Origin of the sequence: Streptomyces cellostaticus (assembly GCF_001513965.1) — a bacterium.
Taxonomy (GTDB): Bacteria; Actinomycetota; Actinomycetes; order Streptomycetales; family Streptomycetaceae; genus Streptomyces; species Streptomyces cellostaticus.
On sequence record NZ_KQ948028.1, the window covers coordinates 57,672 to 171,020 of the forward strand.

Genomic DNA, 113,349 nt, shown 5'->3' on the forward strand with positions numbered 1-113,349 from the left:
CGTGCTTCTCAGGCCGTGGCGGCGAGCTCGAAGCCGGCCTCGTCCACGGCGGCGCGGACGGCCTCGTCGTCGAGCGGGGCCGCGGAGACGACGGTCACCTCGCCGGTCGACGCGACTGCCTTGACCGAGCTGACGCCGGGAATCTGGGAGATCTCACCGGAGACGGAGCCCTCGCAGTGGCCACAGCTCATGCCGGTCACCTTGTAGACGGTGGTGACGGAGTCCGAAGCGTCGGTCTGAACGGTCATGTCGTTGCTCCTCGTCGTGGCATGTGGGGCCGATGGGGCCCGCGGTGGGCCCCCACGCTTCCCACACTATACCCCTAGGGGGTATTTCTCCAAGAGGAGTCCCGGTGTGCCAGCGACCGGATCCAGGCGATGCCGAGCAGGGCGACGAGTGCCAGGCCGCCCACCGAGAACAGCGTGAACAGGTGCTCCTGTGCGGCGCTGGGCCGCGGGATGTACCCCTGCGCGAACGGTTCCCGGTCCAGGCCGGCGCCGGACAGGCGGGCCACCAGCCAGATCGCGATGCCGTGCGTGGCGTCCCACAGAGCGTGCAGCAGACAGACGCCGAGGCAGGCGGTCACGACCGGCGTGGCGAGGCGGAAGTGCCCGTTCGGGCGGCGGCGGGCGAGCAGCGCGCCGCCCGCGATCGCCGTCCACAGGCCGTGTCCGAAGGGGGCGAGCGGTTCGCGCAGGATCTCCGTCTCCAGCAGTGCCCGCAGGCCGATGCCGTCTGTGGAGGCGGCCGCGGCGAAGGCGTGGCCGCAGCTCTCCAGGGCCGCGAAGCCGAAGCCGACGGCCGCGCCGAGCACCAGTCCCGCCCGCATCCCGCGGATCCCCGGCAGCCGGCGCAGCACGAACACCAACGCGCCCAGTTTGGCCGCCTCCTCGGTCAGGCCGACGGCGGTGAACATCCCGAGGGAGGGGCGGAGCAGGGAGGAGTCCGTCAGCGAGGCGCCGAGCACGCCGAGCACGCCGCCGGCCAGGAAGCAGCCGAGGATCGCGCTGACGCCCAGGTCCCGGCCGTGCCACTCGTACGCCCACAGCACGAAGACGACGGGGACCAGGAAGCCGCCGAGCAGGATGAGCGTGGGCAGCAGTGCGGTGTTCTGCGTCGTGTACGTCACCAGCGCGGCCGGCGCCCACAGGGCGAGCCCGCCGCCCAGGCAGCGCTTCCACAGGCCGGCGCCGATGCGCGGGTACGGCGGTGGAGGCTGCTGCGGGCTGGGAATGCGGGCCCGGGGCATGCCGGGCGGCGGAGAGTGGGTCACGGCGGGTCCCCTCGGGCGGCTCCTGCTGGGCGATTTATCCGCACTGTAGGCAGATGCGCCCTGTGTCGCAGTCCGGGGACCCCCGTGGGGTCACGTACGGCCGAGCCGGTCGCCCACCAGTGGTCCGAGGTAGCGGACCAGTACGTCCTTGACCTCCTGGACGTACGCCGCGCGCTCCGCGCCCTCGTGGGCGAGGACCAGCTCCAGGCCGGCCTTGTAGATGCCGAGGCAGACGTGGGCCGTGCGCGTGACGTCGGCCGGGGAGGCGCCGGGCATGAGGGAGGCGAGCAGGCCCTCGATACGGCCGACCAGGGTGGCGTGCAGCTGGTCGTGTGCCTCGGTGATGCCGCCGGGCATGTCGGGGCCGTGCATCAGCGCGAAGAACACCGGGTGCTCGGTGTTGAAGGCCATGAAGCGGTCGACGGCCGCGCCGACGGCCTCCTCCAGCGGAGTGGCCGGGGCGACGGGGGCGAGCGCCTCGCCGTAGGCCTCCCGCATCTCGTGTACGAGCCGTTCGCCCAGCTCGATCGCGATCGCTTCCTTGTTCGGGAAGAACTGGTAGAGCGTGCCCGGCGAGACGCCCGCCTCGCGGGCGATGGCGTTGGTGCTGGCGGCGGTGTAACCGGTGGTGCAGAAGACCTGGGCGGCGGCCGCGAGGAGCTGTGCGATACGGCGTTCGCCGCGTGCTTGGCGGCGGCGCGGCTGCCCCTTCTCCGGCCGCTCCTTCTCCGAGGTGTCGGACACGCGTTATCCCCAGCTCTCCGAAGGCGATTGACAAACGCGAGTGGTCGCTCGCATTCTGGAGAAACGCGAGCGATCTCTCGTGTTTGCCAGTTTATGGCCATGACCGACCCGTGCTGCCTGCCTGTTCGGACATGGGTCACGGTGAAGGGGACACCGCACGATGACCGAAGTCAACAAGGCACAGCTCACGGGGGACGGACCGCCCCGGCCCGGCGGCTGGACGCGATTCGTCACCGCCCGCCCGCGCCTGTCGCTGCTGGTGGCCCTGCTGCTCACCGCGCTCGCCGTGCTGGCCGGCAGCGGGGTCGCGGACCATCTGGGCAGCGGCGGCTGGGAGGACCCGGCCGCCGAGTCGACGTACGCGACCAAGGCACTGGAGCGCGAGTTCCCCGGCTCCCAGCCCAATCTGCTGCTCCTGGTCGACTCCGGCCACGTCTCGGTAGACGATCCGGCGGTCGCCGCCCAGGCCCGCGAGCTGACCGGGCGCCTGGCCACGGAGCAGGGCGTGACCGGAGTCGGCTCCTACTGGCAGTCCGGATCGCCGGGCCTGCGCGCCAAGGACGGCCACGAAGCACTGATCGCCGCCCGCATCACCGGCGACGAGAACGCGATGGGCAAGACCCTGGACCGCATAGCGCCCCACTACCGGGGCGCGCACGGCCCGGTCCGGGTGAAGGTCGGCGGCATCGTCGCGGTCCGGCACGAGATGCAGACGATCATCAAGGAGGACCTGACCCGGGCCGAGATGATCGCCCTGCCCATCACGCTGGTCCTGCTGGTGATGGTCTTCGGCAGCGCGGTCGCGGCCCTGCTGCCCCTGGGCATCGGCATCGTCGCCATCCTCGGCACGAACGCGGTGCTGCGCGGGCTGACGTCCTTCACCGACGTCTCGGTCTTCGCGCTGAACCTCACCACGGCCCTCGGCCTCGGCCTCGCCATCGACTACGCGCTGTTCATCGTCCGCCGCTACCGCGAGGAACTGTCCACCGGCGCCGCCCCGCAGACCGCCATCGGCACGACCCTGCGCACGGCCGGCCGTACGGTGCTCTTCTCCGCCCTCACGGTCGCGGTGTCCCTGGCCGCCATGATGGTCTTCCCGCAGTACTTCCTGCGGTCCTTCGCCTACGCCGGCATCGCCGTGGTCCTGCTCGCCGCGGCGGCCGCCCTGATCCTGCTCCCGGCGGCCCTGATCCTGCTCGGCCACCGGGTCAACTCCCTGGACCTGCGCCGCCTCTTCCGCCGTGACCCGAAGCCTTCCGGCGCCGAAGGCACGGCCTGGGCCAGGGGCGCCGGCCTGGTGATGCGCCGCGCCCCGCTCTTCGCGCTCGGCACCACCGCCCTGCTGGTGATCCTCGGACTGCCTTTCCTCGGCGTGAAGTTCGGCACCGCCGACGACCGCCAGCTGCCCTCGGGCGCCGAGTCGCACGTGGTGCAGCAGCACCTGCGCGACGGCTTCCCGGGCAGCCCCGGCGGCGGCCTGGAGGTCCTCGCCGAGGGCAGGGCCGACGGCGCCCAGTACGCCGCCTACAAGCAGCAGGTGGCCGCCCTGCCCGAGGTGGTCCGGGTGGACGGCCCGCTGGTCAAGGGCGACTCGGCGTACTTCACGGTGCAGCCGAAGGGCGAGGCCGTCGGCGACGGCGCCCAGCGCCTGGTCGGCGACCTGCGCTCCCTGAAGGCCCCCTTCGACACCAAGGTGACCGGCACGGCCGCCGTCCTGGTCGACTCCAAGCACGCGATAGGCGAACGCCTGCCCTGGGCGGCCGCGTTCATCGCGATCGTCACCCTGCTGCTGGTCTTCCTGCTCACCGGCAGCGTGCTCATACCCCTCCAGGCGGTGGTGCTCAACGCGCTCAGTCTGACGGCGATGTTCGGCGCGGTGGTCTGGGTCTTCCAGGACGGCCATCTGTCCGGCGCGCTCGGCTTCACCAGCCCCGGCTCGATAGAGACCACCCTGCCCGTGCTGATGTTCTGCGTGGCCTTCGGCCTCTCCATGGACTACGGCGTGTTCCTGCTCTCCCGCATCAAGGAGGAGTACGACCGCACCGGCGACCACAACGAGGCGGTCCGCCACGGGCTCCAGCGCACGGGCGGGCTGATCACCGCGGCGGCGGTCATCCTCGCGGTGGTGATGGTCGCCATCGGCACCTCGCGGGTCACCAACACCAAGATGCTGGGCCTCGGCATCGCGCTCGCGGTGCTGATGGACGCGATGGTCGTGCGCAGCCTCCTGGTCCCGGCGATCATGCGGCTCACGGGCCGTGCCACTTGGTGGGCCCCGGCCCCGCTGCGCCGCTTCCACCAGCGGTTCGGCCTGAGCGAGGGCGAGCCGGCCGCGCCCGCGGAGGTGAAGGAGACGGCGGGAGTGTGAGGAGGGCGGCTTCCATGGCAGTGTGGGGCCCATGAGAGCCGTGGTGTTCGAGCAGTTCGGGGAGCCGGCCGGGGTGCGGGAGGTGCCGGATCCGGAGCCCGCCGAGCACGGGGTGGTGGTGCGGGTCGAGGCGACCGGGCTGTGCCGCAGCGACTGGCACGGCTGGATGGGCCACGACTCGGACATCACGCTGCCGCACGTGCCGGGGCACGAACTCGCCGGTGTTGTCGAGGCGGTGGGCGCCCGGGTGACCGGATGGCGGCCCGGCGACCGGGTCACCGTGCCGTTCGTCTGCGCCTGCGGCAGCTGTCCGTCCTGTGCGGCCGGCGACCAGCAGGTGTGCGAGCACCAGACCCAGCCCGGCTTCCACCACTGGGGATCCTTCGCCCAGTACGTGGCCCTCGACCACGCCGACGTGAACCTGGTCGCGGTCCCGGACGGGATGACGTACGCCACGGCCGCCGGGCTCGGCTGCCGCTTCGCCACCGCCTTCCGTGCGGTGGTGCAGCAGGGCCGGGTGGCGGCGGGGGAGTGGGTCGCGGTGCACGGCTGCGGCGGGGTCGGGCTGTCGGCAGTGATGATCGCGGCGGCCTCGGGAGCGCGGGTGGTCGCCGTCGACGTCTCGCCCCAGGCCCTGGATCTGGCAAGGAAGTTCGGGGCCGCGGAGTGCGTGGACGCGGCGCGCACGCCGCAGACGGCGCAGGCGGTCCGCGAGGTGACCGGCGGTGGCGCCCACCTCTCCCTCGACGCGCTCGGCTCGCCCGTCACCTGCGCGGCCTCGGTGAACGGCCTGCGCCGCCGAGGCCGGCACGTCCAGGTGGGCCTGCTGCCCTCGCCCGACGGGACGACCCCCGTCCCCATGGCCCGGGCGATCGCCCTGGAGCTGGAACTCCTCGGCAGCCACGGGATGGCCGCGCACACCTACCCGGCGATGCTGGAACTGGTCCGCGCGGGTGTCCTGCGTCCCGATCTCCTGGTGACGTCGACGATCACCCTGGACGAAACCCCGTCCGCGCTGGCCGCGATGGGCACGGCACCCGGCGGGGGAGTGACGGTCATCGAGCCCTGGAGCTGAGGGCGGCCCACTCGTGGTCGAGGACGGCCATCAGGACCTCGTCCACCCAGCCGCCGTCCCTGGGCAGTGCCTCCCTCCGCACTCCTTCCACCGCGAAGCCGACCTTCTCGTACACGTGCCGGGCCCGGTTGTTGTCGCCGTACACCTCCAGCTGGACGCGGTGCAGACCTAGTTGCTCGAAGCCGTACCCGACGATCAGCCGCATCGCCTCGGTGCCGAGCCCCCGGCCGCGCCCGCGAGGCCCGATGAGCGTGCGGAACATGCAGCTGCGCATGGCGGGATCCCACTCGTGCAGGACGACTTCACCGACGAGTTCGCCGGTCGCGAGGTCGGTGACGGCCAGGTCGAGCCGGTCGGGTGCCGAGGCTCGGGAGCCGTACCAGGACCGCACCCGCTCCAGGGTGAGGTCGTTGGACGGGTCGTAGGTGAAGTGGAGGACCTCGGGGTCTTCGATGATCTCCCACATGGTGTCGGCATCGGACTCGGTGAAGGGCCGCAGGACCGTCTTCTGGCCGGTCAGGGTGGGTTTGACGGAGAAGCTCATGGGGTGACTGTGCCCCACGTGGCAGGCGGGGCACAGCTGTTTTTCCGGGCAGCCGGTGCGGGTCAGTCCTCTCTGCGGCCGCGGTTGCCGGGGCGGGCGGCGACCCAGGCGCGGACGGTGTCCGCGTACCAGTAGGGCTTGCCGCCCTCCACGTGATCGGGCGGCGGCAGCAGGCCGTGCTTGCGATAGGACCGTACGGTGTCGGGCTGCACCCGGATGTGCGCCGCGATCTCCTTGTAGGACCAGAGCCTTCGGTCGGTCATGAGTTGCACCTCCCTGCGCGCGCCGCGGCGGCGGCCGTGGGCGGCCGTCGGGGGAGCCGGGCGCTGCGCTGGCGATCACCAAGCCTGTGCCCGGTGAACGACACGCAGTGACTGCGGGAAAGCGGCTGTTGACCGAGTGTGATGGAGAACTCGTGGAGCTGTGACATGTGTGACGGGAAGACGATGTTTGTGACACGGCCGCAGCAAAGAGGCACGCGTCGACGTGTCCCACTGCCCGCCCTCCCGCGCTGAGCCGAGGGCGCTCATGCTGCGAGCGGTGACAGCAACACCCCCAGGGACGCGGGGAACTGCGCGACCAGCCACACGCGACCCGCACGCGCATCACCACGAGAACCCGGCGGGCGAGAAGCCGCTCTTATGCCCCGCACGACCGAAGAAACGCCCGCGTCCGCCGAGCGATCGGCAGCGGCCTGTCCGGGTCGCAGGGGTACATGTCCTGCTCGACGATCGCGAACAGGTCCACGTCCAGCTTCTGCGCCGCCTCCAGCACCGGCCCCAACTCCGGCGTCCCGGAGGGAGGTTCGCACATCACGCCCTGGGCCACCGCCGGCCCGAACGGCGTGCCCTTCGCGTGCACGTCGGCCAGGATCTCCGGGTCCACCTGCTTCAGGTGCAGATACCCGATCCGCTCGCCGTAGGTCTCGATCAGCTTGACGCTGTCCCCGCCGCAGTAGGCGTAGTGCCCGGTGTCCAGGCACAGCGACACCAGGCCGGAGTCGGTGCCGTCGAGGAAGCGGGTGACGTTCTCCTCGCTGTCGATGTGGGTGTCGGCGTGCGGGTGGACGACGATCGACAGGCCGTAGCGCTCCCGCACCTCGTGCCCGAGCCGCTCGGTCAGCGAGGTGAGGTTCCGCCACTGCTCGGGGGTCAATGTGTCGGGCTCCAGCACCTCACCCGTCTTGTCGTCCCGCCAGAAGGACGGGATGACGACGAGGTGGCGGGCGCCCATCGCCTGGGTGAGGGCGGCGATGTCGGAGACGTGGGCCCAGGTCTTGTCCCACACGGCCGCGCCGTGGTGCAGGCCGGTGAAGACCGTGCCGGCCGACACCTTCAGGCCGCGCCGGGCGGTCTCCTCGGCGAGCACCGCCGGGTCGGTCGGCAGATAGCCGTAGGGGCCCAGTTCGATCCACTCGTAGCCCGAGTCGGCGACCTCGTCGAGGAAGCGCTGCCAGGGGACCTGCTGCGGGTCGTCCGGGAACCACACGCCCCAGGAGTCGGGCGCCGATCCGATCCGGATACGGGAGAGTGAGGAGGGTGACAAGGACGTCATGGGCGTCAGCGTGCGGGCCATGGAAAGCGGTGTCAAGGTCTCGTCCGAATGTCTGGACAAACTATTGACAGGGTTCGGCGGACAGGACTAGAAATCCGGGGAGAGCCGTGACGAAGGGAAGCCGATGGCGTACGACCTGATCACCATGGGGCGGATCGGAGTGGACCTCTATCCGTTGCAAACCGGTGTCCCGCTCGCCCAGGTGTCATCCTTCGGCAAGTTCCTCGGCGGGTCGGCGACCAACGTGGCGGTGGCCGCGGCCCGGCTGGGCCGGCGGACCGCCGTGATCACCCGCACGGGCGACGACCCGTTCGGCGCCTATCTGCACGAGGCTCTGCGCGGCTTCGGCGTCGACGACCGCTGGGTCACCCCGGTGGCCGGACTGCCCACGCCGGTCACCTTCTGCGAGGTCTTCCCGCCGGACGACTTCCCGCTGTACTTCTACCGGCAGCCCAAGGCGCCGGACCTGGAGATCGACGCCCACGACCTGGACCTGGACGCCATCCGCGACACCCGCATCTTCTGGGTCACCGGCACCGGCCTGAGCGAGGAGCCCAGCCGTACGGCGACCCTCGCGGCCCTCGCCCACCGGGCGAAGTCGGGTACGACGGTCTTCGACCTCGACTGGCGCCCGATGTTCTGGAAGGACCCCGGCGAGGCCCGCCCCTTCTACGCCGAGGCCCTGCGCCACACCACGGTGGCCGTCGGCAACCTGGACGAGGTGGAGGTCGCCACCGGAGTGCGCGAACCCCATGCGGCGGCCCGCGCGCTGCTGGACGCCGGGGTCGAGATCGCCGTGGTGAAGCAGGGGCCCAAGGGCGTCCTCGCCGTGAACAGCAAGGGCGAGTCGGCCGAGGTCCCGCCGCTCCCGGTCACCGTCCTCAACGGACTCGGCGCCGGTGACGCCTTCGGCGGCTCCCTCTGCCACGGCCTGCTGGAGGGCTGGGACCTGGAGACGATCATGCGGCACGCCAACGCGGCCGGCGCCATCGTCGCCTCCCGCCTGGAGTGCTCCTCCGCGATGCCCACCCCGGACGAGGTGGCCGTCGCGCTCGAGGCCGGAGCGGTGCTGTGAGGGCGGGCAGGGTGGCAGGCACCCACCACGAGGGCGGCGACGGCGCCCGGCAGCCCCGCGTGGACGTCGCCGAGCTGGTCCACACCCGCACCCACCACCCCGAGGCGATCGCCGAGGCGGCACTCCGCCGGGCCCGGCGCCCGCTGCTGAACGAGAACGGCCGGCTGATGATCGTCGCCGCCGACCACCCGGCCCGCGGCGCGCTCGGCGTCGGCGACCGCAAGCTCGCCATGGCCAACCGAGCCGACCTGCTGGAACGGCTGTGCCTCGCGCTGTCCCGGCCCGGCGTCGACGGCGTCCTCGCCACCGCCGACATACTGGACGACCTGCTTCTGCTCGGCGCCCTCGACCACAAGGTGGTCATGGGTTCGATGAACCGCGGCGGCCTGCAGGGCGCCAGCTTCGAGCTGGACGACCGGTTCACCGGCCACCGCCCCGAGGACATCCAGCGGCTCGGCTTCGACGCAGGCAAGCTGCTGCTGCGCATCGACTACGACGACCCCGGCTCCCTGACCACCCTGGAGTCCACCGCCCGCGCCATCGACGCGATGGCCGCGCACCGGCTCCCGGTCTTCGTGGAGCCGTTCATCAGCCGGCGCGGCCCCGACGGACGGGTGCGCAACGACCTGAGCGCCGAGGCGGTCACCAAGTCCATCGCCATCGCCTCGGGCCTCGGCGGCTCCTCGGCCTACACCTGGCTGAAGGTGCCGGTCACCGACAACCCCGACGACATGGCCCAGGTCATGGAGACCTCGACCCTGCCGGCCGTGCTGCTCGGCGGCGACATCGGCGACTCCCCCGAGGAGCAGGTCGCCGCGTACGAGAAGTGGCGCGGCGCGCTGCAACTGCCCACCGTGCGCGGCCTGGTGGTCGGCCGCTCGCTGCTGTACCCGGCGGACGGCGATGTGGCCGCCGCCGTGGACACCGCCGTAGGACTGCTGTGAGGGCCGCATGACCAGCACCGACCTGCACCTGCCCCGGGGTGCCACCGCGAACGCCCAGTACGCCGTCGACATCGACCCGAAGCGGGCCGGCTGGGCCCACAGCAGCCTGCGCATCGTGGAGTTGGTGCCGGGCGGTACGCATATGTTCACCGCCGGGGACAGCGAGTGGATCGTGCTTCCGCTGGAAGGCGGATGTACCGTACAAATTGAGGCTGCATCAACCGAGAAGGACGAGTTCCAACTCCTGGGCCGGGAAAGCGTGTTCGCGGGTGTCTCCGACTTCGCGTACGTGCCCCGGGACGCCCAGGTCCTGATCGCCTCCGGCGCGGGAGGCCGCTTCGCCCTGGCAGGAGCGAAGTGCGAGCGACAACTCCCCGCCCGCTACGGCCCCGCGCCGGAGGTCCCCGTCGAACAGCGCGGCAGCGGCACCTGCGCCCGCCAGGTGCGCAACTTCGCCTCCGCCGACTCGTTCGACTGCGACAAGCTGATCGCCGTGGAGGTGATCACCCCCGGCGGCAACTGGTCCTCGTACCCGCCGCACAAGCACGACGAGCACCGGCCGGGCGAGGAGTCCGAGCTGGAGGAGATCTACTACTTCGAGATCGACGGCCCGAACGGTTTCGGCTATCAGCGCGTGTTCCCCTCGCGCGAGGGCGGAACCGACGTCCTCGCCGAGGTCCGCTCCGGTGACGCCGTCCTCGTCCCCGACGGCTGGCACGGGCCGTCGATCGCCCAGCCCGGGCACGCCATGTACTACCTGAACGTCATGGCCGGGCCCGGCCAGACGCGGGAGTGGCGGATCTGTTTCCACCCGGACCACGTAGAAAGCACTGGGGGGTACCGATGACGCAGTCCTCGACGACGAGGCTCACGGTCGCGCAGGCACTCGTCCGCTTCCTCGCCGCCCAGTACACGGAGCGCGACGGCGAGCGGCAGCGGCTGATCGGCGCCACCTGGGGCATCTTCGGGCACGGCAACGTGGCCGGGCTCGGCCAGGCGCTGATCGAGTACGCCGACGCCATGCCGTACCACCAGGGCCGCAACGAGCAGTCCATGGTGCACGCGGCGGTCGGCTACGCCCGCCAGTCCAACCGCCTGTCCACGCACGCGGTGACCACTTCCATCGGCCCGGGCGCGACCAACCTGGTCACCGGCGCCGCGCTGGCCACCGTCAACCACCTGCCGGTCCTGCTGCTGCCCGGCGACGTCTTCGCCACCCGCCCCGCCGACCCGGTCCTCCAGCAGCTGGAGGTGCCGTACGCGGGCGATGTCTCGGTCAACGACACCTTGCGCCCGGTGTCGCGGTACTTCGACCGGATCACCCGGCCGGAGGCCCTGATCCCCAGCGCGTTGCAGGCCATGCGGGTGCTCACCGACCCCGTGGAGACGGGCGCGGTCACCCTCGCCCTGCCGCAGGACGTGCAGGCCGAGGCGTACGACTGGCCCGAGGAGTTCTTCGCCGAGCGCGTGTGGACCGTACGACGGCCGGGCGCGGACCCCACCGAGCTGGCCGAGGCCGTCGGGGCGGTCCGGGCCGCGAAGAGGCCCCTCGTCCTCGCGGGCGGCGGAGTCCACCACAGCCGCGCCGAGGAGGTGCTCGCCGAGTTCGCGGAGGCCACCCGCATACCGGTCGCCTCCACCCAGGCCGGCAAGGGCTCCCTGCGCCACGACCACCCGCAGGACGTCGGCGGCGTCGGCCACACCGGCACCGCCACCGCCGACGAACTGGCCCGCACCGCCGACCTCGTGATCGGCGTGGGCACCCGCTACACCGACTTCACCACCGCCTCCGGCACCCTCTTCGAGAACCCGGACGTCCGGTTCCTGAACCTCAACATCGCCCCCTTCGACGGCCACAAGCTGGCCGGGCTGCCGCTGATCGCGGACGCCCGCAGCGGCCTGGGCGAGCTGACCGAGGCGCTGGTGATGCACGGGCACCGGGCCGCCGACTCCTATGTCACCGAGTACACCGAGGACAAGGAGCGCTGGGAGCAGCGCGTCGACGCCTGCTTCGAGGCCGACGAGCCGGACGTACGGCCGACCCAGCCGCAGGTCATCGGGGCCCTCGACGCCCTGGTGGACGAGTCCGACATCATCATCAACGCGGCCGGCTCGCTCCCCGGTGACCTGCACAAGCTCTGGCGCACCCGGTCCCGGGACCAGTACCACCTGGAGTACGGCTACTCCTGCATGGGCTACGAGATCCCGGCCGCGATCGGCGTGAAGCTTGCCGCACCCGAGCGGAACGTGTGGGCGCTGGTCGGCGACGGCACGTACCTGATGATGCCGACGGAGATCGTGACCGCCGTCCAGGAGGGCATCGCGATCAAGATGCTGCTCGTGCAGAACCACGGGTACGCCTCGATCGGCGGTCTGTCGGAGTCGGTGGGTGGCGAGCGGTTCGGCACCGCCTACCGCTTCACCTCGGACGACGGCACCTTCACCGGTGCCCCGCTGCCCGTCGACCTCGCCGCCAACGCGGCCAGCCTCGGCATGCGCGTGCTGCGCGCGAAGACCGTACGGGACCTGCGCGCGGCGCTCGCCGAGGCGCGGGCCGCCGACACTGCCACATGTGTCTACGTGGAGACCGAAACGTCCGACACTGTGTCGGGCGCGCCTCCGGCGCAGGCCTGGTGGGATGTTCCTGTGGCCGAGACCGCGACCCGATCGTCCGCGGTCAAGGCACGTGAGCTGTACGAACGGCACGTCTCGACCCGACGCCGCCATCTGTAAAAGGAGTTTCTGGGCATGACGAAGATCGTCAACCACTGGATCGGCGGCAAGACCGTCGAAGGTGCGTCGGGCACGTACGGGCCGGTCACGGACCCGGCGACCGGCGCGGTCACCACCAAGGTCGCGTTCGCGTCGGTCGAGGAGGTGGACGCGGCCGTCGCGACGGCCAAGGACGCCTTCGCGACCTGGGGCCAGTCCTCGCTGGCCCAGCGCACCTCGATCCTCTTCACGTTCCGGGCGCTGCTGGACGCCAACCGGGACGCCATCGCGGAGCTGATCACCGCCGAGCACGGCAAGGTGCACTCCGACGCGCTCGGCGAGGTCGCGCGCGGCCTGGAGATCGTCGACCTGGCCTGCGGGATCAACGTGCAGCTGAAGGGCGAGCTGTCCATGCAGGTCGCGAGCCGGGTGGACGTCTCGTCGATCCGCCAGCCGCTCGGTGTCGTCGCGGGCATCACGCCGTTCAACTTCCCGGCCATGGTCCCGATGTGGATGTTCCCGATCGCCATCGCGACCGGCAACACCTTCGTGCTCAAGCCGAGCGAGAAGGACCCGTCGGCGTCCATCAAGATCGCCGAGCTGCTGTCGGAGGCGGGGCTTCCGGACGGCGTCTTCAACGTCGTCCACGGCGACAAGGTGGCCGTCGACCGCCTCCTGGAGCACCCGGACGTGAAGGCCGTCTCCTTCGTCGGCTCGACCCCGATCGCCCGCTACATCCACACCACCGCCTCCGCGAACGGCAAGCGCGTGCAGGCGCTGGGCGGCGCCAAGAACCACATGCTGGTCCTGCCGGACGCCGACCTGGACGCGGCGGCGGACGCGGCGGTCTCGGCGGCGTACGGCTCCGCGGGCGAGCGCTGCATGGCCATCTCGGCCGTCGTCGCCGTCGGCGCGATCGGTGACACGCTGGTGGAGAAGATCCGCGAGCGCGCCGAGAAGATCAAGATCGGCCCGGGCAACGACCCGACGTCCGAGATGGGCCCGCTGATCACCAAGGTGCACCGCGACAAGGTGGCCTCGTATGTGACGGGCGCGGCCGCCGAGGGCGCCGAAGTCGTGCTGGACGGCACCGGCTACACGGTCGAGGGCTTCGAGGACGGCCACTGGATCGGCATCTCGCTGCTCGACAAGGTGCCGACCACCGCGAAGGCCTACCAGGACGAGATCTTCGGCCCGGTGCTGAGCGTGCTGCGCGTCGACACCTACGAGGAGGGCGTGGCCCTCATCAACGCCTCGCCGTTCGGCAACGGCACCGCGATCTTCACCCGGGACGGCGGCGCGGCCCGCCGCTTCCAGCTGGAGGTCGAGGCCGGCATGGTCGGCGTGAACGTCCCGATCCCGGTCCCCGTCGGCTACCACTCCTTCGGCGGCTGGAAGGACTCGCTCTTCGGCGACCACCACATCTACGGCAACGACGGCACGCACTTCTACACCCGCGGCAAGGTCGTCACCACGCGCTGGCCCGACCCGGCCGACGCCCCGGCGGGCGTGGACCTGGGCTTCCCGCGCAACCACTGAGCCTCACCCGGAGGTCACCTCCGGTCCCCGTCAGGCCGTCCGGATACCGGACGGCCTGACATTTTTTTGACGCCTGGGCTGCGATTCCCGTTCTGGTGGGATGAAACGGATGGCGAAGGGGTTACGGGCAGATGACCTTTGAAAGCAAGGTCACATTCTGCTGAGGCTTGATGGATGCACCTATAGGGCGTCACGGCCTGTGAAAGTGATGCCGCGTAAGTCTTGCCGGAGATACGGATTTCGAAGGTAAACGGCCATTGACGCAGCGGTTTTCGTCGGGGTTCTCTATGCAGCGCCGGGAGCGGACGAGACGAAGTACGACGAGCCGCCGGAGGCGATAGCGCTCCCGACCCCACCTCAGTCGCACGAGTCGATCGGAATCCGCCGCATGACCGACACGCTCCGCCCTGTCGAGACAGCCGTCACAGAGGACTCCGCGAGTCCTCAGAAGCTCAAGCGTTCCATCGGCGTCGTCGGCGGCACCCTGCTGACGCTCTCCTGCGTCACGCCCGCCTCCACGCTCTTCGTGATCGTGCCCGACCTGTTCTCCAGCCTGGGCACCGCGACGGCTCTCTGCATCGCCATCGGCGCGCTGCTGTGCATCCCCGTGGCCTTTTGTTACTCGGAACTGGGAACCCTCATCCCCAGCGCGGGCGGCGAGTACGCCATCGTCTCCACCCTGGCCGGGCGGCTCGCCGGCTGGCTGGCCTTCGTGATGTCCCTCCTGGTCGTGATGATCGTCCCACCGGTCATCGCGATGGGCACCGCCGACTACCTCGCCCCGGTCGTCCACCTCGACCCGTCCTGGACCGGCGCCGGCGTGATGATCGCGGCCACCCTCGCCGGCCTGCTGGACCTGCGCGCCAACGCCTGGATCACCGGCATCTTCCTGGTCCTGGAGGTCGTCGCGGCCGGCGTCGTCGCCCTCCTCGGCTTCACGCACACCCACCGGGGCGCGGGCAGCCTCGGCTCCCTGCAGGTGGCCGGCGCCCACCCGCACGTCGACGCCGTCACGGCCATGATGGTCGTCTCCGGACTCGCCATCGCGCTCTTCGTCACCCAGGGCTTCTCCACCGCCGTCTACCTCTCCGAGGAACTGGAGAACCCGCGCCGCAACGTCGCCCGCACCGTCCTCGCGACACTGGCCATCTCCAGCGTGGTCATCCTGGTGCCGGTCGCGGCCATCACCATGGGCGCCGGTGACCTGAAGACCCTGACCGGCGGCGACATCAGCAGCATGGTCATCGCCTGGAGCAACTCGGCCGTCGGCACCTTCGTCAGCCTGTGCGTCGCCCTCGCGATCATCAACGCGGGCATCGTCATGGTCATCCAGAACTCCCGGGTCCTGTTCGCCTCCGCCCGCGACAAGGCCTGGCCCTCCCCGGTCAACAACGCCCTGGCGAAGCTCGGCCGGTTCGGCTCCCCCTGGGTGGCCACCCTCGTCGTCGGCGTCCCCGGTGCGTTCCTCTGCTTCGTGAACCTGGACACGCTGTACGGCGTCACGGGCGTCGCCGTCACCGGCCTGTACCTGCTGGTCGCGATCGCCGCGCTGCTCGCCCGGCGCGGGTCGCACGGTGCCAGGAAGGCATGGCGGATGCCGCTGTGGCCCGCGATGCCGGTCCTGCTCATCGCCGTCCTCGCATACATCCTTGTGGAGCAGGACCCGTCGTACCTGTTGTGGACCGGCGGCATCACCGCCGTGGCCACCCTCTACTGGGCCTTCTACCTCCGCCCGCGCCGGGAGACCCGCTGGCTGGTGACGATCCCGGAGGACGCGCAGGCCTGACAAAGAGCCTGCTCGGCAGCACCGCGCACGTCCCCACGGCCTCGCCGCCCGCACCCGCCGGGCGGCGAGGCCGTACCGCGTCCGAAGTACGCCGGGGCAGGCCCGTACTCCCCAAGGAGGGGCCGGGGTTCAGTCCCGCGGCCGCGTCGGATGTCGGTGGTGGCCCGTACCGTTGAGGCATGGATCTTCGAGTGCCCGCGTTGCGAGGGCTGCTGAAGGGGCCGCGGCGGCTGATGGCCGCCGCGGCCGCCGTCGTGGCGCTCGCCGGCGCCGGCACCTGGACGGCCGTCGCCTCCGACGACGCGCCGCCGGTGCACCACAGCGACCGGGTCATGACCATGGCCGACGGGACGCGCATCGACACCTCCTACTTCACCGCCGCCCCGGCCGGCCGCCGCCCCGCCGTCCTGCTGGGGCACGGCTTCGGCGGCAACAAGGACGACGTACGCCAGGAGGCCGAGGACCTCGCCCGCGACGGGTACGCGGTGCTGACCTGGTCGGCCCGCGGCTTCGGCCACTCCACCGGGAAGATCGGGCTGAACGACCCGCAGCACGAGGTCGCGGACGTCTCCCGGCTCATCGACTGGCTGGCCGGGCAGCCCCAGGTCCGCCTCGACAAGGCGGGCGACCCGCGCGTGGGCGTGGCCGGCGGCTCCTACGGCGGCGCGATCTCCCTGCTCGCCGCCGGATACGACCACCGGGTCGACGCCATCGCCCCGGCCATCACCTACTGGAACCTCGCCGACGCCCTGTTCCCGGACGGCGTGTTCAAGAAGCTCTGGGCCGGCATCTTCTTCAACACGGGGGGCGGTTGCGCCAGGTTCGAGCCGGAGCTGTGCCGGATGTACGACCGGGTCGCCGAGTCCGGCACCCCGGACGCGGCCGCCCGCAAGCTGCTGGAGGAGCGCTCGCCGTCCGCGGTCGCAGGTCGCATCAAGGTGCCCACCCTGCTGGTGCAGGGCCAGACCGACTCCCTGTTCACCCTCGCCCAGTCCGACGCCGCCGAGAAGGCAATCCGGGCCAACGGCGCCCCGGTCGACGTCGACTGGATCGCGGGCGGGCATGACGGCGGCGACCTGGAGAACAGCCGGGTGCAAGGGCGGGTGCGGAGCTGGTTCGACCGCTACCTCAAGGGCGACAAGTCCGCCGCCACCGGCCCGGCCTTCCGGATCACCCGCACCGGAGGCGTCAATTCCACCGATGGTGCCGCCCAGTTGCGCGGCGCGAGCGCCGGCACCTACCCCGGCCTGCACGACCACCGGCGCACCATCCCCCTGACCGGCGGTGAGCAGCACTTCGTGAACCCCGCGGGCGCCAGCCCGCCCGGCGTCTCCGCCCTGCCCGGCCTCGGCGGCTCCGGCGGCCTCGCCCAGCTGTCCGCGCTCGGCGTCGGCATCTCGCTCGACTTCCCCGGCCAGTACGCCAAGTTCGACTCGGCCCCGGTCGCCACCGACCTCACGATCACCGGCTCGCCGACCGTGACCGCCCATGTCACCTCCACCGGCGAGGACGCCGTCCTGTTCGGCAAGGTCTACGACGTCGGCCCCGACGGCAAGCAGCAGGTGCTGCCCTCCCAGCTCGTCGCACCCCTCAGAGTCACCGGCGCCAAGTCCGGCAGGGACGTCACGATCACCCTCCCGGCGATCGACCACCAGGTGCAGAAGGGCCACCGGCTCCGCCTGGTCCTCGCCTCCACCGACCTCGGCTACGCCTCACCGGCCGCCCCGGCGACCTACACCGTCTCCCTCAAGGGAGCCCTGAGCGTGCCGACGGCGCCCGCCGTCACCACCGCGGCGGCCCCCCTGCCCGCATGGGTGTGGTGGCTGCCCCTGGCCGGCGCCGCGGGCGCGCTCGCCCTGCTGCTGGCCGGCCGCCGCCGTACGACCGCCCCCGCACCCGCCCCGGAACTCGCCGACGTCCCGCTGCAGATAACGGACCTGAGCAAGCGGTACGCCGGGTCCGCCGACCGGTACGCGGTGCGCGAGCTGTCCTTCCGCGTGGAGAAGGGCCAGGTCCTGGGCCTGCTCGGGCCCAACGGCGCAGGCAAGACCACCACCCTGCGCATGCTGATGGGCCTGATCAAGCCGGACGACGGCGAGATCCGCGTCTTCGGCCACGCCATCCGGCCGGGTGCGCCCGTGCTGTCCCGGGTCGGCGCCTTCGTGGAGGGCGCGGGCTTCCTGCCGCACCTGTCCGGCCGGGAGAACCTGGAGCTGTACTGGCGGGCCACCGGCCGCCCGCCCGAGGACGCCCACCTGGCCGAGGCCCTGGAGATCGCCGGTCTCGGCGACGCCCTCGCCCGCGCGGTGCGCACCTACTCGCAGGGCATGCGCCAGCGCCTCGCCATCGCCCAGGCCATGCTCGGCCTGCCCGACCTGCTCATCCTGGACGAGCCCACCAACGGCCTCGACCCGCCGCAGATCCGGGAGATGCGCGAGGTGATGATCCGCTACGCGGCCGGCGGCCGCACGGTGATCGTCTCCAGCCATCTCCTCGCCGAGGTCGAGCAGTCCTGCACCCACCTGGTGGTGATGGACCGCGGCCGGCTCGTGCAGGCCGGTCCGGTGCGGGAGATAGTGGGCTCCGGTGACACGCTGCTGGTCGGTACGGGCACGCCCGTGGAGGAGGCGGTCGTGGAGAAGGTCGCCGCGCTGCCCGGCATCGCCTCGGCCCTGCGCACCGAGGAAGGGCTGCTGGTCCGTCTCGAACCCGGCGGCACGGCAGAGCAACTGGTCGTGGAGCTGGTGCGCCTGGAGGTGCCCGTCGCCTCGATCGGCCCCCACCGGCGCCTGGAAGACGCCTTCCTCACCCTGATCGGAGGTTCCGCGTGAGCGCGCTCACCGAGCCCGTCGAGACCGCCTCCGGCTACCGCCCGGGCCGCACCCTGCCGCTGCGCGTCGAGCTGGCCCGGCAGCTGGGGCGGCGCCGCACGCTGATCATGGGCGGGATCCTGGCCGCGCTGCCGTTCGTACTGGTGATCGCCTTCGCGATCGGCGGCGACCCGGCCCGGCGCGACGGCCAGGTCACGCTGATGGACACGGCCACCGCGTCCGGCGCCAACTTCGCCGCGCTGAACCTGTTCGTCTCGGCGGGCTTCCTGCTGGTGATTCCGGTCGCCCTGTTCTGCGGGGACACGATCGCCTCCGAGGCGAGCTGGTCCTCCCTGCGCTATCTGCTCGCGGCGCCCGTGCCCCGGGCCCGCCTGCTGTGGTCCAAGCTCGTCGTGGCGCTCGGGCTCAGCCTCGCCGCGATGGTGCTGCTGCCCGTGGTGGCCCTCGCGGTCGGCACGGCCGCCTACGGCTCGGGCCCGCTGCAGATCCCCACCGGCGGCGCACTGGACTCGGGCACGGCGGCCCAGCGGCTCGTGGCGGTCGTGGCGTACATCTTCGTGTCCCAACTGGTCACCGCCGGGCTGGCGTTCTGGCTGTCGACCAAGACGGACGCACCCCTGGGGGCGGTGGGCGGCGCGGTCGGCCTGACCATCGTCGGCAATGTCCTGGACGCCGTCACGGCCCTCGGCCACTGGCGCGACTTCCTGCCCGCGCACTGGCAGTACGCCTGGGTCGACGCCGTCCAGCCGCACCCCGAGTGGTCCGGAATGATCCAGGGCACGGTGATTTCCCTGACCTACGCACTCGTGCTCATCGCCCTGGCATTCCGGGGGTTCGCCCGTAAGGACGTGGTGTCGTAGCGGGCGAACACCGCACCATACGATCAATTGATTCGCCGACCAAATGTGAATACCTCTGAAGAAGCCTGAGTAATGCACTCTTTCACTCCTGCGGCATTCATGCGTATGGAGTAGTGCATCGCTTTTGGCTGGCCGCGGACTGCTATGTTCTCCATCTGTCGGATCAGAGGTAACTTTCAAGCGAGGTGAATCATGAAGAAGGCAGTTTTCACAACTGCGGCATTGGCCATCGGCGCGGGGCTTGTGGGTGGCTCCGCCGTTGCGGCTTCGGCCGCCGCCAAGGCACCTGTCAGCGAAACCGGACCGCTCGGCCTCATGTCCCAGACCGAGGTGACTCCGGCGCTCGTGCCCGCGGCTGACACCGTGATGCGGGTGGCCCGCCAGGGCAACCTCACCAAGGGCAGCGCGTTCGACGAGACGCAGTCGACGACCATTTCCGGTACCAACAAGGCCGCGAAAATCTCCGGCGTATACCTGGACGGTATGGGCCACAACACCGGTAAGAAGCCCGCGATTCCGGTGAAGAACCCGGTCGGAACCGGCTCCGTTCAGCTCCACCCGCTGAGCGGGCCGACCAGCGCCGGGCTCGGTGGCCTGCTCAACCAGGCGTGACACGAAAACCGCTGGGAGCTGGCGCGCGGCGAACGTCCTACGGCTTCACCATGCTTTCGCTGCCCTGCGCTCTCCTCTGTTCACGGGACAGAGACCCGGAATTCTGACACTCTGATCCGGTTCTCGTCAGCCGGAGACCGACACCGCGGTGCCGCGGGACGGTCGGCCGGTGGCGGCCCTGGTCCGACCCATGTCCGGTGCCTCGAAGGCGCAGGCCCAGAGGCCGGATCCGGACCAGCAGCTCCGCACTCACTTGGCGCCCGATGCCGTCGCCGGGGGACTCGCCTCAAAGCCTGTCCGGCCCACTGGACCCCTCCTTGCCAGTGGGCCGGACGCATGTCCGCGTTCGCTCCGGCCCTGTGCGGCCGGGGCGAAAGGCCCCGCACCGATTCAAAGTCCCCGGCACATACGGCGTCATTCCGCCATCCGGTGGAATCCATCCCGTGTGAGCGGTGTCAGCGTGACTTTTGACCGCATATTTCGGTTTCTTGCTATGTAAGCGTGGCCTACCGTGAATTCAGGAAGGAACCGAGTTGCCCAGGAAGTTCGCGGTCATCACTGCACTCGCCCTTGCCGCTGTCTGCGGCGGCGCTGGCGTGGCCTCCGCCCACTCGAACACAACCAACGTCACTGGCGGTGACGGCTTTTCGGAGTCCCCGGTCGTCGTGAACGCCCCTCAGCAAGGCGTTCTCGTCGTCAATGGTGCTCTTGTCGATGGCCGCTGCATCGCGCCGTGGTCCAACGGTGCGGTCCTCGGCGGCGTTGTTCCGCCGAACTCGCACTACGCCGCCTGCAACACGGCCGCGGTCGACCAGTCGCAGCTCGCCCCGTACACGGGCGGCCTGCTCTTCTGACCCCCTGCTCCGAGTAATTCCGAGCAGGTGAACCCCCCGAAACGCAGCCCGGAAAGGCCATCTCATGCGTAACAAGGTTACGGCCATCTCCGCCCTCGCCGCCGGCATCGTTCTGGCGGCCGGCGGCACCGCCGCGGCCGACAACTGCACGACCGTAACCGGTGGTAACGGCTTTTCGTCGTCCCCGGTCGTCGTGAACGCCCCTCAGCAGGGCGTCCTCGTCTCCAACGGCACGCTCGTCGACCTCCGCTGCGTCGCGCCGTGGTCCAACGGTGCCGTCCTCGGTGGCGTCGCCGCGCCGAACTCGCACTACGCCGCCTGCAACACCGCGGCTGTCGACCAGTCGCAGAAGGCCGCGTACGCGGGCGGCCTGCTCTTCTGACCCCCTCACCCTCCGATCGACTCGGAGTAGGGCGGACGTCCGTGGACGTCCGCCCGCAACCCGCCCCCCATCCGAAAGGCGCATCATGCGTAACAAGGTTACGGCCCTCTCCGCCCTGGCTGCGGGCATCGTTCTCGCGGCCGGCGGCACCGCTGCGGCCCACGACAACACCACCACCGTCACCGGCGGCAACGGCTTCTCGGAGTCGCCGATTGTCGTGAACGCTCCTCAGCAGGGGGTCGCCGTCGTCAACGGCGCTCTGATCGACGGCCGCTGCATCGCGCCGTGGTCCAACGGCGCCGTCCTCGGTGGCGTCGTCGCGCCGAACTCGCACTACGCCGCCTGCAACACGGCCGCGGTCGACCAGTCGCAGCTCGCCCCTTACGCGGGCGGCCTGCTGTTCTGATCAGTGCCTCAGCCGGGCGGCCCGCCGAGTCTCGGCGGGCCGCCATCGGCATTCCGCCTCCTTCAGGCGAAACATTTCTGTGGCCCGTCCCTTCGGGAGGCGGGCCGACATATTGCTCAGAGCAAGACTCTTTTCAACTTTTCACCGTGCACAGCTGCCCCTGAGTACGCCGAAGGTCGGCTCCGAGAGCTACGGAGCCGACCCGAATCGCCCAGCCGTTGTGCGTCCGCTACTTCTTCTTTCCGAGCTTGCCGGCCTTGCCGATCGGAAGTGCGGCAGCCGGCTTGCCGTTGAGGGGGTTCGGCAGGGTGCCACCGAAGACGGGCGTTTTCACGACACCCGACTGCTTCACACCGTCCGTCGTGTGCTTGACGTCATTGGCCAGGGCGCCTGCCGGGAGCTCGGCTGCGTTGGGGAGAGTGTGGGCGATCACCTTCCCGTCCTCGAGGAGGCCCTGCGCCGGCACGTCCGCCGCAAGAGCGGGCGCCGCGGTGCCCGCGAGGGCAAGGGTGCCGACGATGACGGCGGCCGCCTTCAGACTCTTCATTGTGTTCCTTTCCCCTGAGATCTCAGTTCATCCGGGCTAACGAGGGAGGGGCGCCACGGGAAACTCGCCGACGGCAAGTTCCCCTAACTCATATGAAATGCCCCCACAGGCATGTTCGTCGGATTATCTGCACGATCCCCCGTTGGGGTGCCGCGACTCCGAGCGGGTGATCTCGCGCGAGAAAATCGCCCCAGGGGAAGGGTGCCATTCCGACACAGTTGACGGCTCCGCGGATAAATACGGATAAGCGGCTAGTGTTGTCTCCCGAATCCGACGCATTTCATATCGAGCCTACGGCCGCAAAACTGTGCGCCGGGTTCGGAATCTGTCTTCGGAAGGGAAGCATCGGTCATGCGCATTCCCCCTCGTCCCGTCCCGCACCGTGCGACGCCCTCCGCCGCACGTGCGCCGCACGTCCTGCACGTCACCCAGCCGGTCGAGGGCGGTGTCGCCCGGCTCGTGACGGACCTGGCGGCGGCACAGCTCGCCGCAGGGCTGCGCGTCACCGTGGCCTGCCCGGGAGGCGGCACGCTGACGAACGCACTGCACGCGGCGGGCTGCAGCGTGCTCCCCTGGGAGGCGACCCGTGCACCGGGGCCCTGGCTCCCGGGCGAGGTGGGGCGACTGGCGCGGCTCGTGCACGACGTACGGCCCGACGTGGTGCATGCGCACAGCGCGAAGGCGGGACTCGCAGCGCGGCTCGCGGTGCGCGGCCGCATCCCGACCGTCTATCAGCCGCACGCCTGGTCGTTCGAGGCCGTGGACGGAGTCAAGGCCCACGCGGCGCTGCGGTGGGAGCGGTTCGGGGCGCGCTGGGCGGCGCGTGTCCTGTGCGTGAGCGAGGCGCAACGGCGTAGCGGCGAGCAGCGTGGCATCACCGCCCAGTGGCACGTGGTCCGCAACGGCGTCGACACCCGCAGGTTCCGGCCGGAAGGGAACAGCGCCCGGTCCGGAGCGGGTCCCCTCGTCGTGTGCGTGGGACGGCTGTGCCGCCAGAAGGGCCAGGACGTGCTCCTGGAGGCCTGGCCCGCCGTCGTGCGGCAACTGCCCGCCGCCCGGCTGGTGCTGGTCGGCGACGGTCCGGACGCGGACCGGCTGTACGCCGGTGCGCCCGCGTCGGTGGAGTTCGCCGGCCCGGCACTCGACGCCGCTCCTTGGTACCGGGCCGCCGACGTCGTTGTCCTGCCGTCGCGTTGGGAGGGCATGGCGCTCGTCCCCCTGGAAGCCATGGCGTGCGCCCGGCCGGTCCTCGTCACGGACGTGGACGGAGCGCGCGAGAGCCTGCCGCCCGGCCACTTGCCGTACTGCCTGGTGCCGCCGGAGGACCCCGACGCGCTGGCGGGGGCGCTGACGGCGCTGTTGCGCCGGACACCGCTGCGCGCAGCGCTGGGCGCACAGGGCCGCGCGCACGTGCTGGCCGCCCACGACGTACGGCACGCCACGCACTCGGTGATCGGCGTGTACCGCGAACTGCTCGGCCTCGTCACCAGGCCGTTGGTCGTACCCAACCAGAGCAGGGAGTCCATCACCACGTGAGGGCGGAAAGAACCGTTCCCTCTACGGCCCAGCCCGCAAGGAAGAGAGCCGGCGGGTGCCGGGCGCGAGGCGTCCGGCACCCGGTGGTCTACCGACGGGACGCGGCCCGGCCGCGCCGGAACAGAACGGTTCCGGCGGCCAGCAGCGCCGCGCTGGCGGCCATGCCTCCGAGGGTGCCCTCGGTACCGGTTTCGGCCATCTCCGGAGGCGTGGGCGACCACTCGGGGGTCGGCCGCACGGGCGGCTTCTCAGGCTTGTCACGCGTCGGTGTGGGCTTCGGGGTGGCCGGCGGGGTGGCCTTCGGGGGGTGCGGGGGCTTGGGCGGCTTGCTCGGCGTGGGAACGGGCGCGGGCGCCTCGTCCTCGCCGTAGCACGCGCAGGGCTGCTCACTCGGCTTGTGCGTAGGGGTTGCGGCAACCGGGGCCGGGCTGACCGGCGCCGCCCGGTGCGCCTTCTGCGCGGAGCTCACTGCGTGCGAGGAGCTGGCAGCCGAGGCGACGTTTCTCGCGGGCGGGCTGTCTCCGAATCCGGGCTCCGGGAACTCCGGGTCGGCCAGGCCGTCCCACGCAGCCATGTCGCCCGACAGCGCGGCGGGCGAGTCCGCTGTCGCAAGCGAACCGGAGTCCGCGGATGCCCATGTGCCGGACAGGGACAGGGCGGTTGTCGCGGCCGCGGCCACGATCAATCCCTTAGTCAGGGTCTGTCGCACTCTCGTTGTCTTTCTCTCAGGGGGGAACGGGAAGCCGGCCCTGGAGCCGGTTGAAGGGGGGGCTCCAGGACCGGCGTGGCACAGCCCCTATGTCTGTGCCGCACCGTCGTCAGTCGTTGATGCGATCTTGTCGATCACCGTGTTCCGCAGGGTCGTCGCAGGGACCGTGATGCTGCACGTTCACATGCGCCACGACCAGCAGACGGTGAACGAGATGTGGATGCCCGAAGAAACCGGGTCGCGTGAAATGCGGGGAAATTCACCCGATCGCCCGTCCCTGTCCGACGGGGTCACGCGCCGTACAGAGCCTCGATCTCCTGCGCGTACACGGTCGTCACCGCGTGCCGCTTGACCTTCAGGGACGGCGTGAGCAGCCCGTTCTCCTCGCTGAACTCGCCCTCGACCAGCGCGAAGGCGCGGATCGACTCGGCACGTGAGACGGCCTCGTTGGCGTAGTTCACGGCTCGCTGCACATCGGCGCGCATCCGTGGGTCCCGGACGAGCTGCGACATCGGTGTGTCCGGGGGCAGTTCGCGGACCGACAGCCAGTGGGCGACCGCCTCGGGGTCGAGGGTGACGAGGGCGGCGACGAAGGGGCGCCTGTCGCCGACGACGAGGCACTGGCCGATGGGCGGGCGGCTGCGCAGGCGGTCCTCCAGGACGGCCGGGGAGACGTTCTTGCCGCCGGAGGTGACGAGGATGTCCTTCTTGCGGCCGGTGATGGTGAGGTAGCCGTCCTCGTCGAGGGCGCCGAGGTCGCCGGTGGCGAACCAGCCGTCGGTGAGTACGGCCTCCGTGGCCCCCGGGTTGTTCCAGTACGACCCGAAGACCACGCCGCCCTTGACGAGGACCTCGCCGTCGTCGGCGATGCGGACCGCAGTGCCGGGGACCGGGAGGCCGACCGTGCCCGGGCGCGGCTTCAGCGGCGGGACGATGGTGGCGGCGGCGCTGGTCTCGGTCAGGCCGTAGCCCTCGTAGACGATGATGCCGGCTGCGTAGAAGAAGAGGTTGAGGCCCCGGTCGAGCGGGGAGCCGCCGCTGATGGCGTAGCGCATCCGGCCGCCGAGTTCCCTGCGGATGCGCCGGTAGACCAGCAGGTCGTACAGCGCCCAGGCGGCGTACAGGCCGGTCCCCGGGCCCTTGCCCGTGCCGAGGAACTTGTTCAGGTACGCCTCACCGAAGCGCACCCCGATGCGGTCCGCGCGGTCGAAGGACGCCCCCCGGCCGGTCTTCTCGGCGGTCGCCCGCCCGGCGTCGTGGATCTTCTCGAAGAGGTACGGCACGCCGACCAGGAAGGTGGGCCGGAACTCCTTGAGCATCGGGCGCAGTTCGTCCGGCTTGATGCCCGGGCAGTGGCCCAGCTCGATCCGGGCGAGCAGACAGGCGATCTGCAGGGTGCGGCCCAGGATGTGCGCGAGCGGCAGGAAGAGGAGGGTGGCGGCGACCTGGCCGGTGACCTCCTTGAAGATCGGGTGGAGCAGCTCGACCGTGTTGGCGGCTTCGGCGTACAGGTTGGCGTGGGTGAGTACGCAGCCCTTGGGCCGGCCGGTGGTTCCGGAGGTGTAGCAGATCGTGGCCACCGCATCGGGCGCGAGGGCCGTACGGCGCTTGGTGACCTCCTCGTCGGGGACGCCCCGGCCGAGGGTGACGAGTTCGGGCAGTGCCTGTGCGTCGAGCTGCCACAGCCGCGGGGGTTCGGGGTGGCGGGCCGTGCCGGTGGTGACCGTCCCGGCGTTCTCGGCGGTCTCGGCGACGACGAAGCGGGCGCCGGAGTCGCGGACGATCCACTCCACCTGCTCGGCGGAGGAGGTGGCGTAGATCGGGACGGTCTGGCCGCCGGCGGCCCAGATCGCGAAGTCCAGGACCGTCCACTCGTAGCGGGTGCGGGACATCACGGCGACCCGGCCGCCGGGTTCGAGACCGGCGGCGATCAGCCCCTTGGCGGCGGCGGTGACCTCGCGGGCGAAGGCCGCGGCGGTCACCGGGCGCCAGGCGCCGTTCTCCCGGCGGCGCAGGACCACGGCGCCGGGAGCTTCCTGCGCGTTGGTGAACGGGATGTCGGCGGTGCTGCCGCCGGCCCTCCGGGACGCCAGGGGAGCCGTGCGGACCTCGCGCACCGTGCCGGCCTCGTCCCTGATCAGCTCGACCCGCGTACGCGCCGAAAGGTCGGCGCGCTGCCCCGCCCGCTTGAGATCCCTGCGTACGCCCATGACGGCTCCCGCTCGCGGCTCGGCTGACGTGCTGCGTGTACGTACCCCCGTGGACTTACCGGGAAGTCAACTTACTCGCGCGTAAGAGATGGTCAATGGGTCCGGCAGCGGCGCGAACGGCGGCGCCCTCCGCAGGGAAGGGCGGCCGCTTTCGCGTTGGCCCGAATGGGCGGGCGGTGCACCGAGTCCCCCCGGATGGCCGTGACGGGCCGTCTGACCAGGGGTGTTCCGGCGTTCCTGGCGGGCAGTCGGGCACCCGGCGCGCTCGACCGGTTGCAGATGGTGGTGGGCGATTTCACGGTGGGCACAAGATCCGACGCACCATCGAAAGGAACCCCTCATGGGTGGTCTGTCCGTCCGGCGTATCGCGTCCACCGCACTCTGCGCCGGCCTCCTGGCCGGCGTCACCGGCCCGGCCGCCGTCGCGGCCGACTCCGCCCCGGAGCGCGTCCGTGCGGCGGCCCACACGCCCGTCCCCGGCGCGGACGCGCTCCTCTCCCAGGTCACGAACCTCGGCAACCTCCAGACCGTGCTCGGCCCGGTCCTCGACCTGCTCCACACGGTGCTCAAGGCCGACAACGGCCAGCTCTCCGCCGACCAGGCCACCAAGCTCGTCCAGGCCGCCAAGGACGCCATCGCCAAGGCGAAGGCGGCGGCGCCGACCACGACCGATACCACCAAGGAGCAGGCCGACCTCGTGAACGACGCGCTCGCCTCGCTCGACAAGGCGCTGGACACCCTCCAGAAGGGCGTCACCTCCGGCGACCCCGGCCAGGCCGGGTCCGCGGTCACGGGCGTGCTGGCGGGCCTCGTCAACCTCCTCACCGGTCTGCTGCACTCCGCGGGCTAGGGCAGCCCTGGCCCCGTCCCGACGCTGCGGGCGGCCGTGTTCCAAGGACGTCGCGGGGTGTCCCCCGATCGTGTGGAGCGCAGGCCGCCCTCGGCCGGTCGGGTGAGCGGGCGCCGGGCCCTCTCGCCGGGCGCCGATAGGGTCGCGCGGTGACCTCAACCCTCGGCGAAGCGCGCCTCTTGAGCCCCGTCGGCCTGCCCTTGAGGGCCACGGCCCACGTCGCTGTGCCGGCCCGTAGCCCGAGCGCCTGATGGCGGCGCCGGCGACCCGGGCGGCGGGCGGCGGCCGCGGCTTCGCGCTGCTCCTGGTGCTCACGGGCGCGGCCGGGCTGCTGGCCTCCTGGGTCATCACCCTCGACAAGTTCAAGCTGCTCGAGAACCCGAACTTCACGCCCGGGTGCAGCCTGAACCCGGTGGTCTCCTGCGGCAGCGTCATGAAGAGCGCGCAGGCCGCGGCCTTCGGTTTCCCCAACCCGATGCTGGGCCTGGTGGCCTACGGCGTCGTGATCTGCGTCGGCACGAGCCTGCTGGCCGGCGCCGCCTTCCCCCGCTGGTACTGGCTGACCTTCGACGCGGGCTGTCTGTTCGGGATCGGGTTCGTGTCGTGGCTGCAGTTCCAGTCGCTGTACCGGATCAACGCGCTGTGCCTGTGGTGCTGTCTGGCATGGGTCGCCACCATCGTGCTGTTCTGGTACGTGACGTCGTTCGCCGTACGCCACCGGTTCCTGCCCGCGCCGGCCGGGCTGCGGACGTTCCTCGCCGAGTTCACCTGGGTGCTGCCGCTGCTGCACACCGGAATCGTCGGCATGCTGATCCTGACCCGCTGGTGGGACTTTTGGACCAGCTGACCATCGCAGCACCCCCGCGATTCCCGGACTGACGCAGGGTCTCGTCCCCTGTCGGCATGCGCGGCTTCGGCGCTCCGTCACCGGTCCGGCGGCACGGCGGTGACCGGGAGGGCCGTCGGGTGGTTACACCGCTTCGGACAACCGAACCGGACGAGGAGCGAACGATGGTTCAAGGCGTCGGCGGAGTGCCGATGGGCGGGCAGCGCGGGACGCTGCTCGCGGGCGCAGCGCCGCCCCGGGGCAGAACACGGCGGGAGGCGACGCGGAGGCTGCTCTTCTCGGCCGTCGCCCTGACGCTCGCCCCGGTGGCCGCGGCCTGCGGGCAGCCTCCGCGTGCCACGGACGACGACCGGCAGGCCACCGCCTTCGACGAGACCTACCGTGGCCGCCACATCCGCGGCGTCGAGGTCGCCGCCGCCCGGCGGGCCGCCGCCGGCGGCCGATGGGAGGTCACGATCGACGGCCGCCCGCTGCACCTGATGCGCCGCGCCGACGGCAGCTGGCTGAGCATGATCGACCACTACCGCTCGTACCCGACCCCGCTCGCCGCGGCCCGCGGGGCGGTCGACGAGCTGAGCCCCGGAGAGCAGTTGCGCGACCTGGCGCCGGGCCCGATGGGCGAGGGGCCGATGCACATGGGTGGCGGGCATGCCGTACACGCGTAAGAACGTCAACAGGCTGACCGGCACCGAGCGGCGACGGTTCGTGGGCGCCCTGCTGGAGGTCAAACGGCGCGGCGAGTACGACGAGTTCGTGCGGATGCACATCGAGTACAACACCCCCGACGGCGAGCACGGGCTGCGCGCCGCCCACATGACGCCCTCCTTTCTGCCCTGGCACCGCAAGTTCCTGCTGGAGCTGGAGCGGGCGCTGCGCCGGGTGGACGCGTCGGTGACGGTGCCGTACTGGGACTGGACCCGTGATCGCACGGCCACCTCCGTGCCCTGGCTGGACGACCTGCTCGGCGGCAACGGGCGGCGCTCGGACCGGCAGGTGATGACCGGCCCGTTCGCCTACCGGGCGGGCCACTGGAAGATCACCGAGGGGGTGACCGACGTGCGGTACCTCACCCGCGACCTCGGTCACGCCCGATCCCCGATCGAACTGCCCACCGGCGCCGAGCTGAACCAGGCGCTGGCCGACCCGGTCTACGACACGGCGCCCTGGAACTCGACGGTCACCTACGGGTTCCGCAACAAGCTGGAGGGGTGGGGGGCGGGCCGGGGCAGCGTCTCCTGGCGCAACCACAACCGGGTGCACCGCTGGGTCGGCGGGTCGATGCTCGGCGGCGCCTCCGCCAACGACCCCGTCTTCTGGCTGCACCACGCCTTCGTCGACCTGCAATGGACCCGCTGGCGGCAGCAGCACCGGGACCCCCGCTACCTCCCGGCCGAACCGCCCGGCGTGCACGACGCCCAGCACCGCCGGATCGTGGCCCGGCACGAGAGGCTGCCGCCGTGGGGCGTGACGCCGGACGAGCTGGAGGACCTGAGTGGGATCTACCGGTACGAGTGAGGCCGGTTCGCGGGAGCCGTACGCGAGAAGAGCCCGGGCGATCGAGGTGCCGGGGCTCTGTCCGCGCGTCCGTGCGCGGATCCCCATCGCGACGGTCGCCGGATCACCCTTTGCGGACAGGGAATTCGGCGCCCGCTCACCGGCGCGCCGGCCGACGGCGGTGAGTCCCCACCGCCGAGGGTGCCGTGCCGCACATCGCCGGCCAGGACGAACTCGCGGGCGCACTCACCGACTTCGGCACCGGGAAAGTCACCGTCGGCTGATCGCTTCGCCGTTCGAGACGTCACGCGTTCCGCTGAAAAGCCGGCGACACGGCGGCCACCGCTCGCTCGCACGGCACTCCTTTGACCGATTCTGTGCCTTCTGCGAACGGAGACGCCCGTGCGAATTTCTGACATCCAGCGCTGCGAGGTCCGGCCCGGACGGCTCGTCGAGTGGACGTTCAGCCCGGCGACCGTCGCGGCCGCGACAGCGCTGCCGACGGACTCGCGGCCGCCGGCGTACATCCAGGAGGGGCACATCAGAACGGCGCGATCGGTGCGCGAGGACGGCCTGTTCGTGCCGACCTGGCTGGGCGCGGCGTTCGATCTGCCGGGCCGGGTGGGCCTCGACGAGCTGGAGGAGGCGCTGCGCGGCTGGACGCTGCGGCACGAGACGCTGCGCAGCGGCTTCAGGTGGGCCGGGGACGAGATGCACCGGTTCACCCTCGACGGGGACGACGTGTCGCTGCGCCGCGAGGTGATCGGCGACTTCGCCGACGAGGGCGCGCTGGTACGGCACCTGCAGGACCGATTCGACGTGGCGGCGGACGCGCTCGGCTGGCCGAACCTCATCTACACGGCGGTCGTTCGCGACGACTCCACCAGCGTGTACATGGCCTTCGACCACACCAACGTCGACGCCTACTCCCTCCAGCGCATCCCGGACGAGATCCACGAGCTGTACACGGCGCAGTTCACGGGGCGTGCCGTGACCCAGGCGCCGGTCAGCAGCTATGTGGACTTCTGTGAGCAGGAGCGGGCGAACGCGGACGGCATCGACGACACGCACGCGATCGTCGCCCGCTGGCGGGAGTTCATCGGCCGCTGCGACGGCAAGCTGCCGGACTTCCCCGTTGACCTCGGTCTGCGGCCCGGCGATGCCCTGCCCGCCCAGAAGTTGATCAGCGAGCCGCTCGTGGACGCGGACGCCGCCGCGGCGTTCGAGGCGTACTGCCGGCCCTACGGCGGCAGTCTGGTCGGCGTCCTGGCCGCGACCAGCCTGATCGTCCACGAGATCGGCGGACTTCCGGTCTACCGCACGGTCGTGCCGTTCCACACCCGGATGAAGTCCGCCTGGGCGGACTCCGTGGGCTGGTACGTCGGCGCCGCGCCCATCGAGGTGCCCGCGGCGCGGGACTTCGACGCGGCACTCGCGGCGGTGCGCGCCCAGTTGCAGGCCAACCGGTCCATGGCGCGCGTCCCGTTGGCCCGGGTGCTGCGCCTGCTCGGCGCGGACTTCCGCCCGACCTCGCCCGACCTGTACTCGATCGTCTCGTACGTCGACGCCCGCGTCGTCCCCGGCTCGGCCCGCTGGGCCGAGCGCAAGGCGTACGCGGTGGTCCGGGTGTCGTACGGCGACCAGGTGTGCGCCTGGGTCAACCGGCTGCACGAGGGCCTGTGGTTCGCCTGCCGCTACCCGGACACCGACGTCGCGTACAAGAACATGCGGCGGTACGTCGAGGGGCTGCGGGACCTCGTCGTCTCCGTGGCCGCACGCGATTGTGTCCGGGCCACGGAGCCGACATTTTCGTAATACTGCGGACTTCACCGTTCTGATCCGCAGCAACTCCCTTTCTTTACAACGGCGTTGGATTGCATCCATGGGGGCTTCGCCGAGCGGGCTTTCATCACCTGGCCGAAGGTTCGAAATTCTCCCGGGGGAACTCTGTTGTGCGCTTGCCAAGTAAGCCTGCGCCACGGTGTGTTGTGGAATACCCTCGATCGCTACTGCTAGTGTTCATTCAGTCACGGTAGGCAATCAGCCTCTTTGTGCAGGCAATGAAGAACCGAGGGTTCCATGCGTAAGCTTCAGAAAGTCGTGATCGCAGCAGTGGCGGCCGGCGGCCTGTCCGCTGTCGGTGCCGGTGCGGGTACCGCCTACGCTCACAACAACGGCCCCACCGGCGGGCTGAGGGTGACCGACCTCTACCGCCCCTACCAGGAGTGCAGTCCGCAGACGGTGTCCGAGAACGACCTCCCGATCGGCGCGCTCGGTCTCGCCCAGACCCTGGACACCAGCTGCGGCCAGTTCAACAACGCCTTCACCGGCTGAGGTCGGCGGCGTAACCGTGCGCGACGCTTTCCGCGAACCCTTCGGGGTCACCCCCCGAAGGGGCCCGTTGACGCACGGCCGCCGGGAGTGCGAGGCCGCTTCCATGGCCCGCACGCCGTCGCGTCGGCTCTGAAGTCCGGCGCATCGATGGGCGGTTGCCGCCCCTTTCGGATGGGCCTGCGGCGGCGCGGCCGGTTCGCGGCGCCCGACGCCCGGACTCCCCTCACAAAGGAAACGCATCACATGCTCAGTAGGAAGAAGATCGCGGTCGTCTCGGGGCTTCTCGGCAGCCTCGCCGTGACCTGTGCCGGCGTCACCCAGGCGAATGCGGCAGCAGGTCCGGGTAAATGCACGCGCGACATTCAGGGCAATATCACCTGCGTACAGCAGATCCGAGGCGAGATCCCCGAAGACGGGGTCATCCCCCACTACGAGAACTGCATGCCGTCGCAGCCCATGATCGTGCCCGCCGCCCTGGGCAACGGGCAGATGAAGATCGGGCCCCAGATCAGCTGTAACAACACGATGCCGACATCCGACAAGGGTCTGGAACTGCCCGCCTTGTTCGGCTGAGCCTCGGGTGGAACTTCCGAAACCTTTCTCACCTTTCGAGCAGTGAATGGCCGGGGCCGGGATCACCCGGGTCGGCCGTCCGCTGCTCGTTCCGTAACTCGGCCGCGGAGAAATATCGTTTCTTTCGGGCGGCGGCGCGAACGGATAGGCGCCTCGTCACATGAGCCGACACGACGGCGAGGGTAAAGATCCCAAATTGCTACGATTCGTGTGTATATGCTCACACTAAGTAGTCAACCAGGGCTCAACGCCCGGGTACGAAAGGGTCTAACCATGCGTAAGTTTCAGCGCGCTGCTGTCGTAGCCGCAGCGGTCGCGGGGCTGTCCGTCCTCGGCATCGGCGTCAGCTTCGCCGGCGGCGAGGAAGAGCCTTCGCAGCTCACCGCGGTGGCCAACTCGCAGGCCAATGCCGTGGCCACGTGGGGCGGCTACTACTCGACGCCGCACTACGGGGCGGAGAAGGCTGCGGAGGCTCCCAAGGAGGCCGCGCCTGCCGCCGCGCCCGCCGCCGCGCCTGAGGAGGGTTACGGCCAGTACTCCGACGGCTCCAAGTAACACAAGCGCCGACGGCCCCCTAGGCCGTCACTCAGGCGGTCGCGCCGCAGTCCGCACCCTGGTCGGCCCAGCAGTCTGTCGCCGAGCGGACCGTCGCGACGCACACGACCTCGGAGCGCCACGACCGGCGCATCGACATCCTTCAGGACACCGTATGCACATCGCACGATCTGAACGTCCCAGTCCTGGATCAACTCGGACGGTTCAGCGGTGTGTTGAGTAATACCCACAACGGCAAAGGCAGCCCGGACGCGCAGAAAACCCACCAGGGTGCGCGCCCGGGCTGCAGCAATGCCTGTATCGAATTTCTCCAAGGCCTGGGCGCGCGCCGATCGACGGCGCAGACGCCCAGGCCTCTATTGCAAAGGAAAGCAGCACATGTTCAGTCGCCAGAAGATGGCCACCGTCACGGGGCTCGTCGGAAGTCTCGCCGTGATCTACGCCGGAGCCGCGCATGCACACGCCGATGAATTCCCGGGCGACTGCAGGAGCTCCCTGGGCGAAAAAGTCTGCATTCGTAAGGAGGTCATCCACGCCGACAAGCGCGGCAGGCATGTCTCCAAGGAGACGCAGGACTGCTCGACGGTCGGCCGGTCGCGCGTGGTGTTTCCCGAGGACTCCCTGCTGGGCGGCGGGTTCAGGAATGTCGGGCCGGTGCTGGACTGCTCCAACAACGCCCAGCTGCCGAAGGGCGTCAAGGTGCCGCATCCCAAGGTGCCGCACCCCAAGTTCTGAGGCACGAACGAAGCTTTGATGTGCGGACGAAGCTTTGATGTGCGGACGAAGCCTTGAGGCGCGAACGAAGGACTGAGGTGCGATCGGCGAATGCCGGACCGGGATGCTCCCGGTCCGGCATTTCGGCTTTCTGGGGTGGCGACAGGGCCTTCCAGCGGCCTGAACGCCCTGGTTTCCCGGCCTGAACGCCCCGGTGCCCCGGCCTGTGTGGCCGGGGCACCGGGGAAAGGCTCTGGCTTACTTGCCGACGCTGTTGTTGCAGCCCATCTCCGAGCCCAGGGAGCTCTGCTGCGCCCCCGCGTTGCCCTCGCCGTTCAGCAGGTTGCCGCCCAGGCCGTTGAGGATGCCGACCTCGCCGAGGACATCGGCGTTGAGGTCGTGCGACCTACAGGTGCTGCTCTGCCCGATGTTGAAACTTCCGCCGCCCTTGCCCCAGCCGCCTCCGTCGGCGTGGGCAGCGCCGGCACTCAGAAGTCCGACGCTGCCGAGGGCGGCGACCAGGACAGCGGCCTTGCGGAGCTTGTGCATGTCTTCTCCGGTGGAGTGAAGTGGATGCGATCCGTAATGGATCGACTTCGTACAGTTATGGAGAGTATTACGAAATATCCGAAGACAAACGGCGACGCGCCGGATTCAGGGAATTCTCACCGTCTTGGTTGAGAGTCTTCAATATCCCACCCCTGTACGCGAATTGAGGCGTCGGCACACGGCACAAAAGCGGTCCCGGCACCGAACCTGGGGCTCGGTGCCGGGACCATTTCCCGCTCTAGGTCGCCTGTGCGACCGTTATGCCCTTAGAAGGCGCTGTTGTTGCAGCCCATCTCCGAGCCGATGTGGGTGTCCTGCGCGCCAGGGTTGCCTTCGCCGTTGAGCGCGTTGCCCAGCAGGCCGTTGAGGATCCCGACCTCGCCGAGGACGTCGAGGTTCAGGTCGTGCGACTTGCAGTTGGAGCTCTGCAGGACGCTGAAGCGGTCCCCCTTGCCGCCGCCCTTGCCGCCGTAGCCGCCCTCGCCGGCGTGGGCGGCCCCGGCGCTCACGAGTCCGACGGCGCTGAGGGCGGCGACCAGGACGGCAGCCTTACGAAGCTTGTGCATGTCATCTCCGGTGGAGTGAAGTGGATGCGATCTGTGGCAGATCGACTTCTTACAGTTACGGGAGATTAGTAGCAAATATCCCAAAACGGACAGCGGCGCGCCGATTTCATGATCTGATGGCGAAGGAATCCGAGCAGCAGGCACACGAGCGGGCCCTTCGAGAGCGATCCTCGAAGGGCCCGTGCTGGGTGCGGAGTCCGGCCGCCCTAGTGGGCGTTGGAGGCAGCGTTCGCCTGGCTGTTGGCCTGCTTGCAGGTGATGCCGCGGGTCTCGGAGGCGCCGAGCACGGCGACCGGGAGATTCGCGTTGAGCAGGTTCTGCGGGCTGCATTCCTGGGACGGGCGGAAGAGGTTGCTCTGGTTCATCCCAGGGCCCGAGCCCCCCCGCATCGGGGCTGCCGTCGGTGCCGTCTGAGGGGAGATCTGCGGGTTGATCTGAGGGTTCAGCGTCGGATTGACCTGCGGGGTGATCTCAGTGGGCCGCTGCGGGGCTGCTTGCGGGGCCGGTGAGCCGTCAGTGCTCACGGCGGCCCGGGAAGAGGTCCACGAGCCGGCCTGGACGTCCGGCTGGGCAGCGGGCGGTGGAACGGCACCGTTGTACGCAAGGGAAGCGACGGCGACGCTGGGGCCGGAACCGATGGCGGACAGACCGCCGGCCGCTGCGAAGACGAGCGCGGCCTTGTGAAGTTTGCGCATGGAACCCTCGGCCCTTCATTGACCTGTGCATGGAACGTAATGGAATGCTGATGAGCCAGTGCAGCAGTGGCTGTTCTCGCTGCCCTGGTGCGGCTGCGGTGGACCATCGTCCTGGCCCTGTGCGGAACGAGGGGGCTGCGGGTCCAGACACGGGAGCCGGGGTGTGGTCACTCATTTGCCCCAATGCCGCACGGCACTCGCTCAATTGCTCAGGCGTGAATCGATCACGGTCTCGCGCCCGCGAGTTGTGCACGCCGGACGGCCTGCTCCGGCGGCTTGACACCAATCCCCTGATCTGTGGCCGTTCTTGACGGGAACGGGCCGGTCGTACGGTCGATGGCAAATGGGTGACGGAATTTTGGACCCCGTGACCGGGGCGGGGGAAATGTCGTTCCAGGCTGGGAGAGGGCAGCGACCATGTATCGGAAGGGGGCAGGGGATTCGCTGTCGGCTCCGGCGTGAAGTCCACGTGACAGCCCAGGATTACCCCTGTGAGGGCGCAGTACGAATATCAGACTGAGCGCACGCAAGACTGCACTGAATACAACGGATTTTCCCTGTACAGGTATTGAAGGGCCGAGGGTTCCATGCGCAAGCTTCACAAGGCCGCGCTCGTCGTAGCAGCGGCCGGCGGTCTGTCCGCCATCGGCGCCGGCGTCAGCCAGGCCGCCGACTATCCCGTCGGGTACGGCGGTGCCGTTCCGGCGCCTGCCCCCGAGTACCCGGCTCCGCAGTACCAGGCTCCGCAGTACGCGCCGCCGCAGTACGCGCCGCCCCAGTACCAGGCTCCGCAGTACGCGCCGCCGCAGTACGCGCCGCCTCAGTACCAGGCTCCGCAGTACCCGCAGGCCGCGGCGATGGGTACCTCGACGGGCGTCGCGCAGGTCCCGGGTCCGCCGCCCTACGCGCCGCCGATGCCGCAGGCCGCTCCTCCTCCGCCGCCCCCGCAGCCGAGCGGTTACGCCTCCGCCTCGGCCTCGTCGGGGGGCTACGCGCAGGCCAACAACCCGTCCTACGCCCAGCCGCAGGCCGCCCCCCAGCAGCCGGCGGTCATGCCCCAGGTCACCCCGCAGACGGCGCCGGAGGTCATGCCGAAGGTCGCCCCGCAGGTCTCCGTGCCTCAGGCCTTCAACCCGGAGCCCGCGCCGCATGTCGCCCCGCAGGTGAACCCTCAGGTGAACCCCCAGGTGAACCCGCTCGTCACGCCGCTGCTCGCGCCGCCCAGCGTGCCGGAGGTGTCCCCGTTCGGCCTCGGACAGGTCGCGGCGCCTCCCGTTGGCCAGTTGGGTCTGCCCAAACTCGGCTGATGATCGCACCGCAATCGTCCGCCGCCCCAACTCGATCTGCTGCAGATCGCATCCGCTCGACCAACGGAGAAGTAATGCGCAAGCTTCAGAAGTTCGCCGTCGTGGGCGCCGCCGTCCTCGGCACTGTCGGCTCCTTCGCTGGCGGCTCCGCCTTCGCACACCCTGAGCACGACAACGACGACTTCGACATCACGCAGGGCATCGAGTGCCGCTCGCACGACATGAACATCGACGTCCTCGGCAGCGTCGGTGCCCTCAACGGCCTGCTGGGCAACGCGCTCAACGGCGAGGGCAGCCCGGGTGCGCAGGACACCCACCTCGGCTCGGACATGGGCTGCAACAGCCGGGCGTTCTGACCTGCCGCGTTGCACGCTTTTCTCCCCGAGGCCGATATGCCTTGCCGAGCCGCCTGTTGAGGCGCCTGCGACATTGCGGGGAGACAGCCGCTCTCGGCGGGGGCACTGCCCCTGTCGGCGCGGCTGACGATCTCCACTCCGGTTTCCTCCTCACCGGACAGATCGCAAGCGCCCGCCGTTGCGCATGAACCATCGCAACGGCGGGCGCAGACGTGTGTCTTCGGACAGCCGTGCCGGCACCGGCGACCGGCCTCCGATTCTTGATCACCCTCACGGACCAGCGAAGGCGTATGCCTCGTCACGCCATGGTAGGGATCCATGTGACGAAATGTATGAAAATCACATGGCATGAGGAGTGGGTGTGGCACTCAAGCGACCCGGGGCCGCCCTCAGACGGCTGACGTTCATCACGGCGGGTGCGGTCGCGTCGGTCGGCCTGGCGGCGGGACCGGTCTACCCGGTCGGCGTCGCACGGCCGCCCGATCCGCCCGCGACGCCAGGGACCACTGCGAACGCTCCTGTGTACGGCGCGTACGTCCACTACGACGGCCCCACCGGAGTGATGCTGATGAACCAGCTCAGCCGGTGGCTGGGCGGCTACGACATGCGGGTCGGGCGCACCTATCTGCCGGGGGACTCGTGGAGCAACATCGAGGGGAGGTTCGGGTTCCTGGACAAGTGGGCCGAATGGCGGCGGGCCGGGAACGACCGGCTCTTCGTGCTCAATGTGCCGATGCAGGAGCGCAACGAGGAGAAACTCTCCGACGCAGAGGTCAGAACGCTCCTGCGGCGCGGGGCGGCGGGCGAGTTCGACAAGCACTTCCTGGCCCTGGCGAACCGGCTGGTCGAACTGGGGGTGCCGGACACGACTCTCGTACTGGGCTGGGAGATGAACGGCATCACGTACACGCATCGCTGTGCTCCCGATCCGGAGAGCTGGAAGGCGTACTGGAGGCGCATCGTGAAAGTGATGCGCTCGGTGCCGGGGCAGGAGTTCAAGTTCGACTTCGCCCCGAACCGGGGGATGGACAACATTCCGTGGACGGAGTGCTATCCGGGTGACGACGTCGTGGACATCCTCGGTATGGACTCCTACGACCAGCCGAAGGGCGAGACGTTCGACGAGGAGATCTCCGAGCCGTACGGGCTGCAGCACCAGGTGGATTTCGCGAACGCCCATGGGAAGCCGATCTCGTATCCCGAGTGGGGTCTGTTCAGCAACGGGGACAACGCGGCGTACATGCTGCGGATGCTCGCCTGGATGGATCAGCACAAGCCGCTCTACGCCACGGTCTTCGACAAGTGCCCGCACGGTGTGTGGCAATGCGCCGCGAACCCCTATGCGTCCGCCTTGGTCCGCGTGTGGCTGGCCGCCCAGGTCCACCCGAGGCAGGGCTCGCCCCTGCGTGCCGGACCTCTCCTGCCCGCCGGATGAAGGACGGGGCCTGTGCCGCTGTGCGGCACAGGCCCCGAACGCGAAGGCATGGGCCCCGGGGCACCGGCCCGGGGGATCGGTCAATGGCCGTACACGTGCCGCAGCATCGCCCGCTGGCGCTCCGGGCTGTGTTCGAAGAACAGGTCGGCCAGCCTCGCTCCGGCCGCAGGTCCGGGATCGTGTGTCAGCAGGGCGACCGATGCTGTCGCCAGCTCCTGTGGTGTGTCGACCAGGCCGGGCAGGCCCAGGGACTCCAGCGCCGGGATGCGCCGTGCCACCACCGGCCGTCGCAGCCCCACTGCCTCCAGGAGCGTCATCGGCGCTCCCTCCCAGAGCGCCGAGTGCGCGTACACGTCCGCCTGGGCGAGAAGCCGTTGCAGGGTGTGGTGCTCCAGCCAGCCGGTGACCGTCACGCCGGCCCGTTCCAGCCGTTCCTGGTGACGGGAGTCTCCGCCGCCGAGCCAGATCCAGTTGCTGGAGGGCATCAGCCGCCTGCCCTCGACCGCGGCTTCGGCGAAGAACTCCGGATCCTTCTGCGTGCACAGCCTGCCGACCGCGGCGACGGTCCGCGGCGGCAGGCAGCTGCCGTCGGCATCCGCGGGGGAGCCGGATCGCGGCCGCGGCGCCATGCCCGTACCCTCCCGGGGGCGGACCACATTCGGCACGTAGGCGGTCCGTTGCCGCTTGCGCAGCGACCGGGCGAGCTCGTTCTCCCGGGGGCTGGAACCCGCCGCCGTTCCCGTACGCCAGGACAGGATGCGCTCGGCAGCCCGCACCGCCGCCGCGGCGTACCAGGAGAGATCGGTGCGCTCCATCGAGTAGCCGTGCGCGGTGTAGACGATGCGCTCTGTCGGCACCGGGGCGGCCAGGCGCACGTACCCCCCGGCCATCGAGGAGTGGGCGTGGACCACGTCCGGGCGCAGCTGCCGGAACAGCCGCCCCACCTCGCGGATGCGGGCGAGATGGCCGGGCGGCATCCGCCAGACCCCGTCGAAGGCGGCTTCCGCCTCGGAGGCGACGCGAAAGGGGTCACCGTCGGCCATGAGCAGCAGGTGCCGTACTTCCGGAACCGCCCGTACGTAGTCGAGGACGATCGTCTGCACCCCGCCGCCCCATGCCTCCACGACGTGCAGGACCGTCGGCCGGGCGCTCTCCTGCGTCGCTTCGGCCTGGTCAGCGTGCATCGCTCGTCCTGAGGACGGCGGGCAGCGTGCGCAGCAGGACCAGCAGGTCCAGCCGCAGGCGCCACTGGTCGACGTACTGCAGGTCGAGCCGCACTGCCTCGTCCACCGTGAGCGCCGAGCGGCCCGACACCTGCCACAGGCCGGTCATCCCGGGCTTGGCGGACAGTCGCCTGCGCTGCTGGGGGCTCAACAGGGCGACCTCTTCCGGGATGTTTGGGCGCGGCCCCACCAGCGACATCTGTCCGCGCAGCACATTGACGAGCTGGGGCAGTTCGTCCAGCGAGGTTCTGCGGATGAAGCGGCCCACTGCCGTGATCCGGGGGTCGTGCCGCGGTTTTGCGCAGATCGACGGTTCGATGTTCTGGGAGACCAGGAGTTCCGCCAGTCCCACGGACGAGTCGTGGCGCATGGTGCGGAACTTCAGCATGGTGAACGGTCGTTCGCCGAGGCCGATCCGGGTCTGTCTGAAGACGACGGGGCCCGTGCTGCTCATGGCCACGGCGAGGCCGATGACCAGCATGAGGGGCAGCAGGGCGATCAGAAGAACGGCGGAGAGCACGATGTCGAGCATGCGCTTGGCGCGGGAGTCGGCGCAGCACGGACGGGGTGTGCCGATGAGCGGCGGATGCGGGGGCGCCGCCGCGCTCTCCGCCCCGCTCAGCAAGGGGGCTACTCCTCCCAAAGTAGTACTCCTCCCAAAATGGCAGAAAATGACTGACATATAAAATCTAGGAGGGGTCGGTACCGCAGACGGACTGCGACATACCGCGGTCCATCCGGTCGCCGGGCAAGACACCCGTACGACGCATCGCGGAACTGCCTGCCTGCACGGCTTCTTCGGGAGGAGGGATCCTCACCCGCGTGGACGCCCGGCCGCCAGATGACACTGCATCCCCTGGGGGGCGAGTCCCAGCGTGTGGGCGACGTGCTCCTCGTAGGCGGTCGCGCGCTCGGCGAGCAGGGGCAGTGCGGTCGACAGGCGGTCCCAGTAACGGCCCGGCCCGCGCAGGATGCGACGGCACTGGATGGCCAGCGCCTCGGGGGAGAACGACCGGGCCGGATGGACGAACTCGGCCAGCCCGAGGTCGTGGAATGCCGCGCGGCCCGCGGGTTCGTCGCTGAGGTGGACCGCGGGCACGCCGGCCGAGAGGGCGAGCACGCACTCGCGCAGGAGGGCGGAGACCACGAGGGACGGTCCGGCCGCGGACGCGAGACGCGCGCCGAGCGTATGGGCGGGTTCCTCCAGGCCGAGCCGGGAGGCGAACCCGTGATCGTCGCCACCGGCGTCGGTGCAGCCCGGCAGTGCCGTGCGCAGGGGAAGCCCCGAGGCGCGCAAGTCCTCGGCGAACGCCCGGAGCCGGTACTCGTACTGCCCGGGTGCCCGCAACCGCTGTGCGACGAGCGCGACGGACCCGTCTCCGCGCCGGGCGGACGGCGCCTGCCGGGCCAGGCGCAGCAGGCCCAGGTCAGGCACCCGCATCGCGTGCGGGACGTCGTCCACGCTGAGGTCGTCGCGTACGGCCACCTGCGGCAGCATGCGCAGCCATCGCCCCAGCAGTGCTCCGGCCGGCCCGTTGAGCGGGCCCACGCTCTGCGGGAGGTAGAGGACGGTTGCACCGCTGTGCGCGGCCGCGTGCAGGTGCCGGCCGTGCGCCCGCAGGGTGGCGAGCCCTTCGCGCCAGGTCCGGGCCCGCAGGTAGCCGCCGGCCACCGCCACGACGGCATCGGCCTCGGCGATGAGCCGGCGGACGGGCCCGGAGCGGGCATCGGCCGCCACCACCTGGATGTCGTCCTCGGGTACACCGACCCGCCGGAGCAGACCGACGCTCTCCGCCACCAGAAGCTCGCTGCCCGCATGGATGTCACTGCGGGCGTGAATGACTACGATTCGCATGTTCGACGGCCCTTACCCTCGCCATTGCGTCCATCAAGATGTGTACGGTGCGGTCGCGGACCGGGACGGACGTGCCGTCCACGCTCCACGGCCGGAGCGAGCAACCCGTCTCATACGCAGGCGGGTCGGATCACGCTCGTAGGTGCGCCCGTGCCCGCACCCGCGCGGAACTCCGCGATGTAGTCGCCGAGGGCGATCCGGGGTGCCCAGCCCAGGGCCCGTGCCCTGGAGTTGTCGGCCCGGCCCCGGGGCCGTTCGCCCCGGCGGGCGGGCACCATCTCGATCGGGCCGCCGAACATCCGGGCCACGTCGATCACCCGGTGCTCCTCGCCCCGGCCCAGCAGGTATCCGTCGCCGGATCCCTCGGCCGCGCAGAGGAGAATGCCCTCGACGATGTCGTCGACGTGTGTGAAGTCCCGGCTCTGCGTGCCGGGCTCGACCACGGTGAGCGGCCGCCCGGCGCGGTACTGCTCCTCGAAGATGCCGATCACGGTGGCGTAGGTACCGGTCGAGATCTGGCCCGGGCCGTAGACGTTGTAGAAGTACGTGATGACGTAGTCGAGCCCGAACCAGTCGCCGTAGTTGCGCAGGTACTCGACGTTCTTCGCCTTGGTCCAGGCATACGGGTTGAGGTGCTCGTCGCGGCCGCCGTTGCCGAACTTGGAGCTGGAGGCGGCATAGACCAGGCGGGCCTCGTGTTCCTGGCACAGCGAGACGACCTCCTTGGTGCCGAGAAGGTTGAACTCCCACACCCGGTCGGGCTCGTCGAAGGACTGGGGGATGCGGGAGTACTCGCCGAGGTGGTGGATCGTGCCGATGCGGCCGAGGCCGTGTCCGGCCCAGATCTTGGCGATGTCGGCGGTGCTGCCTTCCAGGTACCGGACCCGGTCGTCCTGGACGTGGTTGTCGCGGCTGCCGGTGAAGTAGTTGTCGAGGGAGACGATGCGGATGCCGGGCGCCTGGGTGAGGAGCCTGCGGATCAGATGGCTGCCGATGAAGCCGGCGCCCCCGGTGACGAGGGTGAGGCCGTCGCGATCGTCAGACATGAGCCATCTCCTCGTGGTGGACGGACTCCAGCCGGGGCTCGCCGGCGGGCGCGTGGACGGTGCCGGTGCGGATCCGGTGTCCGGTGCCGCGGCCGAGGGCCCGGTAGGTCCAGCCGGCCTGACGCCAGGCGGCGGGGTCGAGGCAGTTGCGCCCGTCGAGCACCCGGGGGGCGGAGACGACCTTGCCCAGGACGACGGGGTCCGCGTCCCGGAACTCGGCCCACTCCGTGAGGACGCAGACCAGGTCGGCCCCGGTCGCGGCGGCCTCCAGGTCCTCGGCGTAGTCGAGCAGGGGTTCGGCGCGTCTGGCGTTGTCCGTGCCCATGGGGTCGTAGACGCGCACCCGCGCACCGGCCGTGCGCAGGGCCGAGGCCACGGCGAGCGCGGGCGAGTCGCGGACGTCGTCGGAGTCCGGTTTGAAGGTCGCGCCGAGTACGGCGACGGTGCGGCCGCTCAGATCGGGGCGGGGGTCGCCGGGGGTGCCGCCGAGCATGGCGGTGGCGAGCTCGACGGTCCTGGCCCGGCTGCGCTGGTTGATCAGGTCGACCTCGTGCAGCAGCTGCGCCGCGCCGTCGGCACCGAGTTCGCGCGCCCGGTGCTGGAAGGCCCTGATGTCCTTGCCCAGGCAGCCGCCGCCGAACCCCACACCGGCGCGCAGGAAGGCCGGACCGATACGGGGGTCGTGGCCCAGGGCCTTAGCGAGTTCGGTGATGTCGCCGCCCGCCGCCCCGCACACCTCGGCCATGGCGTTGATGAAGGAGATCTTGGTGGCGAGGAAGGAGTTGGCCGCGACCTTCACCAGCTCGGCGGTGGCAAAGTCCGTGACCAGGAGCGGGAGTTCACGCGCTTCCTGTTCGGCGAGCCGGTACAGGCCCTCGTGGGCGGCGTGCAGCCGTGCCAGTACGCTCTCGTCGCGTACGCCGAACACGATCCGGCTGGGGCGCAGGACGTCCTCTACCGCACGTCCCTCCTGGAGGAACTCGGGGCTCCAGGACACGTCGACCGCGAGGCCGGCGGGGGCGTGTTCCCGGGCCAGTCGCTCGAGGTGTTCGGCGGTGCCCACGGGGACCGTCGACTTGCCGACGATGAGCGCGTCCCGGTGCAGATGGCGGGCGAGCGCGGTCACCGCGGTCTCGACGTGACCGAGGTCGGCCCCGAGGCCATCGGGTCTTTGGGGTGTGCCGACGCAGATGAAGTGGATGTCCGCGAAGCGGGCTGTCTCGTCGATGTCGGAAGTGAAGGAGAGCCGGCCGGCCGCGATATTGCGGCGTAGCAGTGTATCCAGCCCCGGTTCATGGAAGGGCAGGGCGCCGGAGGCGAGCCGCGCGGCCTTCGCGATGTCGTTGTCGTAGCCGATCACGTCGTATCCGAGGTCGGCGAAACAGGCAGCGTAGGTGGTGCCGAGATATCCGGTGCCGATGAAGGAGATCCGTGGGCGTGGGGTGTCAGCGGACATCTGTCGGGACGCTCCGTTTCCTGATCTTTGCTCGGGTGACCGGCAGTGAAATGACCGCCACTCTCTCGGTCAGGAAATTCGGTGCGGGCGGCGAATTCATATATACACGGAAGTGGAGTCCGCCAAGGGGGATCGACGCGGCAGTGATTCATATTGTCAGCCAAAGGGCCGTCCCGGCTGATGCCCGGACGGCCCGTCATGAAATTCCGAAGTCGGTCACGGATGTGCGGAGTTCGTCAGGCTCCCTCGGCACCACGGTGGTTCTCGTTGCCGGCGCCGCTTCGCGACCGTGCCCGACTGCGCAGGATCTCCTTGGCCCGGTCGCGCGCGGCCGCCTCGCCGGCGGCGGCCGCCAGCAGCGGCGCGGTGCGGCGACGGGCCAGCAGAAGGCGCTGGTTGACCACGGACTGAGGGTGCCAGCGGTACTTGTACGGCTCGTTGCCGCGCAACAGGCTCAGCACCCGGTGCTCACCGGCGGCGAGGTACTCGGCCGACGCGCGCACCACCATCGTCGCCACGTCTGCCTTGCGCTCCCGCAGCAGCGGATGGACGCCGTACAGGTAGACGCCCGCCAACTGACGGGACAGCAGCGTCAGATCGACCGCCACGACCTCGTCCTCCAGCCGGTACTCCCGCACCAGCGCCTCGCCGGAGCGGGCCATGGGGACGGTCGACCGGACCAGGTGGTCGAGGAAGCGCGGCCGCAGATGCTCCGGCGTCACACCTCTGTCCTGCCATTGCAGTTGGTGCAGCTCCAGCATGCGCCGCAACGACGACGCAGTCTCCTCGGGGCCCACTGCACGCGACTCGACGCCGAGCCTGGTGAGCTTGTTCAGCTTGTTGCGGATCCGCTGGGAGCGCGCCTTCGGCAGCCGCCCGAGCAGATCGTCCATGGGAGCGGCGGGCAGTTCCAGGCACTCGGAGTCGCGCAGCCGGTGACGCGGGCCGCGCCAGCAGCGGTAGACCCGCTCCACCGCGGCGCCCGGCCGCACCTCGCGGAAGTCGATCAGCGCGGCGCGGGCCTCGTCGTGCAGGGCGTCCGCCAGCGCCAGCGCGCCCTGCCCGGCCGCCTGCTCGTCGAGGAGCACGTCGCAGAAGTCGGTGATGGCGCCGCCGATCGGCACCAGGGCGGGCAGCGGGTAGGACACGCGCATGAGCGGGGCGACGGCCACCAGCGTTCCCCGCCTGCGCACCAGGACCAGCCGCAGCCTGCCCGGCCTGCCGTAGGACAGCCACCACGAGTGCACCCAGGCGAAGCTCTGGAACGGCGTCGCCGCCGGACACGCCCGGTGCAGGCGCGCCCACTCCTCGGCCAGCCCGGCGAACATGCGCTCGTCGGTGCACATCTGGACCGACAGCGGGCCGCCCGACGCGGTCATCCCACCTGCTCCTGCACATCACCGGCGTGAGCCGGAGCCGGCACCGACGCGCGGGCCGTATCGGCGTCGTCCGTGCTCCGCCGCGGCCGGACCAGCAGCGCCAGGCCGCCCAGCAGGCCTCCCATGCTGGCGCCCACGAGCGTGGTGAGCTTGCGGGACGCGGACGAGGGCTGGGCGGGCTTGAGGGCGTGGGAGAAGTTCACCAGCCTGATGCCGGTGTCGCGGGCGGCGTGTCCGGCGTGCTCGGTCAGCGAGCGGGCCACGGCGTTGGCGATGTCGGCGGCCTGGGCGGGGCGCGGGGAGGTCGCCGAGATCGAGACCATCGGCGCGTCGGGCGAGGTCGCGGACCGTACGCTCGTGCGCAGCGTCCCGACCGGAACGCCCGCCCACACCTGCGCGTCCCCGAGCACCGCGAGCTGCGTGGCGACGCGGCCGTACGCCTGCGCGAAGCCCAGCGCCGTCTGGGAGTCGAACTGCTGGTTGACCGGTACGGCCATGACATAGCTCGTGGCCGTGTACTGCGGGGTCTGCACCGTGCCGTACACGCCTCCGGCCGCGGCGCCGAGCAGTACCCCGGCCGGCAGCAGCCAGCGCGCAGGCAGCCGCACGGCGCGCACGAGAGCCAGGAGGCGACGTCGTGCGGTCTGGGGGGAGGTGTCGGTCGTCATCGGGGCCTCACTTCCAGGGGCGCGTCGGAAAGGACTGCCGCATACAGATCCATCGTCTGCCGGGCGATGTTCTGGATGCTGTTGCGCTGTACGACATCCGGGACGGTCCGCTCGCCGGGATGCGCCGCGTACAGGCGCAGCAGCTCCCGCCCGTACTGCTCGGCACTGCACGGGACGTGCCAGGCGGTCGGTACCGCGTCGGCGGGCAGGTCCGAGACGGCCGGGGCGGCCGTGTACAGCACGGGGAGCCCGGCCGCGAGTGCCTCCACCACGGCCATGCCGTAGGTCTCCATGGCCGACGGGGCGGCCAGCACGTCCATCGCGGACATCAGGTCGGGCATGCCGGGCGCGTCGTCCCCGGGGTCCGGTACGTACGGCCGCTCGCCCGTCATCACGACCCGGTCCGCGACCCCGAGTTCCCGGGCGGTGCGCCACAGCGCCTCCTTCTCGGGCCCGTCGCCGGCCAGCAGCAGCCGTGCGCCGGCGGGCAGGTGCGGCAGCGTGCGCACGAGCACTTCGAAGCGCTTGCCGGGAATCAGCCGGCCGACGCCGCCGACGACGTACGCGTCCTCCGGCAGCCCGTAGAAGTTCCTGGCCGTCTTGCGGCGCACCTCGTCGAACCGGAACAGGGCCGGGTCGAAGCCGACCGGGATGACGCGGATGCGCGACCTCGGCACCCCCCAGGCCCGCAGATCCTCGGCCACCGTCGGCGACACCGCGACGGTGACGCGGCCGAGGCGCTCGCCGAGCAGGTACAGCGCGCGGACACCGGCGGTCCGTCGCCGGCCCTCCATCTCCGCGTCGTTCAGGCTGTGTTCGCTGGCCACCACCGCCCGCACCCCCGCCAGGCGTGCGGCGATCCGTCCGTAGAGGCACGCCCGGTACAGATGGGTGTGCACCAGGTCGTAGCCGCCGGCCCGGATCAGCCGGACGAGACGGGGCAGGGCGCGCAGGTCGCGGTTGCCGCTCATGCCGAGGTGGCGGACGCGGACGCCGTCGGCCCGCAGCCCGTCGGCCACCAGCCCGGGGCTGGTCAGCGTGACCACGTCGCACTCCGCCTCCGGCGGCAGGTGGCGCAGCAGCTGGCGCAACTGCTGTTCGGCACCCCCTGCCTTGAGGCCGGTGATGATGTGTAGCACTCTCATGCGGTCTTCTCCAATGCGCGGCCCCACGCACGGGCCAGCCGTCGTTTCAGTTCCAGATGCACCGCGGTGTCGGCCTGCCTGATGTGGATGCGGGGCAGTGCGAGATCGCCGGCGGCTGCGGAGCCGGGGGCGATGGCGCAGGCGTACCGGTAGCCCACGCTGCGCACGGCGGCTCGCACGCGCTCGTCGACCGTGCCGTACGGGTAGCAGAAGCCCCCGACCTCACCACCGGTGATCCCGGCGAGGAGGGTGCGGCTCTCGTGGACCTCGGCGTGCAGCAGATCGTCCGGGAGACCGGTGAGGTCGGTGTGGGTGAGTCCGTGCGAGGCGATCTCCATGCCCGAGGCCGCGGCCCGGCGGACGCCGTCCGCGTCGAGCAGCGGCTTGCACGGTCCGTACGTCTCCCAGTCGTTCTCGCCGCCGAGCCGCCCGGCCACCAGGAACACGGTGGCCGTGCACTGCCAGCGGTGCAGCACGGGCAGGGCGGCGGTGACGAAGTCGGCGTAACCGTCGTCGAAGGTGAGCCCGACCAGGCCGCGTTCCTCCCCTCGGGCACGCGCCGCGAGCAGTTCCCGCACGCTCACCCCGCGCAGGCCCCGGCCGCACAGCCAGGCGAGCTGGCGGTCGAGGCGGCCGGGGGTGACGGTGATGTCGTGCGGGTCCTGCCGGCAGTCCGAGACGGAGTGGTACATGGCCACCCAGGCGCTCGGGCCGCGTCGGGTACGCCCTCGTGCGGCCGGCGCGGCCGCGTCACGGGATACCGAGGCGTCAACGACCATGGCGCAGCTTTCGTGTGAGGGAGCGTCGGACGGTGAGTGAGGCGGAGCGCATCAGCGCCCGGGCATCTGCCGCGTCGAGGACCCACGCCAGCAGCAGGAAGACGGCGGTCACACTCACACCGCCCGCGGCGACCGCGGCCGGCGGCGAGGTGAACGCCCGCGTGCAGACGAACCCCGCTCCGGCTGCGCACACGGCCGCTACGGGGGGCTTGGCCAGTTCGCCGACGAGCCGGCGAACGCGCACGGGCACGCCGTGCGAGCCCAGCCCGTGCAACAGGATCAGCGCGGTCAGGGTGATCCCGGCCGCGTTGCCGGCGGCGATGCCGCGTGCGCCCCAGTGGTCCGCGCTCCAGGCGTCGATGCCGGCGGTGGCGACCATGCCCACGGCCATCGCCCCCGCCGGGTACCAGGTGGCGCGCCCCGCCGAGAAGTACGACCGCATGAGCGCCCCCACCAGCGTGTGACCGAGCAGCCCGAGCGTGTACACCCGCAGGATGCCGGCGGTCGACGCGGTGTCCGCGGCGGTGAACGCGCCACGCTGGAAGAGGAGTTGGACGATCTGTGGTGCACAGACCACGATCGCGGCGGCGCCCGCCAGCGCGATGGAGGCCACCAGCACCAGGTCCCGCTCGATGCGCTCCCGGGCCCGCCGCAGGTCGCCCTGGGCGATGGCCTGCGCCACCACGGGATAGGTCACGATGGCCAGCATCAGCGCCAGCATCATGGGGAACTGCCCGACTTTCTGGGCGTAGTTGAGGTGCGAGATGGAGCCGCTCGGCAGCGCGGAGCCGAAGTAGCGCTCGACGAGGACCTGTGAATGGCGGCACAGCGAGAAGAGGAGAACCGCGCCGACGAGGGCGAGCGCGAGCGGCCGGCGCTCCTCCCCGGCTTCCGCGGACGCGGGCTTGCGGGGCCCGTCGGAGATCCTGCGCCACAGGGAGAGCGCCTGGACGGCGACCATGAGGCACCCCCCGAGCGCGACGCCGAATGCGGCGGACCGCACGCCCCAGTGCCCGCCGAGGACGAACATCGTGACGATGATCGCGGTGTTGGACGCGAGGGAGATCGTCGCGGGTGGGAGGTACGAGCGGTGCGCCCGCAGCGCCGCGCTGCAGTACCCGGCCAGTCCGAAGGTCAGCACGCAGGTCGCGGTCATGCGGGTGCAGTCCACGGCGAGGGACGGATCGGGCAGGCCCGGCGCGAGGACGGAGACCAGCGGCGGCGCCGCGGCGATGAACACCGCGGCCATGGCGGCGAGAGCGAGGCCCAGCCGTGGCAGCGAGGCGGCGATCAGCGCCCGCACCGGGTCGGGTGAGGTGACCCCCTGCGCCCGTCGGGCCAGCGCCACGCTGAACGCCGGGACCAGCGCGATCACCATCCCGTCCTCGATCAGCAGCGACCCGGCCAGCTCGGGCAGGGTCCAGGCCACCAGGAGGGCGTCGGTCTCCCCGCTCGCCCCGAAGAAGTGGGCCAGGGACTGATCCCTGACGAGCCCGAGCAGCGCCCCGGCCATGGACAGCACGGAGGTGAGCAGGGTCGCCTTCGCGAGGACGCGGCCCGAGGGGGCCGATGTGGGCGCGGTGTCCGCGGCACGAGCGGTGGCCCGGCCTCTTCCCGGGGCGTGCTCCTGCCCGGCATCGGGCAGGCCGGCCGGCTCGGGACCGGCCGACGTCGAGTCGTCGGGCGTGACCGGAGTGATCGCCGTGTGCCCGGGCGTGTGGTGCGTCGTCGGCGTGGGCCTCATCGCGGGCTCTCTTCCGGCGGCACGGTCGTGGCCGGCGCTGCGTCGCGGGCCAGCGCCCACCAGGCCGCGAGTCCGAAGTCCAGGGCCACCAGCGCGGCGGAGCCTCCGCCGACGTCGGAGTACACGAAGTCCATGAGCTGCCACAGGAGCAGGCCACAGCCGACGAGCGCGCAGTCCTGGCCGTGTTGGGCCGTGCGGGTGCGCAGCAGTCTGCCGAGCCCGCCCACCAGCAGGGCCAGCCAGCTGCCCGCCACCGTCACCAGGCCCAGCAGGCCCTGCTCGCTCAGGACCTCCAGGTACATGTTGTGCGGGGAGAGGAAGGGCTCGCGGTAGAAGCCGTGGCCGGCTCCGTCCGTGTCGGAGGCCGACTGCAGCGAGAGCGGGGCGTGGCTGTCCCGGTACTCGGGGAAGGCCTTCAGCCCCACACCGGTCAGCGGCTGGTCCCGCCACATGCCGACCGCGGCCGACCACAGCGCGTACCGGTCGAGGACCGACTGGTCCGGGGCGTCGGCGACCTGCGTGATGCTGCCCAGCCGCTCCTGCAGCAGCGCCGTGCCCACGCCCAGCCCGCCGACCAGCACCACACCGGCCGCGGCCGCCGCCAGGAACACCATCACCGCGCGCCGCACCCCCGCCAGCAGCAGCTGTGCTCCGCAGGCCGCGACCGTGGCGATCCAGGCACCCCGGCTGAAGGACATGACGAGGGGCACGAGGAGCACCAGTGCGCACACCGCGGCCACGATCCGCTGCCGCTGGGACGAGGACCCGAGCGCGAGACCCGTGGCGGCCACCACCCCGGACGCGACGACCGTCGCCATGCCCATCACTTCGGTCGGCCCGAACGTGCCCACCGCCCGCACGAACTCCCCGTCGTACGCGGCGCCCGTACCGGTCAGGTACTGGTGCACCCCGATCCCGCCCTCCCACACCGCGAGACCGGTCACCGACCAGGCCACCAGCCGCATGTCACGGCGGTCGCGCAGCAACAGCAGCACTGCGACCGGGACGAGCACGAACACCTGGATGTCGCGGACCAGTCCCACGATGCCGTCACCCGAGTCGGGGGTGACCGTCGCGGCGACCGCGAGGCCGATCACCGGGAGCCCGAGGACGACGGCCGCCGCGCGGGTCAGCGAACGCCGGGCCAGGCGTGCGGTGTGTACGACGGCCCAGAGCACCAGCAGGCCGCAGGCCGCGTCGGCGGGCGTGGCCCGGCCGTCTCCCACCTTGGGCAGCCCGATCAGGGCGATCAACGCCACGACGGGCAGAACGGGGGCGGCCCGGCGCAGCGCCGGCAGGGACGGCGCCAGGGGTGGGGCGGGTGCGAGGGCGGCGCTCACCGGCACTCAGCTCCCCGGCGGCCGTACGGAGCGGGGGCGGCGCTTTCCGAAGTCATATGGGGTCGATCTCCCTGCATTTCGTGGGCGTGGCCCCGTTGCACGGTCACGGGCGCCGCCGTACGGCACGGAAAAGAGATTCTGAACCAGCGGCAGGAGACCTGGATCGCGCTGTCGATGTGAATTCACCGGGCCTGTGGGACCGTGAACAGCGACCAGGCCGGTTCTCGTTTTCGGGGCGAGCACCTCTATTGCTGTATATATTTATCTGAGAACTTGCCGACTGTGTCGGAAATGCGAAGTCGGCCGGGTCGTGTCCCGGACCTCGGACACCCGTTGGGCGCACCCCGCACCTCGAACGGCTCACCGCCTGGGGCTTCCGGGTCCTGGCGGCACCGCCTCATCGGAAGACGCGCACGTAGTCGGTGCTGAAGGTGATCGGGTCCTTCGTCTTCGGAACGGGGTGGAGAGTGCCCGCGGAAATCGAGAGATTGACGTTCAGGTAAGCGGACCAGTTCGGGTCCACGCCGCGCCCGTCCTGGTAGACCAGGGCGCCGTTGACGTACCAGTCGGCGGAATGGGTGCCCAGCAGCACACCGATACGCATCCAGCCCTCCTTGCCCGGGGGACCGATGACGTCGTAATTGGCCGCTTCCCGGACGTGGTTCGCCATTTCCAGCAGGTCCGGGGCGTCGGGATGGTATTCGAACACGTCGATCTCGTGGCCGTCGCCGACCCAGGTCCACACCGACGGCCAGGCCCCGACCGTGGCGGGCAGCTTCACCCGGGCCTCGACGTAGTCGCCGGGCCGCAGCCGGAATCCCTCTCGGGAACCTTCCGTGGTGATCAGCCCGGTCTCCCAGGCCTGGAGACCGTTCTCCAGGGTGTGCCGGCCGGGTCGGGCGGTGAAAGTCGCCATTCCGTCGGCGATACGCACGTTGCCGGGATTCACCCAGTCGAGTTTGTAGTACTTCGGATTGTGGGTGCCGTATTCATAGGCGGAACTGGCCTCGCGGGTCCAGCGGTTGCCCCACGTGAAGGGTGCGTTGAAGTCCTCCGCCCAGGCGAGTTTCCTCCCCGTGGACGGCTCCACGTTCCGGCCCGTCGAGACGACCCGGAGCCTGGTCTTTCCGAGCGGGTGGTACCCGGTCTCGTCCTCGTAATAGGCGTACTGGGTGTAGGTGCCCGCGCGGAAGGTGCGGGGCTGGGTGGTGAAGGCGAAGCCGCCGGGGCAGATCCGTGCGTTCTCGGCCGCGCCGGGGTAGTCCAGGCGGTTGTCCAGCCCGTCCTGCACGGCCACGCCCACCTTCCGGACCGTGATGCATGCGGACGCGCGCAGCTTCAGCGTGGCGGCCACCGCGGTCCCCGGCTGGGCGCCGGACGGGGTGAGGCTGTCCTGCACGATCCCGTCGGCCGACCGGCTCCCGCTGCCGGGCCCCGGGGCCGCGACGGACGGACGCGATCCCTTACTGTTCCTGTGCGGCAGGGTGGCATGTGCGTGACAGGCCAATGACACCGTCCCGGCCATCATCAGCGCCGCGACGCGGATTACCGTCCTCATGCACCGGACCTCCTCCACCTTGCCGTCGCCGCCGACTGAATGGCACTTGCTCATTCACGGGTGGCGATCAAGGGCAGTAGATCATGTCATTTAGCGAAGAACCATTATGGTGAGCTTTGATGTCCAGGTGTCGGATTGATATGAAATTCGTACATCCATATCGGGGGGCATCCGGTGTTCAAAGTGGCCGAAATCTATTCCACTGAGGCCCTGCCTGGACAGCAGCGGCATGGTCCGGATGCAGACTGGTCGACGGAGGGCCGGCGCTGGAGTGTGACGTGACAACGGCTTCACGGGTTCGATCCGCGCCCGCGCCGTGTCGGTCGTGGATGTCGGAAGTCGCCCTGCGGCCCCGGAGTCTGCCCTTGCTCAGGGTCGTCGGCCCCGAGCAGCAAGAAGCCCTCCCGGTGGGGAGGGCGAGGGATGGCGCCCCCGGCAGGACTCGAACCTGCGGCCAAGCGCTTAGAAGGCGCCTGCTCTATCCACTGAGCTACGGGGGCCTGGTGCGGGACAAGGATAAGGCTCCCCGTTCCTCGACCCGGCTGCTTCGCCTCCGTGGCTCGATGTGGAGGTTCGGTGAAGCGGTCCTGATAATCGCAGGCAGGTGCGAATCGCGCACCGCTTTTGGGCGCCCTGCGCACAGGGTGTTGTGCACTCGTTATGCCTGGACTGTGCCCGCGCCCCAGTCGTCCCTTACGTCCGTTGTGCTCCATCGGCACGCTGAGATGTCCATATGCTTCATAATCACCCTAAAATTAGGCATTCTTCGCATGTGGTGACCTTGGACGTACGGCCTCAGCTGCTCGACGCGCTCTCCGAACTGCGCGACCGTGTCGCCGCCGCGCGCTTTCCGCTGCCCTTGGCAGGGGCTCCGCGCGCGCGTGCCAACCGCGACGAACTGCTCGCCCAGCTCGACGACTACCTGGTGCCCCGGCTGCGGGAGCCGGCAGCGCCGCTGCTGGCTGTCGTCGGCGGGTCCACCGGGGCCGGCAAGTCGACCCTCGTGAACTCCCTCGTGGGACGGCGGGTCAGCGAGGCGGGCGTGCTGCGTCCGACCACCCGTACACCGGTCCTGGTCTGCCATCCGGAAGACCATCACTGGTTCAGCGGCCTGCGCGTGCTGCCCGACCTGACCCGCGTGTGGGTCCCCCACCAGGACGTGGGCGACGATCTCCTGCTCTCCGGCGAGGACCCCGCGCGCGTACTGCGCGTCGAGACCGCCGACACCCTGCCGCGCGGGCTCGCCCTGCTCGACGCCCCCGACATCGACTCCCTCATCGCCGACAACCGTGTCCTGGCCGCCGAACTGATCTGTGCCGCCGACATCTGGGTCATGGTCACCACCGCGGCCCGCTACGCCGACGCCATCCCCTGGCACCTCCTGCGCACCGCCAAGGAGTACGACGCCACCCTGGTGAGCGTCCTCGACCGCGTGCCCCACCAGGTCGTCTCGGAGGTCTCCCGGCAGTACGCAGCCCTGCTCACCAAGGCCGGACTCGGCGAGGTACCCCGCTTCACCGTGCCTGAGCTGCCCGAGTCGGCCTGGGGCGGCGGTCTGCTGCCCGCCAGCGCCGTGGCGGCCCTGCGGACCTGGCTCGTCCATCACGCCCAGGACTCGGCGGCCCGCCAGCAGGTCATGGCCCGCACGGCGCACGGCCTCCTCGACTCGCTGAAGTCACGCCTGCCCGAGCTGGCCAGCGCCGCCGCCGCCCAGTACGCGGCCGCGCTCCGGCTCACCTCCGCCATCGACAGCGCGTACGACAGCGAGTACGCGCGCGTGCGCAGCAGGCTGCAGTCCGGGGCCGTACTCGCCGGGGACGCCCTCAAGCGATGGCGGGCCTTCCCGCTCGACTGCACCGCGGGCGAACTGCTGGACGCGCTCGTGGAGAGTCTCGCCGCGCTGTTGCTGTGCTCCGTCACCGCGGCCGACGAGCGCGTCGACGAGGCCTGGCGGCGCGAGCCCGCCGCGGACGCTCCGGGGCTCGCCGACCGGGATCCCTCCCTGGAGAACGCCGAGCACCGCATCGGGCTCGCGGTGCGGCGCTGGCGGCGGGAGCTGGAGGAGTACGCCGAGGACGAAGTGAGGGAACTCGAGCGCAACGGCGGCCCCGACTCCGATGCCGTCGCCGCCCTGGTCGCCACCGTGCTGCTGGGCGGGCGCCGGGCACGCACCGCGGGCGAGGGGCTCGCCCAGCGGATCGGCGCCCACGGCGCGCTGCGGCTGCGCGACCGGGCCGGACGCCTGCTGACCGACCACGTCGACCGCGTCATGCACCGCGAGCGCGAACGGCGCCTCGCCCCGCTCGATGCCCTGGACGTCCACGCCGACCCCCAGGCCGAAATCATCGCCGCGCTGTCCGTACTGCAGAAGGAGAGGTGACCGTGACCGCCGTCGCCGACCACGACCACACGGACCACACCGATCACATGGATCACCTGAATCATCTGAACCACCGGAACCATCCGAACCCCATGGGACACAGCGAGCAGGGCGATGGCTCCAAGGCAGCGGAGCCCGGCTCTGCGGCCGGCAGGAACGGACGGCCCCGGGGTGAGAGCGAGGCCGGCGACCGTCACCGGCCGGTGAACGGCGGCTCCGGCGAGGGCGTTCCCGGAAGCGGCCCGTCCCCGGACCAGGCTGCCGAGGCCGGCACCGACACCCGGCCGGGGGGCCGGGACACGCGGACGGACGGCGGGCGGCACGCGCGCGTACCCGAGGAACGCGTGGACAGTCCGGACAAGGAGCGGCACGTGCGTGTGCCCAAGAAGCGCATGGACGGTCCGGACCAGGAGCGGCAGGCGCGCGTACCCAAGGAGCGCGCGGACAGCCCGGACCGCGAGCGCCGCGCACGCGTGGCGGCCCCCGACGCCGACGCGGCGAGCGGTTCACGCGCCCGCCCCAAAGACAGCGAGACGTCCGGGGACGGCGGAACGGCGAGGGGTAGCGGAACGCCGAGGGGTAACGGAACGGCGAGGGGCAACGGTAGGGCCGGGGGCAGCGGAAGGGGCGGGGATGCAGGAGGGGCCGGGGACGCGGGAAGGACCGGGGACGGGGGAAGGACCGGGGAGGCGGGAAGGGCCGGAGGCAGCGGAAGGGCCGGGGACACGGGAAGAGCCGGGGATGCGGGGAGGATCGGGGACGCGGGAAGGGCCGGCGACGGCGGAGCGGCCGTCCTCGGCCCGGACGCCGATCCCGACCTGGTCGAGGTCTGGGACGACGGGCTCATCGCCCGGCGCGTGACCGAGGGCACCGCGGCCGCCCTGGCCGCCGCGAGCGCCTCCGCCCTCGACAAGCCCATCCGCGGTCCCGGCAGCAGCCGCACACCCGCACGGCTGGCCTACGACGGCCCCCTCCGCTCCCGCCTGGACGCCCTGCGCGAACTCGTCGGCCTCTCCCGTACCCGCCTGGACAGCAGCACCCTCTCCGAGGCGGGCCGCGTCCTGGACGAGGCGGCCGCCCGGCGCAAGCTCTCCGGGCAGCACACCGTCGTCGCCATCGCGGGCGCCACCGGCAGCGGAAAGTCGCAGCTGTTCAACGCGCTCGCCGGAGTGGCCATTTCGGAGACCGGCGTACGGCGCCCGACCACGGCGGCCCCGATCGCGTGCAGCTGGAGCGACGGCGCGGCGGGCCTGATCGACCGGCTCGGCATCCCCGGCCGACTGCGCCGCCGGCCGGTGCAGGGCCCGGAGGCCGAGGCGCAGCTGCGCGGGCTCGTCCTGGTCGACCTGCCCGACCACGACTCGGCGGCCGTGCAGCACCGCGAACAGGTCGACCGGATCCTGAAGCTGGTCGACGCGGTCATCTGGGTGGTCGACCCGGAGAAGTACGCCGACGCCATCCTCCACGAGCGCTATCTGCGGCCGATGGCCGGCCACGCGGAGGTCATGTTCATCGTCCTCAACCAGATCGACCGGCTGCCCGGGGAGGCCGCCGACCAGGTTCTGGACGATCTGCGCCGGCTGCTGGACGAGGACGGCGTGGCGCTCGGCGAGTACGGCGAACCGGGCGCCACCGTGCTCGCGCTCTCCGCGCTCACCGGCGAGGGCGTCGGTGAGCTGCGCGAGTCACTGGGCGACTTCGTGGCGGAGCGCGGCGCCCCGGCCCGCCGGGTCGCGGCCGACCTGGACGCCGCGGCGGACCGGCTGCGGCCCGTCTACGCCACCGGCCGGCGCGTCGGCCTCAGCGAGGAGGCACGGGAGGAGTTCGCCGCCCGGCTCGCGGATGCGGTGGGCGCCACCGCGGCCGGCGAGGCCGCCGAACGCGCCTGGCTGCGCAATGCCAACCGTGCCTGTGGCACTCCCTGGCTGCGGCTGTGGCGCTGGTACCAGGGCCGCGGCGAACACACGACCGGCCGGATCCCGGTACGCCCGCAGGCCGACGAGGAGGCCACGGCCCGCCAGCGGGTCGAGCAGGCGGTCCGTACGGTGTCCGACCGGGCCTCGGCCGGTCTGCCCACGCCGTGGGCGCAGGCGGTGCGCGAGGCGGCCGTACGCGGCTCCCAGGGGCTGTCCGAGGCGCTGGACGAGCTGGCGGCGCGGGCCGGGCTGCCCCCGGGCCGGCCGCCCCGGCCGGGGTGGTGGCCGGCCGCCGTGCTGGTCCAGGCGGCCATGACCCTGCTGCAGATGGTGGGCGGTGCGTGGCTGGCGGGCCAGATCGCCGGTGTCATGGCGCCCAACCTGGGGGTGCCGGTGCTGCTGATGATGTGCGGGATCGTCGGCGGGCCGCTGGTGGAGTGGGGCTGCCGGATGGCGGCCCGGGGCCCGGCGCGGCGGTACGGCCTGGACGCCGAACGGCGACTGCGGGAGGCGGCCGCGGGCTGCGGCCGGGCCCGGGTGCTCGATCCACTGGCGGCGGAGCTGCTGCGGTATCGGGAGGTGCGGGAGCAGTACGGGCGAGTGGCGCGGACCGGAGCCGGGGCCGGGGTGGGGTAAGGCAGGCCGGGGGGGAGAGAGAGGCAGGCCGGGGGGAGAGAGGCAGAGCAGGGGTGGGTGGGTGAGGGGATCGGGGGACGCGGGTCACTCATTGACGCGGGTCACTCATTGGGGTGGCGGGGTTTTCCACAGGTGGGTGGTCGTCCACAGCGCTCAGCGGGCCCGGCCCGGCGGAGGCAGTCTGGTTCCACGGCGCAGACGGGATGTGTGCGCCGGGCACGGCAGATGCAGCCGTACGGGAGGGGCCCGTACGCGTGTCCGCCCGGCTGCAAGGGGCGGCCGGGCATGGGAGGGGTTCGCGATGAACGAGACCGTGGTCTGTGTGGTGGGCAACGTGGCGACGCCGCCGGTGTACCGGGAGGTGGCGGCGGGGCCGACGGCACGGTTCCGGCTGGCGGTGACCTCGCGCTACTGGGACCGGGAGAAGAGCGCCTGGACGGACGGGCACACCAACTTCTTCACGGTGTGGGCCAACCGCCAGCTCGCCGTCAACGTGGCGGCGTCGGTGGAGGTGGGGCAGCCCGTGGTCGTGCAGGGCCGGCTGAAGGTGCGCACGGAGCTGCGTGAGGGGCAGCAGAGCCGGGCGTCGGCCGACATCGACGCGGTGGCCATCGGCCACGACCTGGCGCGGGGCACGGCCTCCTTCCGCCGGGCGGCGAAGCCGGAGGCACCGGCGGCGGTACGGCCGGAACCGAACTGGGAGACACCGCCCGCCGGTGCCCCGGACAGCGACCCGGCGCAACACCAGGCGGAACCGGCGGCAGTGACGTGACGTCAGAGGCGTGATGCAACCGATCTGCGATCTGCGGCTTGTCGACGCATGCGGTCCGACCATCCCCAACACCCCGGCCGAGTCGGTGGATTTGTCGATAAGCGCAGCTCGCATCCGGTCCCGGCGATAACGATTCCGGATCGGATCGGCCATCAGACGATATGACCGACCGAGCGAGGTCCGTGTGATCCATAAGATGCCGGGCGTGCCCCTCGGGGCTGCCGATTCTGCTGGTGGGACCGTCCCCCACGTCCAACGGGTCCTGCTCGAAGGGGAATTCTGTGCTTGCTGCGTTCTCTGGGTTTCCTCGGTCCGTCACAGCGGCCCGGCTCGGCGCTGTGACGCTGGTCTCCGGCCTGGTGGCAGCGGGTGCGCTGTCCGGCGCCGGTACGGCCGTGGCCGAGGAGAGACCGCAGACCGAGGGCGGCGCGACGGCCACGATCAACGGCCTGAAGACCTATGGCGAGGCCGTGATCCACGAGGACGGCGGCGACCAGCGGGTGGCCGCGGGCCTGTTCGAGATGTCCGTGGACGGCGGCGGCACCCTGCAGACGTACTGCGTCGACATCCACAACCCCACCCAGCGTGACGCCCGCTACCACGAGACGTCATGGAGCGGCACCTCGCTGGGCACCGACAAGGACGCCGGCCGGATCCGCTGGATCCTGCAGAACTCCTACCCCCAGGTCAACGACCTCGCCGCGCTCGCCCGGCAGGCGGGCGTGCACGGCCTGACCGAGCAGGACGCGGCGGCCGGCACGCAGGTGGCCATCTGGCGCTACTCGGACGGTGTGAAGGTCGACGCCGTGGATCCGCAGGCCGAGAAGCTCGCCGACTACCTGGAGAAGAGCGCCCGCAACAGCGCCGAGCCGCAGGCCTCGCTGACCCTGGACCCGCCCGAGGTCTCCGGCCGCCCCGGTGATCTGCTCGGGCCGGTGACCGTGCACACCAACGCCGGCGGCGTCACGGTGGTTCCTCCCGCGGACGCGGCCACCAGCGGGGTGCGGATCATCGACAAGACCGGCAAGGTGATCACCTCGGCGGAGGACGGCAGCCGGCTGTACTTCGACATCCCGGAGGCCGCCGCGGACGGCTCGGCCCAGCTGACCGTGCAGGCGTCGACCACCGTGCCGGTGGGCCGGGCCTTCGCCTCCGACAGCCGCAGCCAGACCCAGATCCTGGCCGGCTCCAGCGAGTCGACGGTCTCGGCGACCGCGGGCGCCACCTGGGCGGCCAAGGGTGCCATACCGGCGGTGTCGGCCCGGAAGAACTGCGCCAAGGGGGGCGTGGACGTCACCGCGGCCAACAAGGGCGACCAGCCCTTCACCTTCCAGCTGACGGGGGTCGAGCACACCATCCCCGCCGGGGCCTCCCGCACGGTGACCGTCCCGCTCCAGGAGGACCAGGCCTACGACTTCACGATCACCGGCCCGAACGGCTTCAGCCGGCGCTTCACGGGCGTCTTCGACTGCAAGACCCAGGGCGCGCTCACCACGAAATCCACCCAGACCCTCAGCGAGCCCAGCCCCGCCACGGTGGGCGGAAGTCCCACCACGACCGACACCGACCTCGCCTCCACGGGTGGCTCCGCGATCACGCCGATGATCGCGGGAGTGGCCATCGGGCTGGTGGTGATCGGGGGTGCGGTGCTGGTGGTACTGCGCCGCAAGGAAGCGCACGAGGGCGACTGACGGAACGGGGACGATGCCGCGGCTCAACGACGACGGACCGCGTGGCCGCTGTGTCCGCCTTCTCGTTTCACGGAGGCGATCACGGAGGAAACGAGGGCGGTCACGGCGAGGCTCCCCATCATGACCAACCCCACGCCGACTACGAAGAGGCCGCTGGAGTCGTCCGACCAGTCGTCATAGGCGGCAACGGTGAGGCCGGCCGTGGTGCCGAGCACAGCGCCTGCGGCGAAGCGGTGGGCTGCCGCCCAGCACACCGGTACCAGCAAGGTCAGCACCAGCCCGATCACCTGCCACGCCTCGTAGGGGCCGGTCGTCGTGCCATCGGGTTGCACGTCACGATGCTGGTCCCAGCCCAGCCAGGCAGCCCACGTCGCGAGCGACACCCCAGCCAGCACGAGGATCGACAGCAGCTGGGGAACGGGTTTCAGAAGTCCTCGACGCATGCCCCAAGCGTTTCCGCTCGCCCCGGCACCGACCAGAGCGCAAGTACTCAGCTCCACCCGAGTACATCGGCACGTAACGCTGTCGCTTTTCGGTCAGCATGTCTTAAAGGCGAGAGGCCTGGGAATTTCGTTGACTTGAGTGGCCGATGTGAATCAGGCTCACTCGGTCGGCGGAAAGATCACCAGCCGACAGCGCGCACGGCACTGACCGGCCGGGTGCGCTCCACTGTGGAGGGGGAAGTTCAGCCATGCGCAAGACCACAGCCAGACTGGCGCTCATCGGTGTGGCAGCGGCGACGCTGTCGATGGTTCCGCTGGCCGGTACGTCGTACGCCGCCGGCTGTGCCGGCGCCGGGTGTGACAACAAGGGCCCGGCCACCTACAAGTGCGACGACAGCAGCTCCACGAAGCGGACGGTGGGCAGCAACGGCCGCGTGGCGGAACTGCGCTGGTCGGCCGACTGTCTGGCCGGCTGGGTGCGGATCAAGAACAACGCGGACCCGGACATCTACGACTCCACCGCGACCATCGAGAAGTGGAGCCTCGACGGCAGGCTGCTGAAGTCCCTGTCCGTGAGGACGCCCGGCTACGGCAAGACCGACTGGTCGAACATGCTCGGCGGTGGGGAGTTCAAGTACCGCGTGTGCGTCCGCTTCGACAGCGACCTGTACCCGCTGGAGTGCAGCAGCAAGTGGTAGTGCCCCCGCGATGCCGGCCCGCCACATGACCGGCTGACCGGGACACGTTCGGCCCCACCGGTCCTTCCTTGCGGCCCGTATCCGTTTGCCACGGCTCGGATACGGGCCCGCTTGCTCAGGCCAAGGCCGTTGGTGGCCGATCGGTTACCCCCGCTCCGGGCCGTCCCTGGGCCGTCCGAGGTCCCGAGGCCGACCGACGGCGACTGACAGTGACCGACCAGCCACCCCGGCGGCAGTGAAACCGCAGGTCAGGGCTTCCGGGTCAAACGGGTTTCCGTCCGGGGCTGGCCGTCAGGCAAGATGGGGTGTATCTGCCCACTGCCAGATTTCAAGCTGCCGGACGGTTTCTCTTGGCTGAGTTCATTTACACCATGCGCAAGGCGCGCAAAGCGCACGGCGACAAGGTGATCCTCGACGACGTCACCCTGAACTTCCTGCCGGGTGCCAAGATCGGCGTCGTCGGTCCGAACGGTGCCGGTAAGTCGACCGTGCTGAAGATCATGGCGGGGCTGGAGCAGCCGTCGAACGGCGATGCCTTCATCTCGCCCGGTTACAGCGTCGGCATCCTGATGCAGGAGCCCACGCTCAACGAGGAGAAGACCGTCCTGGAGAACGTCCAGGAGGGTGTCGCCGGGATCAAGGGCAAGCTCGACCGGTTCAACGAGATCGCCGAGCTGATGGCCACCGACTACTCCGACGCGCTCCTCGAAGAGATGGGCAAGCTGCAGGAGGACCTCGACCACGCCAACGCGTGGGACCTCGACGCGCAGCTCGAGCAGGCGATGGACGCGCTGGGCTGCCCGCCCGGTGACTGGCCCGTCACCAACCTCTCCGGTGGTGAGAAGCGCCGCGTCGCGCTCTGCAAGCTGCTGCTGGAGGCCCCCGACCTGCTGCTCCTCGACGAGCCCACCAACCACCTCGACGCCGAGTCGGTGAACTGGCTGGAGCAGCACCTCGCCAAGTACGCGGGAACCGTGGTCGCCATCACCCACGACCGGTACTTCCTCGACAACGTGGCCGAGTGGATCCTCGAGCTGGACCGCGGCCGTGCCTACCCGTACGAGGGCAACTACTCCACGTACCTGGAGACGAAGCAGACCCGTCTCAAGGTCGAGGGGCAGAAGGACGCCAAGCGGGCGAAGAGGCTCAAGGAAGAGCTCGAGTGGGTGCGGTCCAACGCCAAGGGGCGGCAGGCCAAGTCCAAAGCGCGTCTCGCGCGGTACGAGGAGATGGCCGCCGAAGCGGACAAGATGCGGAAGCTGGACTTCGAAGAGATCCAGATTCCGCCGGGGCCGCGGCTCGGCAGCATCGTCGTCGAGGTCAACAACCTCAACAAGGCCTTCGGGGACAAGGTCCTCATCGACGACCTCAGCTTCACGCTGCCGCGCAACGGCATCGTCGGCGTCATCGGCCCCAACGGTGCCGGCAAGACGACCCTCTTCAAGATGATCCAGGGCCTTGAGGAGCCCGACTCCGGCTCCATCAAGGTCGGCGAGACCGTCAAGATCTCGTACGTCGACCAGAGCCGCGAGAACATCGACCCGAAGAAGACGCTGTGGGCCGTCGTCTCCGACGAGCTGGACTACATCAACGTCGGCCAGGTCGAGATGCCCTCGCGCGCCTACGTCTCCGCCTTCGGCTTCAAGGGCCCGGACCAGCAGAAGCCCGCGGGCGTGCTCTCCGGCGGTGAGCGCAACCGGCTCAACCTGGCGCTGACCCTCAAGCAGGGCGGCAACCTGCTGCTCCTCGACGAGCCCACCAACGACCTGGACGTCGAGACGCTCTCCAGCCTGGAGAACGCGCTGCTGGAGTTCCCCGGCTGCGCCGTCGTCGTCTCCCACGACCGGTGGTTCCTGGACCGTGTCGCCACGCACATCCTCGCCTACGAGGGTGAGTCCAAGTGGTTCTGGTTCGAGGGCAACTTCGAGTCGTACGAGAAGAACAAGGTCGAGCGGCTCGGTGCGGACGCCGCGCGTCCGCACCGCGCCACCTACAAGAAGCTGACCCGGGGCTGATCGATCTTGCGGCACATCTACCACTGCCCGCTGCGCTGGTCGGACATGGACGCGTACGGCCACGTCAACAACGCGATCTTCCTCCGCTATCTGGAGGAGGCGCGGATCGACTTCTTCTCCCTGAGGGGCAAGGAGTCCAAGCAGGGGTCCGTGGTGGCGCGCCATGAGATCGACTACCGGCGCCAGCTCGCCCACCGGCCCACGCCTGTGGCCATCGAGCTGTGGGTCACGGAGGTCAAGGCCGCGTCCTTCACCGTCTCCTACGAGGTGAAGGACGCGGACGTGGTCTACGTACAGGCGTCCACCGTGGTCGTCCTGTTCGACTTCGAGACGCAGCGTCCGCGCCGGGTCACCGCCGACGAGCGGGAGTTCCTCCAGAAGTACCGGGACGACGCCGACGAGGAGGCCGTCGCCGCATGACGGTGCTGCACCTCGCCGACGAGACGGAGGCGGCCGACCTCGCCGCCTTCCTCTCCCGGCTGCTCCACTACGACCGTGGAGCAGCGGTGCGCCTGCAGGCGGCCGGGACGGCGCTCGCCGTGTTCGGGCGGCCGCCGTCCTTCGAGGTGCTGGTGGTCCGCACGGTGCGGCTCGCCAAGCCGTACGAGAACGGGCTCGACGTCACGCTCGACGGGACCGTCTCCGCCGGCGAGTTCCTGGAGTCCCTGGACGAACGGGCGGCCACGGCCGCCGTACCGGCCGCGGTCACCGGACCGCCGTGGGCCGGCGTCCTGCCGCCGCGCGGTGGCTGGCGGCCCGAGCCGGGGCTGCCCGCGCCGGACGTGCTGCGTACGACGGTGGCCGAGGCGGTCGTCGAATTCCGGTCCCGTACCGAGGAGTTGGCGCCCGAGCGGCGTACCCGCGCCGAGCTGGACCGGATCGGGCGGGACATCTGGTCCCGGGAGATAGGTCAGACCCGGCTTCCGGTGCGGGCCGTGCACGCGGCGCAGTCCCTGGGCTTCCTGCGGCCGGGCACCGGCGCGGCCGACACCGGGCTGTTCTCGTCCGGGGCATGGCTCAGGCTGCGGACGCCGTACGGCTCCGTCGCCGTGCGGCGGACGGGACTCGGCACCCTCGGCATCAGCGTGCGCTGACCCTTCTGCCTGTCCTCGCTGTCGTCCGGCCGCACCCCGATGCGGTCCGGTTCCAGTTCCAGGGCGACGGACCGGGGGAGGGTCACCTCGACCTCGCCCGCACTCCGGCGCGGAGGCCGGCCGACGACCGGCCGCGCCTGTGTTCAGCCGAGCGCGCTCACTCCGGGGTGTTCACCATCGACTGGGCCGCGTACGTCAGGTAGTTCCACAGCGTCCGCTCGTGCTCCTCGGACAGCCCCAGCTCGTCGACGGCCACCCGCATGTGCCTCAGCCAGGCGTCGTGCGCGGCCCGGTCCACGGTGAACGGGGCGTGCCGCATCCGCAGGCGGGGGTGGCCGCGGTTGTCGCTGTAGGTCGTGGGACCGCCCCAGTACTGGATGAGGAACAGGGTCAGCCGCTCCTCGGCCGGGCCCAGATCCTCCTCCGGGTACATCGGCTTCAGGATCGGGTCCTCGGCGACTCCCTCGTAGAAACGGTGGACGAGCCGACGGAAGGTCTCCTCCCCGCCGACCTGCTCGTAGAAGGTCTGCTCCTGAAGCGTGCCGCGCCGAATCTCTTTCACCTGTCCATGGTCTCAGACCCGGTGACCCAGGACCGGAGGCTTAGGACTGCTGCTGCCGACTCGCCCCTACTGTGGGTGTATGGGCGCCTACGACACGGAGATCGAGGAACTCGCCGCCACGGCGCGGGCCGCGCTCGTGCGGGCGATCGACGCCGAGGGGGTCTGGGACGAGGACCCGGTGTGGCGCGAGGCCTTCGCCGAGGTGCCCCGGCACCTGTTCGTGCCCTATTACTACGTCGGCGTCCAGGGCGGCTACGAGCGCCGCTGGGGCGAGAGCCCGGATCCCCGGGACCGGGAACGCTGGGTGCGTGGCGCCTACGCGGACGCCCCGCTGGCCACCCGGCTGCGCGACGGCGAACTGCTCTCCTCCAGCAGCCAGCCCTCGCTGATGGCGCGGATGCTGGTCGCTCTGCGGGTCGAGGACGGCAACCGGGTCCTGGAGGTGGGCGCCGGCACCGGCTACAACGCGGCCCTGCTCGCCCACCGGCTCGGCGACGACGACCTCGTCACCACCGTCGACCTGGAACCGGAGATCACCGATTCGGCCCGGCAGCACCTGGCCGCGGCCGGGTACCACCCGGCCGTCGTCACCGGCGACGGCGCGCGCGGAGTTCCCGGACGCGCCCCCTTCGACCGGATCATCGCCACCTGCACGCTGCCCACGGTGCCGCGCGTCTGGCTCGCCCAGTGCCGCCCCGGCGCCCGCATCCTGACCCCGATGGCCACCGGGCTGCTCGTCCTCACCGTCCGGGACGCGGGGCATGCCGAGGGCCGATTCCTGCCCTCACCCGCCTACTTCGTGCCGCTGCGCGGCGCGGGCCGGGCGGAACCCGGGGCGGTGTCCCTGGCCGGGCTGCCCCGCGGGGCCCGCGAGCAGGAGACGTTCCGCTTCCTGCTGGCCCTGACCCGGGGCGGCCTCGACCCGCACGAGGCCTACGCGTTGTGGGAGGGTGAGGGCAGGCCGCAGCGCGAACGGTACGGCGTCACGGTCGGCGGCGAGCAGGCGTGGGCCTGGCTGGACGACCCGGAGGGGCCGTACACCTGGCCCCTCCTCTAGAGCCTGTCAGCCCCGGCGGATCGTGATCGTCGTCCAGGCGCCGACGTGCACCCGGTCGCCGTCCTGCAGCGGCACCGGCACGAACGGCTGGATCGGCTCGTCCGAGCCGTTGACCGTGGTGCCGTTCGTCGAGTTCTGGTCGACGACCGCCCAGCTGCCGTCCGGCTGCTGGACCAGCACCGCGTGCTGGTGCGAGACGCCCGGGTCCTCCGGCGGCACCGACAGGTCGATGTCGGGGGTGTCACCGGTGGAGTGCCGGCGGCGGCCGATGGTGAGCTGGTTGCCGGTGAGCGTGCGCTGCTGCTCGGGCGAGTACGCGGGGAGGTTGAGGCCCGCTGCCTCGGGTCCGGAGCGGTGCATCATCGCCATGAAGTAGTCGCGGTCCGGCCCGATGGTCGCCGTCCAGGTGGCCGGCTGCTGCGGGGCCGGCCGGAAGCCGGGTCCGGGCGGGGCCTGCGTGGCGCCGGGCTGCGGATAGCCGTAGCCACCGCCCTGGCCGCCACCGGGACCGCCAGGGCCGCCGCCGGGACCGGCGGACGACGGCGGGGAGATCACCCAGTCGTCGCCTCCGCCGCCGAACGACGGACCGCCGGCCTGGGGCCGGCCGGTCTCCCGCGGGAAGGCGGGCGGCGCGGGCGGGCCGGGCTGCTGGAAGGCCTGCGGGGCACCGACGGGACCGGCGGGCGGGGTCGGCCCGGGCGGTGGCGGAACCGGACGGGAGGGGTCGGCGCCGAAGCCGGAGGGGCCGGGCGCACTGGGACCGGAGGGCTCACGGCCGAAGGGCGGCGGACCGGACGGGCCACCAGGGCCGCCGGGGCTCTGCCCCTGGCCGCCACCGAAGCCGGACGGACCGTCGAAGCCGGACGGGCCACCAGGACCACCGGGGCCCTGCCCCTGCCCGCCGCCGAAGCCCGACGGAGGGCCGGGCGGACGCTGGCCGCCGCCGAAGGCGCCCGGGCCGGACGGGCCGCCCGAGGTGGGCGGCGGGCCGGACGGGCCGCGCTCGGCGGCGAACGGCGTCGGGCCCGACGGCTCGCTGCCGAAGGACGGGATCGGCTCGGCGGGCCGGTTCATCTGTGAGGGCCGCGAGCCGTGGTACTCGTACGAGTCACCGCCGCCGTACGTCGCGCTCGGCGGCTCGAAACGGGGCTGGGGCGGGCGCGGGGCGGCCGGGGTGTAGGACGTGGCGGTGTTGGTCAGGAAGTTCCACCGGCACTCCTCGCAGAACGGCGCGCCGCCCTCGCGGGGCGTGCGGCACTGCGGGCACAGCTCCGGCTCGGGCGCACCGGGCGCCTGCGGGCGGCCGCCGGGCTGGGCGCCCTGCGGCGGCGGGAAGCCGTAGCCACCGGCGGTCGGCGGCGGAGGGGGCGGAGGTACGGCACCGGCCATGCGGTGACCGCAGACCTCGCACCAGTCGTCGGAACCCGACTGGTGTCCGTTCGGGCAGGTCGGCATGTCGGCGCTTCCCCTTCTCCTGAGGGTCCTCCGGAGGTCCGGATCTCTTCCTGGATGTCCTGCGGTGTCTTACAGGGTCACTTCTTTACACGAACAGTCTTTGTGGACCGGGTCTCGAGGGTCATCTCATCGGCCTCCGCGACCTTCGTCTTCAACCGCACAGTACCTGTCGCGGCGTCGACCACGTCCACCACCTTCGCAAGCAGTTTCGCAGTATCCGCGTTCCCCGAGGCGCTGGCGAGCTGAACAGCACGCCCCAGTTTGGCCGTTGCGCCATCGAAATCGCCCGCTTTGCGAAGATCGATCCCTTGCTGGATGGCTTGTGCCAGTTCGGCCTGCCCGGTGTAGTGAGCGACTTGGGGGTTGATCGACGTCGAGGCGGTCATGTCGTCGGTCCACACGGCCCTCACCAGGCCCTGCGCGCCGAGGTTCTGTGCCGTTCCGTCCGGTTGTGGGACGACCAGCGACACCCGGGCGGCGAGCATTTCCTGGCCCAGACCGGCCGACGGCACCTCGACGCACAGGTGGTAGTCGCGGGACTCGTCCCCCCAGGACCCGGTCGGATAGTCCCCGGCCCGCGGCCCGGCCTCCGTCCGCCTACCGGTCAACTCCTCGACCGTGGGCGCCACTTGCTTGACGAACTTGATGGCCGTACCGACCGGTGTCCACACCCGCAGGGCGACGTCGGCGACCTCCTTGCCCATCGCCGTCTCCATCATCTGCGTGAAGTCGGCCGCCAGGCCCGCCGGGTCGGCGACGATGTCGGCCGTGCCGAGCAGTGCGGAGGCGATCCCTGTGACTTCTTTCACTTCCCAGTCGGTGCCCACGCCCCGCGCGTCACAGGTGAACCGCCCGGCACACGCGTCCAGCGCGGCCCGGAGGTCCTCCGGCGACTCGTGTTCGTTGCGCCCGTCGGTGAGCAGGATGCCGTGCCGGATGGCGACGTCCGCCGAGGACAGCAGCCGGTCGGCGAGCCGCAGCCAGGTGCCGATGGCCGTGCCGCCGCCCGCGCTGAGCCGGCGTAGCGCCTGCCTGGCCTGCTCACGGGTGGTGGCGTCGGCGACCGCGAGCCGCCCGCCGCCCGGGTAGACCTCCTTGGCGACATGCGTGCCGTCGATCACCGCGAAGTGCACGCCGTCGCGCAGGGTGTCGATCGCGGCGGCCGTGGCGTCGCGGGCGTTGCGCATCTTTGTCGGCGGGTAGTCCATGGAGCCCGAACAGTCGACCATGATCGCCACCGCGGCGGAGGGGCCGTGACCGGGCGCGTACCGGGCCGCGACGGCGCTGCCGATCGTGCCGCCGCCCGTCGCGGTCACGGTCACGATGGCGTTGACCTCGCGGCCGCCTTCCGGCAGGTACTCGTTCTGGTAGACGTCCACCGAGAACTGCGGCACGCTCGACTTCGCGAAATTGGCCATGGTCGTTCACATCCCCCTAGACACCCCGCTGACGCGAGGCGGTGCGTGTGGGCGGACCGGTCCCCTCCGGTCCGCCGGGACTTCCCCGTGGTGTTGCGGCCTCAGGCCGATCCTGCCCCCTGCGGCGGCGCCGGGAACGGCAGGACGGCCACTGTTACGTTGTCGTGGCCCCCGCCGTCCAGGGCGTGGCCGACCAGGACCCGGGCGCTGTGCAGCGGCCGGTCGGCCGCGTCCGCCGGGACGACCTCGGACATCTCCTCGGCCGTCTCGGCGTAGTTCCACAGGCCGTCGGTGCACACCACCACGACACCGGGCCGGTCCGGCTTGAAGGAAGCGGTGTGCGGCTCCAGTTCGTAGGCGTCCGCGCCGAGCCAGCCGGTGATCGCGTGGGCGCGCTCGTCCGCGTACGCCTCGGCCTCGCTCATCAGGCCGGCCGCGACCATCTGCGCGGCCCAGGAGTCGTCCTCGGTCAGCCGGGCCGGGGGCGCACTGCGGTCCACCGGCACCCAGTAGGCACGGCTGTCGCCGACCCAGCCCACCACCAGCAGCCCCGAGGTGACCACCGCACCCACGATGGTGCAGGCCGGGGCGTTGGTGTGCGGGGCGTGCTCGCGAGCCGAAGCGGGCTCCTCGGCCAGGGCGTTGACGGCCTGCGCGGCGGCGACGATCGCCTCGTGCATCGCCGTCTGCGGATGCGTGCCGCGCGGCAGGGCGGCCAGCAGGGTGTCACCGGCCGCCTGCGAGGCGGCCGACGAGGCCTCGTCGGGGCGGGTCGCCGAGGACACCCCGTCGCAGACGATCGCGACGGCGGCCGGCGATCCGTCGGGCAGCGCGGTGTGGCCGACGGCGAAGGCGTCCTCGTTGCGGTGGTGGCGCAGGCCGCGGTCGCTGACCGCGGCGATGGGGCCCGACTCCCGCTCCATGTGGTCGCTGTCGCGGGGCTGGGCGTGCCCGCAGTTCTCGCAGTAGCCGTCGCTGTCCACCCGGCCTGCCCGGCAGGCCACGCAGACCTTCGGGGGATCGGCCGGATCCTCCTCCGCTGTGGCGGGGGCGGCCGCGCGCGGGTCCGGTGCCTGCAACGGGTAGTCGTCGGGTTCTGCGGGCCGGTCGAAGCGCACACCCGGCGCGGCCGGCTCCTGCGGGTGCAGGGGCCCCCCGCCCGAGTCGGTGCCCGGCAGGTCCGTCGGCAGGTGCACCGCGGGCGGGGTATGGCCGGGGCCGCCCGGCTCGGGCGCGGGCCAGTCCACGCCGTCCCCGGGCGCGGGGGAGCCGGTCATGGTGAGCGTCGGATGGTCCTGCGGCGGGGCGGGCACGACGGAGAGGTCGTATCCGCACGCGCCGCAGAAGAGGTCACCCGACTCGAGCGGCTCCGCGCAGCTCGGGCACTTCGACAGTGCGGTCTGCTGGGGCATCTGCGACATCAACTACACCCACGTCCGGGGGCGGTAACGGTTGGCCCGTTCCACCAGTTCGATCCTCTCCTCGCCGCTGGGCGCCAGCCGGGCCAGCGTGCGGTACGCGCGCTCCAGGCCGAAGCGGAGCCCCCGCTCGTCCAGACCGCTGCCCAGCAGCACCCGTCCGGCGGCGGCGGGCCGTTCGCTGCCCTGGCCTCCGGAGAGTATCCAGTCCAGGGCGCAGCCGAGCACTTCCGCCGACAACTGCTCGCGCCGGGCCGGGTCCAGACCGTACGTCTGCAGCGCCTCGACCTGGCCTGCGGCGGCGGTCAGGTCGTCCGGGAACGCCACGTCGGCGGCGGTCGCCGTGCGCTGTCTGAGCCGGGCCCGCACGGCGGCGACCCGGGCGGCCGTGTAGTGGATGGAGGACTCCGGCACCGACTCCAGCGTGCGGACGGCGGCCCGCCGGTCCCCGGCCGCGAGCTGCACCCGGGCAAGACCGAAGGCGGCACTCACGAAACTAGGGTCGGTCGCCCACACCAGACGGTAGTACTCGGCCGCGTTGTCCAGCTGGCCCAGCACCTCCGCGCACAGGCCGAGCGCCAGCTTGGGCGCGGCCTCGCCCGGGAAGGCGTCGTAGATCGCGTCGAAGGAGAGCGCCGCCCCCTCGAAGTCGCCGGTGACCAGGGCGGCCACGCCCCGGTACCACACCACCCGCCAGTCGTCGGGCCGTTCCTCGTCCAGCTTGGTCAGAGCCATCAGCGCGGCCTGGTGATCGCCGCTCTCCAGCCGGGCGCGGATCTGCCGCAGCCGGGTCTCGACGGTCCGTACGGGCGCCGCGTCCAGCGCGCTGATCAGTTCGGCCGGCGCGGATGCCATCAGCCCCGCGAGGAAACCCGCGTTGGGGTCGCTGGGATCGACCAGCGGGACGGGCAGGGCGAGGGCGGCGGCCGGACTGTCGACGGGCTTGACGAGGGACGCCGGAGCAAGCGCGGGTGCGGCGGCCGTGCCGCTGCGTACCGGCCGCGCCCCCAGCAGTGACACGTCCCCGTCCAGCCTCGGGAACAACTCGGCGTCGGTGACCTTCACTTCGGGCCCGAGCAACGTCGACATTGCGGGCCGTGCCTGTCCGGTCTGCAGCGAGACGACCTCCCGGAGCACCCCGGTCAGCTGCTCGGACATCTCCTGCGCGGAGGCGAACCGGCGGGCCGGGTCGGGGTCGGTGGCGCGGACCAGGAGCCGGTAGAAGGACTCGTACCGGCTGAAGACCTCGATGTTGTCCGGGTCGGGCAGGGAGTCCACGAAGACGTTCGTGTAGCCCTGGAAGTCGAAGGTGAGCACCGCGAGGGTGCGGCCCACCGTGTACAGGTCGCTCGCCACCGACGGGCCGACCTCCGCGACCTCCGGCGCCTGGTAGCCCACCGTGCCGTAGATCGCCGACTCGTCGTCGTCCATGCGGCGCACCGCGCCCATGTCGATCAGCTTGAGCTGGTCCTCGGTCTGGATGGCGTTGTCGACCTTGAAGTCGCAGTACAGCAGGTTGCGGCTGTGCAGATGGCCGAGCGCCTCGAGAGCCTCGATGCCATAAGCACACGCCTGCTCCACCGGCAGCGGGTCGCGGCGGCCGTCCGGGGTGCGGCGGGCGTTGGCGATCTCCTTGAGCGACTTGCCGCCGACGTACTCCATGACGATGTAGCCGTCGAGGGAGCCGGTGCGCTGGTCGAGGTGCTCCACGAAGTTGTAGATCCGCACGATGTTGGCGTGCTCGATCTCCGCGAGGAACCGCCGCTCGGAGATCGCCGCCGCCATGGCGTCCTGGTCGCCGGTGTCCAGCAGGCCCTTGAGCACCACCCACCGGTCGGACACGGCCCGGTCCACGGCGAGGTAGACCCAGCCCAGGCCGCCGTGCGCGAGGCAGCCCGCGACCTCGTACTGGCCGTGCACGATGTCCCCGGCCTTCAGCTTCGGCACGAAGGAGTACGGGTGTCCGCACTTGGTGCAGAACCCCTCCGTGCGCCCCGGGCGCTCCCCCCGGGCCCGCCCGACCGGCGCCCCGCAGTCCGACCGCGAGCAGAACCGCTTCCGCTCGGGCACCTCCGGGTTCTCCAGCACCATCGCGCGCGGGTCGGGCCGTGGCACCTGCGGCACCGAGACCAGCCCGGCGCCCAGCCGTCCCCGGGTCGACGTACCGGAGGAAGAACCGGAGCTGCGCACCGACACCGAGCGGCCGGTGGACCTGCCCGACACGGAGCGGGACAGCCGCCCCGAGACCGAGCGCCGCGACCTGGCCGACTGGGAGGACGTACGCGAGCTGGGGGAACTGCCGCTGCTCGCCGAACCCTTGCCGCCACCGGTGATCCCCGTGGGCGGCGAGCCGACCATGCCGCTCGCCGAGACGACGGGCGCGAGGCCGCAGGTGTCGCAGTACAGCTCACCGCCGCCGACGTCCTCGTACATCCCCTCGCAGCCCGGCCGCTGGCACGCCTGCTGTGCCTGACTCATGACGACTCACTCCTACGGTCCTGAGGTCCGCCGTACGGTGCGCCGAGCTGTTCGGCCGCCGCGTGCTGGTAGCGCAGCACGGCCTGTTCGGCGACCCGCAGGTCGCAGGGCGCGCTCCACAGCATGCGCCGGGCCGCGTCGTACCGCTCGACCAGCAGCGGGTCCTCGGCCAGCCCGTGCCGGGCGACCTTCGCCTTGTACGCGTCGAGCCGGCCGCGCAGCTCGGCGCGGACCGCGAGCGGCGCGGTGACCGCCGTCAACGACTCGCGGGCACGCAGCAGTTCGTCCTCCGCCTTCTGCTCCAGCGACTCCAGGAGCGGGGAGAGCCGGTGCCACTGCGCCTGACGCCGGTACTCGGCCGCCATCGCCAGCTGCTCCTGCAGAACGGTCGGCGGGCCGCTGACCACCGGCACCTCCGTCGCCGCGATCTTCGCCAGCACTTCCCCGCGCGCGGTGCGCGCCTCGGCGAGGGTGCGGTCGGCGCGGGAGAGCACGTCCCGCAGCCGGATCAGCCGTGCCTCCGCGTCCTGCCGGACCGTCAGCACGGCGTCGATCTCCCGCCGTACGTCCTCCAGGGCGCGCGCCTCACGGTCGTACACCGTGGTGTCCGGCCGGCCGCCGCCGGGCGCTGAACTGCCCTCGGCCGGCACCCAGAAGGCGAGCGGGTCCGAGACCACGTCCTCGCGCAGCCTGGTCAGGGTGCGCGTGATGCGCTCCAGGTCGTCGCCCGCCGGGTGCTCGCCGGGGCGAACGCCGACGGAGTGCGCGAGCGTGCGGGTGCGCTGGAGCTCCGCGGCGAGTAAATCGATCCGCGCGGGCAGCGCCGACCAGACCGCGTCGGCGGCGACGACCATGTCCAGCGAGGACGCGTACAGCTCGTTCATCCGGTCGACCAGGGTGCCGAGCGAGAACTGCTCACTGAGCTTCCCGTTGCCCGGGACCGTCACGGTGTCGCCGCGCAGCAGCCCGGTCAGCTCCATCAGGTCCTCGCGGCTGGACCAGCGGCGCCGGGCGCGGATCTCCCGGGCGGAGCGCAGCGTGGCCGTGTAGGCGTCGAAGTACGCCCACAGCAGGGTGATCGACGCCTCGGCCGCCGCCCAGCGTTCCTTGGTGACGCCGGTCAGGTCGGCGCCTTCGAGGAGTCTGCGGCCCGCGTGGTCCTGGAGGGCGAGCAGCGAGGTCTCGATCGCCTCGTGCTCCTGGCCGAGCCGCGCCAGCGCACGGTCCACCTCGTCCCGGTCCATCACCGGCCCGGCGGGGTCCGTGACGCCCATCGATCACCTCTCGCTGCTGTGTGGTTGGCCTGGGTCGTAGGGAGGGGGTCAGCTCGTGCGCAAGTACTGCGGCGCGGGCGGCTTGGACGGTCCCGAGTCCTTTCCCAGTGTGGCCGACAGCCATGTGTCGTACGACGCCTGCCAGCCGCTCGCGCGGTAGTCCACCAGGACGCGGTTGACCCGGCGTACCAGATCGGTGGCGTCCTTCTTCATCGCCACGCCGTAGTACTCGGTGGTGAACGCCTTGCCCTTCAGTTCGACCGTCGGGTCCTGGGCGGCCTGGCTCGCGGCGAGCGCGCCGTCGGTGACCACCGCGTCGACCTCGCCGAGCTGGAGCCTGACCAGGCAGTCGAGCTGGTTGGGGACGGTGGTGGAGATGTCGGCCGAGGCGGGCAGGCTGCCCTTGTCCCGGTCCGCCTTCAGCTTGCTGTAGGCGGTGGAACCGGAGGCCGTGCATATCTTCTTGTGCGCGAGGGTGTCGTCGTAGCCGGTGACGGACGACGACTTGGGCGCGAGCACCTGCTGCCCGGTCTTGAAGTAGGGGGCGGAGAAGGCGACATCGGCGAGCCGCTTGCAGGTGATGGTCATCGTCCGCACGACCATGTCGACCCGGCCGTCCTGGATCGCGGAGATGCGCTGGCTGGTCGGAATGGCCTTGAACTGCACCGCGTCCGGGTCACCGAGGATGTCCTGGGCGATGCGGTGGACGAGGTCGATGTCGAAGCCCTCCAGCTCCGCGCCCTCGGTGTTCGGGTTGCGGTAGCCCCAGTGGTAGCTGTTCTGGTCGACGCCGACGACGAGCTTGCGCTTGGCGCCCGTACGGGCCTTGACGGCGTCGATCGTGGGCCCGTCGGCGCCGGACGGCGACAGCGTCTGGTTCTGCGCCTGGGAGTCCTCGCAGGAGTCGGCCCGCGCCTGGCCGGCGTCGGCCACTCCCGGCCCCGAGGTGCTCCCGCCCTGGTGGGCGGCCTGGGTGCGCGGCAGCAGCAGGACGAACGCCAGCGCGAGGGCGCACACCACCGCCATCGCGCCGACCCCGCCCCAGCCTCGCAGGGAGGCCCGTGCACGTGCTGCGTACATCGTCCTGCCCCCTGTCACCGGTACTCCGAAAGCCTGCGCCCGATGCCGGCGACCGCGCCCGTGGCGCCGAGCACCGCCAGTACGGCGGCGCCGACGGGCAGACCCGTCATCGCGTCCCGCCCGCTGCCTGCGGCCTGCTTGAACTCGGCCTGCTCGTGGTCGATGGCCCGGTGCAGATTGTCGTCGACGCTGTCGAAGCACTCGCCGGTCGCACCCTTGGCACCGATCACCTTGTCCAGCGCCTGCTGGTAGTTGCCGTTCTCGTCCTCGGCCCGGGCCGAGGCGTGCCGCTGCTTCCACACCGCCATGTTGCCCTCGGCCGCCTTGACCGGCTTGGTGCCGGCCTGGTCGTCGGCGAGCTTCTCCGCCTGGGCCAGGCCCTTGCCGAGCACGGCCATGTCCTTGTCGAAGTCGTAGTAGTACGCGTCGTACTGCTGTCCGCCGACCGTGACGGTCTCGGCGCCGCGTGCCACCAGGCTGAGGTTCTCGTTGCCGCGGGCCTTCAGGGAGGCGATCCGGGCGTCGTGCAGGTAGTTCAGCGAACGGATCCCGTGGTCGTAGGAGCCGTTGAGGCCCGAGCGCGCGACGGCGTGCCCGACGACCAGCCAGAGCAGGACCACCGTGGTGGCGGCGGTGGCGGCGACCAGGCCGTGGTTGAGGACGCGGTTGGTGCGCCGGTAGGTGCGGTGCTGGGCCCAGCCGAGCGCGGCCAGGGCGAGCACGCCGAGCGCCATGGCCGCCCAGGGATACGGCGTCGCATCCCCGTAGTCGGCGTCCAGCCGCTGGTTCTCCTTCGTGTAGAGATCCTCCGCCGCCGGGAGCATCTCCTTCTGCATCTTCTCGTTCGCGTACCGCAGATAGGCGCCGCCGACCGGATACCCCTGCCGGTTGTAGGTCCGGGCGCGCTCGATCAGTCCCTTGTACTCGGGCAGCAGCCGGTTCAGCTTGGCGATCGTCGCCTCGGAGGGGGAGCCGGGAGTGGCGTTGGCGGCGGCCGTGACGAGCCCCGAGGCGGCCGTCCGGATGTCCTTCTCGTACCGGGTGCGGGAGCCCGCGCTCTCCTGGCCGCCGGCCAGGAAGCCGCTGGAGGCGGCCGTGTTGGCGTCCGCCAGCGAACGGTAGATGTCGGCGGCGCCCGAGCTGAGCGGCTGGCTGCTGTGCAGCACGTCGTCGGCGGCGGCGGCCCGCTCGGAGGTCTGCCAGGCGGTGACCGCCCCGAACGCGACGACGAGCAGGGCGAGGACGGCCCCGATGATCCGCAGCCGCCCCGGCTCGGTGGTCGCGGCGGCACGCAGCCGCTCGGCCCCCTCGGCGAAGGCGGTACGGCGGGCGGGCGGCGCGGGTGAGGCGGGGGAGACGAGGGAGGCGGCCGGAGGGACCGGCGGCCGGCCGGGCTGAGGAGGGACTGCGGGCATGGCGGGGCCGACCGGTGGTGCCGAGCTGCTCTTCGGCGGGTGTGTCACTTGACCTCCCCCATGGTCATCCGTTCGCCGCCAAGTATCGCTGCCCGGACTGACATCCGCACCGGCCTTCACTCGATCTTGATCGGATCGCAGCGCAACCTACGGCGCGGGGGGCGTGACGCACCACCCCCTGGTGATGAACACGCCGGTTGCGGATGATCGGTTCCCCGGGGCGGTACCCGCGGCGGCCGGGGCACGTATGGTGCCCCGGCCCCCGCGGACTACGCGGCCCCGTGCCGGATCTTCACCGGCTGCTCTCGCAGTTGGTGAAGGTGGCGCTGGTCTGGGCGAGGTAGATGCTGGCGCCGCCCTGGTCGTCGGTCCTGAGCGGGACGGTCAGGGTGTCCTCGGCGGTCCAGGCGAAGCCGTTCGTGTCGAAGGTCCACGTGCCGGTGACCTTCGTCGCCAGCTCCGACAGGGCCACCCAGCCGTACTGCTGGGAAGGCACCGTGATGGTGAGGCTGTTGCCGAGGTCCTCGACCAGGTTCTGCGAGACGTTGCCGGTGATCTGCTGGCTGACCTGGGCGGTCACCGGTGACGCGCCGCCGGCGCCGATCGAGGCGCCGAACGTGAAGCCGAGCGTGGAGGACCAGCCGGTGTGCTTGTTCATGGTGAACGTCCACGGCACCGGCGCCGTGGTGCCGTTGAACCAGACCGGCGAGACGCACTTCTTCGGCAGGGGCGCCGAGGGCGCCTGGGACCGGGTGCGCCACGAGCAGGAGGAGGTGTCCTTGACGCAGCGCGCTCCGGCGTAGTCGACGGCCGAGGCGAACGCGGCGTCCCGCGCGGTGTCGGGCAGGCGCCACTGCTGGGCCTTGCTGCCGTTGCAGTCGTAGGTGTCGGTCCACGCGTCGTCGTACTGGGCGTCGTACCACACGTCCAGGCACTTGTTGTCCCGCGTGTTGCGGATCATGAAGGCGCCGGTGCCTCCGGTGACGGGCTGGAAGTACCACCGCTCCGTGGCGCGGCCGTCACAGGACTGCTGTCTGAGCGGCAGGCCGGCGTCCGTGCACTTCCCCGTGGCGTTGTTGACGAGGGTGAAGGAGCCGTCGCTGCCACTGAGGTTCGCGCTCCACTGCTGGTGGTGGCCGGGCGCGCTGTTGGTGACGAGGAAGACGCCGTCGCCGGTGTTGCCGTTCTGCACGTCGAGGTTGCGGTTGTTGCTCAACGAGGTGAGGGTCAGGTCCTTCAGACCGGACGGGTCGGCACTCGCCCTCGTCCCGGCGCTCGCGGGGCTTGCTGCGAATCCTGCGAGCGCCGCGACTGCGGCGAGACCGGCGGCGGCTATGCGTCGGAACACGGGTGTCCTTCCCTGGAGGTCGACTTGGTGCAGACCTGCGTGAAGCTAACGGCCCTGCTGCCGGACCTCCACGGACTCCCGGCGACCTTCCGAATAAACCCGCCTTTTCGAGACAGCTGCCGCATGTGGCCGTACGACCACTTGCTCAGGGCCTGTGTTCCCAGTAGGCCCGCGCCCGCTCCTGCGCCTCCACCCCCGCCCCCAGCCGGTCGAGGCCCAGCAGCGCCGCCCCGAGCACCGGGCCCGCCGACACCACCCGGACGTCCGCCTTCGGGGCGCGCGATGCCAGCAGATCGCGGATGCCGTCGTCCAGTTGGGGATGCCCGGCGGTCAGGACGCTGCCGCCCAGCAGGACCGGGGTCTCCTCGGCGAGGAGGTCAAGGCGGGTCAGCGCCACCGTGGCCATGGTCGTCACCTCCTGAGCGAGCCGGTCCACCACCGAACGCGCCACGGCGTCCCCCTGTGCGGCCGTCTCGAAAAGGACCGGAGTCAGTTCGTGCCGGCGGCCGTGCTCCACATGCTCCAGGTGCAGCGCCTCGATCAGCGCGTACATGGACGGCAGGCCGAAGTGGGCGGGCAGGGTGCGGGCCAGGGCCGTCGGCTCGCCGCGGCCGTCCTCCGCGCGGGCCGCGTGCCACAGCGCCTCCTCGGCCAGGGCCCAGCCCCCGCCCCAGTCGCCGGAGATACGGCCGATCGCGGGGAAGCGGGCGGTACGGCCGTCGGGGCGCATGCCGACGCAGTTGATGCCGGCACCGCAGACCACGGCGACGCCCCGGGGCTCGGCCACGCCTGCGCGCAGGATCGCGAAGGTGTCGTTGCGTACCTCCACCGACGCGCCCCACGCGCGCGCGTGCAGCGCGGCCGCCAACTGCTCCTCCTCCACCGGCAGATCGGCGTTGGCCAGACAGGCCGACACCTGCGAGGCGGAGCTCACGCCCGCGTCCGCGAACGCCCGCGCCACCGGGACGGCGAGGGCGTCCACGGCTGCCGCGACCCCCACCGCGGGCGGGCGGAAGCCGCCGCCGCGGGCCGTGGCCAGCACCTCTCCGGCAGCGGTGACCACGGCCACGTCGGTCTTGCTGTTGCCGGCGTCGATGGCAAGAACGGTCGGGTTCAGGCCCACGCGAGGTGCTCCCGGTTGTGCGCGATCAGTCGGTCGGTGAGGGTGTCGGCGTACTCGTACTGGCCGATGAGGGGATGGGCGAGGAGGGCTCGCAGGACCCGGTCCCGGCCGCCGCGCAGGGCCGCCTCCAGGGCCAGGTCCTCGTAGGCCGTCACGTTCGCCACCAGGCCCGCGTAGAGCGGGTCGAGGTCCGGCACCGGCAGCGGCACGGGCCCCCTCGGGCCCACCGCCGCCTGTACCTCGATCACCGCGTCGTCCGGCAGGAAGGGCAGCGTGCCCTTGTTGAGCGTGTTCACCACCTGGTAGGGGCTGCCGGCTCCGCGCAGCAGGGCAGCCGCCAGGTCCACCGCCGCCTCCGAGTAGAAGGCGCCGCCCCGCTCGGCGAGCAGCGGCGGCTTCTCGTCCAGGGACGGATCGCCGTACATCGCCAGCAGCTGGCGTTCCATGGCCGCGACCGTTGCCGCCCGGGAGGGTTTGCTGCGCAGGTCCCGTACGACCTCGTCGTGGGCGTAGTAGTAGCGCAGGTAGTAGGAGGGGATCACGCCGAGGCGGTCCAGGAGGGGGCGTGGCAGGCGCAGGTCGTCGGCGATGGTGTCGCCGTGCTCGGCCAGGAGCCCGGGAAGCACGTCGGCGCCCTCGGGGCCGCCGAGGCGTACCCCCGTCTCCCAGGTGAGGTGGTTCAGGCCTACGTGGTCCAGGTGGACGTCCTTCGGGTCGGTGCCCAGCAGCGCCGCGAACCTGCGCTGGAAGCCGATCGCCACGTTGCACAGGCCCACCGCCCGGTGGCCCGCCTGGAGCAGGGCGCGGGTGACGATGCCGACCGGGTTGGTGAAGTCGATGATCCAGGCACCGGGGTTGGTGCGGCGGACCCGTTCGGCGATGTCGAGGACGACGGGGACCGTGCGCAGCGCCTTGGCCAGGCCGCCCGCGCCGGTCGTCTCCTGGCCGATGCAGCCGCACTCCAGCGGCCAGGTCTCGTCCTGTTCGCGGGCCGCCTGCCCGCCGACGCGCAGTTGGAGCAGTACGGCGTCGGCGCCGTCGACTCCCGCGTCCAGGTCGGAGGTGGTGACGATCCGGCCGCGATGCGCCTGCCTGGCGAAGATACGGCGGGCCAGGCCGCCCACCAGTTCCAGGCGTTCGGCCGCCGGGTCCACGAGCACCAGTTCCTCGATGGGCAGGGTGTCCCTGAGGCGTGCGAAGCCGTCGATGAGTTCGGGGGTGTAGGTCGAGCCTCCGCCGACCACGGTGAGTTTCATATACGGATCAACCCTTCACTCCGGTGAGCGTGACGCCTTCCACGAACGTCTTCTGGGCGAAGAAGAACACGAGGATCACGGGGGCCATGACCAGCACGGTCGCGGCCATGGTGAGGTTCCAGTCGGTGTGGTGGGCGCCCTTGAAGGACTCCAGGCCGTACGACAGCGTCCAGGCGCCCGGGTTCTCGGACGTGTAGATCTGCGGGCCGAAGTAGTCGTTCCAGGCGTAGAAGAACTGGAAGAGCGCCACGGCGGCGATACCCGGTTTCGCCATCGGCAGGACGACCCGCAGCAGGGTCCTGAGGTCACCGCAGCCGTCCACCTTCGCCGCGTCCACGTACTCGTTCGGGATCGTCATCAGGAACTGGCGCAGCAGGAAGACGGAGAACGCGTCCCCGAACGCCATCGGGATGATCAGCGGCCACAGCGTGCCCGACAGGTCCAGCTGCTTCGCCCAGAACAGGTACATCGGGATGATGACCACCTGTGGGGGCAGCATCATCATCGAGATCACCAGCATGAGTGACAGGTTGCGGCCCCGGAAGCGGAACTTCGCCAGCGCGTACGCCACCGGGACCGAGGACGCCACGGTCAGTACGGTGCCGAGACCGGCGTAGACCAGCGTGTTCTTCCACCAGGTCAAAAAGCCGGGGGTGTCGAGCACGCTCTTGTAGTTGCCCCACTCCCAGGTGTGCGGGATCAGGTCCCGGCTGAGGGCCTGCGAGTCGCTCATCAGCGAGGTCAGGAACACGAAGACGAAGGGGAGCGTGAAGAAGAGGGCGGCCGCGACGCCGAGGGAGTGGACCGCGATCCATTCGAACAGCGCCCTGCGGCGGGCGGTCCGCTCGGCACCCGACACCGCCGGTGCCGGCTTCACCGGCTTGTCCAGCACTTGGGTCATGGTCAGTCACCTGCCTGGATGAGACCGCCCCGGCGCCGCATCAGGAACGCGGTGAACACCATCGACAGGGCGAAGAGCACGAGGGCGACGACACACGCGGAGCCGTAGTCGAAGCGCTGGAAGCCGAGGTTGTAGACGAGCTGCGGGAGGGTGAGCGTGGACTTGTCCGGATAGCCGGGCTCGAACTGGGTGCCCGCGCCCTGGATCACCCCCGAGGCGACCTTCCCCGCGATCAGTGGCTGCGTGTAGTACTGCATCGTCTGGATCACGCCGGTGACGACGGCGAACATCACGATCGGCGAGATGTTCGGGAGGGTGACGTAGCGGAACCGCTGCCACGCCGACGCCCCGTCCAGCTCGGCCGCCTCGTACTGCTCCGCCGGTACGTCGAGCAGCGCGGCCATGAAGATCACCATCAGGTCGCCGATGCCCCACAGCGCCAGCAGGGTCAGGGCGGGCTTGGACCAGGCGGGGTCGTTGAACCAGCCCGGCGCCGGGATGCCGGCCTTCTCCAGGATCGAGTTGACCGGGCCCGTACCGGGGTTGAGGAGGAAGGCGAAGGCCATGGTCGCCGCGACCGGCGGGGCGAGGTAGGGCAGGTAGAAGAGGGTGCGGAAGACACCCGTGCCCGTCTTGATCTTCGTGATGAGCAGGCCGACGCCGAGTCCGAAGACGACCCGGAGCGTCACCATGACGACGACCAGCCACAGGGTGTTGCGCAGGGCGGGCCAGAAGAGCGGGTAGTGCTCGAAGACGTACGTCCAGTTCTTCGTGCCGCTCCACGTCGGCGGCCGGAAGCCGTCGTAGTGCATGAACGAGAAGTAGACCGTCGAGATCAGCGGGTACGCGAAGAAGACCGCGAAGCCGATCAGCCAGGGCGACATGAAGGCGGCCGTACGAAGCGCAGCCCTGCGGCGCTTCGAGGCGAGCGTGATCGTGCTCATGGGCTACTTGGCCTGCGCGATGTCCGTGTCGATCTGCGCGGCCGTCTTCTTCAGGCCGGCCTTCAGATCGGTGACCTTGCCGCTCTCGTAGTCGTAGCCGAACTGCTGGATCGTCACCAGGTACACACCGCCGTTGATCGAGGCGGGAGTCGTGGTGGAGTCCGGGTTCGCGGCGATGTCCAGGAAGGTCTTGAACCGGGGGTCGTACTTCAGCTTCGGCGACTTCAGCGCGGCCAGTGTGGAGGGCACGTTGTGGATGTCGTTGGCGAAGCCGACCACCGCGTCCGTGTTCGTGGTCATGTACTTCACCAGTTCCCAGGCCGCGTTCTGCCGGTGGCTGGTGGCGGCGATGCCCGCGATGGTGCCGGTGATGTAGCCCTTGCCGTACCGGCTCGCCTGGTCGTCCGGGACGGGCAGCGGGGCGACGCCGATCTCGAACTTCGCCTTGGCGTCCTCGGCCATTCCGAGCCGCCACTCGCCGTCGAGCTGCATGGCCACCTGACCGGTGTGGAAGGGGTGTTTCGGGCCCCACTCGTCGCCCAGCGTGGCCCGGAACTTCTCCAGCTTCCGGAATCCGCCGAGTTCGTCGACGAGCTTCTTCTGGAGCGTGAAGCCCTTTTCGAACGCCGGGTCCTCGGCGAGGCCGGACTTGCCGTTCTTGCCGAAGTACGTCGGCGAGAACTGGGCGAAGTAGTGCTCGGTGGTGGACTCCCAGCCGTGGTAGTCCGGCATGAAGCCGAGCTGTTCGTAGCCGTCGCCCTGCGTGATGGTCAGTTTCCTGGCGTCGGCCTCGAATTCCGACCATGTCTTCGGCGGGGCGGTGATGCCCGCCTTCTTGAATGCCGTCTTGTTGTAGTAGAGGCCGTACGCGTCGCCCAGCAGCGGCACCGTGCAGCGGTTGCCGTCGTACTGGGTGTACTCGTTCATCGTCTTCGGGAAGGTCGTCTCCGGGTCGATCCCCGACTTCTTGAAGAAGGGGTTGAGGTCGACCAGCGCGCCCGAGGAGCAGAACTTGCCCACGTTGTTGGTGGTGAAGGAGGAGATCACGTCCGGGGCCCGGTCGCCGCCGGAGCGCAGCGCCTGGTTGATCTTGTCGTCGGTCATGTTGCCGACGATGTTCACGTGGATGTTGGGGTGCGCCTTCTCGAATCCGGCGACCAGCGACTTGACGGCCTTCACCTCGTTCGGCGCGCTCCAGGCGTGCCAGAAGTTGATCGTCGTGTCCTTGGAGGCGTCGTCGGTGGCGCCGGCGTCGGACTGGCCGGTACAGGCGGTGGTGAGGAGGGCGAGGGAGGCAGTCAGGGCAAAAGCCGCTTTTCGGGCATGAGAGGGTACGACGTCGGGCATGGCGAGGTCTCCCAGGGGCGGGGTGAGGTGAGGAGCAGGGGCTACGGACGCTCAGCGCGAGGTGTCGAAGACCTCGTCGCGGGTGGTGGCGAGCGCGGACTCCAACGCGCCGCGCAGTACGGGGTGTTCCCGGACGTCGCCGACGACGAGCCGGGGGCGGGCCGCCGCCAGCTCCTCCAGCTCGGCCTGGACGAGGGCGCGCAGCACCTCGCCGCCGGCCGTCAGGGCGGAGCCGCTGAGGACGACGAGTTCGGGGTCGAGCACGGAGACGAGCGAGGCGAGACCGGTGGCCAGCCGGGTCGCGTAGGTCTGCAGCAGCTCCCGGTGGGGGCCGCTCGCGTGGTCGGCGGCGCGTGCCACGAGTTCCGCGGCGGCCTCGGTGTGCGGCCCCGTCGGCACGTCCTCGATGCCGAGTTCCCGGGCGAGTTTCGGTACCGCCTGGGAGCCGGCCAGCTCCTGGTAGCCGCCGCTGTTGGCCTTGGTCACCTGGCGCACCAGCGGCGTGCCCGGCACCGGCAGGAAGCCGACCTCGCCGGCGCCGCCGGTCCAGCCGCGGTGCAGCCGGCCGCCGAGGACCAGGGCGGCGCCCAGCCCCTCCTGGTTCCACAGCAGGACGAAGTCCGCGTGGCCGCGGGCCGCGCCGAGCCGCTGTTCGGCGATGGCGACGAGGTTGACGTCGTTCTCGTACTCCACCGGCATCGGCAGCGCGGCGGCGAGTTCGCCGAGCAGGCTGGGGGAGTGCCAGCCGGGCAGGTGGGAGGCGTAACGCAGCCGGCCGGTGCCCGGATCGAAAGCGCCGGGGGTGCCGATGACCAGCCGGTGAACGTCGTCCCGGGCCAGCCCCGCCGCCTTCACCGCGCCGTCGAGAGCCTCGGTGACCTGCTGGAGGACCGGCTGGGCCGGGCGGCGGCCCGGGGTGGGCAGTTCGTACTCGCCGACCGTGCGGCCGGTGATGTCGGCGACGGCGGCGCGGATGCGGTGCGGGGCGACGTCGAGCCCGGCGGCGTACGCGGCCGTGGGGTTGACGGCGTACAGCTGGGCGCTGGGGCCCGGCCGGCCCTCGCTGGTGCCGGTGACCCGGACCAGTCCGGCCGCCTCCAGGCGGGCCAGCAGCTGGGAGGCGGTCGGCTTGGACAGGCCGGTGAGCTTGCCGATCCGGGTGCGGGACAGCGGCCCGTGCTCCAGCAGGAGGTCCAGGGCGGCGCGGTCGTTCATGGCGCGCAGGACGCGCGGGGTGCCCGGCGTACCGGCGGTTCCTGCCATGGGGGTCGACACCTGCCTTTCCAACTGCCCAGTTTTTCAGTGACCTGGCCATGACGTCCAGCCTTGATCACCGGCCGCCGGAAGATCACTGTTAGGAAACTTTCCTATTCGGGTGGGAGGAACGTAAGCCCAGGACGAAGAGGGCGTCAATAGACAACGCCCCCGAGGCAACAGAGTCGTTACCTCGGGGGCGAGGGCTACCGCCTGGCCTGCGGAGCTACTTCGGCGCCGACCGCTGCTGCGGAGTGATCGGTGTCGCCGCCTCCGACTGCGGCGAGGCGGTGTTGGAGTACACCGAGGGTGCGGCCACCGCGGCCGTCGGGTCCGGGGTGTCCTCGACGTCCACCGCGGCCGTGGCCCCGCCCACGATGCGGATGCTCGCCGCGTCGAAGGCCCGCTTGATGCGCCAGCGCAGCTCGCGCTCCACGGCCACCGACTTGCCCGGCATCGTCTTCGCCGAGACCCGGACCACCATGGAGTCGATCAGCACGCTGTCCAGGCCGAGCACCTCGACGGGCCCCCACAGCAGCTCGTTCCAGGGCTCTTCCTTGCTCATCCGCTCGGCGACCTCGTCCAGCCTGGCCTTCACCCGGTCCAGGTCCTCGCTCGCCTTCACGGTCACGTCGACCCCGGCGGTCGCCCAGCCCTGGGAGAGGTTGCCGATCCGCTTGACCTCGCCGTTGCGGACGTACCAGATCTCGCCGCTGTCGCCGCGCAGCTTGGTCACCCGCAGCCCGACCTCGATCACCTCGCCGGAGGCCACGCCCGCGTCGACCGTGTCGCCGACGCCGTACTGGTCCTCCAGGATCATGAACACACCGGAGAGGAAGTCCGTGACCAGGTTCCGGGCGCCGAAACCGATCGCCACACCGGCCACACCGGCCGAGGCCAGCAGCGGCGCCAGGTTGATCTTGAAGGTGGACAGCACCATCAGCGCGGCCGTGCCGAGGATCAGGAAGCTCGCCACCGAGCGCAGCACCGAGCCGATCGCCTGCGAGCGTTGCCGGCGCCGCTCGGCGTTGACCAGCAGACCGCCCAGCGCGGTGCCGTCCACCGACTCCACGGTCCGGTTCATCCGGTCTATCAGCTTGGTGATCGCCCGCCGTACCAGCCCTCTGAGCACGAACGCCACGACCAGGATCAGCAGGATCTGCAGACCCATCGCGAGCCAGGTCGACCAGTTCTGCTCGACCCAGCTCGCCGCGTTCGTCGCGCTCTGCTGGGCGTCCTGGATCGTCGGCACGGCCGGGGCCGTCGGTCCCGAGGGAGACGGCGAGGGCGTCGCACCGGCGGCCAGGAGGACGACGGGCAAGGACACGGCAGGTACCTCCATGGTGCTGCGCGGTCCGCTCCGGTGGGGCGGTCAAGGTCACGAAAAGGTCACCGGGCGGACAGAACCAACACACTAACGGGGCATTGTGTGTGTTCCACGCCGATCCGCAAAGGAGGGGCACAGGAGAGACCGTTCTCACCCGGGCTTGAACAGGCCATGATCCGGGGGATGAATCGGGTGTGGTCGAAAACACTCCCAGCCCGTTACCGGGACATGGTGGCGCTTCCACCAGGCATGAGGGGAGACTGGCTGCAGATCGTCCCGGCGCGAGCCACGCGCCGCCGACGCCCAAGGAGGCCCCCGTGCCGCATGTCCTGGTCCTCAACGCGTCGTACGAGCCGCTCGGCGTCGTACCGCTCCGCCGCGCGCTCATCCTCGTCCTGGAGAACAAGGCCGTCTCCCTCGAGGAATCCGGCGCCTTTATGCACAGCGCAACCGTCACAGTCCCCGCACCCAGCGTGGTCCGGCTCAAGCGATTCGTCCGGGTTCCCTATCGGGGGCCCGTTCCTCTTACCCGCAGGGCGCTGTTCGCCCGCGACGGGGGCCGGTGCATGTACTGCGGTGGCGTCGCAACCAGCGTCGACCACGTCATCCCGCGCAGCCGCGGAGGCAAGCACGTCTGGGACAACGTGGTGGCCTCATGCCGCCGCTGCAACCACGTGAAGGCCGACAAACACCTCGTCGAGATCGGCTGGCGGCTGCGCCACAAACCAGCTCCGCCCACCGGTCTGGCCTGGCGCATCATCGGGACCGGCCATAGGGACCCGCGCTGGCTGCCCTATTTGCAGCCGTACGGCGCGGACGACGCCATGGCCCGGATCGACGGCATCTCCGCCTGACGATCCGGGCCTTCGCATACCCCGTGGCCGAACGGCTCCGCTCAGCCACGGGGCCCTTCGGCGCGCGCCCCGCGTACGGCGTACAGGGCGGCGCCCACGGGGGCACGCGGTCAGCGGAAGGCCGGCAGCCTGCTCAGGCGGGCGCCGAGCAGGACGGCCGCGGCTGCCGTGACATCTGTACAGCCCAGCGTGTTGCGGATCACGGCCGGGGGTCCGAAGACCTCCGGATGCCCGGGCACCGCCGCCGGATCCCCCGCCGCGACGGCCCGCAACAGTGCCGCGTCCCCATCCACGCCCTCCTTCTCCCGCCGCCCCCCATAGCGCGGCACAGTCCCACAACCGGTCTGCCGACCGCCCGGGCGGCACCGGTTCACGACGCGCGTGCACCCGTGCTCCACCGGTCCTGGAGAGTGCCTTCGCCGTCACGGGGTAGGCCTGCCGTAACCACCCCAAGCCGCGGCATTCGACCCGGCGACAGGACACAGCGACAAGGAGGCCCCCGTGGCCGCACCGGCTCATCTCCCGATCCCGGCCCAGTGGAAACCCGTGGCGGAGTCGTCCGCCGAGACCCACGAGCCGCAGGACTGCCTCTTCAGCGCGGAGGGAGCGTGCGCGGAGGCGCCGCTGACCAGCGAGCCGCCGCTGCCCGATGCCGAGCCCCTGACCAGCGAGCCGCCGCTCGCCGATGCCGCCCCGCTGACCAGCGAGTCCGACCCGGTCCCGGACTTCTTCGGCCCGGGGCTGTAGATGGCCGCGGCGCACGACGACGAGGAACTGTCCCGGCTCGCCGGGCTGCACGGGGTCGCCACCTCCTACAGTCCCGCCCCGGACCGTACGGTCGCGGTCTCCGCCTCCGCCGTGGTCGCCGCCCTGGCCGCCCTCGGCGTCGACGCCGGAACCCCGGACGCCGTCCGCGCCGCGCTCGCCGAACGGGAGCACGAGCTGCGCGAACGGCTGCTGCCGCCGACGGTGGTCCGGTGGGCCGGCACCGAGGGGCCGCCCGACGCCTTCGCCGCGCTGCCGCCCGGCACCCGCCTGCGCGTCGAGACCGAGCAGGGGGAGGAGCGGGACCGGATCGAGGACCTGCCGGCCGGTGTGCACCGGGTGAGCGCCGGCGCGCCCGACGGACGTACCGGACACGCCCACCTCATCGTCGCCCCGGACCGGCTGCCCGCCCCCGCCACCCGCTCGTACGGCCTTCTCGTCCAGCTGTACTCGCTGCTCTCCCGGCGCTCCTGGGGCATGGGCGACCTCGCCGACCTCGCCGAGCTGGCCGGCTGGGCCGGGCGCACCGCCGGGGCCGGGTTCGTGCAGGTCAACCCGCTGCACGCGGCCGTACCCGGGGCCCCGACCGACCCGTCCCCGTACCGGCCGTCCTCGCGCCGCTTCCCCGACCCCGTCCACCTGCGGATCGAGGCGATCCCCGAGTTCGCGCACATCGAGGACCCCGAGGACCGCGACCGGATCCGCACGCTGCTGGAGCGCGCCGAGCGGCTGCGCGCCGCCGTCCTCGACAAGGGCGCCCTCATCGACCGGGATGCGGTGTGGGAGCTGAAGCACGAGGCCCTGGAGCTGGTGCTCGGCGTCCCCCTCGGGCCGGGGCGGCAGGCCGCGTACGACGCCTTTCGCGCTGCTCAGGGCCAGGCCCTGGAGGACCACGCCACCTGGTACGCGCTGGCCGAGACCTACGGCGCCGACTGGCACCGCTGGCCCGGCGGGCTGCGGGACCCGCGCTCGGCCGACACCGCCCGCGCCCGCGCCGAGCTCGCCGGCCGCGTCGGCTTCCACACCCGGCTCGCCTGGCTCACCGACGGCCAGCTCCGCGCCGCCCAGCGCGCCGCCCGGGAGGCCGGGATGCCCGTCGGGATCGTGCACGACCTCGCCGTCGGCGTGCACCCCCAGGGCGCGGACGCCTGGGCGCAGCAGGACCACTTCGCCGCCGGGATGTCGGTCGGCGCCCCACCCGACGCCTTCAACGCGCGCGGCCAGGACTGGGGCCTGCCTCCCTGGCGCCCCGACCGCCTCGCCGCCTCCGGCCACGCCCCCTACCGCCACCTCCTGCGCGCCCTCTTCCGCTACGCCGGCGCCCTGCGCATCGACCACGTGATGGGCCTGTTCCGGCTGTGGTGGGTGCCCCAGGGCAGCCCGCCCACCGAGGGCACGTACGTCCGCTACGACGCCGAGGCGATGCTCGCCCTGCTCGCCCTGGAGGCCTCCCGCGCCGGGGCGGTGGTGATCGGCGAGGACCTGGGCACCGTCGAACCGGGGGTGCGCGAGACGCTCCAGCGGCACGGGGTGCTCGGCACCTCCGTGCTGTGGTTCGAGCGGGACTGGGAGGGCGACGGCCGCCCGCTGCCGCCCGAGCGCTGGCGCGCCGACTGCCTGGCCACCGCGACCACCCACGACCTGCCGCCCACCGCCGCCCGGCTCACCGGCGAGCACGTCGACCTGCGCGACAGCCTCGGCCTGCTGACCCGCCCGGCCGCCGAGGAACGCGCGGAGGCGACCGCGGACGCGGCGGAGTGGCTCGCCCTGCTGGGCAGCCTCGGCCTGCTGGACACCCCGGCCGCCGGGCCCCCGGGAACCGCCGAGGAGGCGGAGATCCAGGGCGTCCACCGCTTCCTGCTGCGCACCCCGGCCCGCCTGATCGGCGTCTGGCTCCCGGACGGCGTCGGCGACCGCCGCCCGCAGAACCTCCCCGGCACCTGGGACCAGTACCCCAACTGGCGGCTGCCGGTCGCCGACGCGCAGGGCCGCCCGGTGCCGCTGGAGGAACTGGCGGCCTCGCCGCGGCTGCGGGCGCTGCTGGAGGTCCTGCGGGAGGAAGCGGGGGGTGAGCCGCCGTAGGGCACCCCGGGCGCGCGGCCTTCCTGGCCGTTCGCTAACTTGAGAGCGTGGACAAGAAGAACGCCCTGCGCGCCGGCGCCCTGGCCGCCGGTACGACGCTGATGATGCTGCTCATGTCGTCCCCCGCGCTCGCGCTGACCCGCGACGACGGCGACGACCCCGGCAAGGGCCTGAGCGTCGGCGCGACGCTGGGCCTGTACGTGCTGGCTCCGCTGGTGCTGTTCGCGGTCATCACGGGGCTGGTGATGGTCCTGGACAAGTCCAAGATCCGTGTGCACAAGCCCGGCACGGAGAAGGCCAAGGCCTGACCGGAACCCGATCTCTGCCGAGGGCGCCTGTCCTCCCGTCCGTACGCGCACACCGCCGTACCCGGGTGGGGACGGCGCCCTCGGCGTTTTCTCCCTGTCGTAGGCACAGTTCAACTGATCCAGCCGATCTTGCCTCCCGATGCTCCTGCGGCCGAGACTCGGAGCGCGCACCCCGGGGTCGGTGTGGCCCTGGGGCCGACGACAGGAGATGCACATGAAGCGAGCCCTACGTCTCGGTGCCTGCTTAGCCGCGGTTCTCGCAGGCGCCTTCGTTCCGGCCGCCGCGGCCCAGGCCGCCCCCGCCACCACGACGGCCACGGCCGACTACGTCTGTGAGGGCCTGGTGGGGCACGGATCCATTTCCGGCCTGTGGCTGGAGGGCACCAACTGTCACGGCCCGACTGGTCTGGCCTGGGAAAACCGCACCATCACCACCACCAGCGGCGGCAGCATCTGGCAGTGCGTCAGCTGGTCCTACAGGCCCGACGAGTTCGGGCCCGTCAAGGCGTCGGGCTGCAAGCTCGCCGGCTGATCTCCCCGACAGGCGTGCACCCAGGCCCTGTCGGGGCAGCACGCGGTTCAGGGGCTGGGTGCTGCCAGGTAGCGCTGCACGGTGGGCGCGAGCCACGCCACGATCTCCTCGGGGCGCAGCGCCACCGTGGGCGCAAAGCGCAGGACGTAGCGGGTGAGCGCCAGCCCGAGCAGCTGTGAGGCGCAGAGCGCGGCCCGCGCGGGTACCTGCTCGGGGTCGGGACACACCTGCCGGGCCACCGGCAGCAGCTGGTCCCGGAAGATGCCCTGCATGCGCTCGGCTCCGGCCTGGTTGGTGGCGCCGACGCGCAGTACGGCCGTGAGTTCCTCGTTCTCCTCCCACAGGCCGAGGAAGTGCTGCACCAGCGCTCGGCCGACCTCGTCCCGCTCGACCTGCGTCAGGTCCGGCAACCGCAGGTCGAGCGCGACCGCCGCCGCGAACAGGCCCTCCTTGCTGCCGAAGTACCGCATCACCATCGACGGGTCGATGCGTGCGTCCTTGGCGATGGCGCGGATGGTGGCCCGCTCGTAGCCGTCGGCGGCGAAGCGCTCGCGGGCGGCGGCGAGGATCGCGGTACGGGTGGCGTCGGAGCGGCGGGCCGCCGGGCCGGCTCCGGAATCTGTGCTTCTGCTGAGGCTGCCGGTCATGCCAACGAGCGTAGGCCCACATCCGTGGGCCAACAAGTGTTGACGTCGACCGGTGGTCGTTCTATGTTTGCCAACAAGCGTTGACCAACGCGTGTTGACCAGTAGATGTCGGCCGACACGCGTGGGCCACCGGACGTTGGCACCCCAGGAGGCCACCATGAACGGCACCAGTGGAACCACCGGCACCGGCAGCACCACCGACGCCACCGGCGCCACCCCTCGCGTCCTGGTCGTCGGCTCCGGCCCCACCGGCCTCCTCCTGGCCGGCGACCTCGCCACCGCCGGCGTCCCGGTCACCGTCCTCGAAAAGCGTCCCCGCAAGATCAGCAACCTCTCCCGCGCCTTCGTCCTGCACGCCCGCACCCTCGAACAGCTCGACGCCCGCGCCCTCGCCGACGACCTGGAAGCCGTCGGCCGGCCCCTCGACCGGCTCCGCCTCTTCGGCCGGCTCACCGTCGGCCTCGACACCCTTCCCTCCCGCTTCAACCACCTCCTCGTCCTGCCGCAGTACGAGGTGGAGAAGGTGCTGGAGCGGCGTGCGGTCGAGGCGGGCGTCGACTTCCGGTACGAGACCGAGCTGACCGGCCTCACCCAGGATGCGGACGGCGTGACGGTGGAAGCCCGCGGTCCCGAAGGCCGGGCGGAGACCCTGCGGGCCGCCTACGTCGTCGGCACCGACGGCATGCGCAGCGCCGTGCGGGACGCGGTCGGACTGCCCTTCCCCGGCAAGTCGGTGATCCGCTCCGTCGTCCTCGCCGACGTGCGGCTCGCCGAGAAGCCCCCGACCCTGCTCACCGTCAACGCCGTCGGCGACGCCTTCGCCTTCCTCGCGCCCTTCGGTGACGGCTACTACCGGGTGATCGGCTGGCACCGCGGCCGTAACGTCCCCGACCAGGAGCCGCTGGACCTGGAAGAGGTCAGGGAGATCACCCGCCTCGCGCTCGGCGGGGACTTCGGGATGCACGACGCCCGCTGGATGTCCCGCTTCCACAGCGACGAGCGCCAGGCGCCCGCCTACCGAGTCGGCAGGGTCTTCCTCGCCGGGGACGCCGCGCACGTGCACACCCCGGCCGGCGGCCAGGGCATGAACACCGGGCTGCAGGACGCGGCCAACCTCGGCTGGAAGCTCGCCGCGGTCGTCACCGGCCACGCGGACCCCGAGCTGCTCGACAGCTATCAGACCGAGCGGCACCCGGTCGGCAAGGCGGTGCTGCGGAGCAGCGGCGGCATCGTCCGCCTCGCCATGGCCAAGCGCCCCTGGACGCTGGCGGCCCGCGCCGCACTCACCACCTTCCTCAACGCCGCGGGCCCGGCCCGCCGCAAGGTCGCAGGCCAGGTCACCGGCATCGGTTACCGCTACCCCGCGCCCCGCGGCGCCCACCGCCTCACCGGAACCCGTGTCCCGGACGTCGCCCTGGCCGGCGGCGGCCGCCTCTACGAGGCCCTGCGCGGCGGCCGGTTCGTCCTGATCACCCCGGAGCCGTACGAGGGCGGGCGCGGGGAGCGCCTCGCCGTGGCGCGGTGGGCGAGTGACCGTCGTACGACGGTGCTGGTGCGGCCCGACGGATACGTGGCCTGGGCGGCGGACGCCACGGACACGGTACGGATCGAGGCGACGGTGGCCGCATACGTCGGCGGCTAGGGCCTGTCCGGCGGGTCATGCCGGAATCGCGGGGTCTGGCCACGAAGAAGGTAACGGGGCATCGCGTCGACGCCCTCCTCCGCCTTGCAGCTGCACGCTCCCCCACGCTCGAATGCGCTCGCGCGGGGGCACCCCCATGACCCCGCTCACCTGTGCTGATCAGGCACCGTCACCTGGAGCCGGCCTGATCCGCCGGACAGGCCCTAGCGCTCCGCCCCCTGTGTCCCCGCGAGCAACTCCCTCAGCAGGCCGACCAATTGGTCGGCCTGTTCGCTGTCGAGGGAGGACGACAGGGCCTCCGTCTGGACCGCGAGGCCCGCGCCGACCGCCTGGTCGATGATGTCCAGCCCCTTCTCGGTCAGCGTCACCTGGAGGCCGCGGCGGTCGTGGGGGTCGGGGGAGCGGCGCAGCAGGCCGGCGCGTTCCAGCTTGTCGAGGCGGCCGGTCATGCCGCCGGTGGTGAGCATCAGCGTGGCCGAGAGCTGGCGCGGGGAGAGGGTGTACGGCTCGCCGGAGCGGCGCAGGGTCGCGAGGACGTCGAACTCGCCGCGCGAGATCCCGTAGGGGGAGTAGGCCTTCTCCACGCGGTCGCCCATGGCGCGGGAGAGGCGGTAGATCCGGCCGAAGACCTCCATCGCCTTCGTGTCCAGGTCGGGCCGCACGGCCGCCCACTGGTCGATGATCGCGTCGACGGGATCCCTGGGGGACTGGCTCGGGTTCATGGGGGGAGTATCCGGCTCCGTTCGGTCGCCTGCAAGAAAGTAGCTTGACGAAAAGTAGCTTGGCGCTAAGCTACTTTCCAGCAAGTTATCCAAGGGGGTCGGCATGGAGCTGAGGAAGAGCGGGAAGAGCGAGCGCATCCCGGGGGAGTGGGCCCTGCCCGTCGCCGCCGCCGTCAACGGCGTCGGTACGGGCATGTACGTCCCGTTCACCTTGGTGTTCTTCCACTACGTCACCGGACTGTCCTTCACGGTCGTGGGCGCCGTGCTCACGGCCACCGGCCTCGCGGGCATCGGCGTGCTGCCGCTGGCCGGGGCGGCGGTGGACCGGTACGGCGCGAAGCGCGTGCAGTACGTGCTGTACGGCGTCCGGGTCGTCGGCTTCGCCCTCTACCCCTTCGCCCACTCCCTCGCCGCCTTCGCGGCCGTCGCCCTGGTCACCGCCGCCGCCGACCGGGCCTTCCCCGCCGCGCAGCAGTCCCTGATCGGCGAGGTCGCGCGCGGAGCCGGGCAGGACCGGCTGCAGGCGTCGACGCGTGCGATGCAGAACGCCGGCAGCGGGGCGGGCTCGCTGCTGGCCACGCTGGTCATCGCCTTCGCGGGCGGCACCGGTTACACGTACGCGGCCTGGGGCAACGCCCTCTCCTTCGCGCTGGCGGCGCTGCTGCTGCGCCCGCTGAAGCCGGTGCGCGCGGCCGACGGGGCCCCGGCTTCGCGTCACGCGGGCGCCGGATACCGGCTCGTCCTCACCGACCGGCCCTTCCTGGTCGTCACCGGCGCCAACTTCCTGAACGCGCTGAGCTATTCGGCCCTCTCGGTCCTCTTCCCGCTGTTCGTCGTGGAGTGGCTGCACGGGCCCGCCGCGCTCAGCGGCGCCGCCTTCACCATCAACACCGTGCTGTGTGCGGTGGCCGGCGTCGGCGTCGGCGCGCAGGTCCGCCGGGCCGGCGCCCGGCGCACCCGGGCGGCGGCACTGGGCGGGGCCCTGTTCGCGGCCGCCTTCGCCGCGCAGATCCTGCTCGGCACCCTGCGGCCGAGCTCGGACACGGTCCTGGGAGGCGCCCTGGTCGCCGTGGTCGTCGTCTACACCCTCGGCGAGCTGATCCACAGCCCCGCCGCCCAGGTGCTCGCCGTCGCGGCGGCGCCCGAGGCGGTGCGCGGCCGGTACATGGCGGCCTACCAGATGTCCTGGTCGCTGGCGAAGGCGGTGGCGCCGTCGCTGTTCACAGCCCTGCTCGCGCTGGACGGCCGGGCGCCGTGGGCCGTCCTCGTACTCACCTCGGCGGTGGCCGCCGCCCTGCTGATCCGGGTGGAGCGCCGACTGCCGGCGGAGGCGGTACGGCCCCTGCCGGTGACCGTGACCCGCGGTGGCGACGCCGCCCCCCGCGCCCGGCACGGCGTGACCCCCAGCTCTCCCGAAACCGAAGGGACCCGGTCATGAAACGGTCCGCGACCGTCCTGCTCACCGCCCTCGCCCCCGTCTCCTGGGGCACCACCTACGCGGTCACCACCCAGTTCCTGCCGCCCGACCGCCCCCTGTTCACGGGCCTGATGCGGGCCCTGCCGGCCGGAGTGCTGCTCCTCGCCCTCACCCGGGTGCTGCCGCGCGGCGCCTGGTGGGGGAAGGCGGCGGTGCTGGGCGCGCTGAACATCGGCGCCTTCTTTCCGCTGCTGTTCGTGTCGGCGTACCGGCTGCCCGGCGGGATGGCCGCGGTCGTCGGCTCGGTCGGGCCGCTGTTCGTCGTAGGCCTCTCGGCGCTGCTGCTCGGGCAGCGGCCCGTCGCGCGCACGCTGGTCACCGGGGTCGTGGCCGCGTTCGGCGTCAGCCTCGTCGTCCTCCAGGGGGCCGGTGCCCTCGATGCGATCGGGGTGCTCGCGGCCGTCGCCTCCACCGCCTCGATGGCCGCCGGGACAGTGCTGACCAAGCGGTGGGGACGGCCGGACGGCGTCGGCCCGCTGGCGCTCACCGGCTGGCAGCTCACCGCGGGCGGTCTGCTCATCGCGCCGGTCGCCTTCCTGGTCGAGGGCGCCCCGCCCGCGATCGACGGCCGGGCGGTCGGCGGCTACCTGTACCTCGCGCTGGCCAACACGGCGGTCGCCTACTGGCTCTGGTTCCGCGGCATCGGCCGCCTCACCGCCACCCAGGTTGGGTTCCTCGGCCCGCTCTCCCCGCTGACCGCGGCCGTCGTCGGCTGGGCGGCCCTCGGACAGGCGCTGGCGCCGGTGCAGGTGGCGGGCATGGCGCTGGCCTTCGGGGCGACGCTGGCCGGGCAGCTGGGCATGGCGGCCAGGCATCCATCGTTCAGTTCTGCTGAAAAGATCAGTCGAAAAGATTCGATGGACCTGACAGATCCGGCACTGCGACGGTAGGTGCACCCCGATCACCCGATCGCCGAAAGGATCTCTGTGGCCACAGCCCTGCACCAGACCGCCACCCCTCTCACTCGCCCCCGCAAGGCCGCCGCCGCCCCCGTGCTCGGCCTCGCCCTCGCCGCCCTCGCCACGGTCGTCTGGTCCGGCAGCTTCGTCACCTCCCGCGCGCTGCACGACAGCGTCCCGCCGATCCAGCACGCCTTCTGGCGCTGGGTGATCGCCCTGGCGGCCGTAGCACCCTTCGGCGCCCGCCAGGCCTGGCGGCAGCGAAAGCTGATCCGGCAGCACGGCCGCTACGTCCTGCTGGCCTCCCTGCTCGGTGTCGCCGTCTACAACACCCTCGTCAACCAGGCCGGGCTCACCACCCCCGCCGCCACCATGGGCATGATCATGGCCGCCTCGCCGGTGCTGATGGCGGTGTTCGAGCGGCTGGGCGGCGTACGGCTCGGAGCGCGCCGGACCGCCGGGCTGCTGACGGCCTGCGCCGGCGTGCTGCTCCTCATGGGCGGCGGGGCGAGCTTCGGCGCCGGCGACCTGTGGATGATCGCCGCGTCCTGCTGCTTCGCCGCCTACAGTGCCCTGCTCCGCCGCAGGCCCGCCGAACTCGGCGGCACCGCCTTCCTGTTCACCACGTTCCTGGTCGGCACGGTCCTCCTGCTGCCCGTGGAGGCCGCGAGCGTGGCCCTCCAGGGCGGCTTCCGCCCGACCCCCGGCACGGTCCTGCCCCTCCTCTACGTCGGCGTGGCCTCCTCCGCTGTCGCCTTCTTCGCCTGGAACAAGGCCATCGCCCTGATCGGCGCCGCCCGCGCGGGCATCGTCTACTACCTTCAGCCCGTGTGCGTGGCCCTGCTGTCGTGGGGACTGCTCGGCGAGGTCACCGAATGGCCCCAACTCCTGTGCATGGGGCTGATCCTGGGCGGGGTCTTGCTGGGCGCGGGGTCCCGTCGGTAACGGCCGGTCCGCCTCATGGTCGGGGCTGCCCGGCTCGGCCTGCGCCGGAGCACGGTGAACCGGTCGTAGAGCCGTACCGATGGTGCCGGAGGCGAGCGTGTAGCGTGCGGGCATGGCCGAGTGGGACCTGAGGAAGCTGCGCATCCTGCGCACACTGCGGGAGCGCGGCACCGTGACCGCGACGGCCGAGGCCCTGCACATGACCCCGTCCGCGGTGTCCCAGCAGCTCACCAACCTCGCCGCCCAGCTCGGCGTGCCCCTGCTGGAGGCTCACGGCCGCCGGGTCCGGCTCACCGACGCCGCCCGGCTGGTGCTGCGGCACACCGAACCCGTCTTCGAGCAACTGGAGTGCGCCGACGCCGAGTTGGCCGCCTACACCCAGGGCGAGACCGGAGAGGTCCGGGTCGCGGCCTTCTCCACGGCGGTCCCGGCACTGGTCGTACCGGCCGTACGGGCGCTGCGGGCCACGCATCCCAAAGTGACCGTACGCGTCCGGGAGGCGGAGGCCGCCGAGGCGTACCGGCTGCTGGCCGCCGGGGAGGTGGACCTCGCCCTGTCCCTCGCGGCGCGGGCCCCCGACGCGGCCGACGGACGCTTCGCCAGGGTGCCGCTTCTGGCCGACCCCCTGGACGTCGCCCTCCCGCCCGACCATCCGCTCGCGTCGGCCCCCGCCCTACGGCTCATCGATCTCGCCGCCGAGCCATGGATCTTCGGCGGCAGCGGCCCATGGTCCGACATCACCCGCCGCGCCTGCGAAGCCGCCGGCTTCAGCCCCCACCAGGGCCACTCGGCCTCCGGCTGGACCGCGATCCTGGCCATGGTGGAGGCGGGGATGGGCGTCGCCCTGGTACCCCGGATGGCCGCGGGCCGCCGGGACGGCGTGGTGATGCGGGAGCTGGGGGCGGACCGGCCGGTACGGCACGTGGTGGCGGCGGTGCGGAAGGGCGGGGAAACCGGACGGGTGGTGTCCCGGGTGCTCCAGGCCCTGCGGGACGCGGCCGCAGTCAGTGGTCACTCAGGTGCGAACTCGTACTGAAGCTCGTAGAGATGGCCCGCCTTGACCATGACGGTGGCTTCGATGGGACGATCGTCGTCGCTGTAGACCACACGCAACGTACGGAGTACCGGAAGGTCGCTGGGCAGACTCAGTGCCCGGTACTGCTCCTGCGTGGGAACCCTGGCGGAGACCCGGTCCACACTCAGACGCGGAGGAAAGCCGAGTTCGGCGAGCAGGGCGGGAGTGCCGCCCCTGATCTTTCGGCTCTCTGCGATGGCGGTTCCCTGGGCGATGGCCACCGGGTAGTACGACTTGACCAGTTCGACGGGTTCGCCGTCGATGGAGAGGACCTGGTGCCGCAGCAGGGCCGTCTCGTCGGCGGCGATGTTCAAGGCCGCCGAGACGTCGGCGGGAGGCCTGACCTCGCTCACGTCCAGCAGGGTGCTGCGGGCCTGGGACCCCAGCTTCGAGACCTCGGTCAGCCAACGGTAGGGCTTTCCCCGCTCGGCCGGAGCCATGTACGAGGCGGGGCGCATGGTCCGCTGCCGGTGCTCGCGGACGGTGACTGCGGCCCCGGCGCGGCCGATCACGAGCCGCTCGTCCTTGAGGACTTGGAGCGCCTTTTGAATGGTGGCATTGGACGCGTCGAATCTCGCCTTGAGCTGAGCGGTGGAGGGCAGGCTGGCGCCCGGGGCCAGGTCGCCGCTCATGATTTCGTCGCGAAGGTCGGCCGCGATCCGCTCGTGCAGTGACCGCCGGTCCTCGGCGCTGGTGTCGGTGGTGGGCACGGTCATCCGATCCGCATCTCGTAACGCAGCTGCTGCCTATGGGCCGGCATGACCATCATGTCGACTTGAATGGGCCGGTCGCTGCCGTCCAGCGTGACCCTGCTCAGCTTGAGCACCGGCTCGTCCGGGGCCAGGCGCAGGGCATCGCGCTCCTCCATGCTGGGCATCCGAGCGGTCACGTCCTCACGCACGCGCGTACCGATGTATCCGAGTTCGGCAAGGAGGGTCACAGCTCCACCGGGGATCCTTCCCTTCGCGGCGAGGCGAGTGCCACCGGCGATGCTCGCGGGGTAATACGTGTCCGTCAACTCGCAGGGCATCCCGTCGAGTTCGATAATCCTGCGGCGCACGACAACGGCTTCTCCGGCAGGTAGGTCGAGGAGGGTGGCGACGTCGTCCGGAGCGGGCACCTCGTCAGCCTGCACGATGCGCTGACTTCCCTTGCCTCCGCGCGCCGCGGCCTCGGCTCCCCAGGCGTCGGGCTGCCCCTTCTGTCGCGGTGTCAGGTACGGCATCGAGGTACTGACCCACGTGCTGTCGCTCACGGCGTCCTCCTGTTTCGGTTGCCAGCCTTGCCGCTTCACACGTTAAGCGACTCGCTTCGGCCACTCCCCAAAGGGTACCTCTCTGCTTTTCGCGAAAAGTGATACGGTCGCTCCCGACCGCACAGTCCTGAGCAAGGTGGTGGTGCACCATGCCGCTGTCAAGGCAACGACGATTCCCCCGTACCCGCAGATCCGTGAGAGCCGCACGTGCATTTGCTCTCGACACGCTGACGGAGTGGGGCTACCTCGACCGGCATGACGACGTACGGCTCTGCGTCTCGGAGTTAGCGACGAACGCTGTCCTGCACGGTGTGCCGCCGGGACGCGAGTTCTGTCTGGCAGTCGTCGGCGACGGTCCGTTGGTCCGTGTCGAAGTACGCGACAGCGGGGGCGGACGTCCGGAAGCCGTTCAGGGCGAGCCCGAGGCGTGCGGGGGCAGGGGGCTTCGCCTTGTGATGACCCTCGCCGATGACTTCGGCGTCACCGTGCACAACCCCGGTAAGACCGTGTGGACCGTGTTCAAGACCGCCCCCTCAACGGCACCGGAGGCTCGCGATGGAGACGTCTGAACGTGCTCGGCTCGATGCGTACTTTGTCAGTACGGATCGGATCGGCCGGGGCTTCACGGCCGCCGCACCTCGTACAGGAAGCAGCCGTACTCCACCGCCCGTACATGCACGAGTGCCACCTCCGGGTCGGCGAAAGCCTCGGTGAAGGCCGGTTCGAAGGCGGTCGGGTCCTCGACCAGGCGGCCGCCGAGGATGCGGCCGTCGGTGGAGTAACGGCGGACCGTGCGACGGGCGTTGGTGAAGGGCAGAGCGTCGGTGTCCGGGCCGGGACATTCGGTGGCGTGGATGAAGACGGGGCCCTGCTCGTCGTAGGCACCAGGGTCGGCGCCCGTCTCCGCCGCCCAGCGGCGCAGGGGCGCGTACGCGACCAGGGCCAGGCGCTCGCCGGGCTCGCTGCGGCGCAGGCAGCAGCGCAGGGGTGCGTCGCCCTCCTCGTCGGTGAAGGGGGCCATGGGGCGGCCCGCGTCGTCGCGGGCGCGCAGCTCCTTCAGGGCCGTGGGCGTCAGCGGTCGTGCGGTGTATGGGGTCATGGAGCCAGCGTGGCGCGCCGCCGGGCCGCCCACCGGCGGGATCCGGACATGACCTTCGAGCACAGAGAAAGGGCGCCCGGCTCGGCACCGGGCGCCCTTCATCGGCGTACGAAGGGGACTATGCGTCCGCTGCCGCGTCCGCCGCCTGTGCCTTCAGCGCGCGCTCGATGCCCGAGCGGGACTCCGAGACCAGCCGGCGCAGGGCCGCGTTCGGCTCGGCCGCGGCCAGCCAGGTGTCCGTCTTGGCCAGGGTCTCCTCGAAGACCTGGAGCGACGGGAACAGGCCGATCGCGATCTGCTGGGCGATCTCGTGCGAACGGGCGTCCCAGACGTCCTTGAGGACCTCGAAGTACCTGTCCGTGTACGACGCGAGCAGCTCGCGCTGGTCGGTCTGCACGAAGCCGCCGATCACGGCCTCCTGCACGGCGTTCGGCAGCTTGTCGGAGTCGATGACCGACGCCCACGCCTCCGCCTTGGCCTCCGGCGTCGGGCGGGCCGCGCGGGCGGTGGCCGCGTGGCGCTCACCGGCCGCGGTCTTGTCCCGCTCGTACTCGGCCGCGATCTCCGCCTCGTCGAAACGGCCGACCGCCGCGAGCCGCTCCACGAACGCCCAGCGCAGCTCCGTGTCGACGGCCAGGCCCTCGATGGTGTGCGTGCCCTCCAGCAGGCCTTCGAGGAGGTCCAGCTGCTCCGGCGTACGGGAGGTCGCCGCGAAGGCGCGTGCCCAGGCCAGCTGGTGGTCGCCGGCCGGCTCGGCGGCCCGCAGGTGCGCCTGCGTGGCGTCGGTCCAGCGGGTCAGCAGCGCCTCGCGGGCGGTCGGGTCGGCGTACAGGTCGATGGCCAGCTTCACCTGGCGGTGCAGCGACTGCACCACACCGATGTCCGACTCCTTGCCGATGCCGGACAGCACCAGCGACAGGTAGTCGCGGGTGGCCAGCTCGGCGTCGCGGGTCATGTCCCAGGCCGACGCCCAGCACAGGGCACGCGGCAGGGACGCCTCGAAGTCGCCGAGGTGCTCGGTGACGACCTTCAGCGACTCCTCGTCCAGGCGGACCTTGGCGTAGGACAGGTCGTCGTCGTTGAGGAGGATGACGGCGGGGCGGCGCTTGCCGGTCAGCTGCGGTACGGCCGTCAGCTTGCCGTCTACGTCCAGCTCGATCCGCTCGGTGCGCACCAGCTTGCCGGAGTCGGCGGAGAGGTCGTACAGGCCGATCGCGATGCGGTGCGGGCGCAGCACCGGCTCGCCCTTGGCGCCGGCGGGCAGGGCCGGGGCCTCCTGGCGGACGGCGAAGGAGGTGATGATCCCGTCCGCGTCGGTGGCGACCTCGGGCCGAAGGATGTTGATGCCGGCCGTCTCCAGCCACTTCTTCGACCAGGTCTTCAGGTCGCGGCCGGAGGTCTCCTCCAGCGCGCCCAGCAGGTCCGACAGGCGCGTGTTGCCGAACGCGTGCCGCTTGAAGTACGCCTGTACGCCCTTGAAGAACTCGTCCTCGCCGACGTACGCGACGAGCTGCTTGAGCACGCTCGCGCCCTTGGCGTACGTGATGCCGTCGAAGTTGACCAGCACGTCGTCCAGGTCGCGGATGTCCGCCATGATCGGGTGGGTCGACGGGAGCTGGTCCTGGCGGTACGCCCAGGTCTTCATCGAGTTCGCGAACGTGGTCCACGAGTGCGGCCACTTCGAGCCGGGCGCGGAGGCCTGGCAGGCGATGGAGGTGTAGGTGGCGAACGACTCGTTCAGCCACAGGTCGTTCCACCACTCCATGGTGACCAGGTCGCCGAACCACATGTGGGCCAGCTCGTGCAGGATCGTCTCCGCGCGGACCTCGTACGCCGCGTCGGTCACCTTGGACCGGAAGACGTACTGGTCACGGATGGTCACCGCGCCCGCGTTCTCCATCGCGCCCGCGTTGAACTCGGGCACGAAGAGCTGGTCGTACTTCTTGAAGGGGTACTCGTAGTCGAACTTCTCCTGGAACCAGTCGAAGCCCTGCCGGGTCACCTCGAAGATCGCGTCCGAGTCCAGGAACTCGGCGAGCGAGGGACGGCAGTAGATGCCGAGCGGCACGCTCTGCCCGTCCTTCTCGTACACGCTGTGCACGGAGTGGTACGGGCCGACGATCAGCGCCGTGATGTACGACGAGATGCGCGGCGTCGGCTCGAAGGACCAGACGTTGTCCTTGGGCTCCGGCGTCGGAGAGTTGGAGATCACGGTCCAGCCCTCGGGGGCCTTCACGGTGAACTGGAAGGTCGCCTTCAGGTCCGGCTGCTCGAAGGAGGCGAAGACCCGGCGGGCGTCCGGAACCTCGAACTGGGTGTACAGGTAGGCCTGCTCGTCGACCGGGTCCACGAAGCGGTGCAGGCCCTCGCCGGTGTTGGTGTACGCGCAGTCGGCGACGACCCGCAGGACGTTGCGCCCCTCGAGCAGTCCGGGCAGCGCGATCCGGGAGTCCTTGAAGACCTCGGCCGCATCGAGTGCGTCCCCGTTGAGCGTCACCTCGTGGACCGCCGGGGCCACGAGGTCGATGAAGGAAGCGGCGCCGTTTTCGGCGACGTCGAAGCGCACCGTGGTCACGGACCGGTAGGTACCGCCCTCCTGCGCGCCGGAGAGGTCGAGATCGATCTCGTACGAGTCAACGGTGAGCAGCTTCGCCCGCTGCTGCGCCTCTTCGCGAGTCAGGTTTGTGCCAGGCACGCGGTCATCTCCTCGTTATGTGTGGGTTGCGCCATCCTTCCATGGGAGCCACGGAGAAAGCGATGTCTTCAGCTGTCCGCCGGCGTCCCCGCCGGCACCCGCGCGAACCCCGGGGCCTCCTGCAAGGTGCCGGCCGACGGGCCGGGCGGCGGCACGCGGAAGGGGCGGTCACGCGCTCGTGACCGCCCCTGTGCCGAGGATGCGCCGTGCTTCGGATGCGCCTTACTTCGCCGACAGCTCCGCCGCCACCAGCTCCGCGATCTGCACCGCGTTCAGTGCGGCGCCCTTGCGGAGGTTGTCGTTGGAGATGAACAGGGCCAGGCCGTTGTCCACCGTCTCGTCGCGGCGGATGCGGCCGACGTAGGAGGGGTCCTGGCCGGCCGCCTGGAGGGGCGTGGGGATGTCGGAGAGGACGACGCCCGGGGCCTGGGCGAGCAGCTCGGTCGCGCGCTCCGGGGAGACCGGGCGGGCGAAGCGGGCGTTGACCTGGAGGGAGTGGCCGGAGAAGACCGGGACGCGCACGCAGGTGCCGGAGACCTTCAGGTCCGGGATCTCCAGGATCTTGCGGGACTCGTTGCGCAGCTTCTGCTCCTCGTCGGTCTCGTTCAGACCGTCGTCGACGATCGAGCCCGCCAGCGGAAGCACGTTGAAGGCGATCGGCCGCTTGTAGACCTGGGGCTCGGGGAAGTCGACCGCCCCGCCGTCGTGGGTCAGCCGGTCCGCGTCGGCGACGACCTTCTGGGCCTGGCCGTGCAGCTCGGCCACGCCCGCCAGGCCGGAGCCGGACACCGCCTGGTAGGTGGCGACGACCAGCGCTTCGAGGCCGGCCTCCTCGTGCAGCGGCCTCAGCACCGGCATCGCGGCCATGGTGGTGCAGTTCGGGTTGGCGATGATGCCCTTGGGGCGGTCGGCGATCGCGTGCGGGTTCACCTCGGAGACCACCAGCGGGACCTCGGGGTCCTTCCGCCAGGCCGAGGAGTTGTCGATCACGACGGCGCCCTGGGAGGCGACCTTCTCGGCCAGCGCCTTGGAGGTCGCGCCGCCCGCGGAGAAGAGGACGATGTCGAGGCCGGTGTAGTCGGCGGTCGTCGCGTCCTCCACCGTCACGCCGTCCAGCACCGTCCCGGCCGAGCGGGCCGAGGCGAACAGGCGCAGCTCGGTGACCGGGAAGTTCCGCTCCGCGAGGATCCTGCGCATGACCGTGCCGACCTGACCGGTGGCTCCGACGATTCCGACCCTCACGGCGTCTCCCTCTGTGTGTTGCTTGCTCGACCGGGGCTTTCCATCATGCGGCCGACCCCGGCCCACCTGTCCAATTCTTTGCCGGGCGTGCCCGAGGAGTGGGACACGATCACCCGGCGGACGGTTCCGTACCTGCGCCCCACACCCCGCTGAGCTGGAGATATTCCCTCACCCAGGGCCCCGCGCCGCAAGCTGTGCTGTCCCGCCCCTGCCCGCCCGGACCCCGGCCACTCGCGGTGTGACGTACGCCTCTGAGAAAGGGGCCGAACGTTTCCGCCCCCTGCGGCGTCGTAGGGGCAAACGCGTGAGGGGGTGGCTTGTGCTGCGCGGAGGGGCGCGCCGCGACCAGGGGGCGTACGCCGGTGCCGACCACACCGGCCGTATCGACGCCGACCCGCTGGACGCTGCCCAGGAGCGCCGGGTGCGGGCGGTGCTCGCGCTCGGCGGGGTGCCGCAGGCGGACCTGCTGGACGGGGTGCAGCAGGTCCGCCTGCGGTTGCTGGAACGGTCCGCGAGCGGGCGCGAGGCGCCGCGGGACGTGTCGGCGTGGGCGGCGGTGGTCGCCTCCAACCTGGCCATGGACTGGCACCGGGCCAAGCGGCGTCAGGAGCGGCTGGGGGAGCGGCTGGCGGCGCTGCGCGAGCCCGCGCACCCCTCCGGCGAGGAGACCAGCTTGCTCTCCCTCGCCGTCGCCCGGGGCCTGGACGAACTGCCCGACGCCCAGCGTCAGGTGGTGATCCTGCGCTTCTTCGCCGACCTGCCGGTGCGTGCGATCGCCGACGAGCTGGGCATTCCCGAGGGCACGGTCAAGAGCAGGCTGCACACGGCGGTCCGCGCCCTGCGCGAGCGGCTGCACGAGGACGAGGTGGTGTGACATGACCGCCGGACACGAGGGCGCGGGGGAGTACGCCGGCATGGACGCGCTCATGGCCGCGATCACGGGCGAACCCCTGCCGGAGGAAGCCCGCCAGGACGCCGCCTACCTGACCGAACACCGCTCGGCCGAGGCCGACGTGGCAGTGCTGCGGGAACAGCTGACGTGGCTCGCGGAGGCGCTGGCCGGGGAGGCGAGGCTGCCGGGGGAGGAAGCAGAAGGGACGGAAGCAGAAGGGACGGAAGCAGAAGGGACGGAAGCAGAAGAGGCGGAAGCAGAAGAGGCGGAAGCAGAAGAGGCGGAAGCAGAAGAGGCGGAAGCAGAGGGGGGAGAAGCAGAGGGGGCTACCGGGACGTCGGCGGCGGCCGGGAAGTCCGTGGCGCCCGCCACCCGACCGCGCAGTGTCACCCGTCCCGTCGGTCCCGCCCGCCCCGCCCGCCCGCCGCGCCCGGGCCGCCCGCCCCGCCCGCGCCGGGCTCTGCGCCTCGCGCTCGGCCTGCTCGCCGGTGCGGCGGCCTTCAGCATGGCTGCCGGGCTCGGCTGGCTCGTGACGCACTCCGGGGCGGGCGACTCGATGGGCGGGAGCAGTGCCGACGCGAAGAGCGCGGCCGATGCCCCGGCCAAGGTCTCCGGGGAGGGCGGCCGGCCCGACGACCCCGCACTGGCCCTGGCCTGCTACCGGCTGGTGGTCGAGGGCACCGTGGCCGAGGTGGAGCCGAAGCCCGGGAGTCCCCGGACCCGGATCGTGCTGACCGTGAGCCGCTCCTACAAGCCCGCGCACACACCGGCCGAGGTCAGCTTCCTCCTCGACGGCGGAGCGCAGCCGGCCCCGCGCAAGGGACAGCACGTGCTCGTCGGGGTCGGCCAGGGCCAGGACGACGCGAGCCTGTGGGCCGTAGGGGACACCCGTGTGGCCGCCGACCGCGCGTGGATCACCGAGGCGCTGCCCGAGGCCCGGCACACCACGTGCCCGTCCGACGACGAGGAGCCGACCGGCACACCGTGAGGGGCGGGTATCCCCCCGGACACCCGCCCCCCAGCTCACCTCAGGTCAGCTCCGTTACGGCGTGACCTTCTCGATCTTCACGCTGCCGATGCCCGCGACCGTGCCGCGCGCGTTCACCAGCTGGACCCGGCCGAAGAACTCGCGGCCCGCGGGGGCCTCGGCGGCGGCCGTGACCTGGCCGGTCACCGTGGCCGAGTCGCCCGTGCCGAGCTTGACCGGGGCCGAGTCGTCCACCGTGACGGTGCCGAGCGAGGAGGAGAAGAACACGTCCCGGTAGTCGTACGCGGTGCTGCCCGAGGGAATCGAGTAGCCCGCGACCTTGATGGTGTACGTGCCGGCGGCCGGCGACGGGATGGAGACCGCCTCCTCCGAGTCGCCGTCCGCGGACTGCGCGACCTGCTTGCCGCTCGCGTCGTACACGGTCAGGTCGAGGTCGGCGGCGGCGTCGGAGACGCCTCCGATGGCCACGTCCAGGGACTTGGTGCCGGCCGGGACGTCCACCGTGGAGGTCTGCGTCTCGCCCTCCTTGATCGACGGGCGGGCCGTCCTGGAGGAGCCGAGCGGGCCGCCGGCCAGCTTGCCGTCGAGGGCCGCGAACGTGTTGGTGACCTTCCAGGAGGCGGTGGCCGGGGTGCCCACCTTGGCCTCGGGCACGGTCACGGTCTGCGGGTCGAAGGCCGCGCCGAGGACGGAGACGTCCAGCGTGTACGGGTTGTCGAGCAGCGGCGAGGTACGGCGCGACTCGACCTCGACCTCCCAGACGCCGGGCTGCGGGTCGGCGTAGGAGCGGACGTCGGGCTTGCAGCCGTTGCCGTCCAGGTAGTTGTTGTAGCAGTACGGGGTGCCGGTGTTGTCGACCGGAGTGCCGTACGGGTGGATCGCGATGAACCGGGTCTGGCTCTTGTCCTGCAGCCCGCCGAGCGCGACCTCGAGGGACTTGGCGCCCGCGGGCACGTTCAGGAAGTACGACTGCGTGCTGTTGCGCTGCACCGAACCCGACGCGGAGTAGGTGTAGCCGACGGGAGTGGAGACCACGACCGTGGTGAGGATCTGCTTGTCGACGCCCTCGGTCCTCGGGTCGTCGACCTCCAGGATCGCGCTCTTGATGCCCGCCGACTTCGGGGCCGCCTGGACCTTGACGGTCACCGGCTGGTTCAGCGGCAGCCGCACCACGTCGTCGCCGAGGATCCGGAAGGTTCCGCCGGCGTTGTTCTCGAAGTGCAGCTCGTGCCATACGGCCTTGTCCGGGCCGGAGGTACGGGTGATGGTGACGTCGTACGACTTCTTCTGCCCGGCCTTCAGGCCGCCCTCGCGGTCGTACAGGCCGGTGCCGTAGCCCGGGGTCTTGAGCGCCTGGTCGAGCGCGGTGTCGACCGGGGCCTTGACGGTGTAGTCGTGGGCGTCCGCGTCGTCGCGGATCGCGTCCCACGCGTCCACGATGTTGATGCGGCCCGCACCCTCCTCGTAGGCCTGGACGCCCTTGATGTGGTCGGCGGTCGAGGTCAGCGCCGTGCGCAGCTTGGCGGGCGTCAGGTCGATGCCCTTCTGCCTGGCGGCGCTCAGCAGCAGCGCCGAGGCACCCGCGGCCTGCGGGGACGCCATCGAGGTGCCCTGGAGCATCGAGTAGCCGGCCGGCAGGGAGTAGCCCGCCTCGGCGACCGGGGAGCCCGGCAGCCAGGTCTGGGTGGTGTTGATCGCGGCGCCGGGCGCGACCAGGGTCGGCGTGAAGCCGCCGTCCTCACGCGGGCCGCGCGAGGAGAACGGCATCATCGCGTACTTCTTCTCCACCTGGGAGCCGTAGTTGGCGGCCCAGGTCTGCCGGGAGATGCCCGCGCCGACCGAGATCACCTTGTCCGCGAGGCCCGGGTCGCCGATGGTGTTGGCGCCGGGGCCGGAGTTGCCCGCGGAGATGACGAGCTGGACGCCGTAGGTGTCGATGAGCCGGGTGTACAGCTCGGCGCGCGCGTTGTTGCCGTCGTTCAGCGCCGGCAGGCCGCCGATCGACATGTTGACGATGTCGACGCCGCGGTTCGCGACCAGGTCGATCATGCCCTCGGTGAGGGCGACGTTGGTGCAGCCGCCGGTCCAGGTGCAGGCGCGGGAGGAGACGATCTTCGCGCCGGGGGCGGCGCCGTTCATCCTGCCGCCGAACAGCCCGTTGGCGGAGGTGATGCCCGCAACGTGCGTACCGTGCTCGGACTCGATGACGCCGATGTTGACGAAGTCGGCCTTCTTGCCGGTCCAGGACCCGCCGAGGGGGTCCATCGGCACGTCCTTGCGGATCTGCACGACGAACGGCACCCGCTCGGCCACGTCGGTCTTCGGGTCGTCGGTGCCGAAGTAGCCGATCTGGTAGCCGTCCTTGTACGGCTTCATCGGGGTGTCGTCGGTGAAGTCGTGGTTGTTGTTCAGGTCCAGCGTGACCGTCCCGGCCGCCGGGTCGTACAGGACGCCCCAACTGTCGGTGGTGTCGCCGTCCCGGTTGAGGTCGCCCTTCTCGTCGCCGCCGGTGGTGGCGGACTCCTTGAAGGTGCTGATCTCGTAGGAGCCGGCCGCCGCCGTCCAGGTCTGGCCGCCGTAGCCGAAGCTCGGGCCGGAGACCGCGGTGACCATGGGGCGCCAGGTGGCGTCGCTGTCCACGAGCGGGTCGGTCGCGGTCACCCAGTCGACGATCTTGCGTTCGCCGGTGGTGGTCTTCTGCAGCGCCGGGTGGCCGAGGTCGACGCCGGAGTCGAGGATGCCGATGGTGATGCCCCGGCCGTCCGCCTTCGGGTGGTCCTTGACGAAGTCGACGGCGCCGGTCTCGAAGGACGGGTTGTACGGGTTCTCGGCGGGAGTGTTCTTGTCCGGCCCGCTGTAAGTGGCCGTACCCGGCGAAGACTTCGCGGACTTCGTGCCGTTCGGCGCCGGGTCGTCCAGCGGGATCTCCTGGCGCAGGTCGATCGCCTGCACCGAGGAGAGCTTCGCCGCGGCGGCGATGGCCGAGTCCGCCTTGCCGGTGGGGACGGTGGCCCGGACGTAGCCGAGCTTGTCGTAGGTCCGGCCCACCGAGCCGCCCCGTACCGCGTCCAGCTCCTGGGCGACCTGCCCGGTCTGGCCCGGCGCGGTCGCGATCATCATCGTGACGTTCTTGTCGCCGTCCGCCTTGGCCTCGGCGAGCAGGTCGGCGTCGTCCGAACCCAGCTTGTCGTGGGCGGACTTGACGCCCGGGTCGGCGGCCGTGGCCGGTGGCGTGTCCGCGGCGAGGGCCAGGGGTATCGGCCCGGCCGCGGAGAGAGCGGCCACCACGCCCACGGCCACGGCTATGCGGGCCAGGCGTCTCGGGCCGGATATCGGATCACGCTCGGGGGTGAGGGTCATCGGCATCCCTTGTAGGTGAAGAGTCCAGTGCCGGACGAGGGCACAGCTTCACCCAAGGGACGGAACTTTGGGGACCGTTGACCGAAACGATATGAACGTATGGGGAAAACCCGCGATGTGAATTGACCCGATAAGGCCTGAATGGCTGCGGATTCGCTCAGTTTTCCTTGGAGCGGGCGTAATGGCGGGACGCCTTCGCGCGGTTGCCGCACGCGGCCATCGAACACCAGCGGCGGGTGCCGTTCCTGGACGTGTCGAAGAAGTGCAGGATGCACGTCTCGTGGGCGCAGGTGCGGATCCGGTCCGGGGCCTCGGCGAGCAGTTCCAGGTAGTTGCGGGCGGCCAGCCAGGCCGGCCCCCAGGACGGGTCGGCGAACTCGGGCTCCTCGGCCGCTCCCTCGGTGGTCAGCCGGGCCCGGATGCGCCCGTGTGCGAGGACGGCGTCGACGAGCGGCGCCCCTTGCGTCAGTGACCCGTCCACCGCGCACGTGAGTGCCTCGCGCGCCTGGCGCAGATGGCGCAGTGCGTCCTCGTCGCCCGCGCGGGCGACGTCGAGCCCGTTGGAGGCGAGCCATACGGCCAGCCCCTCGGTGTCGGCGAGCAGGTCCTGGGTGACGCCTTCCCGGTTCCATCGCGTGTTGAGCAGGTCGAGCGCAAGCGGCTCACCGGTGAGCGGGCGGGGGTCGCGGGCGGCGGACATCGGGCACTCCTTCTCGGCTAACCAGTCAAGAGTACGTGACCGGTTGACGCTCTCGATTCTAACCGTCTAATGTGGATGAAGACAGTTAGATAGTCCGAAGGGAAGAGCCATGACCTTGCGCACCGGCCACACCGGCCTGAACGTCACCGACCTCGACCGCTCGCTCGCCTTCTACCGGGACGTCCTGGGATTCGCGCTGCTCGCCGAGGGCAAGGAGGACGACCGGAGGTACGCGCTCCTGGGAGACGGCGGCGACGGACCCGTCCTCACCCTCTGGCAGCAGGCGCAGGGGCCGTACGACGGCGGCCGGGCCGGACTGCACCACCTGGCCTTCACGGCCGAGTCCATCGACCGGGTCCGGGAGTACGAGACGGCACTGCGCGGCGCCGGGGTGGAGTTCGCCCACGAGGGCGTGGTGGCCCACCGGGAGGGCGCGGCCTCGGGCGGGATCTTCTTCCACGACCCGGACGGCATCCGCCTGGAGATCGCCGCGCCGCTGGGCGCCGAGGGTGCACCAGCCCCGCACGGCTCCGCTCCGACCTGCGGTTTCTTCTAGTCATGAGCGCGTATCACGCGGGCTCGCGCGCCCTGCAGGACCTGGTCGGCGTGCGGGAGCGCGCCGACCACGTCGGCCGCTCCCTCGGCCAGGACATCAAGCCGGTCGCGGCGGCCTTCCTGGGCATCCAGCCGCTGCTGGTCGTGGGTGCGGCGGACCCGGGGACGGGGAGGGTGTGGGCCTCGGCCCTCACGGGCGCACCCGGTTTTGTCCGGGCCACCGGACCCCGGCAGATGTCGGTCATCACGGACACCGGTCGGGGTAGCCAACCTGAAGGGGTGCGGGGCTGTGTCGGAGGTGCGGCTACCGCCGCGCGGGCGCGAGCAACCACATGCGACCCGCACCCGGACGACGGCCTTACGGACCCCCTCGCGACGGCCCTGAAATCCCCGGGCACCCACATAGGCACCATCGCCCTGGACCCCCGCACCCGCCGCCGCATGCGCCTCAACGGCCGGCTGAGGCCGACACGCAGGGGCTTCGCCGTAGAAGCGGACCAGGTCTTCTCCAACTGCCCCAAGTACATCCAGCGCAGGGAGAGCTACGAGACCGTGCACCGCATCCCCGGGGAGCCTCGGCGCAGCAGTGAACTGACCCTGAAACAAGTGGAGTTCATCGCCGCGGCCGACACCTTCTTCCTGGCCACGGTCCACGGCCACGGCGCCGACGTCAGCCACCGCGGCGGCAACCCCGGCTTCGTCCGTGCCGTCTCACCCAACGAACTGACCTGGCCCGACTACCCCGGCAACGCCATGTTCCTCACCCTCGGCAACCTGCGCACCGACCCGCGCGCCGGACTGCTCTTCCTGGACTGGACGACCGGCACGGTGCTGCAACTGACCGGCGAGGCGCACGCCGAGTTCGGCCCCGACGGCGAGCGGACGGTCCGCTTCGCCGTCACGGAGATACGGGAAACGGCGGCGGCCGTACCTCTGCGCTGGTCGGCGCCGGAATACTCGCCCGCCAACCCATCGGCGGCGGACTAACGTCCGTACATGCGAAAGAACTTGAGGGTGGCGGCCTACGCCGTGTGCGTCCGCGACGGACGGATCCTGCTCGCCCGGTCCCCGGCCCCCGACGGCACCCCCGAGTGGGTGCTGCCGGGCGGCGGCATGGAGCACGGCGAGGACCCGTACGACACCGTCCGCCGCGAGGTGACCGAGGAGACCGGTTACCGCATCCGGGTGACCGGTCTGCTCGGCGTGGACTCCCGCCGCCATCACTTCCCCGGCCAGGGCCTCACCCCCGCCACCGACCACCAAGCCCTGCGGATCCTCTACGAGGGCGAGATCGTCGGCGGCGAACTCCGTCACGAGGTGAACGGCTCCACGGACTTCGCCGCCTGGCAGGAGCTGGACGCCGTACCCGGACTCAACCGGATCCGGTTGGTCGACGTGGCGCTCAGGCTGTGGCGCGAGCGCCCGGCGGACGGACGGCTCGAGGACCGTCCCCTACCCCAGGAGATGAACGAGGAGTAACCGGCCCTGGGCCGCTCGCAATCCACTCCATGACCGCATCCCGACCCCGAGATCCACGTACGGTGATCGGCGCTGCGCGTTGCTGTCGTGTTCACGCACAGGTCACCCCCGGTGCCAAGCATCCAGAGCGAGCGGGTAGTTCGCGAGAGCGATCGCCCGCGACCACAGCCGACGCGTTCGCACCCGGGGAGATCGCGCCATGTCGCGCATACGCTCTGTCGCCACCTCCGCCATGGGGGTCCACCGCCGTACCGTCCTCGCCGCCGCCGGAGCGGTCTCGCTCTCCGCGGGCGTCGGCTACGCCCTGCGCCCCACCGACAGCCAGGCCGCCACCGGCGCCGCGGAGGCACCCGTCGCCCACTCCCGGCAGGCCACCGCGGCGACCTCGCTCGCCCCCTACACCAGGGGCACCACCCTCGCCTCCGTCGCCGCCCCCCGGAACAGCTCCGGCTACCGCCGCCTCGGCGACGGCCCCGGCTGGAAGCGGGTCGTGCGCAGCGACCTGGCCGCCCCCAAGTCCGGCCGCGCGGGCCGCCGTACGACCCTCGCCGCCTTCGTGCAGTTCACCGATCTGCACCTGATGGACGTCCAGCACCCGCTGCGCCTGGAGTTCCTGCGCTCCACCGACCCGCACGCCTGGCGCCCGCACGAGGCGCTGACCGTGCCGGGTGCCGTCTCGCTCGTGGAGCGGGTCAACGCGCTGCGGGGCGCCCCCGTCACCGGCGCCCCGCTCCACTTCGTCATGACCACCGGCGACAACACCGACAACAACGCCCACTCCGAACTGGAGTGGTTCATGAAGGTG

General features: G+C 71.3%; 104 protein-coding genes and 1 tRNA gene (1 of these 105 cut by a window edge). 53 read left to right on the forward strand and 52 right to left on the reverse strand.

The features are described from left to right. Positions 1-8: 8 nt before the first annotated feature. The 3 genes from AQI88_RS25010 to AQI88_RS25020 form a co-directional block, all read right to left on the reverse strand. Positions 9-248 carry a heavy-metal-associated domain-containing protein gene (locus AQI88_RS25010; RefSeq protein WP_067003296.1) on the reverse strand — a complete coding sequence of 80 codons (240 nt, stop codon included), beginning with the start codon at positions 246-248 and terminating at the stop codon, positions 9-11. 74 nt (positions 249-322) lie between these two features. Beyond that, positions 323-1,273: a PrsW family intramembrane metalloprotease gene (locus AQI88_RS25015; protein WP_067003298.1), complete on the reverse strand. Its 951-nt coding sequence runs from the start codon at positions 1,271-1,273 to the stop codon at positions 323-325. Between the two features lie 90 nt (positions 1,274-1,363). Then, complete coding sequence (locus AQI88_RS25020) at positions 1,364-2,017, reverse strand: TetR/AcrR family transcriptional regulator (protein ID WP_067003300.1); 654 nt, start codon at positions 2,015-2,017, stop codon at positions 1,364-1,366. Positions 2,018-2,177: 160 nt separating this feature from the next. Here AQI88_RS25020 and AQI88_RS25025 point away from each other — a divergent pair, with 160 nt between their 5' ends. Continuing rightward, the gene (locus AQI88_RS25025) at positions 2,178-4,385 is read left to right on the forward strand and encodes an MMPL family transporter (protein ID WP_067003302.1); all 2,208 of its coding nucleotides are present in this window, start codon (positions 2,178-2,180) and stop codon (positions 4,383-4,385) included. Between the two features lie 31 nt (positions 4,386-4,416). Further along, entirely contained in the window at positions 4,417-5,460 is a 1,044-nt protein-coding gene (locus AQI88_RS25030) for a zinc-dependent alcohol dehydrogenase family protein (protein ID WP_067003304.1), read from the forward strand. On the opposite strand, the gene AQI88_RS25035 is transcribed toward AQI88_RS25030, so the two are convergent. From AQI88_RS25035 to AQI88_RS25045, 3 genes are all read right to left on the reverse strand, one after another. Beyond that, positions 5,441-6,004 (reverse strand): GNAT family N-acetyltransferase, encoded by a 564-nt coding sequence (locus AQI88_RS25035; protein WP_067003306.1) that lies wholly within the window; start codon positions 6,002-6,004, stop codon positions 5,441-5,443. The genes AQI88_RS25030 and AQI88_RS25035 overlap by 20 nt on opposite strands. A 62-nt stretch (positions 6,005-6,066) precedes the next feature. Continuing rightward, positions 6,067-6,267, reverse strand: coding sequence for a helix-turn-helix transcriptional regulator (locus AQI88_RS25040; RefSeq protein ID WP_067003309.1), 201 nt, complete (start codon positions 6,265-6,267; stop codon positions 6,067-6,069). Positions 6,268-6,643: 376 nt separating this feature from the next. Continuing rightward, a complete protein-coding gene (locus tag AQI88_RS25045; RefSeq protein ID WP_067003594.1) occupies positions 6,644-7,558 on the reverse strand; it encodes a sugar phosphate isomerase/epimerase family protein in 915 nt (304 codons plus the stop codon). Positions 7,559-7,682: 124 nt separating this feature from the next. Here AQI88_RS25045 and iolC point away from each other — a divergent pair, with 124 nt between their 5' ends. The 12 genes from iolC (at position 7,683) to AQI88_RS25105 (ending at position 21,559) form a co-directional block, all read left to right on the forward strand. Further along, the gene (gene iolC, locus AQI88_RS25050) at positions 7,683-8,633 is read left to right on the forward strand and encodes a 5-dehydro-2-deoxygluconokinase (protein ID WP_067003311.1); all 951 of its coding nucleotides are present in this window, start codon (positions 7,683-7,685) and stop codon (positions 8,631-8,633) included. 59 nt (positions 8,634-8,692) lie between these two features. Continuing rightward, positions 8,693-9,577, forward strand: a complete 885-nt coding sequence (locus AQI88_RS25055; RefSeq protein ID WP_067003596.1) for a Cgl0159 family (beta/alpha)8-fold protein — start codon at positions 8,693-8,695, stop codon at positions 9,575-9,577. A 7-nt stretch (positions 9,578-9,584) separates the two neighbouring features. Then, entirely contained in the window at positions 9,585-10,424 is an 840-nt protein-coding gene (iolB, locus tag AQI88_RS25060) for a 5-deoxy-glucuronate isomerase (protein WP_067003313.1), read from the forward strand. After that, positions 10,421-12,310: a 3D-(3,5/4)-trihydroxycyclohexane-1,2-dione acylhydrolase (decyclizing) gene (iolD, locus tag AQI88_RS25065; RefSeq protein WP_067003315.1), complete on the forward strand. Its 1,890-nt coding sequence runs from the start codon at positions 10,421-10,423 to the stop codon at positions 12,308-12,310. The genes iolB and iolD overlap by 4 nt, the downstream gene beginning before the upstream one ends. A gap of 15 nt (positions 12,311-12,325) precedes the next feature. After that, the gene (mmsA, locus tag AQI88_RS25070) at positions 12,326-13,828 is read left to right on the forward strand and encodes a CoA-acylating methylmalonate-semialdehyde dehydrogenase (protein ID WP_067003317.1); all 1,503 of its coding nucleotides are present in this window, start codon (positions 12,326-12,328) and stop codon (positions 13,826-13,828) included. 388 nt (positions 13,829-14,216) lie between these two features. Next, positions 14,217-15,614 (forward strand): APC family permease, encoded by a 1,398-nt coding sequence (locus AQI88_RS25075; RefSeq protein ID WP_067003319.1) that lies wholly within the window; start codon positions 14,217-14,219, stop codon positions 15,612-15,614. Positions 15,615-15,793: 179 nt separating this feature from the next. After that, entirely contained in the window at positions 15,794-18,445 is a 2,652-nt protein-coding gene (locus AQI88_RS25080; RefSeq protein ID WP_067003321.1) for an alpha/beta fold hydrolase, read from the forward strand. Then, a complete protein-coding gene (locus AQI88_RS25085; RefSeq protein ID WP_067003323.1) occupies positions 18,442-19,305 on the forward strand; it encodes an ABC transporter permease in 864 nt (287 codons plus the stop codon). The genes AQI88_RS25080 and AQI88_RS25085 overlap by 4 nt, the downstream gene beginning before the upstream one ends. A gap of 192 nt (positions 19,306-19,497) precedes the next feature. Next, complete coding sequence (locus tag AQI88_RS25090; RefSeq protein ID WP_244184297.1) at positions 19,498-19,917, forward strand: hypothetical protein; 420 nt, start codon at positions 19,498-19,500, stop codon at positions 19,915-19,917. 533 nt (positions 19,918-20,450) lie between these two features. Next, on the forward strand, positions 20,451-20,771 hold the full coding sequence (locus tag AQI88_RS25095) for a hypothetical protein (protein WP_067003325.1): 321 nt from the start codon (positions 20,451-20,453) through the stop codon (positions 20,769-20,771). A 64-nt stretch (positions 20,772-20,835) separates the two neighbouring features. Further along, complete coding sequence (locus AQI88_RS25100) at positions 20,836-21,153, forward strand: hypothetical protein (RefSeq protein ID WP_067003326.1); 318 nt, start codon at positions 20,836-20,838, stop codon at positions 21,151-21,153. Between the two features lie 85 nt (positions 21,154-21,238). Then, positions 21,239-21,559: a hypothetical protein gene (locus tag AQI88_RS25105; RefSeq protein WP_067003327.1), complete on the forward strand. Its 321-nt coding sequence runs from the start codon at positions 21,239-21,241 to the stop codon at positions 21,557-21,559. A gap of 229 nt (positions 21,560-21,788) precedes the next feature. Here the strand turns inward: AQI88_RS25105 and AQI88_RS25110 are convergent, their stop codons facing one another. After that, a complete protein-coding gene (locus AQI88_RS25110; protein ID WP_067003328.1) occupies positions 21,789-22,106 on the reverse strand; it encodes a hypothetical protein in 318 nt (105 codons plus the stop codon). A gap of 351 nt (positions 22,107-22,457) precedes the next feature. Between AQI88_RS25110 and AQI88_RS25115 the strand changes: the two genes are divergently transcribed. Continuing rightward, a complete protein-coding gene (locus AQI88_RS25115) occupies positions 22,458-23,642 on the forward strand; it encodes a glycosyltransferase (protein ID WP_067003330.1) in 1,185 nt (394 codons plus the stop codon). Between the two features lie 88 nt (positions 23,643-23,730). Here the strand turns inward: AQI88_RS25115 and AQI88_RS25120 are convergent, their stop codons facing one another. Both AQI88_RS25120 and AQI88_RS25125 read right to left on the reverse strand, forming a co-directional pair. Beyond that, entirely contained in the window at positions 23,731-24,321 is a 591-nt protein-coding gene (locus AQI88_RS25120; protein ID WP_067003332.1) for a hypothetical protein, read from the reverse strand. 320 nt (positions 24,322-24,641) lie between these two features. Beyond that, a complete protein-coding gene (locus AQI88_RS25125) occupies positions 24,642-26,561 on the reverse strand; it encodes an AMP-dependent synthetase/ligase (RefSeq protein ID WP_067003334.1) in 1,920 nt (639 codons plus the stop codon). 340 nt (positions 26,562-26,901) lie between these two features. On the opposite strand from AQI88_RS25125, the gene AQI88_RS25130 reads away from it, so the two are divergent. The 9 genes from AQI88_RS25130 (at position 26,902) to AQI88_RS25170 (ending at position 33,949) form a co-directional block, all read left to right on the forward strand. Then, the gene (locus AQI88_RS25130) at positions 26,902-27,411 is read left to right on the forward strand and encodes a hypothetical protein (protein WP_067003335.1); all 510 of its coding nucleotides are present in this window, start codon (positions 26,902-26,904) and stop codon (positions 27,409-27,411) included. A gap of 250 nt (positions 27,412-27,661) precedes the next feature. Further along, complete coding sequence (locus tag AQI88_RS25135) at positions 27,662-28,258, forward strand: vitamin K epoxide reductase family protein (protein ID WP_067003336.1); 597 nt, start codon at positions 27,662-27,664, stop codon at positions 28,256-28,258. A 164-nt stretch (positions 28,259-28,422) separates the two neighbouring features. Next, positions 28,423-28,923: a tyrosinase family oxidase copper chaperone gene (locus AQI88_RS25140; protein ID WP_067003337.1), complete on the forward strand. Its 501-nt coding sequence runs from the start codon at positions 28,423-28,425 to the stop codon at positions 28,921-28,923. Further along, positions 28,907-29,773, forward strand: coding sequence for a tyrosinase family protein (locus AQI88_RS25145; protein WP_067003600.1), 867 nt, complete (start codon positions 28,907-28,909; stop codon positions 29,771-29,773). Before AQI88_RS25140 ends, AQI88_RS25145 begins: the two co-directional genes overlap by 17 nt. Positions 29,774-30,154: 381 nt before the next feature. Then, on the forward strand, positions 30,155-31,567 hold the full coding sequence (locus tag AQI88_RS25150; protein ID WP_067003339.1) for a condensation domain-containing protein: 1,413 nt from the start codon (positions 30,155-30,157) through the stop codon (positions 31,565-31,567). Positions 31,568-31,852: 285 nt separating this feature from the next. After that, positions 31,853-32,086: a hypothetical protein gene (locus tag AQI88_RS25155; protein ID WP_317934851.1), complete on the forward strand. Its 234-nt coding sequence runs from the start codon at positions 31,853-31,855 to the stop codon at positions 32,084-32,086. Between the two features lie 243 nt (positions 32,087-32,329). Next, positions 32,330-32,659, forward strand: coding sequence for a hypothetical protein (locus AQI88_RS25160; protein WP_067003343.1), 330 nt, complete (start codon positions 32,330-32,332; stop codon positions 32,657-32,659). A 273-nt stretch (positions 32,660-32,932) separates the two neighbouring features. Further along, the gene (locus tag AQI88_RS25165) at positions 32,933-33,214 is read left to right on the forward strand and encodes a hypothetical protein (RefSeq protein ID WP_067003345.1); all 282 of its coding nucleotides are present in this window, start codon (positions 32,933-32,935) and stop codon (positions 33,212-33,214) included. 378 nt (positions 33,215-33,592) lie between these two features. Next, positions 33,593-33,949, forward strand: coding sequence for a hypothetical protein (locus AQI88_RS25170; RefSeq protein WP_067003347.1), 357 nt, complete (start codon positions 33,593-33,595; stop codon positions 33,947-33,949). 237 nt (positions 33,950-34,186) lie between these two features. On the opposite strand, the gene AQI88_RS25175 is transcribed toward AQI88_RS25170, so the two are convergent. The 3 genes from AQI88_RS25175 to AQI88_RS25185 form a co-directional block, all read right to left on the reverse strand. Further along, positions 34,187-34,477, reverse strand: coding sequence for a hypothetical protein (locus tag AQI88_RS25175; protein WP_067003349.1), 291 nt, complete (start codon positions 34,475-34,477; stop codon positions 34,187-34,189). 266 nt (positions 34,478-34,743) lie between these two features. Beyond that, entirely contained in the window at positions 34,744-35,043 is a 300-nt protein-coding gene (locus AQI88_RS25180; RefSeq protein ID WP_067003351.1) for a hypothetical protein, read from the reverse strand. Positions 35,044-35,249: 206 nt separating this feature from the next. Further along, on the reverse strand, positions 35,250-35,738 hold the full coding sequence (locus tag AQI88_RS25185) for a hypothetical protein (RefSeq protein ID WP_067003353.1): 489 nt from the start codon (positions 35,736-35,738) through the stop codon (positions 35,250-35,252). Between the two features lie 587 nt (positions 35,739-36,325). On the opposite strand from AQI88_RS25185, the gene AQI88_RS25190 reads away from it, so the two are divergent. The 3 genes from AQI88_RS25190 (at position 36,326) to AQI88_RS25200 (ending at position 38,836) form a co-directional block, all read left to right on the forward strand. Beyond that, positions 36,326-37,045 (forward strand): hypothetical protein, encoded by a 720-nt coding sequence (locus tag AQI88_RS25190; RefSeq protein WP_067003355.1) that lies wholly within the window; start codon positions 36,326-36,328, stop codon positions 37,043-37,045. Between the two features lie 74 nt (positions 37,046-37,119). Next, positions 37,120-37,401 (forward strand): hypothetical protein, encoded by a 282-nt coding sequence (locus AQI88_RS25195; protein ID WP_067003357.1) that lies wholly within the window; start codon positions 37,120-37,122, stop codon positions 37,399-37,401. 361 nt (positions 37,402-37,762) lie between these two features. Beyond that, the gene (locus tag AQI88_RS25200) at positions 37,763-38,836 is read left to right on the forward strand and encodes a glycoside hydrolase family 26 protein (RefSeq protein ID WP_244184299.1); all 1,074 of its coding nucleotides are present in this window, start codon (positions 37,763-37,765) and stop codon (positions 38,834-38,836) included. Between the two features lie 80 nt (positions 38,837-38,916). On the opposite strand, the gene AQI88_RS25205 is transcribed toward AQI88_RS25200, so the two are convergent. From AQI88_RS25205 to AQI88_RS25265, 13 genes are all read right to left on the reverse strand, one after another. After that, positions 38,917-40,020: a glycosyltransferase family 4 protein gene (locus tag AQI88_RS25205; RefSeq protein ID WP_067003360.1), complete on the reverse strand. Its 1,104-nt coding sequence runs from the start codon at positions 40,018-40,020 to the stop codon at positions 38,917-38,919. After that, positions 40,010-40,684: a sugar transferase gene (locus AQI88_RS25210; RefSeq protein WP_067003361.1), complete on the reverse strand. Its 675-nt coding sequence runs from the start codon at positions 40,682-40,684 to the stop codon at positions 40,010-40,012. The genes AQI88_RS25205 and AQI88_RS25210 overlap by 11 nt, the downstream gene beginning before the upstream one ends. 189 nt (positions 40,685-40,873) lie before the next feature. Continuing rightward, the gene (locus tag AQI88_RS25215) at positions 40,874-41,914 is read right to left on the reverse strand and encodes a polysaccharide pyruvyl transferase family protein (RefSeq protein WP_067003363.1); all 1,041 of its coding nucleotides are present in this window, start codon (positions 41,912-41,914) and stop codon (positions 40,874-40,876) included. A 110-nt stretch (positions 41,915-42,024) separates the two neighbouring features. Continuing rightward, positions 42,025-42,960 carry an NAD-dependent epimerase/dehydratase family protein gene (locus AQI88_RS25220; RefSeq protein WP_067003365.1) on the reverse strand — a complete coding sequence of 312 codons (936 nt, stop codon included), beginning with the start codon at positions 42,958-42,960 and terminating at the stop codon, positions 42,025-42,027. Beyond that, a complete protein-coding gene (locus tag AQI88_RS25225; protein ID WP_067003366.1) occupies positions 42,953-44,416 on the reverse strand; it encodes a UDP-glucose dehydrogenase family protein in 1,464 nt (487 codons plus the stop codon). Before AQI88_RS25225 ends, AQI88_RS25220 begins: the two co-directional genes overlap by 8 nt. A gap of 236 nt (positions 44,417-44,652) precedes the next feature. After that, positions 44,653-45,795 carry a GNAT family N-acetyltransferase gene (locus AQI88_RS25230; protein WP_067003369.1) on the reverse strand — a complete coding sequence of 381 codons (1,143 nt, stop codon included), beginning with the start codon at positions 45,793-45,795 and terminating at the stop codon, positions 44,653-44,655. Then, on the reverse strand, positions 45,792-46,463 hold the full coding sequence (locus AQI88_RS25235; RefSeq protein WP_067003371.1) for a YveK family protein: 672 nt from the start codon (positions 46,461-46,463) through the stop codon (positions 45,792-45,794). The genes AQI88_RS25230 and AQI88_RS25235 overlap by 4 nt, the downstream gene beginning before the upstream one ends. Further along, complete coding sequence (locus AQI88_RS25240; RefSeq protein WP_067003373.1) at positions 46,460-47,608, reverse strand: glycosyltransferase; 1,149 nt, start codon at positions 47,606-47,608, stop codon at positions 46,460-46,462. The genes AQI88_RS25235 and AQI88_RS25240 overlap by 4 nt, the downstream gene beginning before the upstream one ends. Further along, positions 47,605-48,387: a polysaccharide deacetylase family protein gene (locus AQI88_RS25245; protein ID WP_067003376.1), complete on the reverse strand. Its 783-nt coding sequence runs from the start codon at positions 48,385-48,387 to the stop codon at positions 47,605-47,607. Before AQI88_RS25245 ends, AQI88_RS25240 begins: the two co-directional genes overlap by 4 nt. Continuing rightward, positions 48,377-50,131 carry a murein biosynthesis integral membrane protein MurJ gene (gene murJ / locus AQI88_RS25250; protein WP_079057782.1) on the reverse strand — a complete coding sequence of 585 codons (1,755 nt, stop codon included), beginning with the start codon at positions 50,129-50,131 and terminating at the stop codon, positions 48,377-48,379. Before murJ ends, AQI88_RS25245 begins: the two co-directional genes overlap by 11 nt. Next, positions 50,128-51,471 carry an O-antigen ligase family protein gene (locus tag AQI88_RS25255; RefSeq protein WP_079057796.1) on the reverse strand — a complete coding sequence of 448 codons (1,344 nt, stop codon included), beginning with the start codon at positions 51,469-51,471 and terminating at the stop codon, positions 50,128-50,130. Before AQI88_RS25255 ends, murJ begins: the two co-directional genes overlap by 4 nt. A 397-nt stretch (positions 51,472-51,868) precedes the next feature. Then, complete coding sequence (locus AQI88_RS45170) at positions 51,869-53,029, reverse strand: glycoside hydrolase family 16 protein (RefSeq protein WP_244184300.1); 1,161 nt, start codon at positions 53,027-53,029, stop codon at positions 51,869-51,871. Between the two features lie 424 nt (positions 53,030-53,453). After that, positions 53,454-53,529, reverse strand: a tRNA-Arg gene (locus AQI88_RS25265). A gap of 272 nt (positions 53,530-53,801) precedes the next feature. On the opposite strand from AQI88_RS25265, the gene AQI88_RS25270 reads away from it, so the two are divergent. From AQI88_RS25270 to AQI88_RS25285, 4 genes are all read left to right on the forward strand, one after another. Beyond that, entirely contained in the window at positions 53,802-55,409 is a 1,608-nt protein-coding gene (locus AQI88_RS25270; RefSeq protein WP_067003378.1) for a dynamin family protein, read from the forward strand. After that, positions 55,406-57,961, forward strand: coding sequence for a GTPase (locus tag AQI88_RS25275; protein WP_425264578.1), 2,556 nt, complete (start codon positions 55,406-55,408; stop codon positions 57,959-57,961). The genes AQI88_RS25270 and AQI88_RS25275 overlap by 4 nt, the downstream gene beginning before the upstream one ends. A 301-nt stretch (positions 57,962-58,262) precedes the next feature. After that, positions 58,263-58,733 carry a single-stranded DNA-binding protein gene (locus tag AQI88_RS25280; protein WP_067003380.1) on the forward strand — a complete coding sequence of 157 codons (471 nt, stop codon included), beginning with the start codon at positions 58,263-58,265 and terminating at the stop codon, positions 58,731-58,733. 338 nt (positions 58,734-59,071) lie between these two features. Then, positions 59,072-60,424, forward strand: coding sequence for a Cys-Gln thioester bond-forming surface protein (locus AQI88_RS25285; RefSeq protein WP_208615896.1), 1,353 nt, complete (start codon positions 59,072-59,074; stop codon positions 60,422-60,424). A 23-nt stretch (positions 60,425-60,447) separates the two neighbouring features. On the opposite strand, the gene AQI88_RS25290 is transcribed toward AQI88_RS25285, so the two are convergent. Further along, positions 60,448-60,867: a hypothetical protein gene (locus tag AQI88_RS25290; protein WP_067003388.1), complete on the reverse strand. Its 420-nt coding sequence runs from the start codon at positions 60,865-60,867 to the stop codon at positions 60,448-60,450. A gap of 248 nt (positions 60,868-61,115) precedes the next feature. Between AQI88_RS25290 and AQI88_RS25295 the strand changes: the two genes are divergently transcribed. The 4 genes from AQI88_RS25295 to AQI88_RS25310 all read left to right on the forward strand — a co-directional run bounded on the left by AQI88_RS25295 (position 61,116) and on the right by AQI88_RS25310 (position 64,674). Then, entirely contained in the window at positions 61,116-61,565 is a 450-nt protein-coding gene (locus AQI88_RS25295) for a DUF2690 domain-containing protein (protein ID WP_067003389.1), read from the forward strand. A gap of 350 nt (positions 61,566-61,915) precedes the next feature. Further along, positions 61,916-63,580 carry an energy-dependent translational throttle protein EttA gene (gene ettA / locus AQI88_RS25300; protein WP_079057783.1) on the forward strand — a complete coding sequence of 555 codons (1,665 nt, stop codon included), beginning with the start codon at positions 61,916-61,918 and terminating at the stop codon, positions 63,578-63,580. Between the two features lie 6 nt (positions 63,581-63,586). Continuing rightward, positions 63,587-64,000 carry an acyl-CoA thioesterase gene (locus AQI88_RS25305; protein ID WP_067003391.1) on the forward strand — a complete coding sequence of 138 codons (414 nt, stop codon included), beginning with the start codon at positions 63,587-63,589 and terminating at the stop codon, positions 63,998-64,000. Further along, a complete protein-coding gene (locus AQI88_RS25310) occupies positions 63,997-64,674 on the forward strand; it encodes a DUF8185 domain-containing protein (RefSeq protein ID WP_067003392.1) in 678 nt (225 codons plus the stop codon). Before AQI88_RS25305 ends, AQI88_RS25310 begins: the two co-directional genes overlap by 4 nt. 157 nt (positions 64,675-64,831) lie before the next feature. Here the strand turns inward: AQI88_RS25310 and AQI88_RS25315 are convergent, their stop codons facing one another. Further along, positions 64,832-65,236, reverse strand: coding sequence for a globin (locus AQI88_RS25315; RefSeq protein ID WP_067003393.1), 405 nt, complete (start codon positions 65,234-65,236; stop codon positions 64,832-64,834). 79 nt (positions 65,237-65,315) lie between these two features. Here AQI88_RS25315 and AQI88_RS25320 point away from each other — a divergent pair, with 79 nt between their 5' ends. Then, positions 65,316-66,293 (forward strand): methyltransferase domain-containing protein, encoded by a 978-nt coding sequence (locus AQI88_RS25320; RefSeq protein ID WP_067003395.1) that lies wholly within the window; start codon positions 65,316-65,318, stop codon positions 66,291-66,293. A gap of 6 nt (positions 66,294-66,299) precedes the next feature. Here AQI88_RS25320 and AQI88_RS25325 read toward each other — a convergent pair whose 3' ends face one another. The 15 genes from AQI88_RS25325 to AQI88_RS25395 form a co-directional block, all read right to left on the reverse strand. Continuing rightward, a complete protein-coding gene (locus AQI88_RS25325) occupies positions 66,300-67,748 on the reverse strand; it encodes an FHA domain-containing protein (RefSeq protein ID WP_067003397.1) in 1,449 nt (482 codons plus the stop codon). Between the two features lie 77 nt (positions 67,749-67,825). Next, positions 67,826-69,166, reverse strand: coding sequence for a vWA domain-containing protein (locus tag AQI88_RS25330; protein ID WP_067003399.1), 1,341 nt, complete (start codon positions 69,164-69,166; stop codon positions 67,826-67,828). A 101-nt stretch (positions 69,167-69,267) separates the two neighbouring features. Then, complete coding sequence (locus AQI88_RS25335) at positions 69,268-70,587, reverse strand: PP2C family protein-serine/threonine phosphatase (RefSeq protein ID WP_067003401.1); 1,320 nt, start codon at positions 70,585-70,587, stop codon at positions 69,268-69,270. Positions 70,588-70,590: 3 nt separating this feature from the next. After that, complete coding sequence (locus AQI88_RS25340; protein ID WP_067003403.1) at positions 70,591-73,062, reverse strand: serine/threonine-protein kinase; 2,472 nt, start codon at positions 73,060-73,062, stop codon at positions 70,591-70,593. Beyond that, positions 73,059-74,336: a coiled-coil domain-containing protein gene (locus AQI88_RS25345; protein ID WP_067003405.1), complete on the reverse strand. Its 1,278-nt coding sequence runs from the start codon at positions 74,334-74,336 to the stop codon at positions 73,059-73,061. The genes AQI88_RS25340 and AQI88_RS25345 overlap by 4 nt, the downstream gene beginning before the upstream one ends. A 48-nt stretch (positions 74,337-74,384) precedes the next feature. Beyond that, positions 74,385-75,416 (reverse strand): glutamate ABC transporter substrate-binding protein, encoded by a 1,032-nt coding sequence (locus AQI88_RS25350; RefSeq protein ID WP_067003407.1) that lies wholly within the window; start codon positions 75,414-75,416, stop codon positions 74,385-74,387. Positions 75,417-75,430: 14 nt separating this feature from the next. After that, complete coding sequence (locus AQI88_RS25355) at positions 75,431-76,831, reverse strand: hypothetical protein (RefSeq protein WP_208615900.1); 1,401 nt, start codon at positions 76,829-76,831, stop codon at positions 75,431-75,433. A gap of 292 nt (positions 76,832-77,123) precedes the next feature. Then, on the reverse strand, positions 77,124-78,179 hold the full coding sequence (locus AQI88_RS25360) for an RICIN domain-containing protein (RefSeq protein ID WP_067003409.1): 1,056 nt from the start codon (positions 78,177-78,179) through the stop codon (positions 77,124-77,126). Positions 78,180-78,324: 145 nt separating this feature from the next. Then, positions 78,325-79,302, reverse strand: coding sequence for an N-acetylglucosamine kinase (locus tag AQI88_RS25365; RefSeq protein WP_067003411.1), 978 nt, complete (start codon positions 79,300-79,302; stop codon positions 78,325-78,327). Then, the gene (locus AQI88_RS25370) at positions 79,293-80,558 is read right to left on the reverse strand and encodes a 6-phospho-beta-glucosidase (protein WP_067003413.1); all 1,266 of its coding nucleotides are present in this window, start codon (positions 80,556-80,558) and stop codon (positions 79,293-79,295) included. The genes AQI88_RS25365 and AQI88_RS25370 overlap by 10 nt, the downstream gene beginning before the upstream one ends. A gap of 7 nt (positions 80,559-80,565) precedes the next feature. Further along, positions 80,566-81,459 carry a carbohydrate ABC transporter permease gene (locus tag AQI88_RS25375; RefSeq protein WP_067003415.1) on the reverse strand — a complete coding sequence of 298 codons (894 nt, stop codon included), beginning with the start codon at positions 81,457-81,459 and terminating at the stop codon, positions 80,566-80,568. 2 nt (positions 81,460-81,461) lie between these two features. Continuing rightward, positions 81,462-82,403 (reverse strand): carbohydrate ABC transporter permease, encoded by a 942-nt coding sequence (locus AQI88_RS25380; protein WP_067003417.1) that lies wholly within the window; start codon positions 82,401-82,403, stop codon positions 81,462-81,464. A 3-nt stretch (positions 82,404-82,406) separates the two neighbouring features. After that, complete coding sequence (locus tag AQI88_RS25385; protein ID WP_067003419.1) at positions 82,407-83,750, reverse strand: ABC transporter substrate-binding protein; 1,344 nt, start codon at positions 83,748-83,750, stop codon at positions 82,407-82,409. 51 nt (positions 83,751-83,801) lie between these two features. Next, entirely contained in the window at positions 83,802-85,013 is a 1,212-nt protein-coding gene (locus tag AQI88_RS25390) for an ROK family transcriptional regulator (RefSeq protein WP_067003424.1), read from the reverse strand. Between the two features lie 217 nt (positions 85,014-85,230). Further along, the gene (locus AQI88_RS25395) at positions 85,231-86,331 is read right to left on the reverse strand and encodes a mechanosensitive ion channel family protein (RefSeq protein WP_244184302.1); all 1,101 of its coding nucleotides are present in this window, start codon (positions 86,329-86,331) and stop codon (positions 85,231-85,233) included. 317 nt (positions 86,332-86,648) lie between these two features. Between AQI88_RS25395 and AQI88_RS25400 the strand changes: the two genes are divergently transcribed. Continuing rightward, positions 86,649-87,185 (forward strand): HNH endonuclease, encoded by a 537-nt coding sequence (locus tag AQI88_RS25400; protein ID WP_067003427.1) that lies wholly within the window; start codon positions 86,649-86,651, stop codon positions 87,183-87,185. Positions 87,186-87,295: 110 nt separating this feature from the next. On the opposite strand, the gene AQI88_RS25405 is transcribed toward AQI88_RS25400, so the two are convergent. Then, positions 87,296-87,478 carry a hypothetical protein gene (locus tag AQI88_RS25405; RefSeq protein WP_067003429.1) on the reverse strand — a complete coding sequence of 61 codons (183 nt, stop codon included), beginning with the start codon at positions 87,476-87,478 and terminating at the stop codon, positions 87,296-87,298. Positions 87,479-87,686: 208 nt separating this feature from the next. On the opposite strand from AQI88_RS25405, the gene AQI88_RS25410 reads away from it, so the two are divergent. From AQI88_RS25410 to AQI88_RS45175, 4 genes are all read left to right on the forward strand, one after another. Then, a complete protein-coding gene (locus AQI88_RS25410; RefSeq protein WP_067003434.1) occupies positions 87,687-87,932 on the forward strand; it encodes a hypothetical protein in 246 nt (81 codons plus the stop codon). Beyond that, entirely contained in the window at positions 87,933-90,032 is a 2,100-nt protein-coding gene (gene malQ, locus AQI88_RS25415) for a 4-alpha-glucanotransferase (protein WP_067003436.1), read from the forward strand. Between the two features lie 47 nt (positions 90,033-90,079). Beyond that, positions 90,080-90,340, forward strand: a complete 261-nt coding sequence (locus AQI88_RS25420) for a hypothetical protein (RefSeq protein WP_067003438.1) — start codon at positions 90,080-90,082, stop codon at positions 90,338-90,340. Positions 90,341-90,554: 214 nt separating this feature from the next. Then, positions 90,555-90,872, forward strand: a complete 318-nt coding sequence (locus AQI88_RS45175; RefSeq protein ID WP_067003440.1) for a hypothetical protein — start codon at positions 90,555-90,557, stop codon at positions 90,870-90,872. 47 nt (positions 90,873-90,919) lie between these two features. On the opposite strand, the gene AQI88_RS25430 is transcribed toward AQI88_RS45175, so the two are convergent. Continuing rightward, entirely contained in the window at positions 90,920-91,519 is a 600-nt protein-coding gene (locus AQI88_RS25430) for a TetR/AcrR family transcriptional regulator (RefSeq protein WP_067003441.1), read from the reverse strand. Positions 91,520-91,676: 157 nt separating this feature from the next. Between AQI88_RS25430 and AQI88_RS25435 the strand changes: the two genes are divergently transcribed. Continuing rightward, the gene (locus AQI88_RS25435) at positions 91,677-93,161 is read left to right on the forward strand and encodes an FAD-dependent monooxygenase (protein ID WP_067003443.1); all 1,485 of its coding nucleotides are present in this window, start codon (positions 91,677-91,679) and stop codon (positions 93,159-93,161) included. Between the two features lie 203 nt (positions 93,162-93,364). Here the strand turns inward: AQI88_RS25435 and AQI88_RS25440 are convergent, their stop codons facing one another. Continuing rightward, positions 93,365-93,883: a MarR family winged helix-turn-helix transcriptional regulator gene (locus tag AQI88_RS25440; protein WP_067003445.1), complete on the reverse strand. Its 519-nt coding sequence runs from the start codon at positions 93,881-93,883 to the stop codon at positions 93,365-93,367. A gap of 103 nt (positions 93,884-93,986) precedes the next feature. Here AQI88_RS25440 and AQI88_RS25445 point away from each other — a divergent pair, with 103 nt between their 5' ends. From AQI88_RS25445 to AQI88_RS25460, 4 genes are all read left to right on the forward strand, one after another. After that, positions 93,987-95,321: an MFS transporter gene (locus AQI88_RS25445; protein WP_067003447.1), complete on the forward strand. Its 1,335-nt coding sequence runs from the start codon at positions 93,987-93,989 to the stop codon at positions 95,319-95,321. Next, entirely contained in the window at positions 95,318-96,250 is a 933-nt protein-coding gene (locus AQI88_RS25450; RefSeq protein ID WP_067003449.1) for an EamA family transporter, read from the forward strand. The genes AQI88_RS25445 and AQI88_RS25450 overlap by 4 nt, the downstream gene beginning before the upstream one ends. A gap of 48 nt (positions 96,251-96,298) precedes the next feature. Beyond that, complete coding sequence (locus tag AQI88_RS25455; protein WP_067003610.1) at positions 96,299-97,204, forward strand: DMT family transporter; 906 nt, start codon at positions 96,299-96,301, stop codon at positions 97,202-97,204. A gap of 112 nt (positions 97,205-97,316) precedes the next feature. Then, positions 97,317-98,240: a LysR family transcriptional regulator gene (locus AQI88_RS25460; protein ID WP_067003451.1), complete on the forward strand. Its 924-nt coding sequence runs from the start codon at positions 97,317-97,319 to the stop codon at positions 98,238-98,240. Here AQI88_RS25460 and AQI88_RS25465 read toward each other — a convergent pair. Together AQI88_RS25465 and AQI88_RS25470 are read right to left on the reverse strand one after the other, a co-directional pair. Next, entirely contained in the window at positions 98,216-98,995 is a 780-nt protein-coding gene (locus tag AQI88_RS25465; RefSeq protein WP_067003453.1) for a GntR family transcriptional regulator, read from the reverse strand. The genes AQI88_RS25460 and AQI88_RS25465 overlap by 25 nt on opposite strands. Next, positions 98,992-99,534 (reverse strand): GntR family transcriptional regulator, encoded by a 543-nt coding sequence (locus AQI88_RS25470; protein WP_067003455.1) that lies wholly within the window; start codon positions 99,532-99,534, stop codon positions 98,992-98,994. The genes AQI88_RS25465 and AQI88_RS25470 overlap by 4 nt, the downstream gene beginning before the upstream one ends. 149 nt (positions 99,535-99,683) lie before the next feature. Here AQI88_RS25470 and AQI88_RS43535 point away from each other — a divergent pair, with 149 nt between their 5' ends. Continuing rightward, positions 99,684-100,103, forward strand: a complete 420-nt coding sequence (locus AQI88_RS43535; protein WP_079057787.1) for an ATP-binding protein — start codon at positions 99,684-99,686, stop codon at positions 100,101-100,103. Positions 100,104-100,156: 53 nt separating this feature from the next. Here AQI88_RS43535 and AQI88_RS25480 read toward each other — a convergent pair whose 3' ends face one another. The 3 genes from AQI88_RS25480 to AQI88_RS25490 form a co-directional block, all read right to left on the reverse strand. Continuing rightward, positions 100,157-100,633 (reverse strand): DUF1203 domain-containing protein, encoded by a 477-nt coding sequence (locus AQI88_RS25480; RefSeq protein WP_067003613.1) that lies wholly within the window; start codon positions 100,631-100,633, stop codon positions 100,157-100,159. A 118-nt stretch (positions 100,634-100,751) separates the two neighbouring features. Continuing rightward, on the reverse strand, positions 100,752-103,328 hold the full coding sequence (pepN, locus tag AQI88_RS25485; protein WP_067003459.1) for an aminopeptidase N: 2,577 nt from the start codon (positions 103,326-103,328) through the stop codon (positions 100,752-100,754). Between the two features lie 222 nt (positions 103,329-103,550). Then, complete coding sequence (locus AQI88_RS25490; RefSeq protein WP_067003461.1) at positions 103,551-104,570, reverse strand: aspartate-semialdehyde dehydrogenase; 1,020 nt, start codon at positions 104,568-104,570, stop codon at positions 103,551-103,553. Between the two features lie 319 nt (positions 104,571-104,889). On the opposite strand from AQI88_RS25490, the gene AQI88_RS25495 reads away from it, so the two are divergent. Together AQI88_RS25495 and AQI88_RS47100 are read left to right on the forward strand one after the other, a co-directional pair. After that, positions 104,890-105,444 carry an RNA polymerase sigma factor gene (locus AQI88_RS25495; RefSeq protein ID WP_067003463.1) on the forward strand — a complete coding sequence of 185 codons (555 nt, stop codon included), beginning with the start codon at positions 104,890-104,892 and terminating at the stop codon, positions 105,442-105,444. Between the two features lies 1 nt (position 105,445). Beyond that, the gene (locus AQI88_RS47100) at positions 105,446-106,450 is read left to right on the forward strand and encodes a hypothetical protein (protein ID WP_067003465.1); all 1,005 of its coding nucleotides are present in this window, start codon (positions 105,446-105,448) and stop codon (positions 106,448-106,450) included. A gap of 54 nt (positions 106,451-106,504) precedes the next feature. Here AQI88_RS47100 and AQI88_RS25505 read toward each other — a convergent pair whose 3' ends face one another. Further along, complete coding sequence (locus AQI88_RS25505; protein WP_067003467.1) at positions 106,505-109,810, reverse strand: S8 family serine peptidase; 3,306 nt, start codon at positions 109,808-109,810, stop codon at positions 106,505-106,507. A 157-nt stretch (positions 109,811-109,967) separates the two neighbouring features. Then, entirely contained in the window at positions 109,968-110,510 is a 543-nt protein-coding gene (locus AQI88_RS25510) for a CGNR zinc finger domain-containing protein (RefSeq protein ID WP_067003468.1), read from the reverse strand. Positions 110,511-110,619: 109 nt separating this feature from the next. On the opposite strand from AQI88_RS25510, the gene AQI88_RS25515 reads away from it, so the two are divergent. The 4 genes from AQI88_RS25515 to AQI88_RS25530 form a co-directional block, all read left to right on the forward strand. Then, positions 110,620-111,066, forward strand: coding sequence for a VOC family protein (locus AQI88_RS25515; RefSeq protein ID WP_067003470.1), 447 nt, complete (start codon positions 110,620-110,622; stop codon positions 111,064-111,066). A gap of 2 nt (positions 111,067-111,068) precedes the next feature. Then, positions 111,069-112,052, forward strand: a complete 984-nt coding sequence (locus tag AQI88_RS25520) for a pyridoxamine 5'-phosphate oxidase family protein (RefSeq protein ID WP_067003473.1) — start codon at positions 111,069-111,071, stop codon at positions 112,050-112,052. A gap of 9 nt (positions 112,053-112,061) precedes the next feature. After that, complete coding sequence (locus tag AQI88_RS25525; protein ID WP_208615897.1) at positions 112,062-112,544, forward strand: NUDIX hydrolase; 483 nt, start codon at positions 112,062-112,064, stop codon at positions 112,542-112,544. Positions 112,545-112,743: 199 nt separating this feature from the next. Further along, positions 112,744-113,349 carry the start of a TIGR03767 family metallophosphoesterase gene (locus AQI88_RS25530; RefSeq protein WP_067003477.1) on the forward strand. 1,149 nt of this gene lie beyond the right edge of the window, so only the first 606 of its 1,755 coding nucleotides appear in the window; its start codon is at positions 112,744-112,746; its stop codon lies beyond the right edge, outside the window.

What these genes read in the sequence shown, in the direction of transcription:
- AQI88_RS25010 (WP_067003296.1), bottom strand. Translation starts at nt 248, where the DNA reads ATGACCGTTCAGACCGACGCTTCGGACTCCGTCACCACCGTCTACAAG.
- AQI88_RS25025 (WP_067003302.1), top strand. Translation starts at nt 2,178, where the DNA reads ATGACCGAAGTCAACAAGGCACAGCTCACGGGGGACGGACCGCCCCGG.
- AQI88_RS25030 (WP_067003304.1), top strand. Translation starts at nt 4,417, where the DNA reads ATGAGAGCCGTGGTGTTCGAGCAGTTCGGGGAGCCGGCCGGGGTGCGG.
- AQI88_RS25035 (WP_067003306.1), bottom strand. Translation starts at nt 6,004, where the DNA reads ATGAGCTTCTCCGTCAAACCCACCCTGACCGGCCAGAAGACGGTCCTG.
- AQI88_RS25040 (WP_067003309.1), bottom strand. Translation starts at nt 6,267, where the DNA reads ATGACCGACCGAAGGCTCTGGTCCTACAAGGAGATCGCGGCGCACATC.
- AQI88_RS25045 (WP_067003594.1), bottom strand. Translation starts at nt 7,558, where the DNA reads ATGACGTCCTTGTCACCCTCCTCACTCTCCCGTATCCGGATCGGATCG.
- iolC (WP_067003311.1), top strand. Translation starts at nt 7,683, where the DNA reads ATGGCGTACGACCTGATCACCATGGGGCGGATCGGAGTGGACCTCTAT.
- iolB (WP_067003313.1), top strand. Translation starts at nt 9,585, where the DNA reads ATGACCAGCACCGACCTGCACCTGCCCCGGGGTGCCACCGCGAACGCC.
- iolD (WP_067003315.1), top strand. Translation starts at nt 10,421, where the DNA reads ATGACGCAGTCCTCGACGACGAGGCTCACGGTCGCGCAGGCACTCGTC.
- mmsA (WP_067003317.1), top strand. Translation starts at nt 12,326, where the DNA reads ATGACGAAGATCGTCAACCACTGGATCGGCGGCAAGACCGTCGAAGGT.
- AQI88_RS25075 (WP_067003319.1), top strand. Translation starts at nt 14,217, where the DNA reads ATGACCGACACGCTCCGCCCTGTCGAGACAGCCGTCACAGAGGACTCC.
- AQI88_RS25080 (WP_067003321.1), top strand. Translation starts at nt 15,794, where the DNA reads ATGGATCTTCGAGTGCCCGCGTTGCGAGGGCTGCTGAAGGGGCCGCGG.
- AQI88_RS25090 (WP_244184297.1), top strand. Translation starts at nt 19,498, where the DNA reads ATGAAGAAGGCAGTTTTCACAACTGCGGCATTGGCCATCGGCGCGGGG.
- AQI88_RS25100 (WP_067003326.1), top strand. Translation starts at nt 20,836, where the DNA reads ATGCGTAACAAGGTTACGGCCATCTCCGCCCTCGCCGCCGGCATCGTT.
- AQI88_RS25105 (WP_067003327.1), top strand. Translation starts at nt 21,239, where the DNA reads ATGCGTAACAAGGTTACGGCCCTCTCCGCCCTGGCTGCGGGCATCGTT.
- AQI88_RS25110 (WP_067003328.1), bottom strand. Translation starts at nt 22,106, where the DNA reads ATGAAGAGTCTGAAGGCGGCCGCCGTCATCGTCGGCACCCTTGCCCTC.
- AQI88_RS25115 (WP_067003330.1), top strand. Translation starts at nt 22,458, where the DNA reads ATGCGCATTCCCCCTCGTCCCGTCCCGCACCGTGCGACGCCCTCCGCC.
- AQI88_RS25125 (WP_067003334.1), bottom strand. Translation starts at nt 26,561, where the DNA reads ATGGGCGTACGCAGGGATCTCAAGCGGGCGGGGCAGCGCGCCGACCTT.
- AQI88_RS25130 (WP_067003335.1), top strand. Translation starts at nt 26,902, where the DNA reads ATGGGTGGTCTGTCCGTCCGGCGTATCGCGTCCACCGCACTCTGCGCC.
- AQI88_RS25135 (WP_067003336.1), top strand. Translation starts at nt 27,662, where the DNA reads ATGGCGGCGCCGGCGACCCGGGCGGCGGGCGGCGGCCGCGGCTTCGCG.
- AQI88_RS25140 (WP_067003337.1), top strand. Translation starts at nt 28,423, where the DNA reads ATGGTTCAAGGCGTCGGCGGAGTGCCGATGGGCGGGCAGCGCGGGACG.
- AQI88_RS25145 (WP_067003600.1), top strand. Translation starts at nt 28,907, where the DNA reads ATGCCGTACACGCGTAAGAACGTCAACAGGCTGACCGGCACCGAGCGG.
- AQI88_RS25160 (WP_067003343.1), top strand. Translation starts at nt 32,330, where the DNA reads ATGCTCAGTAGGAAGAAGATCGCGGTCGTCTCGGGGCTTCTCGGCAGC.
- AQI88_RS25165 (WP_067003345.1), top strand. Translation starts at nt 32,933, where the DNA reads ATGCGTAAGTTTCAGCGCGCTGCTGTCGTAGCCGCAGCGGTCGCGGGG.
- AQI88_RS25170 (WP_067003347.1), top strand. Translation starts at nt 33,593, where the DNA reads ATGTTCAGTCGCCAGAAGATGGCCACCGTCACGGGGCTCGTCGGAAGT.
- AQI88_RS25175 (WP_067003349.1), bottom strand. Translation starts at nt 34,477, where the DNA reads ATGCACAAGCTCCGCAAGGCCGCTGTCCTGGTCGCCGCCCTCGGCAGC.
- AQI88_RS25180 (WP_067003351.1), bottom strand. Translation starts at nt 35,043, where the DNA reads ATGCACAAGCTTCGTAAGGCTGCCGTCCTGGTCGCCGCCCTCAGCGCC.
- AQI88_RS25185 (WP_067003353.1), bottom strand. Translation starts at nt 35,738, where the DNA reads ATGCGCAAACTTCACAAGGCCGCGCTCGTCTTCGCAGCGGCCGGCGGT.
- AQI88_RS25190 (WP_067003355.1), top strand. Translation starts at nt 36,326, where the DNA reads ATGCGCAAGCTTCACAAGGCCGCGCTCGTCGTAGCAGCGGCCGGCGGT.
- AQI88_RS25195 (WP_067003357.1), top strand. Translation starts at nt 37,120, where the DNA reads ATGCGCAAGCTTCAGAAGTTCGCCGTCGTGGGCGCCGCCGTCCTCGGC.
- AQI88_RS25205 (WP_067003360.1), bottom strand. Translation starts at nt 40,020, where the DNA reads ATGCACGCTGACCAGGCCGAAGCGACGCAGGAGAGCGCCCGGCCGACG.
- AQI88_RS25215 (WP_067003363.1), bottom strand. Translation starts at nt 41,914, where the DNA reads ATGCGAATCGTAGTCATTCACGCCCGCAGTGACATCCATGCGGGCAGC.
- AQI88_RS25220 (WP_067003365.1), bottom strand. Translation starts at nt 42,960, where the DNA reads ATGTCTGACGATCGCGACGGCCTCACCCTCGTCACCGGGGGCGCCGGC.
- AQI88_RS25225 (WP_067003366.1), bottom strand. Translation starts at nt 44,416, where the DNA reads ATGTCCGCTGACACCCCACGCCCACGGATCTCCTTCATCGGCACCGGA.
- AQI88_RS25230 (WP_067003369.1), bottom strand. Translation starts at nt 45,795, where the DNA reads ATGACCGCGTCGGGCGGCCCGCTGTCGGTCCAGATGTGCACCGACGAG.
- AQI88_RS25235 (WP_067003371.1), bottom strand. Translation starts at nt 46,463, where the DNA reads ATGACGACCGACACCTCCCCCCAGACCGCACGACGTCGCCTCCTGGCT.
- AQI88_RS25240 (WP_067003373.1), bottom strand. Translation starts at nt 47,608, where the DNA reads ATGAGAGTGCTACACATCATCACCGGCCTCAAGGCAGGGGGTGCCGAA.
- AQI88_RS25245 (WP_067003376.1), bottom strand. Translation starts at nt 48,387, where the DNA reads ATGGTCGTTGACGCCTCGGTATCCCGTGACGCGGCCGCGCCGGCCGCA.
- murJ (WP_079057782.1), bottom strand. Translation starts at nt 50,131, where the DNA reads ATGAGGCCCACGCCGACGACGCACCACACGCCCGGGCACACGGCGATC.
- AQI88_RS45170 (WP_244184300.1), bottom strand. Translation starts at nt 53,029, where the DNA reads ATGAGGACGGTAATCCGCGTCGCGGCGCTGATGATGGCCGGGACGGTG.
- AQI88_RS25280 (WP_067003380.1), top strand. Translation starts at nt 58,263, where the DNA reads ATGAACGAGACCGTGGTCTGTGTGGTGGGCAACGTGGCGACGCCGCCG.
- AQI88_RS25290 (WP_067003388.1), bottom strand. Translation starts at nt 60,867, where the DNA reads ATGCGTCGAGGACTTCTGAAACCCGTTCCCCAGCTGCTGTCGATCCTC.
- AQI88_RS25295 (WP_067003389.1), top strand. Translation starts at nt 61,116, where the DNA reads ATGCGCAAGACCACAGCCAGACTGGCGCTCATCGGTGTGGCAGCGGCG.
- AQI88_RS25310 (WP_067003392.1), top strand. Translation starts at nt 63,997, where the DNA reads ATGACGGTGCTGCACCTCGCCGACGAGACGGAGGCGGCCGACCTCGCC.
- AQI88_RS25320 (WP_067003395.1), top strand. Translation starts at nt 65,316, where the DNA reads ATGGGCGCCTACGACACGGAGATCGAGGAACTCGCCGCCACGGCGCGG.
- AQI88_RS25325 (WP_067003397.1), bottom strand. Translation starts at nt 67,748, where the DNA reads ATGCCGACCTGCCCGAACGGACACCAGTCGGGTTCCGACGACTGGTGC.
- AQI88_RS25330 (WP_067003399.1), bottom strand. Translation starts at nt 69,166, where the DNA reads ATGGCCAATTTCGCGAAGTCGAGCGTGCCGCAGTTCTCGGTGGACGTC.
- AQI88_RS25335 (WP_067003401.1), bottom strand. Translation starts at nt 70,587, where the DNA reads ATGTCGCAGATGCCCCAGCAGACCGCACTGTCGAAGTGCCCGAGCTGC.
- AQI88_RS25340 (WP_067003403.1), bottom strand. Translation starts at nt 73,062, where the DNA reads ATGAGTCAGGCACAGCAGGCGTGCCAGCGGCCGGGCTGCGAGGGGATG.
- AQI88_RS25345 (WP_067003405.1), bottom strand. Translation starts at nt 74,336, where the DNA reads ATGGGCGTCACGGACCCCGCCGGGCCGGTGATGGACCGGGACGAGGTG.
- AQI88_RS25350 (WP_067003407.1), bottom strand. Translation starts at nt 75,416, where the DNA reads ATGTACGCAGCACGTGCACGGGCCTCCCTGCGAGGCTGGGGCGGGGTC.
- AQI88_RS25355 (WP_208615900.1), bottom strand. Translation starts at nt 76,831, where the DNA reads ATGCCCGCAGTCCCTCCTCAGCCCGGCCGGCCGCCGGTCCCTCCGGCC.
- AQI88_RS25370 (WP_067003413.1), bottom strand. Translation starts at nt 80,558, where the DNA reads ATGAAACTCACCGTGGTCGGCGGAGGCTCGACCTACACCCCCGAACTC.
- AQI88_RS25375 (WP_067003415.1), bottom strand. Translation starts at nt 81,459, where the DNA reads ATGACCCAAGTGCTGGACAAGCCGGTGAAGCCGGCACCGGCGGTGTCG.
- AQI88_RS25380 (WP_067003417.1), bottom strand. Translation starts at nt 82,403, where the DNA reads ATGAGCACGATCACGCTCGCCTCGAAGCGCCGCAGGGCTGCGCTTCGT.
- AQI88_RS25385 (WP_067003419.1), bottom strand. Translation starts at nt 83,750, where the DNA reads ATGCCCGACGTCGTACCCTCTCATGCCCGAAAAGCGGCTTTTGCCCTG.
- AQI88_RS25390 (WP_067003424.1), bottom strand. Translation starts at nt 85,013, where the DNA reads ATGGCAGGAACCGCCGGTACGCCGGGCACCCCGCGCGTCCTGCGCGCC.
- malQ (WP_067003436.1), top strand. Translation starts at nt 87,933, where the DNA reads ATGGCCGCGGCGCACGACGACGAGGAACTGTCCCGGCTCGCCGGGCTG.
- AQI88_RS45175 (WP_067003440.1), top strand. Translation starts at nt 90,555, where the DNA reads ATGAAGCGAGCCCTACGTCTCGGTGCCTGCTTAGCCGCGGTTCTCGCA.
- AQI88_RS25430 (WP_067003441.1), bottom strand. Translation starts at nt 91,519, where the DNA reads ATGACCGGCAGCCTCAGCAGAAGCACAGATTCCGGAGCCGGCCCGGCG.
- AQI88_RS25435 (WP_067003443.1), top strand. Translation starts at nt 91,677, where the DNA reads ATGAACGGCACCAGTGGAACCACCGGCACCGGCAGCACCACCGACGCC.
- AQI88_RS25440 (WP_067003445.1), bottom strand. Translation starts at nt 93,883, where the DNA reads ATGAACCCGAGCCAGTCCCCCAGGGATCCCGTCGACGCGATCATCGAC.
- AQI88_RS25445 (WP_067003447.1), top strand. Translation starts at nt 93,987, where the DNA reads ATGGAGCTGAGGAAGAGCGGGAAGAGCGAGCGCATCCCGGGGGAGTGG.
- AQI88_RS25450 (WP_067003449.1), top strand. Translation starts at nt 95,318, where the DNA reads ATGAAACGGTCCGCGACCGTCCTGCTCACCGCCCTCGCCCCCGTCTCC.
- AQI88_RS25460 (WP_067003451.1), top strand. Translation starts at nt 97,317, where the DNA reads ATGGCCGAGTGGGACCTGAGGAAGCTGCGCATCCTGCGCACACTGCGG.
- AQI88_RS25465 (WP_067003453.1), bottom strand. Translation starts at nt 98,995, where the DNA reads ATGACCGTGCCCACCACCGACACCAGCGCCGAGGACCGGCGGTCACTG.
- AQI88_RS43535 (WP_079057787.1), top strand. Translation starts at nt 99,684, where the DNA reads ATGCCGCTGTCAAGGCAACGACGATTCCCCCGTACCCGCAGATCCGTG.
- AQI88_RS25480 (WP_067003613.1), bottom strand. Translation starts at nt 100,633, where the DNA reads ATGACCCCATACACCGCACGACCGCTGACGCCCACGGCCCTGAAGGAG.
- AQI88_RS47100 (WP_067003465.1), top strand. Translation starts at nt 105,446, where the DNA reads ATGACCGCCGGACACGAGGGCGCGGGGGAGTACGCCGGCATGGACGCG.
- AQI88_RS25505 (WP_067003467.1), bottom strand. Translation starts at nt 109,810, where the DNA reads ATGACCCTCACCCCCGAGCGTGATCCGATATCCGGCCCGAGACGCCTG.
- AQI88_RS25510 (WP_067003468.1), bottom strand. Translation starts at nt 110,510, where the DNA reads ATGTCCGCCGCCCGCGACCCCCGCCCGCTCACCGGTGAGCCGCTTGCG.
- AQI88_RS25515 (WP_067003470.1), top strand. Translation starts at nt 110,620, where the DNA reads ATGACCTTGCGCACCGGCCACACCGGCCTGAACGTCACCGACCTCGAC.
- AQI88_RS25520 (WP_067003473.1), top strand. Translation starts at nt 111,069, where the DNA reads ATGAGCGCGTATCACGCGGGCTCGCGCGCCCTGCAGGACCTGGTCGGC.
- AQI88_RS25525 (WP_208615897.1), top strand. Translation starts at nt 112,062, where the DNA reads ATGCGAAAGAACTTGAGGGTGGCGGCCTACGCCGTGTGCGTCCGCGAC.